General features: G+C 71.4%; 90 protein-coding genes (2 of these 90 running past the window's edge). 38 read left to right on the top strand and 52 right to left on the bottom strand.

Annotation, left to right across the window (positions count from 1 at the left end; all coding sequences use genetic code 11):
- Positions 1-521, top strand: the 3' portion of a protein-coding gene (locus ABZ919_RS04035; protein WP_361242460.1) for a DUF4349 domain-containing protein. 436 nt of this gene lie to the left of the window's left edge; only the last 521 of its 957 coding nucleotides appear in the window; its start codon lies off the left edge, out of view; its stop codon occupies positions 519-521.
- 27 nt (positions 522-548) lie between these two features.
- Positions 549-1,955 carry an FAD-dependent oxidoreductase gene (locus ABZ919_RS04030; RefSeq protein WP_361242456.1) on the top strand — a complete coding sequence of 469 codons (1,407 nt, stop codon included), beginning with the start codon at positions 549-551 and terminating at the stop codon, positions 1,953-1,955.
- Here ABZ919_RS04030 and ABZ919_RS04025 read toward each other — a convergent pair.
- The gene (locus ABZ919_RS04025; RefSeq protein WP_361242453.1) at positions 1,952-2,197 is read right to left on the bottom strand and encodes a hypothetical protein; all 246 of its coding nucleotides are present in this window, start codon (positions 2,195-2,197) and stop codon (positions 1,952-1,954) included. The genes ABZ919_RS04030 and ABZ919_RS04025 overlap by 4 nt on opposite strands.
- A 115-nt stretch (positions 2,198-2,312) precedes the next feature.
- Between ABZ919_RS04025 and ABZ919_RS04020 the strand changes: the two genes are divergently transcribed.
- On the top strand, positions 2,313-3,137 hold the full coding sequence (locus tag ABZ919_RS04020) for a rhomboid family intramembrane serine protease (RefSeq protein ID WP_361242450.1): 825 nt from the start codon (positions 2,313-2,315) through the stop codon (positions 3,135-3,137).
- A gap of 1 nt (position 3,138) precedes the next feature.
- Here the strand turns inward: ABZ919_RS04020 and hemE are convergent, their stop codons facing one another.
- A complete protein-coding gene (gene hemE, locus ABZ919_RS04015) occupies positions 3,139-4,197 on the bottom strand; it encodes a uroporphyrinogen decarboxylase (RefSeq protein ID WP_361242447.1) in 1,059 nt (352 codons plus the stop codon).
- Between the two features lie 113 nt (positions 4,198-4,310).
- Here hemE and ABZ919_RS04010 point away from each other — a divergent pair, with 113 nt between their 5' ends.
- The 5 genes from ABZ919_RS04010 (at position 4,311) to ABZ919_RS03990 (ending at position 11,042) form a co-directional block, all read left to right on the top strand.
- Positions 4,311-4,985, top strand: a complete 675-nt coding sequence (locus tag ABZ919_RS04010) for a DUF3000 domain-containing protein (protein WP_361242444.1) — start codon at positions 4,311-4,313, stop codon at positions 4,983-4,985.
- 292 nt (positions 4,986-5,277) lie between these two features.
- Positions 5,278-5,934, top strand: coding sequence for a response regulator transcription factor (locus ABZ919_RS04005; protein WP_023545949.1), 657 nt, complete (start codon positions 5,278-5,280; stop codon positions 5,932-5,934).
- 315 nt (positions 5,935-6,249) lie between these two features.
- Complete coding sequence (locus ABZ919_RS04000; RefSeq protein ID WP_361242441.1) at positions 6,250-7,539, top strand: ribonuclease D; 1,290 nt, start codon at positions 6,250-6,252, stop codon at positions 7,537-7,539.
- Positions 7,540-7,698: 159 nt separating this feature from the next.
- The gene (locus tag ABZ919_RS03995) at positions 7,699-8,916 is read left to right on the top strand and encodes an acetyl-CoA C-acyltransferase (protein ID WP_361242438.1); all 1,218 of its coding nucleotides are present in this window, start codon (positions 7,699-7,701) and stop codon (positions 8,914-8,916) included.
- Entirely contained in the window at positions 8,913-11,042 is a 2,130-nt protein-coding gene (locus tag ABZ919_RS03990) for a 3-hydroxyacyl-CoA dehydrogenase NAD-binding domain-containing protein (protein ID WP_361242436.1), read from the top strand. Before ABZ919_RS03995 ends, ABZ919_RS03990 begins: the two co-directional genes overlap by 4 nt.
- Before the next feature lie 60 nt (positions 11,043-11,102).
- Here the strand turns inward: ABZ919_RS03990 and ABZ919_RS03985 are convergent, their stop codons facing one another.
- The 7 genes from ABZ919_RS03985 to ABZ919_RS03955 form a co-directional block, all read right to left on the bottom strand.
- Positions 11,103-11,495: a hypothetical protein gene (locus tag ABZ919_RS03985; RefSeq protein WP_361242854.1), complete on the bottom strand. Its 393-nt coding sequence runs from the start codon at positions 11,493-11,495 to the stop codon at positions 11,103-11,105.
- Positions 11,496-11,647: 152 nt separating this feature from the next.
- Entirely contained in the window at positions 11,648-12,670 is a 1,023-nt protein-coding gene (locus ABZ919_RS03980) for a hypothetical protein (RefSeq protein ID WP_361242433.1), read from the bottom strand.
- A 48-nt stretch (positions 12,671-12,718) separates the two neighbouring features.
- The gene (locus ABZ919_RS03975) at positions 12,719-13,771 is read right to left on the bottom strand and encodes a hypothetical protein (protein ID WP_361242430.1); all 1,053 of its coding nucleotides are present in this window, start codon (positions 13,769-13,771) and stop codon (positions 12,719-12,721) included.
- Between the two features lie 37 nt (positions 13,772-13,808).
- Positions 13,809-14,291, bottom strand: coding sequence for a poly-gamma-glutamate biosynthesis protein PgsC/CapC (locus ABZ919_RS03970; protein WP_055706323.1), 483 nt, complete (start codon positions 14,289-14,291; stop codon positions 13,809-13,811).
- Positions 14,288-15,925, bottom strand: coding sequence for a poly-gamma-glutamate synthase PgsB (gene pgsB / locus ABZ919_RS03965; protein ID WP_361242427.1), 1,638 nt, complete (start codon positions 15,923-15,925; stop codon positions 14,288-14,290). The genes ABZ919_RS03970 and pgsB overlap by 4 nt, the downstream gene beginning before the upstream one ends.
- Positions 15,926-15,931: 6 nt before the next feature.
- Positions 15,932-18,379, bottom strand: a complete 2,448-nt coding sequence (locus ABZ919_RS03960; RefSeq protein WP_361242425.1) for a HAMP domain-containing protein — start codon at positions 18,377-18,379, stop codon at positions 15,932-15,934.
- A gap of 168 nt (positions 18,380-18,547) precedes the next feature.
- A complete protein-coding gene (locus ABZ919_RS03955; RefSeq protein WP_361242422.1) occupies positions 18,548-19,768 on the bottom strand; it encodes a CapA family protein in 1,221 nt (406 codons plus the stop codon).
- Positions 19,769-19,788: 20 nt separating this feature from the next.
- Between ABZ919_RS03955 and ABZ919_RS03950 the strand changes: the two genes are divergently transcribed.
- Positions 19,789-20,763, top strand: coding sequence for a hypothetical protein (locus ABZ919_RS03950; protein WP_361242419.1), 975 nt, complete (start codon positions 19,789-19,791; stop codon positions 20,761-20,763).
- A 37-nt stretch (positions 20,764-20,800) separates the two neighbouring features.
- Entirely contained in the window at positions 20,801-21,205 is a 405-nt protein-coding gene (locus ABZ919_RS03945) for an NTP pyrophosphohydrolase (RefSeq protein WP_361242416.1), read from the top strand.
- 1,019 nt (positions 21,206-22,224) lie between these two features.
- Here ABZ919_RS03945 and ABZ919_RS03940 read toward each other — a convergent pair.
- The 9 genes from ABZ919_RS03940 to ngcE all read right to left on the bottom strand — a co-directional run bounded on the left by ABZ919_RS03940 (position 22,225) and on the right by ngcE (position 34,177).
- Complete coding sequence (locus ABZ919_RS03940; RefSeq protein WP_361242413.1) at positions 22,225-23,748, bottom strand: amino acid permease; 1,524 nt, start codon at positions 23,746-23,748, stop codon at positions 22,225-22,227.
- Between the two features lie 154 nt (positions 23,749-23,902).
- Complete coding sequence (gene dxs, locus ABZ919_RS03935; RefSeq protein ID WP_361242410.1) at positions 23,903-25,831, bottom strand: 1-deoxy-D-xylulose-5-phosphate synthase; 1,929 nt, start codon at positions 25,829-25,831, stop codon at positions 23,903-23,905.
- A gap of 126 nt (positions 25,832-25,957) precedes the next feature.
- Positions 25,958-27,238 carry a sugar ABC transporter permease gene (locus ABZ919_RS03930; protein WP_361242407.1) on the bottom strand — a complete coding sequence of 427 codons (1,281 nt, stop codon included), beginning with the start codon at positions 27,236-27,238 and terminating at the stop codon, positions 25,958-25,960.
- Positions 27,235-28,026 carry an ATP-binding cassette domain-containing protein gene (locus ABZ919_RS03925; RefSeq protein ID WP_361242404.1) on the bottom strand — a complete coding sequence of 264 codons (792 nt, stop codon included), beginning with the start codon at positions 28,024-28,026 and terminating at the stop codon, positions 27,235-27,237. The genes ABZ919_RS03930 and ABZ919_RS03925 overlap by 4 nt, the downstream gene beginning before the upstream one ends.
- A 183-nt stretch (positions 28,027-28,209) precedes the next feature.
- A complete protein-coding gene (locus ABZ919_RS03920; RefSeq protein WP_361242852.1) occupies positions 28,210-29,310 on the bottom strand; it encodes a substrate-binding domain-containing protein in 1,101 nt (366 codons plus the stop codon).
- A 134-nt stretch (positions 29,311-29,444) separates the two neighbouring features.
- The gene (locus ABZ919_RS03915) at positions 29,445-30,644 is read right to left on the bottom strand and encodes an ROK family transcriptional regulator (protein ID WP_361242401.1); all 1,200 of its coding nucleotides are present in this window, start codon (positions 30,642-30,644) and stop codon (positions 29,445-29,447) included.
- 203 nt (positions 30,645-30,847) lie between these two features.
- Positions 30,848-31,771 (bottom strand): carbohydrate ABC transporter permease, encoded by a 924-nt coding sequence (locus ABZ919_RS03910; RefSeq protein ID WP_361242399.1) that lies wholly within the window; start codon positions 31,769-31,771, stop codon positions 30,848-30,850.
- 4 nt (positions 31,772-31,775) lie between these two features.
- The gene (locus ABZ919_RS03905) at positions 31,776-32,702 is read right to left on the bottom strand and encodes a sugar ABC transporter permease (protein ID WP_361242396.1); all 927 of its coding nucleotides are present in this window, start codon (positions 32,700-32,702) and stop codon (positions 31,776-31,778) included.
- Positions 32,703-32,731: 29 nt separating this feature from the next.
- A complete protein-coding gene (gene ngcE / locus ABZ919_RS03900) occupies positions 32,732-34,177 on the bottom strand; it encodes an N-acetylglucosamine/diacetylchitobiose ABC transporter substrate-binding protein (protein ID WP_361242393.1) in 1,446 nt (481 codons plus the stop codon).
- A gap of 351 nt (positions 34,178-34,528) precedes the next feature.
- Here ngcE and ABZ919_RS03895 point away from each other — a divergent pair, with 351 nt between their 5' ends.
- On the top strand, positions 34,529-38,338 hold the full coding sequence (locus ABZ919_RS03895) for a GH92 family glycosyl hydrolase (RefSeq protein ID WP_361242391.1): 3,810 nt from the start codon (positions 34,529-34,531) through the stop codon (positions 38,336-38,338).
- 527 nt (positions 38,339-38,865) lie between these two features.
- Positions 38,866-41,535 (top strand): SpoIIE family protein phosphatase, encoded by a 2,670-nt coding sequence (locus ABZ919_RS03890; RefSeq protein WP_361242388.1) that lies wholly within the window; start codon positions 38,866-38,868, stop codon positions 41,533-41,535.
- Between the two features lie 580 nt (positions 41,536-42,115).
- On the opposite strand, the gene acnA is transcribed toward ABZ919_RS03890, so the two are convergent.
- Positions 42,116-44,833 (bottom strand): aconitate hydratase AcnA, encoded by a 2,718-nt coding sequence (acnA, locus tag ABZ919_RS03885; RefSeq protein ID WP_361242385.1) that lies wholly within the window; start codon positions 44,831-44,833, stop codon positions 42,116-42,118.
- A gap of 471 nt (positions 44,834-45,304) precedes the next feature.
- Here acnA and ABZ919_RS03880 point away from each other — a divergent pair, with 471 nt between their 5' ends.
- On the top strand, positions 45,305-46,834 hold the full coding sequence (locus tag ABZ919_RS03880; protein ID WP_361242382.1) for a UDP-N-acetylglucosamine 1-carboxyvinyltransferase: 1,530 nt from the start codon (positions 45,305-45,307) through the stop codon (positions 46,832-46,834).
- A 182-nt stretch (positions 46,835-47,016) separates the two neighbouring features.
- Here ABZ919_RS03880 and ABZ919_RS03875 read toward each other — a convergent pair whose 3' ends face one another.
- A complete protein-coding gene (locus ABZ919_RS03875) occupies positions 47,017-47,274 on the bottom strand; it encodes a hypothetical protein (RefSeq protein ID WP_361242379.1) in 258 nt (85 codons plus the stop codon).
- Between the two features lie 426 nt (positions 47,275-47,700).
- Complete coding sequence (locus ABZ919_RS03870; protein WP_361242376.1) at positions 47,701-48,051, bottom strand: trypco2 family protein; 351 nt, start codon at positions 48,049-48,051, stop codon at positions 47,701-47,703.
- A 91-nt stretch (positions 48,052-48,142) separates the two neighbouring features.
- Between ABZ919_RS03870 and ABZ919_RS03865 the strand changes: the two genes are divergently transcribed.
- From ABZ919_RS03865 to ABZ919_RS03845, 5 genes are all read left to right on the top strand, one after another.
- Complete coding sequence (locus ABZ919_RS03865; protein WP_361242373.1) at positions 48,143-49,480, top strand: serine protease; 1,338 nt, start codon at positions 48,143-48,145, stop codon at positions 49,478-49,480.
- 43 nt (positions 49,481-49,523) lie between these two features.
- Entirely contained in the window at positions 49,524-51,830 is a 2,307-nt protein-coding gene (locus tag ABZ919_RS03860) for a tetratricopeptide repeat protein (protein ID WP_361242370.1), read from the top strand.
- 80 nt (positions 51,831-51,910) lie between these two features.
- Entirely contained in the window at positions 51,911-53,299 is a 1,389-nt protein-coding gene (locus ABZ919_RS03855; RefSeq protein ID WP_361242367.1) for a hypothetical protein, read from the top strand.
- Positions 53,296-54,318, top strand: coding sequence for a hypothetical protein (locus ABZ919_RS03850; protein WP_361242364.1), 1,023 nt, complete (start codon positions 53,296-53,298; stop codon positions 54,316-54,318). Before ABZ919_RS03855 ends, ABZ919_RS03850 begins: the two co-directional genes overlap by 4 nt.
- On the top strand, positions 54,315-55,583 hold the full coding sequence (locus ABZ919_RS03845) for a carbohydrate ABC transporter substrate-binding protein (RefSeq protein ID WP_361242361.1): 1,269 nt from the start codon (positions 54,315-54,317) through the stop codon (positions 55,581-55,583). The genes ABZ919_RS03850 and ABZ919_RS03845 overlap by 4 nt, the downstream gene beginning before the upstream one ends.
- A 44-nt stretch (positions 55,584-55,627) precedes the next feature.
- Here ABZ919_RS03845 and ABZ919_RS03840 read toward each other — a convergent pair whose 3' ends face one another.
- From ABZ919_RS03840 to ABZ919_RS03800, 9 genes are all read right to left on the bottom strand, one after another.
- Positions 55,628-56,827 carry an MFS transporter gene (locus ABZ919_RS03840; protein WP_361242358.1) on the bottom strand — a complete coding sequence of 400 codons (1,200 nt, stop codon included), beginning with the start codon at positions 56,825-56,827 and terminating at the stop codon, positions 55,628-55,630.
- A gap of 5 nt (positions 56,828-56,832) precedes the next feature.
- On the bottom strand, positions 56,833-57,345 hold the full coding sequence (locus ABZ919_RS03835) for a GNAT family N-acetyltransferase (protein ID WP_361242355.1): 513 nt from the start codon (positions 57,343-57,345) through the stop codon (positions 56,833-56,835).
- 1 nt (position 57,346) lies between these two features.
- A complete protein-coding gene (locus ABZ919_RS03830; RefSeq protein WP_361242352.1) occupies positions 57,347-58,588 on the bottom strand; it encodes a type III PLP-dependent enzyme in 1,242 nt (413 codons plus the stop codon).
- Complete coding sequence (locus tag ABZ919_RS03825) at positions 58,585-59,874, bottom strand: DUF6271 family protein (RefSeq protein ID WP_361242349.1); 1,290 nt, start codon at positions 59,872-59,874, stop codon at positions 58,585-58,587. The genes ABZ919_RS03830 and ABZ919_RS03825 overlap by 4 nt, the downstream gene beginning before the upstream one ends.
- Positions 59,871-60,935: a phytanoyl-CoA dioxygenase family protein gene (locus ABZ919_RS03820; protein ID WP_361242346.1), complete on the bottom strand. Its 1,065-nt coding sequence runs from the start codon at positions 60,933-60,935 to the stop codon at positions 59,871-59,873. Before ABZ919_RS03820 ends, ABZ919_RS03825 begins: the two co-directional genes overlap by 4 nt.
- A gap of 97 nt (positions 60,936-61,032) precedes the next feature.
- A complete protein-coding gene (locus ABZ919_RS03815; protein WP_361242343.1) occupies positions 61,033-62,544 on the bottom strand; it encodes a glycoside hydrolase family 3 protein in 1,512 nt (503 codons plus the stop codon).
- A gap of 8 nt (positions 62,545-62,552) precedes the next feature.
- On the bottom strand, positions 62,553-63,383 hold the full coding sequence (locus ABZ919_RS03810; RefSeq protein ID WP_361242340.1) for a carbohydrate ABC transporter permease: 831 nt from the start codon (positions 63,381-63,383) through the stop codon (positions 62,553-62,555).
- A complete protein-coding gene (locus ABZ919_RS03805; protein ID WP_361242337.1) occupies positions 63,380-64,381 on the bottom strand; it encodes a sugar ABC transporter permease in 1,002 nt (333 codons plus the stop codon). Before ABZ919_RS03805 ends, ABZ919_RS03810 begins: the two co-directional genes overlap by 4 nt.
- Before the next feature lie 110 nt (positions 64,382-64,491).
- Positions 64,492-65,772, bottom strand: coding sequence for an extracellular solute-binding protein (locus tag ABZ919_RS03800; protein WP_361242334.1), 1,281 nt, complete (start codon positions 65,770-65,772; stop codon positions 64,492-64,494).
- 324 nt (positions 65,773-66,096) lie between these two features.
- Between ABZ919_RS03800 and ABZ919_RS03795 the strand changes: the two genes are divergently transcribed.
- Positions 66,097-66,876: a GntR family transcriptional regulator gene (locus ABZ919_RS03795; RefSeq protein ID WP_361242331.1), complete on the top strand. Its 780-nt coding sequence runs from the start codon at positions 66,097-66,099 to the stop codon at positions 66,874-66,876.
- A 327-nt stretch (positions 66,877-67,203) separates the two neighbouring features.
- Here the strand turns inward: ABZ919_RS03795 and ABZ919_RS03790 are convergent, their stop codons facing one another.
- A complete protein-coding gene (locus ABZ919_RS03790; protein ID WP_361242329.1) occupies positions 67,204-67,632 on the bottom strand; it encodes a DUF6299 family protein in 429 nt (142 codons plus the stop codon).
- 237 nt (positions 67,633-67,869) lie between these two features.
- Between ABZ919_RS03790 and ABZ919_RS03785 the strand changes: the two genes are divergently transcribed.
- Positions 67,870-68,097 (top strand): DUF5999 family protein, encoded by a 228-nt coding sequence (locus ABZ919_RS03785; protein WP_361242326.1) that lies wholly within the window; start codon positions 67,870-67,872, stop codon positions 68,095-68,097.
- A gap of 28 nt (positions 68,098-68,125) precedes the next feature.
- Here the strand turns inward: ABZ919_RS03785 and ABZ919_RS03780 are convergent, their stop codons facing one another.
- Together ABZ919_RS03780 and ABZ919_RS03775 are read right to left on the bottom strand one after the other, a co-directional pair.
- A complete protein-coding gene (locus tag ABZ919_RS03780; protein ID WP_361242323.1) occupies positions 68,126-68,524 on the bottom strand; it encodes a RidA family protein in 399 nt (132 codons plus the stop codon).
- Complete coding sequence (locus ABZ919_RS03775; protein ID WP_361242320.1) at positions 68,521-69,669, bottom strand: acyl-CoA dehydrogenase; 1,149 nt, start codon at positions 69,667-69,669, stop codon at positions 68,521-68,523. The genes ABZ919_RS03780 and ABZ919_RS03775 overlap by 4 nt, the downstream gene beginning before the upstream one ends.
- 222 nt (positions 69,670-69,891) lie before the next feature.
- On the opposite strand from ABZ919_RS03775, the gene ABZ919_RS03770 reads away from it, so the two are divergent.
- Positions 69,892-71,484, top strand: a complete 1,593-nt coding sequence (locus tag ABZ919_RS03770; RefSeq protein ID WP_361242317.1) for an AMP-binding protein — start codon at positions 69,892-69,894, stop codon at positions 71,482-71,484.
- A 15-nt stretch (positions 71,485-71,499) separates the two neighbouring features.
- The gene (locus ABZ919_RS03765) at positions 71,500-72,312 is read left to right on the top strand and encodes a PaaX family transcriptional regulator C-terminal domain-containing protein (protein ID WP_361242315.1); all 813 of its coding nucleotides are present in this window, start codon (positions 71,500-71,502) and stop codon (positions 72,310-72,312) included.
- A gap of 6 nt (positions 72,313-72,318) precedes the next feature.
- Here ABZ919_RS03765 and ABZ919_RS03760 read toward each other — a convergent pair whose 3' ends face one another.
- From ABZ919_RS03760 to ABZ919_RS03750, 3 genes are read right to left on the bottom strand one after another with little or no spacing between them, the layout of a single operon-like run.
- A complete protein-coding gene (locus tag ABZ919_RS03760) occupies positions 72,319-72,819 on the bottom strand; it encodes a hypothetical protein (RefSeq protein ID WP_361242312.1) in 501 nt (166 codons plus the stop codon).
- Positions 72,820-72,848: 29 nt separating this feature from the next.
- The gene (locus ABZ919_RS03755) at positions 72,849-75,116 is read right to left on the bottom strand and encodes a bifunctional salicylyl-CoA 5-hydroxylase/oxidoreductase (RefSeq protein ID WP_361242309.1); all 2,268 of its coding nucleotides are present in this window, start codon (positions 75,114-75,116) and stop codon (positions 72,849-72,851) included.
- Positions 75,117-75,122: 6 nt separating this feature from the next.
- Entirely contained in the window at positions 75,123-75,950 is an 828-nt protein-coding gene (locus ABZ919_RS03750) for an enoyl-CoA hydratase family protein (RefSeq protein WP_361242306.1), read from the bottom strand.
- Between the two features lie 296 nt (positions 75,951-76,246).
- Here ABZ919_RS03750 and ABZ919_RS03745 point away from each other — a divergent pair, with 296 nt between their 5' ends.
- A complete protein-coding gene (locus ABZ919_RS03745; protein ID WP_361242304.1) occupies positions 76,247-76,702 on the top strand; it encodes an ATP-binding protein in 456 nt (151 codons plus the stop codon).
- Here ABZ919_RS03745 and ABZ919_RS03740 read toward each other — a convergent pair.
- From ABZ919_RS03740 to ABZ919_RS03730, 3 genes are all read right to left on the bottom strand, one after another.
- Positions 76,659-78,107, bottom strand: a complete 1,449-nt coding sequence (locus tag ABZ919_RS03740; protein ID WP_361242301.1) for an amino acid permease — start codon at positions 78,105-78,107, stop codon at positions 76,659-76,661. The genes ABZ919_RS03745 and ABZ919_RS03740 overlap by 44 nt on opposite strands.
- Positions 78,108-78,223: 116 nt before the next feature.
- Positions 78,224-79,240, bottom strand: coding sequence for an ornithine carbamoyltransferase (gene argF, locus ABZ919_RS03735; protein ID WP_361242298.1), 1,017 nt, complete (start codon positions 79,238-79,240; stop codon positions 78,224-78,226).
- A 94-nt stretch (positions 79,241-79,334) separates the two neighbouring features.
- Complete coding sequence (locus tag ABZ919_RS03730; RefSeq protein WP_361242295.1) at positions 79,335-80,558, bottom strand: arginine deiminase; 1,224 nt, start codon at positions 80,556-80,558, stop codon at positions 79,335-79,337.
- A 132-nt stretch (positions 80,559-80,690) separates the two neighbouring features.
- Between ABZ919_RS03730 and ABZ919_RS03725 the strand changes: the two genes are divergently transcribed.
- Positions 80,691-81,869: an SPFH domain-containing protein gene (locus ABZ919_RS03725; protein ID WP_361242292.1), complete on the top strand. Its 1,179-nt coding sequence runs from the start codon at positions 80,691-80,693 to the stop codon at positions 81,867-81,869.
- Positions 81,870-82,065: 196 nt separating this feature from the next.
- Positions 82,066-82,956, top strand: coding sequence for a hypothetical protein (locus tag ABZ919_RS03720; protein ID WP_361242289.1), 891 nt, complete (start codon positions 82,066-82,068; stop codon positions 82,954-82,956).
- 88 nt (positions 82,957-83,044) lie between these two features.
- Here ABZ919_RS03720 and ABZ919_RS03715 read toward each other — a convergent pair whose 3' ends face one another.
- From ABZ919_RS03715 to ABZ919_RS03700, 4 genes are all read right to left on the bottom strand, one after another.
- Positions 83,045-83,575: a DUF5825 family protein gene (locus ABZ919_RS03715; RefSeq protein WP_361242286.1), complete on the bottom strand. Its 531-nt coding sequence runs from the start codon at positions 83,573-83,575 to the stop codon at positions 83,045-83,047.
- Positions 83,572-85,419: a RiPP maturation radical SAM C-methyltransferase gene (locus ABZ919_RS03710; RefSeq protein WP_361242283.1), complete on the bottom strand. Its 1,848-nt coding sequence runs from the start codon at positions 85,417-85,419 to the stop codon at positions 83,572-83,574. Before ABZ919_RS03710 ends, ABZ919_RS03715 begins: the two co-directional genes overlap by 4 nt.
- A 206-nt stretch (positions 85,420-85,625) precedes the next feature.
- Positions 85,626-88,169, bottom strand: a complete 2,544-nt coding sequence (locus tag ABZ919_RS03705) for a polynucleotide kinase-phosphatase (RefSeq protein WP_361242280.1) — start codon at positions 88,167-88,169, stop codon at positions 85,626-85,628.
- Complete coding sequence (locus tag ABZ919_RS03700; protein WP_361242277.1) at positions 88,166-89,653, bottom strand: 3' terminal RNA ribose 2'-O-methyltransferase Hen1; 1,488 nt, start codon at positions 89,651-89,653, stop codon at positions 88,166-88,168. Before ABZ919_RS03700 ends, ABZ919_RS03705 begins: the two co-directional genes overlap by 4 nt.
- Positions 89,654-89,832: 179 nt before the next feature.
- Between ABZ919_RS03700 and ABZ919_RS03695 the strand changes: the two genes are divergently transcribed.
- Positions 89,833-90,750 (top strand): serine hydrolase, encoded by a 918-nt coding sequence (locus ABZ919_RS03695; RefSeq protein ID WP_361242274.1) that lies wholly within the window; start codon positions 89,833-89,835, stop codon positions 90,748-90,750.
- 330 nt (positions 90,751-91,080) lie between these two features.
- Complete coding sequence (locus ABZ919_RS03690) at positions 91,081-92,247, top strand: alanine--tRNA ligase-related protein (RefSeq protein ID WP_361242271.1); 1,167 nt, start codon at positions 91,081-91,083, stop codon at positions 92,245-92,247.
- 63 nt (positions 92,248-92,310) lie between these two features.
- On the opposite strand, the gene ABZ919_RS03685 is transcribed toward ABZ919_RS03690, so the two are convergent.
- The 5 genes from ABZ919_RS03685 to ABZ919_RS03665 all read right to left on the bottom strand — a co-directional run bounded on the left by ABZ919_RS03685 (position 92,311) and on the right by ABZ919_RS03665 (position 96,704).
- Positions 92,311-93,234, bottom strand: a complete 924-nt coding sequence (locus ABZ919_RS03685; RefSeq protein ID WP_361242268.1) for an LLM class F420-dependent oxidoreductase — start codon at positions 93,232-93,234, stop codon at positions 92,311-92,313.
- 501 nt (positions 93,235-93,735) lie between these two features.
- Positions 93,736-94,224 carry a DUF6099 family protein gene (locus ABZ919_RS03680; protein ID WP_361242265.1) on the bottom strand — a complete coding sequence of 163 codons (489 nt, stop codon included), beginning with the start codon at positions 94,222-94,224 and terminating at the stop codon, positions 93,736-93,738.
- A 166-nt stretch (positions 94,225-94,390) separates the two neighbouring features.
- Complete coding sequence (locus tag ABZ919_RS03675) at positions 94,391-94,747, bottom strand: nucleotide pyrophosphohydrolase (RefSeq protein ID WP_361242262.1); 357 nt, start codon at positions 94,745-94,747, stop codon at positions 94,391-94,393.
- Positions 94,744-95,961 (bottom strand): ATP-binding protein, encoded by a 1,218-nt coding sequence (locus ABZ919_RS03670; RefSeq protein ID WP_361242259.1) that lies wholly within the window; start codon positions 95,959-95,961, stop codon positions 94,744-94,746. The genes ABZ919_RS03675 and ABZ919_RS03670 overlap by 4 nt, the downstream gene beginning before the upstream one ends.
- Before the next feature lie 353 nt (positions 95,962-96,314).
- Positions 96,315-96,704 carry a cell division protein SepF gene (locus tag ABZ919_RS03665; protein ID WP_361242257.1) on the bottom strand — a complete coding sequence of 130 codons (390 nt, stop codon included), beginning with the start codon at positions 96,702-96,704 and terminating at the stop codon, positions 96,315-96,317.
- Between the two features lie 225 nt (positions 96,705-96,929).
- Between ABZ919_RS03665 and ABZ919_RS03660 the strand changes: the two genes are divergently transcribed.
- Positions 96,930-98,729: a hypothetical protein gene (locus ABZ919_RS03660; protein ID WP_361242254.1), complete on the top strand. Its 1,800-nt coding sequence runs from the start codon at positions 96,930-96,932 to the stop codon at positions 98,727-98,729.
- 9 nt (positions 98,730-98,738) lie between these two features.
- On the opposite strand, the gene ABZ919_RS03655 is transcribed toward ABZ919_RS03660, so the two are convergent.
- Positions 98,739-99,254 carry a YceI family protein gene (locus ABZ919_RS03655; RefSeq protein ID WP_361242251.1) on the bottom strand — a complete coding sequence of 172 codons (516 nt, stop codon included), beginning with the start codon at positions 99,252-99,254 and terminating at the stop codon, positions 98,739-98,741.
- Positions 99,255-99,368: 114 nt separating this feature from the next.
- On the opposite strand from ABZ919_RS03655, the gene ABZ919_RS03650 reads away from it, so the two are divergent.
- The 7 genes from ABZ919_RS03650 (at position 99,369) to ABZ919_RS03620 (ending at position 107,558) form a co-directional block, all read left to right on the top strand.
- Complete coding sequence (locus ABZ919_RS03650) at positions 99,369-99,878, top strand: MarR family transcriptional regulator (RefSeq protein ID WP_361242249.1); 510 nt, start codon at positions 99,369-99,371, stop codon at positions 99,876-99,878.
- Positions 99,879-99,963: 85 nt separating this feature from the next.
- On the top strand, positions 99,964-101,763 hold the full coding sequence (locus ABZ919_RS03645; protein WP_361242246.1) for a methylmalonyl-CoA mutase family protein: 1,800 nt from the start codon (positions 99,964-99,966) through the stop codon (positions 101,761-101,763).
- On the top strand, positions 101,763-103,937 hold the full coding sequence (scpA, locus tag ABZ919_RS03640; RefSeq protein WP_361242243.1) for a methylmalonyl-CoA mutase: 2,175 nt from the start codon (positions 101,763-101,765) through the stop codon (positions 103,935-103,937). Before ABZ919_RS03645 ends, scpA begins: the two co-directional genes overlap by 1 nt.
- Positions 103,938-103,944: 7 nt before the next feature.
- Entirely contained in the window at positions 103,945-104,949 is a 1,005-nt protein-coding gene (gene meaB / locus ABZ919_RS03635; protein ID WP_361242240.1) for a methylmalonyl Co-A mutase-associated GTPase MeaB, read from the top strand.
- 111 nt (positions 104,950-105,060) lie between these two features.
- Positions 105,061-105,639, top strand: coding sequence for a hypothetical protein (locus ABZ919_RS03630; protein ID WP_361242237.1), 579 nt, complete (start codon positions 105,061-105,063; stop codon positions 105,637-105,639).
- Between the two features lie 137 nt (positions 105,640-105,776).
- Positions 105,777-106,610, top strand: coding sequence for an SDR family oxidoreductase (locus tag ABZ919_RS03625; RefSeq protein ID WP_361242234.1), 834 nt, complete (start codon positions 105,777-105,779; stop codon positions 106,608-106,610).
- A gap of 303 nt (positions 106,611-106,913) precedes the next feature.
- Positions 106,914-107,558, top strand: a complete 645-nt coding sequence (locus tag ABZ919_RS03620) for an FMN-binding negative transcriptional regulator (RefSeq protein ID WP_361242233.1) — start codon at positions 106,914-106,916, stop codon at positions 107,556-107,558.
- 124 nt (positions 107,559-107,682) lie between these two features.
- Here the strand turns inward: ABZ919_RS03620 and ABZ919_RS03615 are convergent, their stop codons facing one another.
- Positions 107,683-108,366 (bottom strand): LmbU family transcriptional regulator, encoded by a 684-nt coding sequence (locus tag ABZ919_RS03615; RefSeq protein WP_361242230.1) that lies wholly within the window; start codon positions 108,364-108,366, stop codon positions 107,683-107,685.
- Positions 108,367-109,034: 668 nt separating this feature from the next.
- Here ABZ919_RS03615 and ABZ919_RS03610 point away from each other — a divergent pair.
- From ABZ919_RS03610 to ABZ919_RS03600, 3 genes are all read left to right on the top strand, one after another.
- Positions 109,035-110,240, top strand: coding sequence for a transposase (locus tag ABZ919_RS03610; RefSeq protein WP_361242227.1), 1,206 nt, complete (start codon positions 109,035-109,037; stop codon positions 110,238-110,240).
- 1,889 nt (positions 110,241-112,129) lie between these two features.
- The gene (locus ABZ919_RS03605) at positions 112,130-112,972 is read left to right on the top strand and encodes a DUF4097 family beta strand repeat-containing protein (RefSeq protein ID WP_361242224.1); all 843 of its coding nucleotides are present in this window, start codon (positions 112,130-112,132) and stop codon (positions 112,970-112,972) included.
- A gap of 401 nt (positions 112,973-113,373) precedes the next feature.
- Positions 113,374-113,886, top strand: a complete 513-nt coding sequence (locus tag ABZ919_RS03600; RefSeq protein WP_361242221.1) for a hypothetical protein — start codon at positions 113,374-113,376, stop codon at positions 113,884-113,886.
- A gap of 78 nt (positions 113,887-113,964) precedes the next feature.
- Here the strand turns inward: ABZ919_RS03600 and ABZ919_RS03595 are convergent, their stop codons facing one another.
- Complete coding sequence (locus ABZ919_RS03595) at positions 113,965-114,822, bottom strand: DUF4097 family beta strand repeat-containing protein (RefSeq protein ID WP_361242218.1); 858 nt, start codon at positions 114,820-114,822, stop codon at positions 113,965-113,967.
- Between the two features lie 71 nt (positions 114,823-114,893).
- Positions 114,894-115,343, bottom strand: partial view of a hypothetical protein gene (locus tag ABZ919_RS03590; protein ID WP_361242215.1) — the 3' portion only. The gene runs 36 nt beyond the window's last position; the window shows 450 of its 486 coding nt (coding positions 37-486); its start codon lies off the right edge, out of view; its stop codon occupies positions 114,894-114,896.

Below are 115,343 nucleotides of genomic sequence, written 5' to 3'. Positions count from 1 at the left end.
CCAGGGCCGTGGACGTCACCGACCAGGTCGTGGACGTGGCCGGCCGCGTCAAGTCGCAGCGGGCGAGCGTGGACCGGATCCGCGCGCTGATGGACCGGGCGACCGGGCTGAGCGATGTCGTCTCGCTGGAGGGAGAGTTGAGCAGCCGTCAGGCCGACCTGGAGGCGCTGCTGTCCCGGCAGGCGTCCCTGAAGGACCGCACGAGCCTGGCCACCATCACCCTGTCGCTGTCCGAGACGCCGGTGAAGAAGGCCACCGGCCACCACTCCCCCGGTGTCGTGGACGCGCTGTCGGGCGGATGGCACGTGTTCGTCACCGTGCTGCGCTGGATCGTCCTCGCGCTCGGCGCGGCCCTGCCGTTCGCGGCCTCCGCGGCCCTGCTGACGCTGCTGTGGCTGCGGGTCGTACGGCCGCGGCTGCCGCGGCGCCGGGAGCCCGCGCCCGCGATGACCGCGCTGGGCCCGCTGCCGTCGGCGCGCCCCGCGCCGGAGTCCACCGGCGAGCGGCCCGAGCGGGACTGACCCGCCCTCGCCCCGTAGCGTGGTCCCATGAGCATGGGCGACGGGCGGGGCGGGACGGAACGGCTGGTCGTGATCGGCGGCGATGCCGCGGGCATGTCCGCGGCATCGCAGGCACGCCGGCTGAAGGGACCGGCAGAACTGGAGATCGTGGCCTTCGAGCGCGGCCACTTCACCTCCTTCTCGGCGTGCGGCATCCCGTACTGGGTGGGCGGCGACGTCCCCGAGCGGGACGACCTGGTCGCCCGCACCCCCGAGGAACACCGGGCGCGGGCGATCGATGTGCGGCTGCGCACCGAGGTCACCGAGATCGACGTGGCCGGACAGCGGGTACGCGCGCGTGACGTCGATTCCGGCGCCGAGTCCTGGACGTCGTACGACAAGCTCGTCATCGCGACCGGCGCGCGCCCCGTCCGCCCCGACCTGCCCGGCGCGGACGCGCCCGGGGTGCACGGCGTGCAGACCCTCGACGACGGCGAGGCCCTGCTCCGGACGCTGGCACGCACGCGTGGCCGCAGGGCGGTGGTCGTCGGGGCCGGCTACATCGGCGTGGAAATGGCGGAGGCGCTGATCAACCACGGCTTCGAGGTGACGGTCGTCAACCGCGGCAGGGAGCCCATGTCGACGCTCGACGCGGACATGGGCCGCCTGGTGCACCGGGCCATGGAGGGCCTCGGCATCACGATGGTGAACGACGCCGAGGTCACCAAGATCCTCACCGGTGAGGACGGCCGGGCCCGCGCGGTGGCCACGCAGGACGCCGAATACCCGGCGGACGTGGTGGTCCTCGGCATCGGGGTACGTCCGGAAACCGCTCTCGCCGTGGCCGCGGACCTGCCCCTCGGCGCCCACGGCGGCCTGCTCACCGACCTTGCGATGCGGGTGCGCGGACACGAGAACATCTGGGCGGGCGGTGACTGCGTCGAGGTGCTGAACCTGGTCTCCGGCCAGGACCAGTACGTCCCCCTCGGCACCCACGCCAACAAGCACGGCCAGGTCATCGGCACCAACGCCGGGGGCGGCTACGCCACCTTCCCGGGCGTGGTGGGCACGGCGGTCAGCAAGGTCTGCGACCTGGAGATCGCCCGCACCGGCCTCCGTGAGAAGGACGCCGACCGGGTGGGCCTGCGGTACGAGACGGTCACCATCGAGTCCACCAGCCGGGCCGGCTACTACCCCGGCGCCTCCCCGATGACGGTGAAGATGCTCGCGGAACGCCGCACGGGCCGGCTGCTCGGCGTCCAGATCGTCGGCCGCGAGGGCGCGGCGAAACGGGTCGACATCGCCGCGGTGGCGCTGACGGCGCGCATGACGGTGGAACAGATGACGGCCCTGGACCTGGGCTACGCCCCGCCCTTCTCACCGGTGTGGGACCCGGTCCTGGTGGCGGCGAGAAAGGCGGCGGCGAAGGTGCGGGTCTCCCAGGCCTCGGCCTAGGCGGTTGTGCTGATGCGCGGCAGAGCGGACACGGCCGCCTGCGGCTGCTCTCCGGCGGGTTTGGCGTGCGTGGCGGACGGCCGGGCGGAGCGCAGCCGGTAGCTGACCGCTTCGTCGAGCGTCACCGGCCGCTGCATCTGCGAGGCGAGCCGCCCGGCCTCCTGGCCGAGCCGTGCGACGTCCTCCCAGGGGAGCCGTACGACCAGAGAGATCTCCGCCTCACCGTCGGGCAGAGCATGCATGGGAGGAGTGTTTCGTTCGCTCATCGCCTGTCCTCACGTCGGTTGAGAACCCATACGGACACCCACACCGCGGCGTTCACCGATTCGCCCGCCGCATCCCGGGCACTACTTCTGTGTGGTCATCCCCGTCCATGACGTGAACCCGGTGCGCCGCACCCCCTGGGTGACGTACGCCCTGATCGCCGCGAACGTCCTCGTGTTCGTCACCACGCCGGGCATGTCCGGTTCCGTGGCCGGCGGCAGCGACCTGGCGCAACTGTGCCATCTGCAGGCCTTCATGGACCATTACGCGGCGGTCCCCAGAGAGCTGGTCCACCATCAGCTGCCCAGGCTGGTCCCCACGGGAGACGTGGGCGTGGGGCCGCACGGCCCGGGCTGCGTCGTGGCCCCGCCCCGCTACGCCAAGTCGCCCCCGCTGTCGGTGTTCACGGCGATGTTCCTGCACGGCAGCTGGCTGCACCTGCTGGGCAACATGCTCTTCCTGCTGATCTTCGGCAACAACGTCGAGGACCGGATGGGCCACATCCGCTTCTTCCTCTTCTACGTCGCCTGCGGGTACGCGGCCGGCTACGGCTTCGCACTGCTCAACGCCGGCTCGGGCGAACCGCTGATCGGCGCGTCCGGCGCGATCGCGGGGGTGCTCGGCGCCTACATCGTGCTGTGGCCGAGGGCGCGGGTATGGGTCCTCGTGCCGTTCCTGATCTTCCTGCCGCTCAGGCTGCCGGCCTGGCTGGTACTCGGATTCTGGTTCGTGCTGCAGGCGGTGTACTCCTCCGGGCACGGCGTCACCGGTGCCGGCGCCGTGGCCTACGCGGCGCACGTGGTCGGCTTCCTGGCGGGCATGCTGCTGGCCTGGCCGCTCAAGCCCGGCACCCCTGCCCCGCCGGAGCCGCGCGGCCTGCTGTTCGGCAGACGGGCGCGGCCCCGTTACACCTGGTGAGTCAGCGCGCGGTCGCGGTGTGGACGTAGTCCACGAGGCGGGTCAGCGCGTCCGGGTCGGTGTTCGGCAGGACGCCGTGGCCGAGGTTGAAGACGTGCCCCTCGAGGCCGGCGGCCGCGTCCAGCACCTCGCGGGCCCTGGCCTCGACGGTGTCCTTGTCGGTGAACAGGATCGTCGGGTCGAGGTTGCCCTGGAGCGCCTTGCCGGGGCCGACGCGGCCCTGGGCCACGTCCAGCGGGATGCGCCAGTCGACGCCGACGACGTCCGCGCCGGCCTCGCCCATGAGCGGCAGCAGCTCTCCGGTGCCGACACCGAAGTGGATGCGCGGCACGCCGTAGCCGGACACGGCTTCGAAGACCTTCGCGGAAGAAGGCATGACCGAGCGCCGGTAGTCCGCCGGGGCGAGGGCGCCGACCCAGGAGTCGAACAGCTGGACCGCGCTCGCGCCGGCCTCGATCTGCACCTTCAGGAAGGCGGCGGTGATGTCGGCGAGGCGGTCCAGCAGGTCGGCCCACAGCTCGGGGTCGCCGTACATCATCGCCTTGGCGTTCTCGTACGTGCGAGAGGGACCGCCCTCGACGAGGTAGCTCGCGAGGGTGAAAGGCGCGCCCGCGAAACCGATCAGCGGGGTCGGGCCCAGCTCCTCGGTGAGCATGCCGATCGCCTCGGTGACGTAGGGGACGTCCTCGGGCGTGAGGTCGCGCAGCCGGGCCAGATCGGCGCGGGTGCGGATGGGCTCCTCGACGACCGGGCCGACGCCGGGCCGGATGTCGAGGCCGAGGCCGATGGCCTTCAGCGGGACGACGATGTCGCTGAAGTAGATCGCCGCGTCGACGTTGTGCCGGCGCACCGGCTGCAGCGTGATCTCGGTGATCAGCTCGGGCCGCATGCAGGACTCGAGCATGGGGACGCCCTCGCGCACCTTGCGGTACTCGGGCAGGGAGCGGCCGGCCTGGCGCATGAACCACACGGGAGTGTGCGGCACGGGTTCGCGCCTGCACGCTTTGAGGAAGGCGCTGTCGTACGTCGCTGTCGGCTGCATGCTGTCGTTGGCGGTCACGGGGCAAGTTTCGCACGGCGCCGGATCGGGACGTGCCCGGCGTGGCGGCCGGCGGCACCGACCTGCTGTGTCTTGCCCTGCACAAAGCCGCGCTTCCCCTTACTCTTCCCCGCATGGCTGCGGCTCACGGAATGTCGGACGGCGCTGACGGAATGGACGACGTGGTGGACACCGAGGAGGCGGACCGGCGCTCCGGTACTCCGGGGCCGCCGGCCTTCCGGGCCGCGGTCGACGCCCTGCGCAGCAGCCGGCTGCGGCCGCAGGTGGAGGTGGAGCCCACGGCCGCCCCGCAGCGGCTGGCGCCGTACGCGTACGCGCTGGAGGCCGTGGTCGTCGACGGCGAGCAGGAGCTGGCCGACGGACGACTGGTGCTGCTGCACGACCCGGCGGGCCACGACGCCTGGCGCGGAACGTTCCGGATGGTGACGCTGGTGCGCTCGGAGCTGGAGCCGGAGATGGCGGCCGATCCGCTGCTGCCGGAGGTGTGCTGGTCGTGGCTGACCGGTGCGCTGCAGGCGCGCGGGCTCGGCTATGGCGAGCCGAGCGGCACGATCACCCGCGCGAGCTCGCACTACTTCGGTGGGCTGGCCGAGCGGCCCGCGGCCTCCCAGATCGAGATCAGGGCGTCCTGGACGCCCCGCGAGGGCCTCGGCGGGGTGCCGGACACGGCCTCGCACCTGGCCTCCTGGTGCGATCTGCTGGCGCAGGTCGGCGGTCTGCCGCCGGCCGGTCCGGGCGACGCGTCGGTGGTGACGCTTCCGCAGCGCAGGGGCCCGCAGTCGCGGTGAGAGCGCGGCGCGTGAAGCCACCGTTCCGGGCGGCTTCATCCGCATGGCTGGCTTATTGACCATCCCTTTGTCGATACGGCCACTTTCCGAACCCGAATCGCCCCCGCTTGAACCGACTCGATCTTCGGATGATCGATCGCGTGTCCGAATTGCACGGATTGTTACTCACTAGATCGTGATCATTCTCTAAAGGCGGACGAGTTTGCTGCCGAAGACGACTGTGACCTTGAAAGCACGGTTCGTCCCGGCTTCATCCCCACAAGCCGGCCCCGTCCCCCACCCAGGAGGCCTGGTGTCCGTTCTCCTCGAGCAGCCCGCAAGCCTGGTCGCCTACCGCCCGAACAAGCCGACCGCCATGGTCGTCGTGGCCGACCCCCGCGTCCGCTCCACCGTCACCCGTCACCTGTGGGCGCTCGGCGTGCGCGATGTCATCGAGGCCTCGTCCATCGCCGAGGCTCGTCCCCGCATCGGCAACCCCCGCGACATCTGCGTCGCCGACGTCCACCTGCCCGACGGCTCCGGCCTGACCCTGCTGTCCGAGACCCGCGCCGCGGGCTGGCCCAACGGGCTGGCTCTGTCCGCCGCCGACGACATCGGTGCGGTGCGCAACGCCCTGGCGGGCGGGGTCAAGGGCTACGTCGTCACCGGCACCCGCACCAACATCGGACTGCCCACCCGGCCCGGCGCCGCTCCGCTCGGCGCCGCCCGGATGCACCGCCGCCCCCCGGGCGCCCCGAGCCACCCGGGCGGCTACCGCGAACTGTCCGGGCGCGAGGTGGAGGTGCTGCGCCTGGTCGCCGAAGGCCAGTCGAACAAGGCGATCGGCGTCTCGATGGGCCTGTCCGCCCTGACCGTCAAGAGCCACCTCGCACGCATCGCCCGCAAGCTGGGCACCGGCGACCGGGCCGGGATGGTGGCGGTGGCCCTGCGCACCGGAATCATTCACTGAGAGCTGCCACTGAGCTGCTGCTGAGCTGTCACTGAGCCGATCACCAGCCACCGAGCCATCAGCCGACCGACCGAGAAGACCACCGGGAAGACCACCGACGCGACCCTTGAAGACATGCTGAACCGCTCCTCGAGCCCATCCTCCAGCCCCCTCCCGAGCCGTTCGCCGAGCCGTTCGTTGAGCCGACCGGAGCAGCCGCCGGATCACTCATGTGAACTGCACCTTTCACCGGCCTGACTGGTTTACGACCCTCCCGCGCCCGTCGACGGAACGTTCCGTCGACGGGCGCCGTCCACACACGGATACCCTTGACAGGTGACCGACGCCCAAGACACCGCAGCAGACAGCTCCCTGCGCATCACCGGAGGCACTCCTCCGGACGACGCCGGATCTTCTGTGATGGGGGCGCCGACACCGCTGCTGGAGCCCCGTGAGGGCATTCCGCCCGTCGTCGCCGACCAGACCACCCTCGCCCGGATGGTCTCCGCCTTCGCCGCGGGCTCCGGCCCCGTCGCCGTCGACGCCGAGCGCGCCTCCGGCTACCGCTACGGCCAGCGCGCCTATCTGGTGCAGCTGCGCCGTGAGGGCGCCGGCACCGCGCTGATCGACCCCGTCGCCTGCCCCGACCTGTCCGGATTCGGCGCGGCGCTCTCCGGCGTCGAATGGGTGCTGCACGCGGCCACCCAGGACCTGCCGTGCCTGCGCGCGATAGGCATGGTGCCCACCGCGCTATTCGACACCGAGCTGGCCGGCCGGCTCGCGGGGTTCCCGCGCGTCGGTCTCGGCGCCATGGTCGAGAACGTCCTCGGCTTCGTCCTCGAGAAGGGCCACTCCGCCGTCGACTGGTCGACCCGGCCGCTCCCCGACCCCTGGCTCAGGTACGCCGCGCTCGACGTGGAACTCCTCGTCGACCTGCGCGACGCCCTCGAGAAGGAGCTGGACCGGCAGGGCAAGCTGGAGTGGGCGCTCCAGGAGTTCGACGCGATCGCGACCGCGCCGCCGGCCGAGCCGAGGAAGGATCCCTGGCGCCGTACGTCCGGGATGCACAAGGTGCGCAGGCGACGGCAGCTCGCTGTCGTACGGGAGCTGTGGGAGACGCGGGACCGCATCGCGCAGCGGCGGGACATCTCGCCGGGCAAGGTGCTCAGCGACGCGGCCATCGTCGAGGCCGCGCTCGCCCTGCCGGGCAGTGTGCACGCGCTCGGCGCGCTCAACGGGTTCGGGCACCGGACGGGGCGCCGGCAGCTGGAGCAGTGGCAGGCGGCCGTGGACCGGGCCAGGGCCCTTCCCGACAGCGCGCTGCCACAGCCGGGGCAGCCGGTGACCGGACCTCCGCCGCCGCGGGCCTGGGCCGACAAGGATCCCGCCGCCGCGGCACGCCTGTCGGCGGCTCGGGCGGGGGTGACCGCTCTCGCCGAGCGGCTCAGCATGCCGCAGGAGAACCTGGTGTCCCCGGACACCGTCCGGCGCATCTGCTGGGAGCCGCCGAAGGTGATCGACACCGAGTCGGTGGAGAACGCGCTGGCCGGGTACGGAGCGCGGCCGTGGCAGGTGCAGCTGGTGACGCCGGTGCTGGTGTCGGCACTGACGGCGAAGGGCGCCTAGCCTCCGCCGGGACGTCGGAATCACGCCACGCCGGGATGTGACGTTCACCGCTCCGGTCGAGGGGACTGGGCAGCTACGTTACTCATAAGTAGCATGAGTGCTGAGCGCGCGCTCAGCGCCGCGCAGCTGTGCCACCCCCGCGTCTGGAGGAGAGCCATCGTGCCTCGTACCGTCAGGGACGTCGTCTTCGTCGACGGCGTCCGCACCCCGTTCGGCAAGGCGGGCCCGAAGGGCATCTACCACGAGACCCGCGCCGACGACCTCGTCGTGAAGGCGATCCGGGAGCTGCTGCGCCGCAACCCCGGTCTGGACCCGAAGAAGATCGACGAGGTCGCCATCGCCGCGACCACGCAGATCGGCGACCAGGGCCTGACCCTCGGCCGCACCGCAGGCATCCTCGCGGGCCTGCCGCAGTCCGTCCCGGGCTACTCGATCGACCGCATGTGCGCCGGTGCCCTGACCGCCGTGACGACCACCGCCGGTTCGATCGCCTTCGGTGCCTACGACGCCGTCATCGCCGGTGGCGTGGAGCACATGGGCCGCCACCCGATGGGCGAGGGCGTGGACCCGAACCCGCGGTTCGTGAGCGAGAAGCTGGTCGACGAGTCCGCCCTGTTCATGGGCATGACCGCGGAGAACCTGCACGACCGCTACCCGCACATCACCAAGCTGCGCGCCGACGAGTACGCGGTGCGCTCGCAGGAGAAGGCCGCCAAGGCGTACGCCAACGGCAAGATCCAGCAGGACCTGGTGCCGATCTCGGTGCGCCGCACCAGCCCCGAGGCCGGTGAGACGGGCTGGGGCCTGGTCACGGCCGACGAGCCGATGCGCCCGGGTACGACCCTGGAGAACCTCCAGGGCCTGAAGACCCCGTTCCGTGTGCACGGCCGGGTCACCGCCGGCAACGCGGCCGGTCTGAACGACGGTGCCACCGCGTCGATCATCGCCAGCGAGGACTTCGCCCGCGAGAACGGCCTGCCGGTCAAGATGCGCCTGGTGTCGTACGCCTTCGCGGGCGTCGAGCCGGAGGTCATGGGCTACGGCCCGATCCCGGCCACGGAGAAGGCCCTCGCCAAGGCGGGCCTGTCCATCTCCGACATCGGCCTGTTCGAGATCAACGAGGCCTTCGCCGTGCAGGTGCTGGCCCTCCTCGACCACTACGGCATCGCGGACGACGACGCGCGCGTCAACCAGTACGGCGGCGCCATCGCCTTCGGTCACCCGCTGGCCTCGTCCGGCGTCCGCCTGATGACGCAGCTGGCCCGCCAGTTCGAGGAACAGCCGAACGTCCGCTACGGCCTGACCACCATGTGCGTCGGCTTCGGCATGGGCGCGACGGTCATCTGGGAGAACCCGCACTTCGAGGGGGACAAGTGAGCACCACCGCCGAGCTTCTGAAGCAGGCCGCGCAGCAGTTCCCCGACGAGGTCGTCACCAGTGCGCACGTACGCCACTTCGACCTGCCGTTCGGTGCCGGCCGCTTCGCGCTGATCACGCTGGACAACGGCTTCGACCACACCAAGCCGACCACCTTCGGGCCGGGCTCGCTGGCGAACCTCAACGCCGCCATCGACCAGGTCGAGAAGGAGGCGGCGGACGGCGGGATCGTCGGCGTCGGCATCACCGGCAAGCCGTTCATCTTCGCGGTCGGCGCCGACCTCAAGGGCGTCGAGGTCCTCAAGGAGCACGAGCACGCGCTGGCCATCGGCAAGGGCGGCCACGACGTCTTCAAGCGCCTGTCGAACCTGGCCGTGCCGACCTTCGCCTACTACAACGGCGCGGCGATGGGCGGTGGCGTCGAGGTCGGCCTGCACTGCACCTACCGCACGGTGTCGAAGGCCGTCCCGGCGTTCTCGCTCCCCGAGGTCTTCCTCGGTCTGGTCCCCGGCTGGGGCGGCTGCACCCTGCTGCCGAACCTGATCGGCGCCGACAAGGCCGTCTCGGTCATCATCGAGAACTCGCTGAACCAGAACAAGCAGCTCAAGGGCAAGCAGGTCTTCGAGCTCGGCATCGCCGACGCCCTCTTCGAGGGCGCCGACTTCCTGGAGCAGTCGCTGCTGTGGACCGCGCAGGTCCTCAAGGGCGACATCGAGGTCGAGCGTCCGGTGATCGACCGCGGTGAGGCCTGGGACCAGGCGGTGGCCAAGGGCCGCTTCATCGCGGACTCCAAGGTGCACGGCGCGGCCCCGGCCGCCTACCGCGCCCTGGACATCATCGCGGCCGCCAAGAACGGCGACCTGCAGCAGGGGTACGACGCCGAGGACCAGGCCCTCGCGGACCTGATCATGAGCGGCGAACTCCGCGCCGGCCTCTACGCGTTCAACCTCGTCCAGAAGCGCGGCAAGCGTCCCGCCGGCGCCCCGGACAAGAACCTGGCCCGCCCGGTCACCAAGGTCGGCGTCGTCGGCGCCGGTCTGATGGCCTCGCAGCTGGCCCTGCTGTTCCTGCGCCGGCTGGAGGTGCCGGTCGTGCTGACCGACATCGACCAGGAGCGCGTCGACAAGGGTGTGGGCTACGTCCACGCCGAGATCGACAAGCTGCTCGGCAAGGGCCGGATCAACCAGGACAAGGCCAACCGCCTCAAGGCACTGGTCACCGGCGTCCTGGACAAGGCCGAGGGCTTCTCCGACGCCGACTTCGTCATCGAGGCCGTGTTCGAGGAGATCGGCGTCAAGCAGCAGGTGTTCGCGGAGGTGGAGGCGGTCGCCCCGGCGCACGCGATCCTCGCGACCAACACCTCCTCGCTCTCCGTCTCGGAGATGGCGTCGAAGCTGAAGCACCCCGAGCGGGTCGTCGGCTTCCACTTCTTCAACCCGGTCGCGGTCCTGCCGCTGCTGGAGATCGTCCGCGGCGAGAAGACCGACGACGCCTCCCTGGCCACGGCCTTCGCCGTCGCCAAGAAGCTGAAGAAGACCGCGGTCCTCACCAAGGACGCCCCGGCGTTCGTCGTGAACCGCATCCTGACCCGATTCATGGGCGAGATCCAGAACGTCATCGACGAGGGCACCCCGGTCGAGGTCGCCGAGAAGGCGATCGAGCCGCTCGGCCTCCCGATGTCCCCGCTGGTCCTGCTGGAGCTGGTCGGCCCGGCGATCGGCCTGCACGTCTCCGAGACCCTCAACAAGGCGTTCCCGGACCGCTTCAAGGTCTCCCCGAACCTCAAGGCGGTCGTCGAGGCGGGCAAGCGCGGCTTCTACGTCTACGACAGCGGCAAGCCGGAGCTGGACCCGGAGGTCGCCGCGCTGCTCAAGCAGGGCGACGTCGTCCTGACCGAGGAGCAGGTGCGGGCGCGGGTGCTGGACGCGGTGGCGCAGGAGATCGGGCTCATGCTCGACGAGGGCGTCGTCGCCGAGGCCCAGGACATCGACCTGTGCCTGATCACGGGCGCCGGCTGGCCCTTCCACCTGGGCGGCATCACGCCGTACCTGGACCGCGAGGGCGTCTCCGAGCGCGTGAACGGCAAGAAGTTCCTGGCGCAGGGCGTGGCGAGCGTCCCGGCGTAAGGCTCCGCGTACGGTCCTACGATGCCCGGTACACCGAGTGGTGTGCCGGGCATCGGCGTTTCAGCCGGCGGACGAACGGGCGTCCTCGACATGGACGACGTGCAGTTGCCTGCCGTCCTGGTCGCGCTTGGACCGTCCGTGGATCCCGACGGCGAGGTGCGAAGGGTCCTCGGACTCCTCGAGGGCGACGAAGGTGACGACGTCCGGGTGATGGCCCGTCACCAGCCAGCCCTCGCCGTTCTTCAGTTCGAGCACGCGGAAGTCGCCCGCCGGACCGCCCACGCTCACGGGGCCGTACTCGCGCAGGATCTCGGTCGCCCGGTCGGCGAGCCCTCCCTCGGGCTCCTCCAGCACCACGCATGTGCCGTGCTCGAACAGCACCCACGGTTTTCCGGATCCGGCGAGGAGGCGCCGCCAGGCGTCGATGAGTGTCTCGGTGTCCACGCCGGCCATCATGGCGCACTCGGATCCGCCGCGACGCCTCGGGCGCCGGGCCAGGGGTTCCGCCGGGTGACCGTGGACGCCGGCGGGCGACAGCCCGCTGCCGGGGAAGGCGTCCGCCACGGTCAGGCCGATGATCCGGGCCTCGTCCGAAGGGTGTCGGCTCAGACCTGCCGCCACGCCTCCAGCGCCAGGCCCGGCTCGTCCTTCCGCCGGGTCAGCAGGAGTTGGCCGGTCGACGGGGACAACGTTGCCGCCGCCACCCGGCCCTCCGCGTCCGTGGTGAGGGACACCGTCGCGTCCAGGGGCAGCCGGGGGCCCGACTCGGTCCACCAGGCGCCCGCCGACTCCAGCTCGGTCGGGTGGGCGGCGAAGGCGACGCGGCCGCCGGCGGAGCGCTGGGCGAGCAGGGTGCAGTCGTGACCGTCGAGGTCGCAGCGGACCGCCGCGACGGGGCCCGAACCGGCCGCCGGCAGCAGGGAGACCGGCTTGCCGCCCGGGCGCCAGGCGCACAGGTCGCCGGAGGTGTCGGTGTAGTGGACGGTGGTGCTGCCGGGCGAGGTGGCGAGGGCGTGCAGGGTGCCCGGGCGGACCGGGGCCCGCAGGCGCTCCGCCAGGACCGGCACGGCGCCCGGCTCCTCCTGGCGCCAGTACAGGATCCCGTCGGGCACGGCCGCGTACAGCTCGACACGGCCGGACTCCGCCGTCACCGCCGCCAGGCCGTCCTGCACCTTGCTGCCCCTGAGATCCGCCCAGGGCTCCCAGCCGCCCTTCTCCTTCTGCGCGACCATGTGCACCCCGCCGCCGTCGTTGCGGACGAACACATGGGCGCGGCCCTCGGCGTCGACGGCGACGGCCGGCGTGCCCGACCGGTCGCCGCCCCGCTTCCTCGGGTGGCCGATCGGATTCCAGTCCAGCGCCGCGAGGTGCGGCCGGAAGTGCGTGGAGTGCACCAGGCCGGACTCGCCCGGCGACGTCGGCCGCCAGGAGACCAGGTGTGCGTAGCCGTCGGCGCCCTGACCGACCGCGAGCACGGGGTGCAGTTCCTGCTCGCCGCCCACCCTGCGTGGGGTGGTCCAGGGACCGCCGCCGGGTGCGCGCTCCGCCCGGCACAGGACCGCGTCGCCCGACAGCTGGTAGACACTGAGCCGGCCGTCTCGGCCGCGCAGGAGCCAGTCGCCGTTCACCGGTTCACCTTATGCGCCGGTCGGCGGCGGCCCGCATCCGGTTCCCTCTCACAGCCGCTTCGCGCTGCGGAACAAGCCGGCGTAGAAGCCGTTCCCGTCCAGGCGCGAGACACCGCCCTGGTCGCCGATCGTGGGCCCGTTCTGCTCCTTGCGGCTGGAGATGAAGACCTTGTGTCCCTCGGTGTCCGGGCCGAGGTAGATCGCCGAGTGGTCCATGTGGTTGCCGGTGCGGTGGTCCATCTTGAAGAACAGCAGATCGCCGGGCTGGAGGACGTCGATGTTCTGCGGCCGCGTGTACCAGGGGCTCGGGCCCTGCAGCTTGATGATGTCGACACCCTCCTTGCCGCGGGCCATGCCGTCGGCGGTGCGCGGCAGCCCGTCCCCGTGGATGTTGTCGGACATCAGCGGGTAGCGGGCCCGGTAGCCGTAGACCAGCCGCAGATAGCCGGAGCAGTCCACGGAGCGCAGGCGGTCCTGCTGCGGGTACACCGTGACGCCGTCCCGGAAGGTGTACGGGATGCCGAGGTAGTCGTAGAAGTCGGTCTGCTCGTAACGGTCGACGCCGTCGGATTTGAGGGGTCCGTAGTAGGCGTGGCCCGCGTACTGGACGCCCTGGTCGTCCTTCTTGACCGGCGCGCCCACGATGTACTGGAAGGCGAACGCGAAGATGTCGTCCTCCTCGCTGCCGTAGTACTGCTTGAACCAGTCCTTGAACCACTGCTGCTTCTCGGCGCCCTGGGCCCAGGGCTCCGGCATGAGGCGGACCCAGTCGTCGGTGACGAGCTTGGTGCTGGTATTGGTGGGCTCGCTGAAGGTCCGCGTCGGGCCCTTGAGGGTGGCGGTGCGGGCGCCGTCGGTGAAGGTGGCGATGACCGCGCCCTTGCCGTCGCGCAGCACCGAACGCGCCGGGTTGTTCAGCCGTTCCCAGGTCTGCTTGCCGGGGGCGCCGCCCGAGCTGTGCAGGTTCTCCGTGATCGACTGCGCGGCCGGGAGCTTCGCCTTCTCGTCCTTGCGCAGTTCGTAGGTGAAGAAGGCGCTGCCCGCGAGCAGTGCCAGCACCGTCACCGCGTGGACGACGGGGCGGCCTTGGCGCTTCGGCATGGTGGGGGCTCCAGGAATGCGTCGGGTGAGGGCGGGTTCAGGCGGACGGCATGGCGCCGAGGAGGATGCCGGCGGTCAGCACCACATAGGTGGCGAGGGTGACCGTTCCGACGGACAGCAGGGTCGCGCCCTTGGGCTGGCGGACCAGCTGGTAGCCGACCAGGCCGGGGACGATGAAGCCGAGGGTCTGGTTGGCGTACAGCAGCGGGAACTCCATCTGCAGCACGATGATCACGGTGGCCTGGATGAGGACGCCGCTCAGCACGACCGCCGCGAACAGCCGCTTGCCGTAGAGGATCACGAACTTCTGCATGAGCAGCGTGGCGAGGTAGGTCAGCACGGTGACGCCGACCACGAGCGCGGCCCGCTGGAGGTCCTCGATGAGGGTGAGCGCGAGCCAGCCCGGAGTGATCATGCCGCCCGGCGACAGGTTGGTCGTCAGGTAGCACATGAGCGAGAACATCAGGCCCAGGCCGATGCCGATCGCGGCGATCTCGGGGGTGAGGACGGAGGGGATCAACGCTGTTCTCCTGGGCTGTGCCACTGCTGGCTGTCGTCGTCGGCGGAAGGCTGGGGCGGGCGGCGGGCCTCGAACAGCCCGCGGGGCCGGGCCGGTTCGGCCGCCCGGCCGCTGTCGGCGGGTGCCGGTGGCACGGCGGGGGCGGGCCGGCCTCCGTGGTACGGCCGCGGCTCGCTCCCGGTGTCGTACGAGGTCTCGTGCGGGTGCGCCTGGTCGTGTCCGGTCCGGCGCGTCGGCTCCTCGTGCGGGTAGGGGCGTTCGGCGTTCCGCTGCACGGGGATCTGCGGGACGTACGGCTGCTGGTGCGCGTAGCGCGCCTCGTACGCCTCCGGGTAGCGCTGGTACGGGTCGATGCGGGGCACGTACAGCTGCATGGTCTCGGACGAGTCGGCCGCCGCGGGCGCCGGCTCGGACCGGCCGGCCGGGGCCGCGGCGGCGGGTTCGTCGCCGCTCTCGTCCGGCGGCAGTTCGGCGAGGTGCTCCAGCAGGATCTCGCCCTGGCCGTGGATGTTGCCGATCGCGACCATCGACGAGTCCGCGCCGAGCATCTCCAGCATCTTGCCCATGAACTCCTCGGGGTCGCGCTTGTCGCCGCCGAGGTCGACGGCGCGCGAGCGGAACTCGGCGGGGATGGCGTCGATGGCGGACTTGGCCGGATGGCCGATGACGAAGACGCGTTCGGGGTCGAGGTCGGGGATGATCTCGCCCATCTGCCCGTTGCGTTCGACGCGGTCGGGACGGCAGTTGATGACCACGTTGAGCGGGCGGTTGATGGCGCCGAGATCGAGCAGCTGATTGATGTTCATCAGCGTCGACTCGGGGTCGTTGGCCGCGAAGACGTTGGCGAAGCGGAGCTTCTTGCCCTCGGGGGTGAGGTAGCGCTCGACGGAGAGGACGCCGGGGTCCGGCGGGGCGTCGTACATCCCCCGCAGGGCCGTCTCGCGGTCCACGCCGAGGAGTTCGGCGACGGCGAGGGCGATGGCCACGTTCTCCTTGAAGGTGAACCAGCTGAAGCCGCGCAGCTCCTCGTCGGTGACGGTCTCGGGATCGGCGTAGATCAGCTTGCAGTTACGCGCGTCCGCCTCCTCCTGGAGGATGTGGAAGCGCTCCTTCTCCGCGGTGACGCAGATGCCGTCCTCGGGCATCGAGCGGCACAGCGAGCGGGCCACGTCGTCCAGGGTCGGGCCCATCTCGGCGAGGTGGTCCTCACGGACGTTGCACAGCACGCCGATGGTGGAGCGGATCAGCTTGGACTGGTTGATCTCCTGCAGAGCCGGCATGACGGCCATGCACTCGATGACCAGGGCGTCCGGCTTGTACGCGGCGGCACGCCGCACGATGCCGATCTGCTCCACCACGTTGGCGATGCCGAACTTGCGGTAGACCGGCTCCTCGGTGGCGTCCGGGTGGATGAACCGGGCCGCGGTGCCGGTGGTCTTGGCGACCGTGACCAGGTCGCCGCCGCGCAGTGCGCCCGCGCACAGCCGGGTGATGGAGGACTTGCCGCGGATGCCGTTGACCAGGACGCGGGTGGGTATGTGGTCCAGGTTGGCGAAGTGCCGCCGCTGCTCCACGATGCCCGCGACGAGCAGTATCGCGCAGCAGACCAGCAGCACGGTGTAGAGGAAGAGCACGGGTGATCAGTTCCTTGTGTACTGCTGAGGCGGGTACTGCTCGGGGGTGTACGGCTGGTGCGCGCGGCCTTCGGGCGGGTCCTGGCGCTCGGGGTGCTGCTCGGGCGGGTCCTGCCGTCGCGTGGGCTGCTGCTCGGGCGGGTCCTGCCGTCGAGTGGGCTGCTGCGGGGCGGGCGGCCGGGGCGGGGTGCGGCGGGGCTGCTGCCGGCGCTGGTCCTGCAGTTGCTGCCGGATCAGTTCCAGGGAGCGGGTGACCGCGCCGACCTCGTCGTGGTGCTGCGGGAACAGCACCGTCTTCCGGTCGCCGTCGGCCAGCGCCTCGGCCCGTTCGGCCAGGGTGCGCAGCGGCCGGCCCACGACGATGTGCATCCAGCCCAGGCAGGCGACGGCCGCCGCGGCTCCGAGCACACCGGCGAGGACGGTGCGGTTCTGGGCGTCGTACGCCGGGAGGTCCAGACGGTTGACCGGCTGCCAGCTGACCACGCTCAAGTGCAGCGACTCGGCCGCGCCGCCGCCGGAGAACGGCGCGGCGGCGGCGATCCGCACCCCGTTCTCCCGGTAGAGCAGGCCACCCGGACGCGGTTTCTTGCCGATCCGCTGGGAAGTGGCCTCGACCAGGTCCCTCAGGTGGTCTTCGGGCAGCGACTGGAAGGCGAGGAAGCCGGTGTTGCCGGCGATGACCTGGTGCCGGTCGTCCACGAGCCGGACCGCGCCGAGGCCCGGCCGGGTCAGCAGGGCGTTGAGGAACGCGACGCGGAACTCGCCGATCAGCTGGGCCCCGCCCCGCCCGGGTATCTCGGCCTCGGCGACGACGACGGGCTCCTTGCCGCCGCGGCCCAGCAGCCTGATGGGCTTGTCGGAGACCCGGTCGGGCTGGATCACCTTGGGCTTCTTGCCTTCGCGGGCCTGGATCGCGCCGGAGTGGTCGACGACGTACAGGGAGCGGTAGCGCTTGTTCTCGTTGTAGGTGCGCTCCAGCACCGTCTGCATGGCCTCGGGTGAGGTCTTGTCGCCGATCAGGGAGGCCACGGACTGCAGGTCGGCGTCGCCCTCGTTGAGCGCGCGGCGCACCCGGTCGCTCAGCGTGTCGGTGCGTTCGCGCTGGTCGTTGACGAGCTGCCGGGGTACCTCGGCGGTGCTGTCGGCCCGGTTGAACAGCAGCATCAGCGGCGCGGACCAGGCCAGCAGCAGCACCGCGCTGACGGCGAGGAGGGTGCTGGTGCCCACCCGGCGCAGTCCGTCCGGGCGCTCGGCGGGGCCGGTGGCCTCGGCGCTCTCGCCGAGCAGCTGCCGGCGCAGCCGTTCCAGGGCGCCTCCGATGCGGTGCGCCTCGCCGTAGCCGGGGACGGTGACGGGCCGGGTCAGATCGCCGCGGGTGAGCCGGCGGGACTCCAGGAACAGCCGGATGAGCGGGCGCTGCACGGTGCCCAGCAGCACCGCCACGGCCAGTGCGCCGACGACGAGCAGCGCCCCGCCCGCCGCCAGTCCGAACACCGGCGAGCCGGCCTGGCCGGAGTCCTCGGTGACCTTGACCATGGCGACCACGGACAGGCCGAGTCCGCTGGCCGTGGTGGTCTCGCCGGGTTCGCCCGCGGCGAGTGTGGCGTATCCGGCGACGGATCGGTCGCCCTGCAGCTTTCCGCCGAGCAGGCTGCCGCTGATGCCCTGGTAGCCGCTGGTGCCGGGCTCCTTGCTGCTGCGCGGGTCCTGCTGCGCCTTGCGGGCGGCCTGCCCGGCGAAGTCCGCCAGCTGCTTGGTGGACTGGGTGATGTCCTTGCGGTCGATGCTGTTGCGCGCGGACTCGGGTGCGGCGATGCCGTCGCTGCTGAGGATCGAGCCGCCCGCGTCGACCACGGCGATGGAGCGGAACTGGCCGAGGCTGATACCGGGGAACTTCAGGTTCCGGGAGGCCACCAGCAGCAGTTGCGGCTTGCCCGGCCAGGTGAGCAGCCCGAAGGACAGCAGCCGCACCTCGCCGTTCTTCTGCCGGACCATCCGCGGGGCCAGGCCGTCCTCGCCGCTGAGGGAGCTCAGGTCCACGGAGGTGAGCGGCACCGCCTCGCCGCGGGCCGCGACCAGTTTGCCGGTGCGGACCTCGACGACGGCGGTGCCCATCCACTTCTGGTAGGTGCTGCCGAGCTTGTCGAGGACGGCGTCGCCGGAGACCGGCTCTCCCGCGCTGAACAGCGCGGCGGAGCGGGTGACGTCGGTGTCGGACTCGTCGATGGAGGCGCGCAGCGCGATCGCGCCGTCCTCGGCGAAGTGCTGCTGCGACGTCAGCACCGCTCTCGGCACACCCGCGTCGTCGACCCGGCCCAGCACGAGTGCGCTGATGCCGGCGAGCGTCAGCAGCAGCGCCGAGAGGACCGCGATCGGTGGGCGGATGCCTCCGATCAGCGACATGTCGGCTCGGCGGCGGGCTCGGTGCTGCCGCGCCGGGGGCGGTGACGCCACGGGAGGGTCCTCTCATGCATGCGGTTGTGGGGCACACCAAAGGTAAGGGGGTACCCAGCAACCTCAGACACGTAAGGGAGCCGTGAAGTTGCAGTAAGCGCGACGTGATTTGGGCAACATCGTGCAACCGTCGGGCACCTTCGGGTGTCTTCGGGCCGAATATGACGACTATTCCGGCAAAGCGGTCAGGGGCTTCAGTCCGTCCGCTCGCGCTCCGCGGTTGAGCAGGGTGCCCTCGGTGCGCTCGAACGCCAGCCGGAGCCGGGCCTTCTGGGCGCCGGTGAGACCGTGGCCGTCACGCAGCGCGGCCGGCACGTCCAGCAGGCGGTAGTCCCGCGCGTCGTCGTCGGTGTAGGAGGCGTTGCCGCCGTCCCGGACGTTCTCGGGGTCCGGCGGGATGGTCAGCAGGGTCGGCTCGAAGCGCGGCTGCACGTCCCAGTGACCCTTGCCGTGCTCGGTGAACGTGAACCAGGCGATCACGCCCTCCTCGGTCAGGCCCGTCGGCACCTCGTGCCGGGCTATCTGGTTGCCGAGACCGTAGGAGATCCAGGTCCCGCCGACCTTCTCCATCGGCTCCACGACGTGCGCGTGATGGCCGATGACCAGGTTGACCCCGGTGTTCCGGGCGATCTGCCGGGCGAAGGAGATCTGCGCCGCCGACGGTTCCGGGTGGTGCTCACGGCCCCAGTGCAGGGAGAGGATGACCACCTCGGCACCCGCCTTGCGGGCCCGCTGCTCGGCGGTCCTGATCCGGCCGAGGTCCTGCTGGTTGGCCAGCCACGGCTTGTCCTTGGGCAGTGTGTGCGGCTCGTTGAAGCCGTAGGCGAAGGAAATCTGCGCCACCTTGACGCCCTTGACGTCCATCACCAGCGGAGTGAGCGCCTCCTTCTCGGTCCGGGCGGAGCCGGTGTGTCTCAGCCCGGCGGCGTCCAGCGCGTCCAGGGTGCGCTTCACCCCCTCGTAGCCGTGGTCGAGGGTGTGGTTGGAGGCGGTGGAACAGGTGTCGTAACCGATGTCCTTGATCGCCTTCGCCTGCTGGGGCGGCACCTGGAAGTCGGGGAAGCCCTGGAAGGGGCCCTGCGCCGGGCCCATGACCGGCTCGAAATGACAGATCGCCAGGTCCGCCTCGCTGATCACCGGCTTGATGCCGGCCATCATCGGCCCGAAGTCCAGGCCGTCCACGCCCTTGCCGGTGCGCTTCGCGTCCTTGCGTGCCTGGTCCACCAGTTCGGGGTGCATCAGGATGTCCCCGGCGGCGGCGACGGTGAAGGAGCGCCCACCGCTCTGGGCGCCGGCGTCGTCCGAGAGGAGGCCACAGCCGGACACGGCGGCGAAAAGGGAGAGCGGGGGCAGCAGGGACAGCAGGGTCCGGCTACGGCGTCTGTTCACCAAGATATCTTGATACAACCATGAGAGCCCAACGCTCACGCATCATAACGATCGCAACACTTCTGCTGGTCATCACCGGTCTCGCCGGTGTTCTCACCATCCTGCTGCGTTCCTCCGGCGGCCCCGCGCACGCCCCCGGCCGGCCCGCCCCGAAGCAGGCCCAGCAGATCGATCTGGCGCACGAGGTGGCGGACTACACGAGCCGGTTCGGTCCCGGCCACGGCTATGTGCAGCCCGGCCCCGCCGACCGCGAGGACATCGCCGCGGCCGTCGGACTGCTGCTCGACGGCCACCGCGATCAAGCGGAACGACGGCTCGCGCAAAGGGACTTCACAGTGCGCACGGTCGTCGACCGGCCCTCCGGCCGCCGCTTCGTCGAGGTGGCCGACCGCACCGACCCCGCAGCGGCGCCGCGCGGCTGGGGCCGGGTCTACCTCGATCTGGACCACCGCCCGAGCTGGTCCGTCCAGGTCCCGCATCCCGGCTTCGACCTGGGCACAGAGCAGGTGGGCGTGCGGGTGCTGCGCGGCCGGCCCGGCGGAGTTCTGGTGATCGCGGGAGCACATCGCAAAGCCGGAATCGGTAATTCCGCCGACGTGGCGCATCGCACGGACACCGTTTTCCACGCCATCTGCGCCGAGCTGGCCCGCCGTGGGATGCCCGGGATCCAGCTGCACGGCTTCGCCGCCTCCGCCGCACCCGGCTACGACGTGATCGCCTCCACCGGTGCCGGGTCGGCGGGCCGGCAGGACGGCCGCGACCTGGCCGACGCCCTGCGCGGCCACGGCTTCCGGGTGTGCCGGGCCTGGGCGCGGTCCTGCCCGCTGGAGGGCCTCACCAATGTGCAGGGCCAGGTCGCCGACGCCGACCATGTGCCGTTCCTGCACGTCGAGTTCTCCCCCGGAGTACGCGCCGGCGGACCCCCCGCCGAGCGGGCGGCCGCCGCGATCGCCGAGATCACACGCCGGTGGGCGGGACGGCCCGTGAGACAATGAGCCTGCCACCACGCGACACGACAAGGCTGCTACCGACATGACGGACACCTCGGGCGCGGCGCACCGGCCTCTGCCGCTGCCTCTGGTCATCGTCGACGGCGCGAACGCCGTCGGATCGGTCCCCGACGGCTGGTGGCGCGACCGCCGCGGAGCCGCCGAGCGGCTGCGCGACCGGCTGGTGCCCTTCGCGCGGTCCGGCGTGGCGAGCCTGCCGGGACCACTGGAGCTGGTCCTGGTGGTGGAGGGCGCGGCCCGGGGCGTGGCCTCGGTGCCCGGGGTGCGCGTCGAGGCAGCGTCCGGCAGCGGCGACGACCTCGTCGTCGACCTCGCGGCGGCGGCAGGCGACCGCCCGTGCCTGGTCGTCACGGCCGACCGCGAGCTGCGCCGCCGGGTCCGGGAACACGGGGCACAGGTCACGGGCCCCCGCGCGGTACTGTCCTGACCCCCGCGCGGTGCCGGGGCCGTCTTTCTCGGGCTCCTCGGTGCGGCACACGGCGGTGCCGGGACGGGCTCCTTGCTGTGGCACACGGCGCCGCCGAGGCCAACCTCCTTGGCCCGGCACACGGTGGCGCCGGGCCCGACCCCTTGGTCCGGCACACCGCGGTGGGGGGCCAGCCCGTCGGCGGTGCACACCGGGGAAGTGCCCGGACCAGCCCCATGCGCGCCACGCGGGCACCGGGGCCGAGCCCATGGCTCGGCACACGGCCATACCAGGGCCGGCTCCTTGCTGCGGCACAACGGCGGTGCCGAGGCCGACCCCTTGACGCGGCACACCGTGGTGCCGGCGGCCCCGGCCGCGCCCCAGCGTCCGCGGGCCGCGCACCGCGGACGGCCACCGCGCCGGGCGGTATGAGTGGCTCGGAGCGGGCGCGCCGCGCGTCGTCGGAGGTGAGTCCGGCGGGGACCGGCGGATCCGGCGCCGCCCTGCGGCCCTGCTTTCCCCATCGCCCCCGGCGCCGGGCGCTGGTGCCGGGGCACCGGCGAGGAAGAACTGGGCCAGGACGCGAGCACCCGCAGCCCGGCCGGTGGGCCGGAGCCCCGTACAGCCATGGCGGAGTACAGCCGCACGGCTGCCGCCGTATGCGCTCGACGGCGCACCCGCGGCCGGGCCGGTGAGCCGGAGTCGGACAGCGCCGAGGCCGACTCGTACAGCCGAGGGAGCGGAGGCGGTGCGGTCCGCGGCGGGGTCTTACGGCTCCCCGCCCCGGGCCGGCAGCCAGGCCGGCCGGCGACGGGCTCTCGTCCGGGTTCCGCAGCGGCCGGAGGAGGGCCGGCAGCCGGGTGGCCCAGTCGGCGCCGCAGACAGGGGCGGCCGGGTCCCGTACGGGTGATGGTCCTCGCGGCCAGGGCCCGTGCGGGAGTCGGCGGGGCCGCGCGCCTGGGCGGTACGCCGTCCGGGCCCGCCGTGCCGAGCGAGCGGGGCTCACGGAGTGGGGGCGAGGACGTAGCCCGGCGCAGGGGCTACGGGGTGTTCCCGGCGGACGGCCGCCGGGCCGGTCCGGCGGAGGTCCGCTCGGCCAGGGCCAGCCGGCTGTGGGTGCGGCCGTACAGGAAGTAGACGCAGAAACCGATCACCATCCAGATGACGAACCGCAGCCAGGTCTCGGCCGGCAGGTTGAGCATCAGCCACAGCGAGGCGCACACCGACAGGATCGGGATGACCGGCACCCAGGGCGTGCGGAAGGCGCGCGGGAGGTCCGGACGCGTCCGGCGCAGGATGATCACGCTGATCGCGACGACGACGAACGCGAAGAGCGTGCCGATGTTCACCAGCTCGGCCAGTTCGCTGAGGCTGGTGAAGCCGGCGACGATCGCGATGATCACGCCGAGCAGGATGGTCGGCCGGTGCGGGGTCCTGAAGCGCGGGTGGACGCGGGAGAAAAAGCGCGGCAGCAGCCCGTCGCGGCTCATCGCGAAGAACACCCGGGTCTGGCCGAGCAGCAGGATCATGCACACGGTGGTCAGGCCGATGGCCGCGCCGAAGCTGATGACACCGGCGAACCAGGGGTGCCCGATGGCCTTGAAGGCGTCCGCGAGCGGGGCCTCCACGGACAGCTTCGAGTACTTCTCCATGCCGACGACGACGAGGGAGACCGCGACGTAGAGCACGGTGCAGATGACGAGCGAGCCGAGGATGCCGCGCGGCATGTCCCGCTGCGGGTTGCGGGTCTCCTCGGCGGCCGTGGCCACGATGTCGAAGCCGATGAACGCGAAGAACACCACCGAGGCGGCCGTGAAGACACCCATCACACCGAAGTTGGCGGGAGCCCAGCCGAACATGAGCTGGATCAGCGGGGCTTTGAGATTGCCCCCGGCCGGCACCGGCTGGGCGGGCGGGACGAACGGCGAGTAGTTCCGCGACGTGATGAAGAAGGCACCGGCGATGATCACGATGAGCACGACCGCCACCTTGATGGCGACGACGAGCGAGGTGATGCGGGCCGACAGCTTCATGCCGAGCACGAGGATCCCGGTGAGGACCAGCACGAGGACGGCGGCGAGGACGTCGAAGCCGAAGCCGGAGGCGTTGTCCCGGCCGGCCAGGTAGCCCGGCAGATGCCAGCCGGCGTTGTCCAGCAGCGAGCGGATGTAGCCGGACCAGCCGACCGCCACCACCGCCGTGCCGAGCGCGAACTCCAGCACCAGGTCCCAGCCGATGATCCAGGCGGGCAGCTCGCCCAGGGAGGCGTAGCTGAACGTGTACGCCGAGCCCGCCACGGGGACCGTGGAGGCGAACTCGGCGTAGCACAGGGCCGCGAGTGCGCAGACCACGCCGGCCACCACGAAGGCCAGGGACACCGCCGGGCCGGCGTTGTTCCTGGCGACCTGTCCGGTGAGGACGAAGATGCCGGTGCCGATGATGACACCGACGCCGAAGACGGTCAGATCGAGGGCCGAGAGGGACTTCCTGAGCGAATGCTCCGGTTCCTCGGTGTCCTGGATGGACTGCTCGACGTTCTTCGTCCTGAACAGCGCGCTGCTCACGTGCCTGCCTCCCACGCTTGGGGACCTCGCCGTGGCCCGTCATGATCGAGAGGGTCGGGACCCGTATGCCCCGGCACAGGCAGGTTCACGCAGACGGGCCGGTTCCGCCACCGCAGGGAGTGGCGTGACCGGCCCGTGAGAGGCGCGTCCCGCGTCAGTCGCGCGCGGGCTCCACGGAGTCGACCTCGGCGGCCGTACGGTCGAACCGGCCGTCGAGTTTGGCGACCAGTCCGGTGACCTGGCGGGCGATGTCCGGGGCGGTCAGGCCGATCTCGGCGAGGACCTCGGCGCGGGAGGCGTGGTCCAGGAAGCGCGGCGGGATGCCGAAGTCGCGCAGCGGTACGTCCACGCCCGCGTCGCGCAGGGCCTGGGCGATCGCGGAGCCGACCCCGCCCGCCCGGCTGTTGTCCTCGACCGTGACGACGACCCGGTGCCGCTCGGCGAGCGGGGCCATGGCCTCGTCGACGGGCTTGACCCAGCGCGGGTCGACCACGGTGGTGGAGATGCCCTGCTTGTCGAGCAGGCCGGCGATCTCCAGGCACATCGGGGCCAGCGCGCCGACGGAGACCAGCAGCACGTCCGGCGTGTCGGCGCCGGGCTCGCGCAGCACGTCCATGCCGCCGACCCGGCCCACGGCCGGTACGGCGGGGCCGACGGCGCCCTTGGAGAAGCGCACCACCGTCGGGGCGTCGTCGACGGCGACGGCCTCGCGCAGCTGGGCCCGCACCTGCTCGGCGTCGCGCGGCGCCGCCAGCCTGAGCCCCGGCACGACCTGCAGGATCGACATGTCCCACATGCCGTTGTGCGAGGCGCCGTCCGTTCCGGTGACGCCGGCCCGGTCCAGTACGAAGGTGACGCCGCACTTGTGCAGGGCCACGTCCATGAGGACCTGGTCGAAGGCGCGGTTGAGGAAGGTGGCGTACACCGCGAAGACGGGGTGCAGCCCGCCGTGCGCGAGGCCGGCGGCGGACACGGCGCCGTGCTGCTCGGCGATGCCGACGTCGTACACGCGCTCGGGGAACCGTCTGGCGAACCTGTCCAGGCCGACGGGCTGGAGCATGGCCGCGGTGATGGCCACGACGTCCTCCCGCTCCTCGCCGAGCCTGACCATCTCGTCACCGAAGACGGAGGTCCAGTCGGCACCCGAGCTGGCGATGGGCAGGCCGGTGTCGGGGTGGATCTTGCCGACGGCGTGGAAGCGGTCGGCCTCGTCCTGGAGGGCGGGCTGGTAGCCGCGGCCCTTCTCGGTGAGGCAGTGCACGATCACCGGGCCGCCGAACCGCTTGGCCCGGGCCAGCGCGGACTCCAGCGCCTCGATGTCGTGTCCGTCGATCGGGCCGACGTACTTCAGGCCCAGGTCCTCGAACATGCCCTGCGGGGCGATGAAGTCCTTCAGGCCCTTCTTGGCGCCGTGCAGGGTCTCGTACAGCGGCCTGCCGACGACCGGGGTGCGCTCCAGGATGTCCTTCCCACGGGCGAGGAACCGCTCGTAGCCGTCGGTGGTCCTGAGCGTCGCCAGGTGGTTGGCGAGGCCGCCGATGGTCGGGGCGTACGACCGCTCGTTGTCGTTGACGACGATGACCAGGGGGCGGTCCTTGGCGTCGGCGATGTTGTTCAGCGCCTCCCAGGCCATGCCGCCGGTCAGCGCCCCGTCACCGATGACGGCGACGACATGGCTGTCCCGCTTCTTCAGCTGGTTGGCCTTGGCGATGCCGTCGGCCCAGCCGAGCACCGTGGAGGCGTGGCTGTTCTCGATGACGTCGTGCTCGGACTCGGCCTGCGAGGGATAGCCCGACAGGCCGCCCTTCATCTTCAGCCTGGAGAAGTCCTGCCGGCCGGTGAGCAGCTTGTGCACGTAGGACTGGTGGCCGGTGTCCCACAGGACTTTGTCCCTCGGGGACTCGAAGACGCGGTGGAGGGCGATGGTGAGCTCGACGACGCCCAGGTTCGGGCCGAGGTGGCCGCCGGTCTTGGAGACGGCCTCGACGAGGAAGGTCCGGATCTCCTCTGCCAGCTGGTCCAGCTCCTCCGGGCTGAGCCGGTCCAGATCGCGCGGTCCCCTGATGCGGGTCAGCAGCGGCACCCGTGCCTCCTTGCGTTGAGCTGATCGAGCTTTGCCGGGCTCGCCCGAGTCTAATGTTCATGGTTTGCACGACACGACAGCGCCCGGCGCCTTTCGGGCGCCGGGCGCTGTCGTGCAGCCGGATGGTTACGCGCGACCAGCGGACTTCTGCGTCTTGCGGGTCACCGCGTCGATGACGACTGTGGCGAGCAGAACACCACCGGTGATCATGTACTGCACCGGCGAGGCGATGCCCTGCAGCGCGAGGCCGTACTGGATCGAGACGATCACCAGCACACCGAGGAGCGCGTTCCACGTGCGCCCGCGCCCGCCGAACAGCGACGTGCCGCCGATGACCGCGGCGGCGATCGCGTTCATCAGCAGGTCACCGCCGCCGGCGCCCTGGTTGGCGGAGGCGATCTTGGAGGCGATGAACAGACCGCCGATCGCCGCGAACGTACCGGAGATGGCGAACACCGAGATCCGGACCATGTCCACGTTGATACCGGCACGGCGGGACGCCTCGACGCTGCCGCCGAGCGCGAAGACCTTGCGGCCGTACGAGGTGCGGCGCAGCACGAAGTCCGTGAGGAACAGCACGGCGACGAAGACCACCACGGCCAGCGGCAGGCCCTTGTACTGGTTGAAGACGGCCGCGGCGGCGAAGGCCACGACGGCCAGCAGCACGGTGCGCAGCACGGTCTCGCTCAGCGGGCGGGACGGCACGCCGGCGGCCTCGCGGCGCTTGTTGCCGAAGTAGGAGCTGAGGAAGAACAGCACCGTCACCGCGACGGCCAGGCCGTAGGCGGCGGCCACATCGGAGAAGTAGTAGCTGGTCAGCTTGGCGACCACGCCGTTGTCGTTCAGGTTGATCGTGCCGTTGTCGCCCAGGATCTTGAGCATGAGGCCGTTCCAGAACAGCAGACCGGCCAGGGTCACCGCGAAGGCCGGCACGCCGATCTTCGCGAAGAAGAAGCCCTGCACCGCACCCGCGACCGTTCCGGTGAGGATCGACAGCACGAGGGCCAGGATCTCGTTCATGCCGTGGGTGACGTTGAGCACCGCGAAGGTGGCGCCCGCGACACCGGAGAGCGAACCGACCGACAGGTCGATCTCGCCGAGCAGCAGGACGAACACGATGCCGACGGCGATCATGCCCGTGCCGACCATGGCGACGGAGATGTCGGAGAGGTTGCCGGCGGTGAGGAAGTTGGAGTTCAGGCTCTGGAAGATGATCCAGATGATCGCCAGGCCGATGACGACCGGGATGGAGCCGAGGTCACCGGCCTTCATCTTGCGCTTGAACTCGGTGACGTAGCCCGCGAGGCCCTGCTCGCGCACCAGCAGACGGGGGTCGACGGCGACGTCGGCGCCGCGTGCCGCCTCGGGGTTCTCCACGGGGGGCGTGGAGGTCTTGTCGATGCTCACTTCGTGATCTCCCCATTGCTGCGCGCCGCACGACGGGTCACGGCGTTGTCCGTGGCGCCGGTGATGGCGGAGATGATCTCCTCCTGCGAGGTCGACTTGACCTCGAAGACGCCGTTGTTCTTGCCCAGACGCAGCACGGCCACCTTGTCGGCGACGGCCTTCACGTCGGCCATGTTGTGGCTGATGAGGATCACGGCGTGACCGCGCTCCCGCAGCCTCTCCACCAGGTCGAGGACCTGGGCGGTCTGCTCGACGCCGAGGGCGGCGGTGGGCTCGTCGAGGATGACCAGCTTGGGCTCGCCGAGCATGGAGCGGGCGATGGCCACGACCTGACGCTGACCGCCGGAGAGCGAGGCGATCGGGATGCGGACGCTGGGGATGCGGATGGAGAGCTGGTCCAGCAGCTCGCGCGAGCGGCGCTCCATCTCCACCTCGTCCAGCACACCGCGGCGGCGGATCTCCCGGCCGAGGAACAGGTTGCCGACGACGTCGATGTTGTCGCACAGCGCGAGGTCCTGGTACACCGTCGCGATGCCCAGGTTCTGGGCGTCGTGCGGCTTGTTGACCTGGACGGCCTTGCCGTCCCATTCGATGACGCCCTCATCGATGGGGTGCACGCCGGCGATCGTCTTGACCAGCGTGGACTTTCCGGCACCGTTGTCGCCCACCAGGGCGACCACCTCACCGGCGTGGACCTCAAGCTCTACGTCGGTGAGCGCCTGAACGGCACCGAACCGCTTGGAGACCCCGCGCAACGCCAGCACGGGCGTAGCGGACACGTGAACCATCTCCTTCGCCGCCTGACCCGGCGGGAGGTTGTGCAGAAGTTTGGGGGGTAGATCCGTCCGGCACCCCGCGCCGAGCTTGCGGGGCTGTTTGTGTGCGCGGGGCACCGGAGGAGCTGGTGGGCGCCTTTCCCGCCGGGGAATTCAGAAGTGAATTCTCCTAGAGGGAAAGGCGCGTGCGGCTGCTTACTTCAGGCCGATCTTGTCGCAGGCGGCCTTGTACTGCGAGGTGCAGATGTCGGCGACCGTGTAGACGCCGTCCTTGATGACGGTGTCCTTGATGTTGTCCTTGGTCAGCGCGGTGACGGGCACCAGGACCGAGGGCACCTGCTTGGTGGTCGGGCTGTCGACCTTGTCCTTGGCGACGGAGTCGAGCGACTTGCCCTGGGCGAGGTCCACGGCCATCTCGGCGGCGGCGGCGGCCTCCGGGGCGTACGGCTTGTAGACGCTCATGTACTGCTCACCGGAGACGATGCGCTGGACACCCGCGAGCTCCGCGTCCTGGCCGGTGACCGGGATGTTGGAGATGCCGGCCTGCTTGAGGGCGGTGATGATACCGCCGGCCATGCCGTCGTTGGCCGAGTAGACGCCGATGATGTTCTTCTTGCCCAGAGCGGAAATGGCGCCCTCCATGTTGGAGTTGGCGTTCTCCGGCTTCCACTCCTTGGTGTCGTACTCCTTGCCGACGTTCACCTTGCCGTCGAGCACCTCGTGGGCGCCCTTCTTGAACTGCGCGGCGTTCGGGTCGGTGGAGGAACCGTTCATCATGACGATCTTGCCGGACTTGGCCTTGGAGCCGAGGGCCTTCAGCAGGGCCTCGCCCTGGGTCTTGCCGACCGTCTCGTTGTCGAACGAGGTGTACGCGTCGATCGGGCCCTGCGCCAGGCGGTCGTAGGCGACGACCGGGATGCCGGCCTGCTTGGCCTTGTCGACCGAGTTCTTGATGGCAGCGGCGTCCACCGCGTCCACGATCAGCACGTCCACCTTGTTGGTGATCATGGTGTCGACCTGCTGGTTCTGCAGGCTGGCGTCCTGCTTGGCGTTGGCGTAGACAACCTTGCCCTTGCCGCCCGTGAGCTCCTGGACCTTCTTCTCGATCAAGGGCTTGTCGAACTTCTCGTAACGGGCGGTCTGGTTCTCCGGCAGGAGCAGACCGACCGTGATCGCGTCGCCCTTCTTGGGGCTGGACGACTTGGAGGAACCGCCACCGGACTGCTTGGCGCTGCCACAGGCGGCGAGCGAGACGGCCATGGCACCAGCAGCAACGGCGAAGGCCGCACGACGCATACGCATGTTCACTTCTAGAAACCTCCCTGACGAGGCCGCGTCGTTGCGGCCGAGGTGGCTGGAAGTCAACTCGGCCACACGTGCGACGTCAAGAAGTAAATCCTTAACGAGATGGCAACGGTGCCATCCGTTCTCTAAGTGAAGGCAGGGGCCGCCATGGACAGCGAACCGTCCAAAAGGGTCGAATCGCCCATCTCGCTGAGCGCGAGGGCGAGCGCTCCGAGCACCTCTGCACGACCCCCAAGTGCACCCGGGAGAACGGACAGTTGACGCGCCGCACTGGGGATGGCGTAGCGGCCCACGGACTCCCTGATCGGCCCGAGCACCAGCTCACCGGCCTCGGCGAGATCACCGCCGAGCACCACCCGGCTCGGGTTCAGCAGATTGCAGAGATTGGCCACTCCACTGCCGATGTGGCGGCCGACGTCGGCGATCACCCGACGACAGCCCGGGTCACCGTCCCTGGCCAGCCGCACGACGCCTTCCATGGTCAGGTCGGCACCGTGACTGGGCTGGAGCAGCGGGAGCACATAGCGCGCGGCCGCGAAGGTCTCCAGGCAGCCGCGGTTCCCGCAACGGCAGACCGGTCCGGACTCATCGAGTGTAATATGTCCGATTTCTCCGGCCGTGCCGCCCGGACCGCGATAGATCTTCCCGTCGATCACCAGACCGGCGCCGACACCGCTCGCGACCTTGATGTACGCCAGGTCCCGGACGCCCTTCCCGCTGCCCCAGACCATCTCGCCGAGGGCGCCGAGGTTGGCGTCGTTGTCCACGTGCACCGGCACGCCCAGCCGCTCGCGCAGCTCCTCGGCGGGCTTGGTGCCGCCCCAGCCGGGCAGGATCGCGGTGGACCCCAGCGTGCCCGACTCCACGTCGATCGGGCCCGGCACGCCGAGCCCCACGCCGGCCACCTTGGACCGGTTCACGCCGGTCGCCGCGATCAGGCGGCTGACCAGCTCCTCCGCGCGGTCGAAGCCCTGCGCGGCGGAGGCGTCCACGTCCAGCGGCTCGGCCTCCTCGGCCAGCACCTGATGGGCGAGGTTCCCGATCGCGACGCGCAGGTGGGTGTGCCCGAAGTCGACGCCGATCACGATCCCGGCGTCCCCGCTCAGACTGACGCTGCGGGCCCGCCGCCCGCCCGCCGACGTGGGCGTGACCTCGACGGTTCCGCCGTCCTTCAGCTCCCGCACGATGTTGGAGACGGTCGCGGCGGACAGGCCGGTCGTCCGCGCGATCTCCGCCTGCGTGAGGGACCCGGCCAGGCGCACGGCCCGTACGACCCGCTCCAGGTTGGCTCGGTGCAGCGACGACTGCGACCCTGGAGTCTCCACGACGACCTCCTGAGCGCGGGGCCGCTTCGGCGAGGCCCCGCGTATGTCCAACTAGTGAACTCTAAGCTGAGCCGTTCGGGGTTGCTTACGTCAAGAGGTTGAACCGTTTCTGGGTACCCGGGGCACGTGTGTGCACGCCGCCCCGGAGGCCGGAACGGCGTGCGCACGGACGAACGCGGGGAGTCACCCCGGGGATCGGGAGGTTACTTCAGCGCCCCCGCGGTCAGCCCCTGGACGACCTGCCGCTGGAAGACGATGTACGCTCCGAGCACCGGCAGCATGGCCATCACCAGGCCGGCGAAGAGCCCGGACCAGTCGCCCTTGTAGCCCTGGCTGACCGCCAGCTGGACCAGGCCCTGGGTGAGGACGCGCTTGTCGGGGTCGGTGTTGAGGACCGTGGGCAGCATGTACTGGTTCCACTGGCCCAGGAAGTTGAAGATGCCGACGCTGATCAGGCCCGGCTTCGCCATCGGCAGCATGATCTGGAAGAACGTACGCGCGTGCGAAGCGCCGTCCACGAAGGCGGCCTCCGCCACCGAGGTGGGCAGGGTCCGGAAGAATGCGGTGAGGAAGAACACCGTGAACGGCAGCGAGTACGCGATGTAGACCAGGATCAGGCCGTGGATCGTGTTCAGCAGCCCCATGTTGTTCACGACGTAGAACAGCGGGACCAGCGCCAGCATGATCGGGAAGCTCATGCCGCCGATGAACAGGTAGTAGATGAAGCGGTTGCCCGGGAAGTCGAAGCGGGCGAGGACGTAGGCGGCCATGGAGCCGAGCACCAGGGTGCCGATGAGCGAGCCGCCGACCACCAGCACGGTGTTGAGGAAGTAGTCGCTCATGTTGGCCTGGGTCCAGGCCCGCGACCAGTTGTCGAAGTGCAGCGCGTCCGGCAGCGACCAGGGCGAGCCGAAGATCGAGCTGTCCGACTTGAAGGACGTCATCACCGCCCACAGCAGCGGCAGGACCACCATGATCGCCCAGATGATCAGCACGCCGTGGGAGAAGACGTTGAGGACACCTCCCTCCTTCTTCCGCCGAAGGGGCCTCGGGGCCGGTACGTCGGCCTTGGAGACGGTGGCGCCGGACTCGGCCGGCAGCGGTGCGGGGGTCTCGGTCGTCTTCATCGCTTCAGAACTCCAGCCGCTCGCGACGGCCCAGCCGCATCACGATCGCCGCGAACGCGAGCGTGACGACGAGCAGGGCGACTCCGATGGTGGTGGCGTAGGCGGCCTGACCGTCCCGGAACGCCTTCTGGTACACGTACAGGACCATCACCGTGGTCGAGTAGTCGGGCCCGCCCGGCCCGGTCGTCATGATCTGTACGACCGCGAACGACTCGGCGCCGAGCGCGAGGATGCCCATGTAGACCCAGCCGGACTGCACGGTGTCCCACAGCAGCGGCAGGGTGATGCGGAAGAAGGTGGCGAAGCGGCTGGCACCGTCGAGCAGGGCCGCCTCGTAGAGCTCGGCCGGGATGGAAGCCATGCCCGCCGAGAACAGCACCACGAAGAAGCCGACCGTGGACCACACCAGCACCGCCATCACGCACCACAGCGCCAGACTCGGGTCGCCCAGCCACAGCGGCTGGACGCTGTCGAGGCCGATGCCGCGCAGCAGGGAGTTGATCGCTCCGCTGTCCGGGTTGTACGCGAAGGCGAACAACAGCGAGACGATGGCGATGGAGAGCACCTGCGGGAAGAAGTACACGATCTTGTAGAAGGACGAGCCCCGGACCCCGGAAATCACGGGGCCGCCCTTCCTCCGGCGTCCGCCCACATTGATCATGAAGGCGAAGAACAGCGCCAGACTGATCGTCACGAGCGGGAGCACCAGGGCGAACAGCAGACTGTGCTGCAACGACTTCCAGAAGATGTCGTCGTGGAACATCCTCGTGTAGTTGTCGAAGCCGACCATCTTGAATTCGGGGCTCAGGCCGGTCCAGTCCGTGAACGAGTAATAGATGGACTGGATGAACGGCCACACCACGAAGAGCGCGTACAGTCCCAGGGGCAGTGCCAAAAACCCCACGATGAACCGGTACTTGCCGTGCTGCATCGCCACTCCGGTGCTTGAAAGGGTGCCGGTTACTGGTGCTTGTAGTGCTTGATGGAGGTGTCCTTGGCCGCTTCGTCGGCGAATCCCTGGATCTTCTTGATGGCTTCCGCCGGGGTGAGCCGGCCCGCCATCATCTCGCCGAGACCGGCCACACCGATCTTCTCCTTCTGCAGCTGCACGTACCAGTCCTGAAGCCGCGGATTCACCACGTTGGATCCGGCCAGCTGGAGCGCCGCCACACCCGACTTCAGGCCCGGAGTGAGGGTGATGCCGGTGGTGCCGCCGTTGTAAGCGGTCAGCGACTTCACCTTCGCGGTGAAGTTCTTCGAGGACGCCTCGGAGAGCATGATGCGCAGCTGCTCCATTCCGCCCTCGGGGTTCGCGGCCTTGGCCGGGACGATGAAGGGCTCACCGCCGGAGGCCCAGATGGTGCCGAAGGGCATCTTGTCGGACGCGTCGATGCCGGTCGGCGCGGAGACGGCCAGGTCGAAGTCCTTCGGGATGACGTTGGCCGACTCGTTCTCCACCCAGGAGCCGTTCGGGATGAACAGCGCCTCGCCCTTGGCCCAGGCGGTCTGGGACTGGATGTGGTCCAGGCCCGGGGTGCCCTTGAGGATGTAGCCCTTCTTGTACAGCTCGTAGTACGCCTCGAAGCACGCCTTGACGGCGGGGTGCTTCCAGGCGTTCGGCTCCAGGTTGTCGATGGCGTCGAGCACCTCGCGCCCGCCGACCTTGCCAATCATCGGATAGAGCGAGAACGGGATGTAGTACGGGTACTTGCCCGCGTACGTCCAGCCGGCCATGCCCTTCTTCTTGGCCTTCGCGCACACCTGGAGCATCTCGTCCCAGGTCTTGGGGTACTCCACGCCGAGGGAGTCCAGGGCCTTCTGCGAGTACCAGACGCCGTACACCGTGTAGGCGTAGTACATGATCCAGACCGGGTTGCCGTCGAACTGGCCCATCTCGACGATGCCGGGGCGCAGCGTGTCGCGGACCTTCTTGTTCGGGTCGTCGTACGACGGCGCGTCCAGCAGCGGGGTGAGGTCGGCCAGCTGGTTCTTGCCGACGAGGACGCCCATGTCCATCTGCTCGGCGCCGGAGTTGTCGATGAGGTCCGGCGGGTTGCCCTGGTTGAAGCGGGGCTGGAGGGTCGACTGGATCTTCTGGGTGGCGGAGAACTTCACCGTGGCCTTGGGGAAGTCCTTCTGGTAGATCTTCACCGCGTCCTGGGCGTACTCCTTGCCGAAGCCGCCGTCGAAGAGGACGAATTCCATTTTCGCGGTCTCGTTGACACCGAGCGGGTTCTTGGCGGTCTTCTTCCCCGCCTTGTCCTTCTTCTGGCCGCCCCCGCCGCTGCTCGCGCAGGCGGACAGCAGGCCCATGCCCGGGGCCGCGACCAGGCCGAGCGCCGCGGACCGCTTGATCAGATCACGACGACCGACGCCTTCGGCACCGTGGTTCGAGGTGGATCCCATGCTCAAGTCCTCGCCTTCTCCAGGACTCAGGCGGTGAACCGGATCCTCCCCGGCACCGCTGTCGGGTAGTGCTGGGTCGTGCAGGGTCGTGCTGGAAGTGCCGACAGGTATAGTCCACTTCCGGTCAGCTGAGCAAGATCGAATGCAGGGTTCGCCACGGGTCTTTTCCGAGTTGAGACCTCGCGGAAATAAGAGCCTCCGGTGTGTGCCCTGTGCAGAAAACTGGTGACACGAGCCCCTGAATGCCACATCCAACGCCCTTGACATCAACGGCCACTTGACCACCTACTGGTTCCTGCGCACCGAAGTTGACAACGTTGTCCAGAGCGGTCGCAGGAGGGGAATCCGTAGATGCAGCGGAGAACTCGGCACAGATGGGGCCCGGCGGTCGTCCTCACGGCCGCCTTTGTCATGGCCGTCGGCGCCCAGGGCGCGGCGGTGGCCCTGCCCGCCAAGGCTCCGGCCGCCGCCCGGGAGTTCGCATCCTCGTTCGAGACGGCCGATCCGGCTCCGGACTGGCTGAACACCGTGGACACCACCCCGGACGGCACCAAGCGCGCCTCGGGTGTCGACGGTGGCTACAGCACCGGCATACCGGGCAGTGTGAACGACCACGTCACCGACGTCCGCGCGAGCGGCGAGAACACGGGCGCGGGCGAGGTGAAGGAGAACCTGGTCGACGGCGAGCCGGGCACCAAGTGGCTGACCTTCCGGCCCACCGGCTGGGTGGAGTTCGACCTCGACAAGCCCGTCAAGCTGGTGACGTACGCGCTCACCTCCGCCAACGACTACGCCGAGCGCGACCCTAGGGACTGGACGCTGCTGGGTTCCACGGACGGCAAGGACTGGAAGGCGGTCGACACGCGTTCCGGCGAGACCTTCTCCGAGCGGTTCCAGACCAAGTCGTACGACCTGGCCGAGCCGGCCGAGTACCAGCACTTCCGGCTGGAGGTGACGAAGAACAACGGCGCCTCGGACATCCTGCAGCTCGCCGACGTGCAGTTCTCCACCGGCGGCGGGGGCGGCCCGGTGCCCCAGGACATGCTGACGCTGGTCGACAACGGTCCGACCGCCTCGCCGACCGCCAAGGCACGGGTGGGCTTCACCGGGAAACGGGCGCTGCGCTACGCCGGACGGCACACGGCGGGCGGCCGGGCGTACTCGTACAACAAGGTCTTCGACGTGAACGTGAAGGTCGGCGGCGACACCCGGCTGTCGTACCGGATCTTCCCGCAGATGGCGGACGGCGACCGGGACTACGACGCCACGAACGTCTCCCTCGACCTGGCCTTCACGGACGGCACCTATCTGAGCGACCTGGGCGCGCTGGACCAGCACGGCTTCCCGCTGTCGCCGCGCGGCCAGGGCACGTCCAAGTCGCTGTACGTCAACCAGTGGAACGACGTGGTCGCGCGGATCGGTCCGGTGGCCGCGGGCAAGACGGTCGACCGGATCCTGCTGGGGTACGACTCCCCCGCCGGACCGGCGAAGTTCCGGGGCTGGATCGACGACGTGTCCCTCAGACCGGTCGCCCCGGAGAAACCGAAGGCACATCTGTCCGACTACGCGCTGACCACGCGCGGCACCAACTCCAGCGGCAGTTTCTCGCGGGGCAACAACTTCCCGGCGACGGCCCTCCCGCACGGCTTCAACTTCTGGACACCGGTGACCAACGCGTCGTCACTGAGCTGGCTGTACGAGTACGCACATGCCAACAATGACGACAATCTGCCCACGATCCAGGCGTTCAGCGCGAGCCATGAGCCTAGTCCCTGGATGGGCGACCGGCAGACCTTCCAGGTGATGCCGTCGGCCGCGTCCGGCACCCCGGACACCGGCCGTGAGGCGCGCGAACTGCCGTTCCGGCACGAGAACGAGACCGCGCGGCCGTATTACTACGGTGTCCGTTTCGAGAACGGCCTCAAGGCCGAGATGACCCCCACCGACCATGCGGCGGTGCTGCGCTTCACCTACCCCGGCGACGACGCGAGCGTGCTGTTCGACAACGTCACGGAACAGGCGGGGCTGACGCTGGACAAGGACCACGGGGTCGTCACCGGGTACTCGGACGTGAAGTCCGGCCTGTCGACGGGCGCGACCCGGCTGTTCGTGTACGGCGAGTTCGACAAGCCGGTGACGGACGGCGCGTCGAGCGGGGTGAAGGGCTACCTGCGCTTCGCCGCGGGCGCGGACCGCACCGTGACCCTGCGCCTGGCGACCTCGCTGATCAGCGTCGACCAGGCGAAGGACAACCTGCGCCAGGAGATCCCGGACGGCACCTCCTTCGACACCGTGAAGGCGCGGGCGCAGCGCACCTGGGACAGACTGCTGGGCAAGGTCGAGGTGGAGGGCGCGAGCCCGGACCAGCTGACCACGCTGTACTCCAGCATGTACCGGCTGTACCTGTACCCGAACTCGGGCTTCGAGAAGGTGGGTGACACCTACCGGTACGCCTCCCCCTTCTCCCCCATGCCCAGCCAGGACACCCCGACCCACACCGGGGCGAAGATCGTCGACGGCAAGGTGTACGTCAACAACGGCTTCTGGGACACCTACCGGACCACATGGCCGGCGTACTCCTTGCTGACGCCCTCGCAGGCGGGCGAGATGGTCGACGGGTTCGTGCAGCAGTACAAGGACGGCGGCTGGACCTCCCGCTGGTCGTCGCCCGGCTACGCCGACCTGATGACCGGCACCTCCTCGGACGTGGCGTTCGCGGACGCGTACGTGAAGGGCGTGAACTTCGACGTGAAGGCGGCCTACGACGCGGCTCTGAAGAACGCCACCGTCGTCCCGCCGATGTCGGGCGTGGGCCGCAAGGGCATGAGCACCTCGCCGTTCCTCGGTTACACCAGCACCGCCACGGACGAGGGGCTGTCCTGGGCGATGGAGGGATACGTCAACGACTACGGCATCGCGAAGATGGGCGAGGCGCTGTACCGGAAGACGGGTGAGAAGCACTACGCGGAGGAGTCCGAGTACTTCCTCAACCGCGCCCGCGACTATGTGAACCTGTTCGACCCCAAGGCGGCGGGAGGCTTCTTCCAGGGCCGTGACGCCAAGGGCGACTGGCGGGTGGACTCCTCCACGTACGACCCGCGGGTGTGGGGCTACGACTACACCGAGACCAACGGCTGGGGGTACGCCTTCAGCGTGCCGCAGGACAGCCGGGGTCTGGCCAACCTCTACGGCGGCCGGCAGGGTCTCGCCGGGAAGCTGGACGCGTTCTTCTCCACCCCGGAGACGGCCTCCCCGGACTTCGTGGGCTCCTACGGGGGCGTCATCCACGAGATGACCGAGGCGCGGGACGTCCGGATGGGCATGCTCGGGCAGTCCAACCAGGTCGCCCACCATGTCTCGTACATGTACGACGCGGCGGGCGAGCCCTGGAAGACGCAGGCGGCGGTCCGCGAGATCCTGTCCCGGCTCTACCTGGGCAGCGAGATCGGGCAGGGCTACCACGGCGACGAGGACAACGGCGAGCAGTCGGGCTGGTTCCTCTTCTCCGCGCTCGGTTTCTACCCGCTGGTGATGGGCAGCGGTGAGTACTCCATCGGCTCCCCGCTCTTCAAGAAGGTCACCGTGCACCTGGAGAACGGCCGGGACCTGGTGGTCAAGGCGCCCGAGAACAGCGCCAGGAACGTATACATCCAGGGTGTCACCTTCAACGGCCGCCCCTGGTCGTCCACTTCGCTGCCTCACTCGATGCTGTCCAAGGGCGGGGTGCTGGAGTTCTCGATGGGCGCCGAGCCGTCGGCATGGGGCACGGGCAGGAACGCGGGCCCGGTCTCCGTCACCCAGGACGACAAGGTGCCCGCACCCCGGGCGGACGTCCTCCAGGGGGACGGTCCGCTGTTCGACAACACGTCGGCGACGGACGCGACGGTCACCTCGGTGGACCTGCCGGTGGCGGGGGCGGTGAAGCCCGTCCAGTACACGCTGACGTCGTCGACGGACCCCACCAGGGCGCCGACCGGCTGGACCCTCCAGGGCTCCACCGACGGCACCACCTGGCAGACGCTCGACCACCGCTCCGGCGAGACGTTCACCTGGGACCGCCAGACCCGCGCGTTCACCATCGCCACGCCGGGCACGTACACGAAGTACCGGCTGGTCCTGGACGGCGCGTCGACGCTGGCGGAGGTGGAGCTGCTGGCCTGACGCGAGCGTGAGAAAGGGGGGCGGGTCCATCCGGGCCCGCCCCCTCTTCTTGCTCGTGTTCCTCTTGCTCGTGTTCCTCTTGCTCGTGTCGCCGTGTCGCCGTGTCGCCGCCGACGCGGACGGGGTGTACGCACCGGCCGCACACCGCAGTCGCAGGCACCACTGGTCGCAGGAGGCGCAAAGGCGGTACGGCGCCCCACCAATACCACGGAAGGCCGCGCACACCCCGCAGGCGCACGCCCGGGTCACCCGATCGGGCTACTCCAAGTGTGTTGACATCGTTGTCGGTTGGGGCGATAGAGTCATGTCAGGGAACTTCGACAACGTTGTCGCACACGAAGCGATCTCATGGACCAGCACCCTCCGGGCGGGAAATCCAACCCCCCTCACTCGCCCGGCTCGCGGACCCGGTGCCGCCTGAACACCGGGTCCGCCCAGAGCAGATCGGGCCCCCACGGGGAAGCGGATGTGTCCGGCTCGTGGACCAGCCATAGCCACCCGGCGAACGCGAGTGCTACAAAGGCCGCATGTCGGACATCACTGACCGACTCAGGCGTCGCTCCTGGCGATCTGTGATCGGCAAGAGCCCGCGGAGCGTCGCCGGGCAGGTCTTCGTTCTGCAGGTGGCGCTGGTCGCGGTGCTCGTACTCTGCGGCGTCATCGCCCTGGTCCTGCAGTCGGAGCGGGACACCGGCACGGAGGCCCGGCGACGGTCCATCGCCGTCGCCCAGACCTTCGCGCACTCTCCCGGCGTCCTCCAGGCGCTGCGGACACCCAAACCCACCAAGATCCTCCAGCCTCTCACCGAGGCGGGCCGCAAGTCGGCGGGCGTCGACTTCATCGTGGTCATGGACACCCACGGCATCCGCTACACCCACCCGCTGCCGAGCAAGATCGGGCACCGGTTCGTGGGCACGATCGGGCCGTCGCTGGCGGGCAAGGTCTACACGGAGAGCGTCCACGGCCCGCTGGGCCACGAGGAGCAGGCGACCGTTCCGATCAAGGACAACCACGGCAAGGTCGTCGCCCTGGTCTCCGCCGGGCTGAAGGTCAAGAACATCACCAGCGAGGTGGACCGGCAGCTGCCGATCATCCTGGCCGCCGGGGCCGGGGCGCTCGTGGTGTCGACCGGGGGCACGGCACTGGTGGGCCGGCGGCTGCGCCGGCAGACCCACAGCCTGGCCCCGGACGAGATGACCCGCATGTACGAGCACCACGACACCGTGCTGCACTCGGTGCGGGAAGGCGTGTTGATCGTCGGTTCCGAGGGGCGGCTGCTGCTGGTCAACGACGAGGCCAGGCGGCTGCTGGAGCTGCCCGCAGAGGCCGAGGGACGGCGGGTGACCCAGCTGCCGAACCTGGATCCGGACATCGTGGAGCTGCTCGTCTCCGGGCGCGAGGCCACCGACGAGGTGCTGTTCGCCGGGGACCGGCTGCTGGCGGTCAACCAGCGGCCCACGGACCGCGCCGGAGGCCCTGGCGGAACGGTGGTGACCCTCCGCGACACCACCGAGCTCCAGGCGGTCTCCGGACGGGCTGAGGTCGCCCGTGAGCGGCTCAAGCTGCTGTACGACGCCGGTCTGGGCATAGGCACCACCCTCGACGTGGCGCGCACGGCGGACGAGCTGGCGCGGGTGGCCGTGCCGCGCTTCGCCGACTTCGTCACCGTGGACCTGTCCGACGCCGTGCTGCACGGCGAGGAGCCGGCCGCCACCGCGACGGACCTGCGGCGCATCGCCGTGCACGGCGTGCGGGACGACCATCCGCTCTACGAGAAGGACCGGCTGATCGACTTCCTGCCGTTCACGCCGCAGGCCAGGGGCTACGGCAGCGGCCGTTCCGAGCTGGTCACGGATCTGTCCGCCTCGCCGGACTGGCAGGCGCAGGATCCGCTGCGAACCCGGGACATCCTCGACTACGGGATCCAGTCGCTCATCGTCGCCCCGATCCGCGCCCGCGGTGTCGTGCTGGGCATGGCGAACTTCTACCGCGCCAAGCAGGACCCCTTCGACGAGGAGGACCTGACGCTGGCCGAGGAGCTGGTGGCCCGGGCCGCGGTCAGCATCGACAACGCCCGCCGCTACGCCCGTGAGCACGCGCTGGCGGTCACCCTGCAGCGCAGCCTGCTGCCGCGGGCGCTGCCCGAGCAGAGCGCCCTCGACGTCGGGTACCGCTACCTGCCCGCGCAGTCGGGGGTGAGCGGGGACTGGTTCGACGTGATCCCGCTCCCGGGGAGCCGGGTGGCGCTGGTCGTCGGTGACGTCGTCGGCCACGGTCTGCACGCGGCCGCCACCATGGGGCGGCTGCGCACGGCGGTGCACAACTTCTCCGCCCTCGACCTGCCGCCCGACGAGCTGCTGAGCCATCTGGACGACCTGGTCGGGCGCATCGACCAGGACGAGGCCTGCGCGGAGGCGGCCGGCGAGATCGCCGGCGCCACCTGTCTGTACGCGATCTACGACCCGGTGACGCGCCGCTGCACCATGGCGCGGGCGGGGCATCTGGCGCCGGCGCTGGTCCACCCCGACGGCAGCGTCGCCTTCGCCGACCTGCCGGCCGGGCCACCGCTCGGCATCGGCGGCCTGCCGTTCCGCACGGCCGAGCTGGAGCTCGACGCGGGCACCCGGCTGGTGCTGTACACCGACGGTCTGATCGAGGACCGCACCCGCGACCTGGACGTGGGCATGGAGCTGCTGCGGCAGTCCCTGGAACGCCATGCGGACCTGTCACCGGACGAGAGCTGCCAGGCGGTGCTGGACGAGCTGCTGCCCGGGCGGCCCACGGACGACGTGGCGCTGCTGGTCGCGCACACCCGGGCCCTGGCGCCCGACCAGGTCGCCGAGTGGGACGTGCCCCGTGATCCGGCGGCCGTGGCGGACATGCGCCTGACCGTATCCGCGACGCTGGACGAGTGGGGCCTCGCCGAGCTGGGCTTCGCCACGGAACTCGTGCTGAGCGAGCTGGTCACCAACGCCATCCGGTACGGCACCGACCCGATCCGGCTGCGGCTCATCCGTGACCGCACGCTGGTGTGCGAGGTGGCCGACGGCAGCAACACCTCGCCGCATCTGCGGTACGCCGCGACGACCGACGAGGGTGGCCGGGGACTGTTCCTGGTGTCGCAGATGACCGAGCGCTGGGGCGTTCGTTACAGCCCCCAGGGCAAGGTGATCTGGGCGGAGCAGGCGCTGCCGTAGCGCGCGGCCTGGCAGGGCGATACGGCACTCGGCTCGGCGTCGACGGCGACGGGCCCTCCGTGTGCTGTTGACGATCGCCGCCGCCACGGCCAGTCCCGGGCCGCAGCCACCCTCGGCCGGGCGGCCCTGCCGGGTGATGGCGGAGCCGGCACGGCGAAGCGGTCGAAGACGGGGCGCGGAGAGGCGACCGGCCGGTACGCCGGAGCCCTCGTCACGGACACTGCCAGCACGCCGAGCCCCACGTCACGGACACGGCCGCCGAGCCCGCGTCACGGACACGGCCAGCACACCCAGACCCCAGACACCCGTCACAGACACAGGCAGCACACCCAGACCCGCATCACGGACGCGGGCGGTGGGCCGAGCCGGCGGTGGGCTCGGCCGTCGCGGCTGACGGTCGGCACGGGCGGGGTGTGCACGCGGGTGTCGGCCGGCAGGGCGGTGACCGCCTGTCGTGGCGGCCCCGCGCTCCGTCCGGGCGACGGCTGCGGCGCCGGGAGACGGCCCGGGCATCCGGTACGGCGAAGGGCCGCACCCCCACTGGCGGGGGTGCGGCCCTGTACGGTCGTGCCGTGCTCGCCTACTTGCGGATCAGGTTGCGCAGCACGTACTGCATGATGCCGCCGTTGCGGTAGTAGTCGGCCTCACCGGGGGTGTCGATGCGGACGACCGCGTCGAACTCGACACCGGTGTCGGTGGTGACCTTGACCGTGCGCGGCGTGGTGCCGTCGTTCAGCTCGGTGACACCGGAGACGGAGAAGGTCTCCTCACCGGTCAGGCCGAGCGACTCGGCGGACTGGCCCTCCGGGAACTGCAGCGGCAGCACGCCCATGCCGATGAGGTTCGAGCGGTGGATGCGCTCGTACGACTCGGCGATGACGGCCTTCACACCGAGGAGCGCGGTGCCCTTGGCCGCCCAGTCGCGGGAGGAGCCGGAGCCGTACTCCTTGCCGGCCAGGACGACCAGCGGGATGCCCTGCTCGATGTAGTTGCGGGAGGCGTCGTAGATGAAGGAGACCGGACCGCCGTCCTGCGTGAAGTCGCGGGTGTAGCCGCCCTCGGTGCCCGGCGCGATCTGGTTGCGCAGGCGGATGTTGGCGAACGTGCCGCGGATCATGACCTCGTGGTTGCCGCGGCGGGAGCCGTAGCTGTTGAAGTCGCGGCGCTCGACGCCGTGCTCCGTGAGGTACTGGCCGGCCGGGGTGTCGGCCTTGATGGCACCGGCCGGGGAGATGTGGTCGGTGGTGACCGAGTCGCCCAGCTTGGCCAGGACCCGGGCGCCGGCGATGTCGGTGACCGGGGCCGGCTCCATCTGCATGCCCTCGAAGTACGGGGGCTTGCGGACGTAGGTCGACTCGGCGTCCCACTCGAACGTGTTGCCGGTCGGGACCGGGAGGGACTGCCACTGGGCGTCGCCCGCGAAGACGTCGCTGTAGGACTTGGAGAACATGTCCTCGCCGATGGCGGCGGCGACGACGTCGTTGACCTCGGCCTCGGACGGCCAGATGTCCTTCAGGTAGACCGGGTTGCCGTCCTGGTCGGCGCCCAGGGCCTCACGGGTGATGTCCACCTTCATGGAGCCCGCGATGGCGTACGCGACGACCAGCGGCGGGGAGGCCAGGTAGTTCATCTTGACGTCGGGGTTGATACGGCCCTCGAAGTTCCGGTTGCCGGAGAGGACCGAGGTGACCGCGAGGTCGTGGTCGTTGACGGCCTTGGAGACCTCCTCCGGCAGCGGGCCGGAGTTGCCGATGCAGGTGGTGCAACCGTAACCGACGAGGTTGAAGCCCAGCTTGTCCAGGTACGGGGTGAGGCCGGCCTTCTCGAAGTAGTCGGTGACGACCTTCGAACCCGGGGCGAGGGTGGACTTGACCCACGGCTTGCGGGTCAGGCCCTTCTCGACCGCCTTCTTGGCGACCAGGGCGGCGCCGATCATGACGTACGGGTTGGAGGTGTTGGTGCAGGAGGTGATGGCCGCGACCGTCACCGCACCGTGGTCCAGCTCGTAGGTGGTGCCGTCGGGGGCGGTGACCGGGCACGGGTTGGACGGGAAACCGTTCGGGTGGACGGCCGGGGCGTCGGAGGCCGGGAAGGACTCCTTGCCCGCCTCGTCGATGTCGTCCACGTAGTTGCGGACGTCCTGCTTGAACTGCTCGGCCGCGTTGGCGAGGACGATGCGGTCCTGCGGGCGCTTCGGGCCGGCGATGGACGGGACGACCGTGGACAGGTCCAGCTCGAGCTTCTCGGAGAAGTCCGGCTCGGCCTTCGGGTCCAGCCAGAGGCCCTGCTGCTTGGCGTAGGTCTCGACGAGGGCGACCTGCTGGTCCGAACGACCCGTCAGGCGCAGGTAGTTCAGGGTCTCGTCGTCGATCGGGAAGATCGCGGCGGTGGAGCCGAACTCCGGCGACATGTTGCCGATGGTGGCGCGGTTGGCGAGCGAGGTGGCGGCGACGCCCTCGCCGTAGAACTCGACGAACTTGCCGACCACACCGTGCTTGCGGAGCATCTCGGTGATGGTGAGCACAAGGTCGGTGGCGGTGGTGCCCGGCTGCAGCTCACCGGTGAGCTTGAAGCCGACGACGCGCGGGATGAGCATGGAGACCGGCTGGCCGAGCATGGCGGCCTCGGCCTCGATGCCGCCGACGCCCCAGCCGAGGACGCCGAGACCGTTGACCATCGTGGTGTGCGAGTCGGTGCCGACCAGGGTGTCCGGGTAGGCCTTGCCGTCGCGGACCATGACCACGCGGGCCAGGTGCTCGATGTTCACCTGGTGCACGATGCCGGTGCCCGGCGGGACGACCTTGAACTCGTCGAAGGCGGTCTGGCCCCAGCGCAGGAACTGGTAGCGCTCCTTGTTGCGGCCGTACTCCAGCTCGACGTTCTGCTTGAAGGCGTCGTTGGTGCCGAACTTGTCGGCGATGACGGAGTGGTCGATGACCAGCTCGGCCGGCGCCAGCGGGTTGATCTTGGCGGGGTCGCCGCCGAGCTCCTTGACGGCCTCACGCATCGTGGCGAGGTCCACGACACAGGGCACGCCGGTGAAGTCCTGCATGATCACGCGGGCCGGCGTGAACTGGATCTCCTGGCTGGGCTGGGCCTGGGAGTCCCAGTCGCCGAGGGCACGGATGTGGTCGGCGGTGATGTTCGCGCCGTCCTCCGTGCGGAGCAGGTTCTCCAGCAGGACCTTGAGGCTGTACGGCAGGCGGGCCGAGCCCTCCACCTTGTCCAGCCGGAAGATCTCGTACGACTCGTCGCCCACCTGCAGCGTGCTACGGGCGTCGAAGCTGTTCGCCGACACGACAGTCTCCTTCATTGATGTGCGCGTACCACCGTCAATCCTGCCGCCACCCCGGCTGGGCCGATCCGCTAAGGTAAGGCTAAGTTAGATAACCCTTAGTGAGTGGCGGCTGCGGTGCGCCTGGCAGATATCTCGATGTCGAGATAACTCTAGTACATGCGCGCTGGATGGTCATGCCCGGACCACACCGGGCACGCCGGGGCCCGGCGGCACGACTCACACACCACCGGCTCACACGCCACCCCGCACGGACAGGGCGCGCAGGGCAAGGCGGCCCTCGGCCCGGCGCTCACCATCGAGGAATCCGACCTCTTCCCCCATCGATACGCCAAACGGGGGTAATCGGACGTTGAGCCGATACTGTCGACGACATTCCGGGCAAACCGGTATTGCCACCCGTCGGCTGACACGCCATCACCCGAATGGACCCCCCAACGGGCACCATCTCATATCTGAGATAACCTCAACCTCATGGCAGACGACTACCTCGTACGCATCGGCAAGCTCATCCGTGATGCCCGGCAACACCGAGGCTGGACACAGACGCAGCTGGCGGAGGCGCTCGGTACCAGTCAGAGTGCGGTCAACCGCATCGAGCGCGGGAACCAGAACATCAGCCTTGAGATGATCGCCCGGATCGGCGAAGCCCTGGACAGCGAGATCGTGTCGCTGGGTTACGCGGGACCGATGCATCTGCGCGTCGTCGGCGGCCGCCGGCTGTCCGGCGCCATCGACGTCAAGACCAGCAAGAACGCCTGCGTGGCACTGCTGTGCGCCTCGCTGCTCAACAGGGGCCGAACCGTGCTGCGCCGGGTCGCGCGCATCGAGGAGGTCTACCGCCTGCTGGAGGTGCTCAACTCCATCGGCGTACGCACCCGCTGGATCAACGACGGCGTCGACCTGGAACTGGTCCCGCCGGCCGAGCTGGAGATGACGGCGATCGACGCCGACGCGGCCGTACGCACCCGCTCGATCATCATGTTCCTCGGTCCGCTGCTGCACCGCATGGACCACTTCAAGCTGCCGTACGCGGGCGGTTGCGACCTCGGTACGCGGACCATCGAGCCGCACATGATCGCGTTGCGCCGGTTCGGTCTGGACATCGCGGCCACCGAGGGGCAGTACCACGCACGGGTCGACCGCGCGGTCCGCCCCGACCGCCCGATCGTGCTGACCGAGCGCGGCGACACCGTGACCGAGAACGCGCTACTCGCCGCCGCCCGGCACGACGGTGTGACGGTCATCCGCAACGCCTCCTCCAACTACATGGTCCAGGACCTGTGCTTCTTCCTGGAGGCGCTGGGCGTCAAGGTCGAGGGCATCGGCACCACCACGCTGACCGTGCACGGCGTGCCGAACATCGACGTCGACGTGGACTACTCCCCCTCCGAGGACCCGGTCGAGGCGATGAGCCTGGTGGCCGCCGCCGTCGTCACCGAGTCGGAGCTGACGGTGCGCCGGGTGCCGATCGAGTTCCTGGAGATCGAGTTGGCGGTCCTGGAGGAGATGGGCCTCGACCACGACCGCAGCCCCGAGTACTGCGCGGACAACGGCCGCACCCGACTGGTGGACCTGACCGTCCGGCCCTCCAAGCTGGAGGCGCCGATCGACAAGATCCATCCCATGCCCTTCCCCGGCCTGAACATCGACAACGTCCCGTTCTTCGCGGCCATCGCGGCCACCGCGCAGGGCAAGACCCTCATCCACGACTGGGTCTACGACAACCGGGCCATCTACCTCACCGACCTCAACCGCCTCGGGGGCCGGCTGCAGTTGCTGGATCCGCACCGCGTCCTGGTCGAGGGCCCGACCCGCTGGCGCGCCGCCGAGATGATGTGCCCGCCGGCGCTGCGCCCGGCCGTGGTCGTCCTGCTGGCGATGATGGCGGCCGAGGGCACGTCCGTGCTGCGCAACGTGTACGTCATCAACCGGGGTTACGAGGACCTCGCCGAGCGCCTGAACTCGATCGGGGCGCAGATCGAGATCTTCCGGGACATCTGACCGACGCCGCCGGACTCCTCCCGGAGAGGCGGATCCTGGCGCAGGCACCCGCGCGAAGGCCCCGGACCGGTCGTGGTCCAGGGCCTTCGGCATCCACTTCCTCATGAAGACGAACAGGCGGCTGACGGGTTCCGGGCCCACGGCCCGGGTGACGGCCCGCTTCGGTGTGCCGTGTGACGTGGCTACCGATCGTGGCCGCAGTCGGAACCGACATGGGTGAACTGCGCGCCCGGATTGCCCTCGCCGTTCAGCAGGTTGCCGGCCAGGCCGGGGAGGACGCCCACCTCACCCAGGATGTCGATGTTGAAGTCGTGGGACTCGCACCCGCCGCCGTGCATGCGTACCGCGCTTTGGGCGGTGGCGGTGGCGGTGCCGGTGCCTATGAAGCTCACGCTAGCAATGACCGCGGCCGCCGCAGCGGCCTTGGAGAGCTTGCGCATATGTCCTCCTCGGGTCAAATGGAGCGCGTCATCAGAAGATCCACTTAGCGCTCATTTCGGAGGCTAGTGCGACATTCGGTACGGCGCTCCTCGGTGGCGCCATCCGGGCGTCCAGCCGTTCACCCGGTCGCAGCGGCTCCCTCGAGTGACCGCCGCGGCCCGGTACGCCGGCAAGAAGCGGGTACGGCGGGCCCGGCCGGAGCCCAGGGCTCACGAAGCGGCCGGCGGCGAAGCGGGCGGCGGCGAAGTGGGCGGCCGGGCTCAGCGGTCAGGGACACCGCTGGCCCCAGGGGCGGACCGCGTACGTCGCGCCCGCGCTCCCCTCGGGGACCTCCCACCAGCAGTACGGACGACGCCGCCCGCTGTTGTCGTGTGCCGCCCCGGACACCGCGGCGCGCGCCAAGTCCCCCAGGGGGCGCGGCTTCCCTAACCCCGCGACAGGAAGCCGTCCTGCGGTCCCGGGCGGCGGTGGGCGGCGGTGTCCTCGCGACTCACCTCGTGGTGGCGGCCGTCGGGGCGGGGAAGGGGCTTGAGATCGACCTGGATGCGGTGCGTGGAGTCATGGCTCACCGAACCGCCCAGGCGTGCCTCGACCACGCCGAGGCGCAGGCCGGCACCGCCCTCGCCGGCCCGGTGGAACTGCACCGCGAACTCCAGGCTGACCTGCTCCACGCTGAACCGCCAGTCGCTCTCGGCACCTTCGGCCTGGGCCCGCGCGAGCTCCGCACGAACCGTGCCGATGGCCTCCGCGAGACCGATCGGTTGTGCATCTGTCATGTCAACACACCTCCGGATTCCGTTGATTGACCGATCGAACCCGGTCACAAGTCTAGGGACGTACCATGCCCCGCGCGTAGTGTGAGACGGCATGGGGGAACTGCGTGCGGACTGGAGACTCAGACTGCGGCGCGAGGGCGCGCACGGCCCCGTCTGTGGCGCCGGAGTGCTCGTCGATCAGCATACGGCGCTGACCTGTGCGCACGTGGTGCGCCGCCCGGACGCCGTCATGTGGCTGGAGTTCGCCGAGAACAACGCGCTCGAGCCGGTCGCCGCACGCGTGATGCCGGGCGGCTGGCTGCCGGAGGTGCCCGCGGGCGGCAGCGGCACCGGCGAGGACGTCGCCGTGCTGCGGCTGGACAGCCCGCGCCCGCAGGCACGCCCCGCCCCGCTGGAACCCGTGCCGTGGGGCGGCACGGAGGTGTACGCGACCGGCTACGCGGAGGGCTTCGACGACGGCATGAGCCTGTGGGGCCGGATCGGCGGAGTCAGCGGCGAGCGGGTGCAGCTCGACGCGGTCACGAGGTCGGAGGTGGTGCGCGCCGGGTTCAGCGGTGCCGCCGTGTGCACCCGGCCGCAGGAAGGCCGTCCCGCCCGCGTGGTCGGTCTCGTCGTCAGCTGGCGCGGGGACCTCGGCCGGCTGCTGCCCGAGGACAACCGGCTCGCCTTCTCGTATCTGGTCCCCCTGGAGCGGATCGCCGAACTCTCGCCGGTCGTCGGGGAGCTGTGCGGCCCGAAGGCCTGGGATCGCGGTTTCGAGGAGCGGGTGACCCGGTGGTTCGACGACCCGGACGAGGACCCGGTGAAGATGACCGTGGTGCCCCCGGGCAGCGGAAAGGACCGTTCGTTACGCCATCTGCTGCACCGCGCCGACGTCGTCCATCGCGGCGGCGGCAGCAGGCCGCACCTCGCCGACCACGCTCTGGACCACGTGGCCTTCCCGGCCGGTGAGTACCTCGGGTACTGGGACTGGCTGCGCGGCGCCGGGCGCCGGCCGGCGCAGGCCGCCGAGCGTGCGCCCGTCCGACCGGTCACGGTCCTCGTCGACGGCCTCGACGAGGAACCCGAGCCGGGTCCGCTGATCGAACTCCTGTCACGGCTGCGGGTGTTGGGCTTCCGGCTGCTGCTCGTCTTCCGTCACGAGGGCGGCACCGGCTGGACCGCGTCCCGCGACCAGCTCCTGCTGCCCGCGCTCCTCGGCCACGCGGACGCGCTGCTCGGCCGCCTCCAGCACGCGGAGTTCAGCCGCGCCGTCCGCCGCGACGTCGTGAACAGCGCCTCCCTCAGCTCCGTCACCGAGACGGTCGACCTGCGCCGGGCCGAGCGCCGTCTGATCGACGACGTGCGGGAGCCGCAACGACAGCTCACCCTGCTGCGCGGACTGATCAGAACCCTGCGCGCCGACCTCGGCCGCCATGGGGGCCGGTGATGGTGTACTCGGCGCGGCCCGGGCGAGGGAGGACGGCGAGAGGATGAGGATCTGCCCGCACCGGCGCTTCGACGGAGCCCCCTGCGGTGGTCCCGTGCTGCCCACCGGCTACTGCGCCGAGTGCGGCCGCGCGGAGAACGGCCCCGCCCTGCCCGCCCTGCCGGAGGACCCACGGGACCTCGGCCCCCGTGAGCTCCTCGCGCTCCCCGAGCGTGAGCCGCGTCCCGCCGAGGCGCGCCTGATCCGTGCCGAGGGGCCGCTGCGCATCCGCATGGTCTGCTCGGCCGCCGACTGCGGCATCGCCTTCGCCCCGCCGTACACCGAGGGCCCCGTACCGATCAAGGGTTTCTGCCCGGCCTGCGGCGAGCGCTACTCGTACGAGCCCGAACTCACCAGGGGCGACGTGCTGCGCGACCAGTACAAGATCATGGGACCCATCGCGCACGGCGGCCAGGGCTGGGTCTACCTCGCCGAGGACACCCATCTCGGCGACGTGGTCGCCGTCAAGGGACTGCTGAACCGGTACGAGCACGACGGCGCCCGGCTCGCCGACGTCGAGCGCCGCAACCTCGTCGCCATGCGCCACCCCCGCATCGTCCAGATCCGCGACTTCGTCGCCCGCAGCGACGACACCGGAAAGGTCACCGGCGGCTACATCGTCATGGACGACGTCGGGGACGGCACCCTCGCGAAGGTCGTCGAGGAGACCCGGCGGGGCGAGTCGGTCCTCGACATCGAGCACGTCGCGGCGTACGGCTGCCAGATCCTCGAGGCCTTCGTCCATCTGCACGCCGGCAGCGAACGGGTCTTCGTCTACGGGGACATGAAGCCCTCGAACGTCGTACACCACGGCGACGGCGTCAAGGTCATCGACCTCGGCGGCATGCGCGAACAGGGCCAGAGCCAGCCACCCGCCCATGTCACGCCCGACTACACGGCTCCCGAGACCGGGACCTCGGCCATGCCCACCGTCGCCCACGACCTGCACACGGTCGGCGTCACCCTGCGGGAGCTCGCGCGCTGGGCCGTCGACCAGGTGCCCGGCCTCGGCACCACCTCCTTCCGCGGGGTCGTCGAGCGCGGCGTACGGACCGACCCCGGCCGGCGCTTCGTCGACGCCCGGGAGATGGCCGGCCAGCTGCGCGGCGCGCTGCGGGAGATCCGCGCCCTGCGCGGCAAGACCGACCCGCCCGAGCCCTCCGACTACTTCCGGCCGTCCGCGCAGCTGCTCGGCGCCCGGCTCGGCACGGTGCCGGGCATCGAACACTGGCTGGACCGCCCACGCCGCGCCCGGCACGAGCCACCCGTGGCTCCGGCCCTCGACCTCGGCGCCCCCACGCCCGCCGAGATCGCCGGCTGTCTGCCGGTGCCGAGGCGGTATCCGGGCGATCCGCAGACCGCGCGGTTCGAGGTGAGCAGCGGCTACGACCCGGACCGGCTCCTCGCCCAGGAGGGCGCGAAGCCGGACTCGGTGGAGATCTGCCTGCACAACGTGCGTGTCCTGCTGGGCCGGAACACGAAGGACGACCTGCAGCGGGCCCAGGAGGAGCTCGACACCGCCGACTCCGTCCCGGGTCCGTCCGCCGTGCGCCGGTGGCGGCTGGAGTGGCACCGCGCCCTGCTCGCGCTGCGCAGCGCCGGCCTCGACGAGGACCCGCGGCAGGTCGCCGAGGCCAAGGCCCACTTCATGCGGGTCCACCTGGAACTGCCCGGCGAGTACGCGCCCAAACTGGCCCTCGCCTACTGCGGGGAGCGGCTCGGGGACGACGCGGCCGGACCCGCCGCCAGACAGCTGTACGAGGCGGTGTTCGCCCGCAACCCCGCGCACGGCGGCGCCGCGCTCGGGCTGGCCAGGCTGGCGCTCCGCGCGGGTGACCGCCGGGCCGCCCTCGACGTGCTCGCCCGGGTCCGGCCCGGCACCCTGGACCACAGCGTCGCCCGGATCGCCTCCCTGCGCATCCGAGCGGCCCGGCTGCCCGGGGACGGCGATCCGCTGCCCGCGCCCGCCGAGGTCGACGCCGCGCTGGCCGAGCTGCGCGGCCTGGTGGGGCAGAGCCCGGGGGCCGGCGAGCCGAGCCTGTCCGAGGACGAGGCGCTGCGTCTGAGCACCGAACTGCACGAATGGAAGCTGGACGCACTGCACAGCCTCAACGACCGGCCCGGCCCACCGGGACGGAGCGCCGGACCGTTCGTCGCCCGCAGACGACGTCTGGACGGCCCGGAGCGCGAGTTGCGCAGCCGGCTGGAGTCGCACTACCGGCAACTGGCCGCACGTCACCGGGGGTCGGCCGCCGCCCACGAACACCTCGTGGACCTGCTGCACGCGGTACGGCCGCAGACCCGGTTCTGACCACACGGTACGACCGGCCGAACGGGCACCCACCACACGGTGCGCACGCCGACGAACGGGAAGGAGCGGTGACGTACGACATGAGCAGCCACACCCGGCCGCCGCAGCCGGGCATCCGACTGCACGTGGACCTCGACAGCGATCTGCCCCCGCACCGCAGCGCGAAGATCGAGGCCCATCTGCAGGTCGACGTGGCGGCCGGCGGTGCTCCCACCGACCTGCCCGCGGTGGAGCTGGCCGTGATCATCGCGGTGGACGTCGCCGAGTCCAACCGGGCGGCCGTCCGGCACGCCCTGCCGGCCGCCTTGCGGGCGCTGCCCGACCGCATCTCCTTCGCCGTGCTGGGCGGCGGCCCCGAGCCGGTCCGGTGCTACCCGCGGGGCGACGACGAGTGGGCCGTCGCCGACCAGCACCAGCGGCGCCGGGCCGCCTTCGTCGCGGGTTCGCTCCCCCTGCACCGGGACGGTCCGCGCCCCGCCGGGTACGCCGCCTGGGTGGCCGGAGCGCGCGCCCTGCTCGCCGGCCGCCCGCTGTCGGTGCGCCATCTGGTGCTGATCACCGACGGCAGCAGCGCCGCCGGGGAGACCCGCCTCGAGGAGGAACTGGGATCCTGCGCCGACCAGTTCACCTGCGACGTGTTCGCCGTGGGCGCCGACTGGACGCCCGACCCCCTGCTGACGCTCGCCGAACGGCTGCACGGCAGCGCCCGGTTCGTGGACGACGGGCTCGGCCAGGCGGTCACGGCCGCCATCCAGCGGCTGCGCCGGGTGCACACTCCCCAGCTGCCGATCGAGGTGACCGTGCGGCCCTCCGTGCGCCAGGTCTCGCTCAACGAGAAGGCACCCCGGCCGCACCGGCTCCGCGGGGTACCCCGGCCCGGCAGGCCGTCCCGCTGGAGCTTCTCGACCTACCAGTGGCAGGAGGGCAGACGCGACTACCTGCTCACCCTGGTCGCCGACGCCGACGCCGACCCGCTGGAGACCGAGCTGCAGTTCGCCATGGTCTCCATCGGCGACGTCCACGCGCCGCTCCTCGCCCGCTGGCACGTTCCCCGACAGTCGCCGCCGCCCGCCACGGCGGGCGCGGACAGCGTGCGCGACCTCAACCTCACCACCCGGATGCGCGACGCCCTGCGCCAGGGGCTCACCGCGCTGCGGGACCACCGCCGGGACACCGCCGAGGACTGCCTGGGGCAGGCAGCACGCCTGGCGGTGCGGTTCGGCACCGACTGGGTGCTGGACGAGATCCGCACGGTCGCCGACATCGAGGACGGGGCCGCGGGGCGGATCCGGCTGCGCCCGTTCGACGCCGGCACCCTCGGCCCCATGATCCTGCGCGCCGCCACCCGTCCCGGAGAACCCCCGGCCGACGCCGTAGCCGCACCGCCCGGCCCGCGCTGCCGCAACTGCGGCGCCCCGGCCGGGAGCGAGGCCCGTTACTGCATCTCATGCGGGGAGAAGCTGCTGTGACGACCGCACCCGCCCTGTCCTGGCGCCGATACTCGCTCACCGCCTTCTGGCGCAGGCGCCTGAGCCCCTGGCGGACCCGCCGTCTGCTGGAGGCGCACCTCCTTGTCGTGTTCGTGTGCGCGGCCGTGGCGGCGACCACCCTGTTCCTCTCCTACCGTCAGACCCAGCGCGGTGCCGAGACACTCGCCTCCCGCGAGGCGCCGGCCGTGCAGGGGCTCGCCGCCGCCCGGCTCGCGGCGATGCGTGCCGACCAGGAGGCCCGTGCCCTGGTGCGGATGCACCTCGTCGACGTCGCGGGTTCGGGCGAGACCTACCGTTCCCAGCTGTCCGCCGCCGACCAGGGGCTGTCCCGGATCGCCGACCGCACGGACCAGGACCTCGGCACCGTCAACGGTCTGCTCGCCACCTACGGCAACTCGCTCAGCCTGGGCACGTCCCTGTACCGCGACGAGCCGCTCATGCGGGAGCAGAAGCTCGACGAGGCGCACTCGCTGCTCACCCGCGACAAGGTGGGTCTCGCACCCCGCCTGGACGAGCTGGAGCGGGCCCAGCTGAGGCACGCCGAGGCCACGGCCACCATGGGGCGGTGGCAGCGCGGCGGCTGGTGGCTCGCGGAACTCGCCCTGGCGGCCCTGGCGCTGACCCTGCTCTCGGCGCTGTTCGTGCTGCGGGACCGCTGCGGCCGTGACTGGAACCCGTATCTGCTCGCCGCCTTCGCGCTCACCGTGCTGCTCGCGGTGGTCCCGCTGATGACGACGTCCGCCACCGAGGACGACCTCGACGTGGCGCTGAGGCATCTGCAGCAGATCACCGCGGTGTCCCGGCACAGCGGACCGGGGCTGGCCGGTGCGCAGCAGAGCGTCGCGCAGGAGTCGGACGAGGTGCGGCAGGAACTGGCCGACGGCACCTGGACCGTCAGGGTGTACCGGGGCACGTTCGTCGGCGGACTGCTGGTCGTCGTGCTGCCCGCGCTGGGGCTCGGGCTTCGGCTCGACGGCGACTACTGGGGGCGGCGGTGACCCGGCGGTTCAACGTACTGGTGCTGCTCGTGGTCATGCTGCTGATCGCCGCCGGCAGCATGGTGGTGGTGTGGGCGCAGCACGACGACGCGGAGCCGGTGACCATCCTCGGGACGTGGACCGGGGAGCAGGAGAAGCAGTTCAAGACCCTGCTGGACGGCTTCGGCATCCCGTACCGCTACCAGGGCACCGCCGCGCAGCGCGAGGTGCTGCTCTCCAAGGTGCAGTCGGGAGAGCCACCGGACATCGTCATCATGCCGGGCATCGGCGAACTCGCCGAGTACGCCGACCAGAACCGCCTGAAACCGCTGAACGGCCTCTATGACCCACAGGAGTACGGCGCGCCCTGGAAACCGACCGGCACCCCCTCCGCAGATGTCTACTGGGTCCCGGTCAAGGCGGACCTGAAGAGCATCGTCTGGTACCGCCAGGGTGACAGGCCGCCCGGCTCAGCCGCCCCGCTGAGGAGTTGGTGCATCGGCATGGGCGACGACGGCGCCTCCGGCTGGCCCGGCACCGACTGGATCGAGGACCTGGTACTGCAGCGGGAGGGGGCCGGCGTCTACGAGAAGTGGGCGCTGGGCACAGGCCCGACGCAGTGGTGGCGGAGCGATCCCGTACGCACCGCGTGGCAGGCGTGGGCCGGACTGCTCCGGCAGAACAGACAGGCGGCCGGACACGCCCTGCTCACCGACCACCGCGGCGGCCCTGACAGCCATGGGCTGCTGTTCGACGGCTGGGGCGGGTGCAGCCTGGAGCACCAGGGCTCCTTCGCGCGCTCCTTCTACAAGTCCGACGCGACGCACGCGCGCCTGACCGACTCCGCTCCCCTGCTGCCCGGAGGCGGTGGCCGGGCCGGGGCCCACGAGGTGACCGGCGACTTCGCGGCGCTGTTCAGCAAGCGTGCCCAGGCCCAGGATCTGATCCGGCGGCTTGCCTCCAGGGAGGGCCAGCAGAAGTGGGCTCAGCAGGCAGGCGTCTTCTCGGCGAATCGCCGGGTGAAGCCGCGAAGCGGCGCGGTCGAACACGACATCGCCGTGCGGCTGGGTGCGGGCCCCCGCTGCCTGGACGCCTCGGACGTCATGGCACCCGCCGTGCGGGACGCCTTCTACGAGGCCGTCCTGCAGACCATCGCAACGGTCGCCTCCGGCCGGAAGCCCGACATCCCGGGTCTTCTGCAGAACGTGCAGAGGGTGCAGGATGCGCGTTCGGCGCAACGCGTCGACAGCAGAGCTGCTCCCAAGACGGTGTGCAGCAGGCAGTGAGGGACGGGGGGCGGCACGCGCCCGATGCCGGTGTCGGGCCGGCCCTACGCGGTCTCGCGCGCCGGGACCGGAGCCCCGGAGGCGGGTGCCGGGGTACGCCCGGGCCAGGGGATCCGGAACGCGGTCAGGGTGACGATCAGGGCCGAGGCGGCGACCGTGGCCATGCCGAGGGTCAGGTCTGTCGCGCCGGCGACGAAGCCGATCAGGGCGGGCCCGGCCAGCAGGCCCGTGGTGCCCATCGCGGCGACCAGGGCGAGGGCGTCGGAGCCGTGGCCGGCGGCCGCGACGTAGACGCACGGGGTGACGGCGGCCGCACCGAGGCCGACGCAGGCGAAGCCGAGCAGGGCCGGCACCAGCCCGCCGGTGAGGAGGGCGAGGGCGAGACCGGCGGCGGCCGTCGCGCCGCCCGCCCGGACGACCCGGCCGTCGCCCCAGCGGGCGCGCCAGCGGTCGGCGCGCAGGCGGGCCAGCAGCATCATCACGGAGACGACCGCGATGCCCAGCGGCGCCGTGGACGCCGACGCCTTGACGACGTCCCTCAGATAGAGCGTCGACCAGTCGTTCATCGCCCCCTCGGTGATGGTGCCGAAGGCCATGGCGCAGCCCATCAGCAGGGTCGTCCAGGAGGGCAGGGTCCGGCGGCGGCTCGGCTTCGGCCCGCCCGCGGTCCCCGGTTCCCTGGCGGCCGGCAGCCCGGGGCGGGCACCGGCCGGCAGCAGCAGCGCCAGGGCCCCGGCCACGGCGAAGTGCGCCGGGACCGAGGCGGTCAGGGCGGTCACGCCGGAGGTCAGCAGCGCCGCGGCGAGCAGGCCGGCGCTGAAGGTGGCGTGCAGCTGGGCCATGGCGGTGCGGCCGTACGCCGTCTCCAGCGCGGCGCCCTGGGCGTTCATGGCGACGTTGAGACAGCCGACCGCGACGCCGTCGGCGCAGACGGTCAGGAGGGCGAGCGGATAGTCCGGTACGACCGACAGGGCCGCGAGTACGGCGACCAGGCACAGGGCCGAGGCCAGGGACAGCCGCCGGGAGCCGAGGCGCCGCATGAGGACGGCGACCAGCGGGAAGGAGGCCGCCGCACCGGCCCCGCAGACCATCAGCAGCAGACCCACCTCGCCGGCGCCCAGGTCGAGCCGGGTCTTCAGCGCGGGCAGGCGGGAGACCCAGGTGCCGTACTGGAAGCCGAGGAAACAGAACAGCGCCGCGACGGACCACTTGGCCCGGCGGAAGCCGACAGGGATGTTCGCCACGGCCGTCACCCCGCCTTCCGCACCGCGGCGACCGGCGCCGACATGTACACGGCTCCGGCGCCGTAACCGGCCGGCAGGGGCGTCTCGTGGTGGGGGCGGTAGCCGTGGGCACGCCAGAAGGACTCCCTGCCGAGGACAGCGATCAGCGACATCGTCGCGAAGCCGCGGAGGCGGGCCGCGTCCGTCAGATGACGGACCATGCGGGTGCCGAGCCCTCTGCGCCGCAGGGGCCGGGCGACGGCGAGGTCGTGCAGGTGGAGGTTGGACAGGCCCGGCAGGCGGTGGACGGGCTGCTCGGGCCGGCTCAGGTCGGGGCAGCTGAACCGCGGGTAGGGCAGGGCCAGTGCATAACCCGCGATCCGGCCGTCGACGTCCAGCACGAAGCAGGTGCCCGCCGAGGCCCGGGAGCGCAGCACGGCCTCGCCCTCGGTGAGCGAGGTGTCCGCGTACGCCTCCGCCTCCAGGGCCGCGACCTCGGGCCAGTCGGCCTCGGTGAGGTCCCGTACGAGGTCTTCCATGTCAGTGGTGTCCTTCCTGGCCCCGGGTGCACAGGCAGGGCAGCGGGCGGATGCCGTTGAATCCCTGGGTCATGTAGCTGGTGGCGTAGGCGCCGGCGGAGAGGATCCAGACCGGGTCGCCGGAGGTGACGGACCGGGGGACGCGCACGGGATGCCGGCCGCCGCCGTAGGCGTCGTCGCTGTCACAGGTGGGGCCGGCGACGATCGCGCAGACGTGCTCCTCCGTGTCCGGGTGGCCCGGGAAGACCATCCGGTGCGTCAACTGGTCCATTTCGTAGAGGCCGTTGAACTTGCCGCAGCTCAGGTACAGCCAGTGCGTGTCCTCGCCGTCCGGCCCGCGGCGCCGGGTCAGGCGGAAGACGTGGGCGCGGACCGCGCCGTGGTCGGCGACCAGGTGGCGGCCGGGTTCCATGACGACGTCGAGCGGGGCGGAGGCGAGGCCGCGCAGGCGGTCCACGCCCTCGCGGAGCACGGTGAAGATCTTGTCCAGAGGCGGGTCGAGGGGGTTGCCGTGCCGGTCCTGGTAACCGAGCGCGGGCAGCCCGCCGCCGAGATTGACGTGGTCGGGTACGATCCCGCGCCCGGCCAGGGCCGTCAGGGTCTCGGCGAGGGTGTCGAAGGCCCGCTGCCAGGCCTCGCCGGTCATCTGCTGGGAGCCGACGTGCACGGACAGGCCGGCCGGGGCGAGTCCGGACGCGCGGGCCGTGGCCAGCACGCGGACGGCGTCGTCGGGAGCGCAGCCGAACTTGCGGCTCAGGCCCCACAGGGCGCCCTCCCCGCTGGTCGCGAGGCGGCAGAACACCCGGGCACCGGGGGCGTGTTCGGCGAGCGCGGTGACGTCCTCGACGCTGTCGGTGGCGTAGGTGCGCACGCCCAGGCGGTGGGCCTCGGCGATGTCCTGGTCGGACTTGATCGTGTTGCCGTAGTGGATGCGGCTCGGCCGCGCACCGGCGGTGAGGGCTTGGGTGATCTCGGCGGGGCTCGCCGCGTCGAAACCGGCGCCGCGCTCCGTGAGGGTGCGCAGGACCTCGTCGACGGGGCAGGCTTTGAGGGCGAAGCGGATGTGGGTGCCGGGCAACTCGTCCAGCAGCGTGTCGTACTGGCGCTCGACGCCGGTCAGGTCGTAGACGATGCGGTCGGTGTCGGCTGCGGCGAGTGCGGTGGCGAGGGGCTCGCCGAGTGCTCCGCCGCGGGTTCGCCGTGGCGGGTCGCGCCGTTCCCCGCGCCCCAGTGGCGCGCTCATGTGCGGGCCGCCTCTATCAGTGCCGGCCAGGCCTCGACCAGGTCAGCGAAGGCCGCCGTGTCCGACTCGGCGTCGTCCAGTAACCGGTCACGCTCCATGGCCAGTTGGCCGGCGAACGCCGCGTACCGGCCGCCGAGTTTGCGGTATGCCGTGTCGAGACGGTCCAGGCGCCAGATGTTCTCGGAACGGTCCAGGCCGGTGCTCTCCCGCAGGAACGCGGTGACCGTCTCCGCCCTCACCCGATGCCGCTCGTCCAACAGCCCGGCGCCCTCGGCGGCCATGCGGTCGTAGACGTGGTGGAAGTGGAGCATCGACAGCAGGAACTTCACGAACCGCCGCTGGTAGGCCACGAACCCGGTGTCGGTACGGCGTTCGGGGGTGTGGAAGTTCTCGATGTGCCGGTTGTGGAGGATGCCGGGCAGGCCGGCGTCGTGGACGAGGTGGAGGAGGAAGTAGTCGCTGCCGATGGTGTCGGTGGCGGGCGGCAGCGGGACGCGTTCGTACACGGAGCGGTGGAAGGCGATGTTGCACATGTCGACGCGCATGGGGTCGACGACGGTGAGGGTCGAGCGGTCGCCGGTGAAGGGGGCCGTGCCCGCGCCGGTGAAGGACTCCTCCACCAGCGCGTTCCTCCGCTCCTCGGGCCAGTGGCCGGGCGCCCAGAGGCCGACGACGTCGTGGTACACGCCTTCGTCCAGCCGCCGTATCTCCCCGACGTCGACGGAGAGTTCACCGATGAAGGAGGCTCCGGCGAGGGACACCGGGAGGTGGCTGCGGGCGGGGTCGAGGTCGGTGCGCAGACCGCCGGCGGTGGCCTCGGCGGCGGGCCTGCCCAGCCAGGGCAGCTCGTGGTGGACGGGGAACACCGGCTCGCCGCCGTGGAGCTGGTAGGCGCTGTCGGAGTCCCTGCGGTGCAGGGACTGGCAGCCGAGGGCGGCGGCCAGCAGGAAGGCCCGGTTGGTGCAGGCCCCGTACGACAGGGCCGGCGGGAGCATGAGGTCGATCAGGCGGTCGGGCTCGGGCAGGCCGGCCCGCTCGACGGTCCGGCGCAGGAAGACGCGCTGGACGTGCTCGTCGAGGTGGTGGACGGTGACGCCCTCCGCCGGGCGGAGTCCGGCGACGGTCCGGGCGTGCCCGGCGCGGGTGCGCTCGTCGGAGGAGTCGAGGATCAGGAGCTGGACGTCACTGCCGAACCGGCTCGCGGCGTGGGCGGCCTCTTCGCTGACGGCGGTGAGGGTGTCCGAGCAGGCCCGGTTGGTGGGCAGGCACAGGCAGATCCGGTTCACGGTGCCTCTTCCGGGGCGGTGGCCCAGGCGTCCAGTCCGAGCAGTCTTCTGCCGAGGGGGTTGAGCGTGGCGGGCCCGTAACGGTGGGCCTCCGGCTCGCGGGCGTCGCCGAGGAGGGTGGCGTTCCAGCCGGGGGTGGCCAGGGTGCGCCAGGACTCGACGCGGGACTCACGCAGGGTGGTGTGCTTCTCCAGGGCGGGCATCATCGACAGGTACTGGACGGCTCGGACACCGTTGTCGGAGAGGTTCGGTGCCACGCCGTGCGCCAGCAGTCCGTTGAAGATGAGCAGGTCGCCGGCCTGGAGGTCGGGGCGGATCACCGGGAACTCGGCGCGGTCGGTGCCGGGGCGGACCGGGTCGCGGCCGGGTGGCTGGGTCACGCGCCACTCCTCGAAGCGGCGGAACAGTTCCGGGGCGCACTGGAAGCCGCCGAGTTCGGGCCGGGTGTCGTTGAGGGCGATGATGCCCTGGACGCGCTGCGGGAGCACGGCGAGGGTGGTGTCCACGTCCCAGTGGAGCTCGATGTCGAAGCCGGTGTCGGCGGGCTCGATGAGGGAGCGGGAACGGGTGCGTGTGTTGGGCGGGTTGAGGTTGAGCCGGTCCAGGGTGACCCACAGTTCTTCGCAGTCCCAGACGTCGGCGAAGGCGTCGTACACCCGCCGGGTCTGGCGGCTGTCCCAGAGCAGCTGGTGGTGGTAGGCCTCGACGAAGCCGTAGACGAACAGATGCTGGTCGAGTTCGGATCGGAACTCCGGTTGCGCGTACCAGGTTTCGGGGTCGTCGGGGTCGAGGCCCTGGAACTGCCAGGCGAAGTCGAGCAGGCCCTTGGCCTCGCCGGGCGTGATGGCCTCGCGTACGACGACGTAGCCGTACGTCTGCCAGAAGGCGAAGTCCTTGTCGGACAGCACCCTGAGGGGCTGGGACTTCTCGAGGTGGCGCAGCGGGGTGGGCGCGAGGTAGCTCTCGCCGTCGGCACTGAAGTAGGGGCGCGCCGAGGCGGCCCGGTGGAGGTGAGGGTGCGGGTGCGGGTGGGGGTGGTGGTGGGGGTGGGGCGTCTGCATGCGATTCCTCTGGAACACAAGGTGCGGTTGGGATCCGGGAAAAGAGCAAGATCGAGCAGGCCGCCCGCGGGTGCGGGCGGCCTGAGGGGCCCGTGGGTCAGCCCGCGACGACGGCCTCCGCCGCCGCCGCACCGCAGACCCGGGCGGCGCCGTACGTGGCGATGTGCAGGGTGCCGCGCGGGGCGGCCTGCGGCAGGCCCATCTCCACGACGACGGTGTCGGGGCGGGCGGCGAGCAGGGTGTCGAGGGTTGAGGCCATCCAGGCGTGCCGGTGCTCGTCGCGCACCACGGCGACGATCCGGCGGCCCTCGGCGGCGGCGAGCGCGGCCTCACCGGCGCCCTCGCCGGAGAAGGAGCCGGAGGCGGTGCCGGGCAGCAGCCGCTGGAGATCCGCGGCCACGCCCCACGGAGTCTGGTCGCCGACGGCGATGTTGCGGGCCGGCTCGAACTGGGCCACGTACACCGGCGCGGTGACCGGTGCGGCTGCGCCCGCGCGGGTCACGGTCAGGGCGCGGCGGGCCGCGACCAGGCCGATCTCGGGGTCGGGTGCGGTCTTCTCCGCGTCGCCGCGGGCCCCGGCGGTCCATGCGGCCAGCTCCCGCACCCGGGCGGCGGCGTCGGCGAGCCGTTCCTCGGGCAGTTCGCCGGAGCGTACGGCGGCCACGAGCGCGTCCCTGAGTTTCAGCACGGTGCCCTCGTCGCACAGTCCGCCGCCGACGCAGATGGCGTCGGCGCCGGCCGCGAGCGCGAGGACCACGCCGTGCTCCAGGCCGTAGGTGCCGGATATCGCCCGCATCTCCATGCCGTCGGTGACGATCAGGCCCTGGTAGCCGAGTTCGTCGCGCAGCAGCCCGGTGAGGACGCGGCGGGAGAGGGTGCCGGGGCGGTGCGGGTCGAGGGCCGGGACGAGGATGTGCGCGCTCATGACGGCACGGGTGCCGGCGGCGATGGCCGCGCGGAACGGGGGCAGTTCGCGTGCGTAGAGGGTTTCGGCGTCGACGTCGATGCGGGGTACGGCGTGGTGGGAGTCGACGTTGGTGTCGCCATGGCCGGGGAAGTGCTTGGTGCAGGCGGCGACGCCGGTGGACTGCAGGCCCTCGACCCAGGCGGCGGTGTGCCGGGCGACCAGGTCGGTACCGGCGCCGAAGGAACGGACACCGATGACGGGGTTGTCGGGGTTGGCGTTGACGTCGGCCGAGGGCGCCCAGTCGAAGTTGACGCCGCAGGCGGCCAGGCGGCGGCCCAGCTCGCGGGAGACGGCCCGGGTGAGGGCGGGGTCGTCGACGGCGCCGAGAGCGTGGTTGCCGGGGAAGGAGGAGCCGGTGCGCACGTCCAGGCGGGTGACGTCACCGCTCTCCTCGTCGATGGCGACCAGCAGGTCGTCCCGTTCGGCGCGCAACTGCGCGGTGAGCGCGGTGACCTGGTCCTCGCTGACGACGTTGCGGCCGAACAGGGCGACGGAGGCGAGGCCCTCAGCGAGGCGACGGCGCACCCAGTCGGGCGCGGTGGTGCCGTCGAACCCCGGCTGCAGCACGGCGAGGGCGTCCCGGGTGAGGGTGTCACCCGCGGCGGAGCCGCTGTCAGACCCGGTGGTGGCGAGTGTGGTCATCGGCGGGGTCATCCCTTCACGGCGCCGTCGGTCAGACCGCTGACAGCCTTGCGTTGCAGGAAGATGAAGAGGATCAGGATGGGCAGCGCGAACAGGGACGAGGCGGCCATGGTGGCGCCCCAGTCGTCGCCGAAGGCGGTCTGGAACTGCGACAGCCACAGCGGCAGGGTCTGCTTCGCGTTGTCCTTGTTGAGGATCAGCACGAGCGGGAACTCGTTCCAGGCGGTGATGAAGCCGAACAGCGAGGTGGCCATCAGACCGGGCGCCAGCAGCGGGAAGATCACCTTGCGGAAGGCCTGCATGCGGGTGCAGCCGTCGACCATCGCCGACTCCTCCAGCTCCTTCGGCACGGCGGCGATGTAGCCGCGCAGCGTCAGGATGGTGAGGGGCAGCACCATCATCGTGTAGAAGACGGTGAGGGGGACGAGGCTGTCCAGCATGTCGTTGTCGCGCACGATCATGTAGATGGCGATGATCATGACCTCCCAGGGGGCCATCTGCGCCAGCATGAAGACGACGACGAGCCCGCGCCGGCCCTTGAACCGCATCCGCGCCAGGGCGAACGCGGCGAACAGGGCGATGACGAGCGAGGACAGCACCGAACAGACCGTGACGGTGACGGAGTTGCCGACCAGCGTCCAGAAGTGGTCGGCGTCGACCGCCTTCTTGAAGTGGCCGAGGGTGACGTTCGTCGGGAACCACACCGGGGTGTCGGCGATGATGTCGCCGGTGGGCTTGAAGGCCGTGGCGAACATCCAGTAGACGGGGAACACGAAGCCGACGAAGAGGACGACGGCGGTCGCGTTGGGCCAGACACGGCCGAAGAGCGAGCGCTTCACAGCTCGTCCTCCTCTTGCTTGAGCACCATGCGCAGGTAGTACGAGGTCATGACGAGCAGCACCAGGATGGTCAGGAAGGAGATCGCCGCGCCGACCCCGAAGTGCTGGTTGCCGACGCCTTCGACGTAGGCGTAGACCGGCAGGGTCTCGGTGAGGCGGTCGGGGCCGCCCTCGTTCATGGCGAAGACCTGCGGGAACGCCTTGAAGACCCAGATGACCTCGAGGAAGGTCGTGGAGTAGAGGAACGGCCTGAGGAAGGGCAGGGTCACCGAGGTGAAGCTCTGCCAGGCGCCGGCGCCGTCCAGGGACGCGGCCTCGTACAGCTCCTTGGGGATGGTGGTGGTGGCGGCGTAGAGGTTGATCGCCACGAAGGGGACGGACATCCACACGATCAGCAGGGTGATCACGGCGAAGGTGGAGAACTGGGAGGCCAGCCAGTTGTGGTCGGCCATGGAGTGCCAGCCGAGCTTGTCCAGGACCCAGTTGACGACGCCGTAGCGCTGCGCGAACAGCCACTGGTAGACGGTGGTGGCCGCGATGACGGGCATGGCCCAGGCGAGGACCAGGCCCACCAGGAGGGTGAGGCGCATCCTCTTGCCGAGGCGGGCCAGCAGCAGCCCGATCAGAGTGCCGAACACCATGATCAGGACGACGTTGGCCGCGGTGAAGAGGAGGGAGCGCTCGACGACCTTCCAGAAGTCCGAACCGGTCAGGACCTCCTTGTAGTTGTCGACGCCGTTCCACTCGGTGAGGTGCTGGATGAGCTGCCGGGGGTTGAGGTTCTGGAACGACAGCATGCCGTTCTTGATCAGGGGCCAGCCCAGCAGGATCAGTGTGGCCAGCAGCGCGGGCAGCAGGAGCAGGTAGGGGGCGGCGAGGGCGCGGCGGCCGGCCGGCGACCCGGAGGTGCGGTCCTCGCCTCGCGGCGGCGCCGGAACCCGGGCCTTGCGGACAGCGGGCTCCCCGGCCGTGTCCGTGCCTTCGGTCTGCACTGACATGAGTCGTCATCTCTTCCGTGGCCGTACGAATGCGTGTGCCCTGCGTACGGCAAGGGACGCGCACGGCACAGGTGAGCCGGGGGCGTCCGTGCGACGCCCCCGGCGCGGGTCTAGTTCTGCTGGGCCAGGCGCTTGTCGATCTCGCCCGAGACGTCCTTGGCGGCGTCCGCCGGGGACTTACCGCCCAGCACGGCCGTCATGTAGGACTTGATCGGGTTGGGGGTGTTCTCCACGGCGGCCCACCCGGGGATCAGCGGGGTGGTGCCGCCGACCGCGGCGCCGGGAGCCGCGGCCTCGGCGGCGGCGTTGCCCTTGAGGTTGCTCTCCAGCGACGTCTTGTTCGGGACGACGCCGTTGAGCTTGGCCAGTTCGCCCTCGTACTGGTCGGACAGGGCGATCTTCAGGAACTCCTTGGCCAGCGACTGCTTCTTGCTGTTCTGGGCGACGGCGAGGTTGGAGCCGCCGAGGAAGACGCCCTCGGGCTTGTCGGCGGTCGCGCCGGGGATGGTGAAGTAGCCGAGGTCCTTCTCGATGGCCTTGTTGGTCTGGATGGCGGTGCCGGCCTCCCAGCCCATGCCGATCATGGCGCCGGTCTTGCCCTTGGCGAAGATGGTGGCCTGCTGCGGGGTGGCCTCGTCCTTGTCCTTGGGGGCCTTGGAGTAGGAGGCGTACTTCTTGTAGATCTCCATGGCCGCGGAGACCTTCGGGTCGGCGAGGTTGGAGACGTACTTGTCGCCCTGCTTCTTCACCAGTTCCCCGCCCTGACCGATGATCAGGCCGTCGAGGAAGTACCAGTTCTGGCCGGGGAGGTAGAGCGGCTCGGCGTCGGTCTTCTTGCCGATGGTCTCCAGGTCCTTGAAGAACTCGTCCCGGGTCTTGGGGGTGTCCTTGATGCCGGCCTTCGCCCAGATCGCCTTGTTGTAGATGACGACGCGGTTGGCGAAGTACCAGGGGGCGGCGTACTGCTTGCCGTCGTAGACGGCGGACTGGGAGACCGACGGCGTCCAGTCGGCGCCGATCTCCTTCTTGAGGTCGGCGAGGTCGGCGAGGCCGCCGGTGGCCGCGTAGGCCGGGGTCTGGGTGTTGCCGACCTCCAGGACGTCCGGCGGGTTGTCCTCGGAGAGGGCGGTGGTGATCTTCTGCTGGATCCCGTCCCACTTCTGGATCTCGAACTTCAGCTTCGCGCCGGTCTTCTTCTCGAACGCGGCCTGGACGTCCTTGGTCCACTGCGGCGGCGCCGAACCGTCCATGGTCCAGACCGTGAGCGTCTGGCCCTTCCAGCTGCCCGGTCCCGCGTCCTTGCCGCTGTCCTTGCCGTCTTTTCCGCCACACGCCGCAACGGAGACCATCATGCCCGCGATCACGATCGCGGCAGCGAGCTTGCGCTTCACGCCACCCTCCTCAGGGATGCCACTAACCCCCCACGCCCTCGGCGGTGACCTGCGTACGACGCTGCTGCACGTAGGGCTCGGGACCTGGCCACTAATGGTGTAGACCAGTACCGGGGAGCTTGGCCTAGACCTTTCGGGGTGTCAAGGGTGGTTCAGGAAGCCCCTTCCGGCCGTTACCAGAACGTCACCGGAGGGCGTCCGTCCACATCCGCCCCTTTCGCCCGGGCACCCGATTGGACCGGACCTGGACGAGCGGGTTGGACTAGACCATAGGGCAGTTGGTCGCTATAACGGGAGACCGTCGACACAGCCGGGAAGGCAGGCATGACCACCGACGTCAGCAGCGCCCAGCCGCACCGAGGGGCGTACGGCCGCACCGCGCGCGTGCCGAAGTACTACCGGATCAAACAGCGGTTGCTCGCCATGGCCGAGGAGTTGCAGCCGGGCTCCGCCATGCCGGCCGAGCGGCTGCTCGCCGTGCGGTTCGACACCTCACGGACCACCGTCCGGCAGGCGCTCACCGAACTCGTGGGCGAGGGCCGCCTGGACCGGATCCAGGGCAAGGGCACCTTCGTCGCCCAGCCCAAGCTGTACCGCACGCTCGAGCTCACCTCGCACACCGAGGACATGCGGGCACAGGGCCTCACCCCCGCCTCACAGGTGCTGGACGTCGGGGAGGTGCCGGCGGACGAGCGGCTCGCGGGTCTGCTCGGCATCGGGCTCGGCGAGCGGGTGCTGCGCATCGAGCGGCTGCGGCTGGCCAGCGGCGACCCCATGGCGATCGAGACGACCCATCTGTCCGCGCGCCGCTTCCCCGGCCTGCGCGCGTGCCTGGCCACCCGCCCGTCGCTGTACAGGGCCCTCGCCGAGGTGTACGGCGTCCATCTCGCGGAGGCCGACGAGACCATCGAGACGTCGCTGTCGACCCCGCGCGAGGCGCAGTTGCTCGGCACCGACGTGGGGCTGCCGATGCTGCTGCTGTCCCGGCACTCGCGTGACGCGGACGGCACCCCGGTGGAGTGGGTGCGCTCGGTGTACCGGGGTTCCCGGTACAAGTTCGTGGCCGCCCTGCACCGGCCGGCCGCCGGGCCGGCACAGGGCTGAGCACACGGGAGTTCGGCCACGCCCGCACGCCACCGTGCCCCGCAGGACGCCACGGGCCGGCGTGTGGGGGTGTCGCGGTGTCAGGGTGTCGCGGTGTCGGAGTGCCCGGGTGTCGCCGGGCGAGGCCGTCCGGCACCGGCCGCGGGCGTACGGCGTCCGGCACGGACGGTCGCCGTGGACCTCCGGCGCCCGGCCCGGTGCCGGGCGCACGGCGGTGTCGCCCGCCCGGCCGGCGCGGCGGGGGGCCCGTCCCTTCCGGGTCAGCGGACCGTCCGTCACCTCCGGGCCAACGGACCGTCCGGCACCCCCGTCTGAGCGGACCGTCCGTCACTTCCGGTTGAGTGTGACGTCCTTTTGCTGCATGGCGTGGAAGGCCGGCACCAGCAGGAGGAGGCCGCCGGGGCGCAGTTCGGTGACCGTCGCCTGCACATAAGCCTTGCCGGCCTTCAGCGCCTCCGACGAGACCTTGCCGGAGTTCTTCCACCGGTGCTTGGCGCCGTCGCACCGGGCGGCGGTGCCCCCGATGCCGTACGCGGTCGTGCGGCTGCCCTGGCTGATGGAGGAGCTGACGAAGGCGACGCCGGTGGCGCCGGTGCAGCGGTAGGTGCCGGTGAGGGTGACGGTGCCGTCCTTGGCTACATGGCCGGTCCTGTCGACGGTGACCGTCTCGGCGGAGCCGGCGGCGGCCGGGCCGGCGGCGGCGCACAGCAGGGCGGCCGCGCCGAGGGCCGCGGCGAGCGCGGGGCGTAGGGGCATGGAGTTTCCTCCCGGTTCCGGTGGGATTGGGGCCTACCACTGGTACCGGGCGGCCGTGCCGCCGGGCGTGACCGTCACTCCATCGGTGGCGCGTCATGGAACCGTCCGGGAGTTGTCCGGGAGTTGTCACGCTTCACGGCGAGCGGTTCCGGAGCGTTCACGCCGGGAGCATGGTCTATGCATCACGGGCGGCGGCCGCACCCGCCGGCCCCTCACATCCCGATGTGGAGGTGCGCCATGTGCTCCGACCAGTCTTCGTGCCCCGCGTCCGGCGCCGCCCTGCGACACCCGGTGGCCACCCACCCCGAGCAGGGCTGGACCTTGCTGTGCGACGGCTCGATCGTCTTCGACGACAGCGGCGAACTGCACCCGGACGGCAGCGTGGTCCCGCCCTGCCGGGTCCCCGCCGAACGCCTCGCCGTGGCGGCCCGAACGACCTCATCGGCGCTTTCCGTGGCGGCCTGAACGACGGCTCGTCGACCTCAGCCGGTGGCTACGGCAGCACCGCGAACCCGTCCAGCTCCACCATCGCCTGCTCGTCCCACAGCCGTACGACCTGCACGACGGCCATGGCCGGGTAGTCCCGGCCCGCCAGGTCCCCCCAGATGCGCCCGAGCCGGCCGGCGTGGGCGCGGTACGCGGCGACGTCCGTGGCGTAGACGGTCACCCGGGCGAGGTCGGCGGGGGTGCCGCCGGCCGCACGCAGGGCCGCGAGCAGGTTGCCGAGGGCCCGCTCGAACTGCTCGGGGAGCGTGTCGCCGGTGACCTTGCCGTCGGTGTCGAGGGCGGTCTGGCCCGCGAGGAACACCACCCGGGAGCCGGACGCGACGACGGCGTGCGAGAAGCCGGTGGGCGGGGACAGCTCGGGCGGGTTGACGCGCTCGGTCGTCACCGGACCTCCCGTTCGTCGGCCCGTTCGCGGGCCTGGGTGTACAACTCCCTGGCGATGATGCCTCGTTGGACCTCGCTCGCGCCCTCGTAGATGCGCGGGGCGCGCACCTCGCGGTAGAGGTGTTCGAGGAGGTGGCCGCGGCGCAGGGCGCGGGCGCCGTGCAGCTGGACGGCGGTGTCGACGACGTACTGCGCGGTCTCGGTGGCGAGCAGCTTGGCCATCGCGGCGCGCCGGGGGACGTCCGCGGCGCCTTCGTCGTACGCCGTCGCCGCCGCGTAGACCATCAGCCGGGCCGCCTCGGTGCGCAGGGCCATCTCGGCGACCTGGTGGGAGACGGTCTGCAGGTCCATCAGCCGGCCGCCGAACGCCTCGCGGCGGCGGGTGTGGCCGAGAGTGGCGTCGAGCGCGGCCTGGGCCATGCCGACCGCGAAGGCGCCGACGCTGGGGCGGAACAGGTTGAGGGTGCCCATGGCGACGGCGAATCCCCGGTCCACCTCGCCGAGCACGTCGGCGGCGGTGACGGGCACGGCGTCGAAGTCGAGGGCGCCGATGGGGTGGGGAGAGAGCATCTCCAGCCCGTTCCCGGTGAGCCCGGGGCGGTCGGCCGGGACGAGGAAGGCGGTCACACCGCGGGCTCCGGCACCCGGTGCGGTGCGCGCGAAGACGGTGTAGAGGTCGGCCTCGGGGGCGTTGGAGATCCAGCACTTGGCGCCGGTGAGCCGCCAGCCGCCGGCGCCCTCGGGCTCGGCCGCCAGGGACAGGGCTGCCGCGTCCGAACCGGCCTCCGGCTCGCTGAGCGCGAACGCGGCGACCGCGCTGCCGTCGGCGACCCGGGGCAGCCAGCGCTCCCGCTGGGCGGGGCTGCCGTGGGCGTGCACCGGGTGGGCGCCCAGGCCCTGCAGGGCGAGGGCGGTCTCGGCCTCCGTGCAGGCCTGGGCGAGGGACTCCCGCATCAGGCACAGGTCGAGCGCGCCGGAGGTGAACAGCCGGGCCAGGAGCCCGAGTCGGCCGAGTTCGGCGAGGAGCGGCCGGTTGACGTGTCCCGGCTCCCCCTTGCCGGCGAGTGGACGCAGCCGTTCGGCGGCCATCGCGCGCAGCTCGGCGCACCAGGCGGTCTGCTCCGGTTCGAGCGAGAATGCGGGCACTGCCGGCCCTCCCTCCGGTCCGGGCCGCCACGGCCCTTCCCGTCACCGTCCGAGGGGACCCGGTTCGCTTGTCCCCCTCACCGCCGACGTTATCGCGGAAGGTTGACTGCCGTCACCAACGCGATACGCTCCATGTGGCGGCATCGCCGTCGGCCCACCAGGACGCCGGTGCCCACCACGGCGCCCGTCTCGACGTCTGTCACGGCAAGGGGGCGAACCGCCATGCATCGCTCGGCCCATGTCGACACCTTCGCGCGCGACCACCTGCCGCCGCCGGGCGAGTGGCCCGAGCTGCGGTTCGACCTGCCGGAGCTGCACTACCCGGACCGGCTGAACTGCGCCGCCGAGCTGCTGGACCACGCCGAGGCCGACCGCCCGGTCTTCCACACCCCGGACGGCCGCAGCTGGACGTACGGCGAACTGCGCGCGCACGTCGACCGGATCGCGCATGTGCTCACCGGCGACCTGGGGGTGGTGCCCGGAAACCGGGTGCTGCTGCGCGGCCCGACCACGCCCTGGCTCGCCGCGTGCTGGCTGGCCGTGCTGAAGGCGGGCGCGATAGCGGTCACCGTGCTCGCCCAGCAGCGCCCGCACGAGCTGGCCACCATGTGCGAGATCGCCCTGGTGCGGCACGCGTTGTGCGACATCCGGTCGGTGGACGACCTGGCGAAGGCCGACATACCCGGGCTGCGGATCACGACGTACGGCGGTGACGGCCCCGACGACCTCCTCAACCGCCCCGCGCCCGGCACGCCGTACCCGGCGGCCGGCACCGCGGCCGACGACGTGGCGCTGATCGCGTTCACCTCGGGCACCACGGGTCGCCCGAAGGGGTGCATGCACTTCCACCGGGACGTGCTGGCGATCGCGGACACCTTCTCCCGGCATGTGCTGCGCCCCCGCGCGGACGACGTGTTCACCGGCTCTCCCCCGCTCGGCTTCACCTTCGGCCTGGGCGGACTGGTGATCTTCCCGATGCGGGCCGGAGCCAGCTCACTGCTCCTCGAACAGGCCGGCCCCCGTCATCTGCTCCCCGCGATCGCCGGCCACGACGTCTCGGTCCTGTTCACTGCGCCGACCGCCTACCGCGCCATGCTGGAGCGGCTGGACGAGTACGACGTCTCCTCGCTGCGGCGCTGTGTGTCGGCCGGCGAGAACCTGCCCGCCGCCACCTGGCGGGCCTGGCACGAGCGCACCGGCCTGCGGGTCATCAACGGCATCGGCGCCACCGAGCTGCTGCACATCTTCGTCTCCGCCGCCGACGAGCGGATCAGGCCGGGCACCACGGGCGTTGCGGTGCCGGGCTGGCAGGCGCGCGTGCAGGACGCGCACGGCACGCCCGTCCCCGACGGCGAGCCCGGCCTGCTCGCCGTGCGCGGCCCGGTCGGCTGCCGCTACCTCGCCGACCCGCGGCAACGCCAGTACGTGCGCGGCGGCTGGAACATCACCGGCGACACCTACGTCCGCGAACCCGACGGCTACTTCCGCTACGTGGCCCGCGCCGACGACATGATCATCTCCGCCGGGTACAACATCGCCGGGCCGGAGGTGGAGGACGCGCTGCTGCGGCACCCGGACGTGGTGGAGACGGCGGTCGTGGGCCGCCCGGACGAGGACCGCGGGCAGGCGGTGGTGGCCTACACGGTGCTGCGCGAGGGAGCCCCGCGCGATCCGGAGGCCCTGCGCGCCTTCCTCACGTCCGAACTGGCCCCCTACAAGTGCCCGCGCGAGTTCGTCTTCCTGGACGCGCTCCCCCGCACCGCCACCGGCAAGCTGCAGCGCTTCCGGCTGCGCAGCGAAGGCGACCGGCAGTGATGCCGACGACCTAAAATGATCAACGTGACCGAGCAGCACGCCCCCAGGTCCCTCATCGTCACGCTCTACGGCGCGTACGGCCGCTCCATGCCGGGCCCGGTACCCGTCGCCGAGCTGATCCGGCTCCTGGCCGCGGTCGGCGTGGACGCGCCCTCGGTCCGTTCCTCGGTGTCCCGCCTCAAACGGCGCGGGCTGCTGCAGCCGGCCCGCACGGCGCAGGGCGCGGCCGGCTACGAACTCTCGCCCGAGGCACGCCAGTTGCTGGAGGACGGCGACCGGCGCATCTACGCGACCACGCCCGTCGAGGACGCGGGCTGGGTGCTCGCGGTGTTCTCCGTGCCCGAGTCCGAGCGGCAGAAGCGGCATGTGCTGCGCTCCCGGCTGGCCGGCCTGGGCTTCGGCACGGCGGCCCCGGGGGTGTGGATCGCCCCGGCGAGGCTGTACGAGGAGACCCGGCACACGCTGCGCCGGCTGCACCTGGATCCCTACGTCGACCTGTTCCGCGGCGAGCATCTGGGCTTCGCCCCGACGGCCGAGGCGGTCGCCCGCTGGTGGGACCTGACCGCGATCGCCAAGGAGCACGAGCGCTTCCTGGACGCGCACGCCCCGGTCCTGCACGCCTGGGAGCGCCGTGCGTCGACCCCGCCCGAGGAAGCCTACCGCGACTACCTCCTCGCCCTCGACTCCTGGCGCCACCTGCCCTACGCCGACCCGGGCCTGCCCACCCACCTGCTTCCCACGGGCTGGCCGGGCGTGCGCTCGGCGGAGGTGTTCCGCGCGCTGCACGAGCGGTTGCGGGACGCGGGCGCGGTGTTCGCGAGGGCGTAAGGCCCGTCAGGCGCCGAACCTGCAGTAGAGCTGCGCCCCGGCCTCGCTCGCGCGGCGCGCCAGACCGGCGAACATGCGCACGCCTTCCGTCGCCTGCTCGTAGTCCCAGCGCATCTCCGCGATGTCGCACCACTGGAGCGCGAGCATCGGCACGGCCTCCTCCACGACCCCGGCGAGCGTGTCCCGCCAGCTCCGGGGTATCTCCTCGAGGATCAGCCCGGTGTCCCAGGCGGTCCCGGCCGCGGGACACGTCTCGTGGGGGTAGGGCACCGCGTCCGGATCGGGCCATATCAGCCGCGGTGCCGCCCCGCTGTCCAACAGCCCGGCCCCGGCGAACGCGACCAACTGGCCCAGCACCACGTGCGCGTCGATCCCCTTCACGTCGAACCAGTCGACGCCCGCTGCGTCGCCCGGCCGCTCACCGAGCCAGTCCCCGCCCGGGCCGATCGCCCACTCCACCGCGGCGGCCCGGTCGGCGACCCAGAAGTACTCGAAAATCACACTCACACGTCGAGTACAGCAGACGGCACCGACAATCAGCCGCCGAGGCTCAGCCGTGGCTTCGGCGCGTCCGTGCGCCCGGTCTGCGGGCGCCTGCTGCCCGCCCGGTAGGGCGCCGGCCAGACGATGCCGGGTCCTTCGTAGCCCTGCTCGGCGGCCGCGTGCAGCGTCCAGTGCGGGTCGTACAGGTGCGGACGGCCCAGCGCGCACAGGTCCGTGCGCCCGGCCAGGATCAGCGAGTTCACGTCGTCCCAGGACGAGATCGCGCCGACCGCGATGACCGGGACACCCGCCTCGTGCCGGATCCGGTCGGCGAACGGCGTCTGGTACGACCGCCCGAACTCCGGCCGCTCCTCCGCCACGACCTGTCCGGTGGAGACGTCGATCGCGTCGGCCCCGTGCGCGGCGAAGGCGCGGGCGATCTCCACCGCGTCCTGCGCGGTCGTGCCGCCCTCGGCCCAGTCGGTCGCGGAGATGCGCACCGTCATGGGCCGCTCCGTGGGCCACACCGCGCGTACGGCGTCGAAGACCTCCAGCGGGAACCTCAGCCGTCGCTCCAGGGAGCCGCCATAGGCGTCGGTGCGCCGGTTGGTGAGCGGGGAGAGGAAGCCGGAGAGCAGATAGCCGTGCGCGCAGTGCAGTTCGAGCAGGTCGAATCCGGCCCGCGCGGCCCGCCAGGCGGCGGCGGTGAACTGCTCGCGGATGTCGGTGAGCTGGGCGCGCGAGAGCCGGCGCGGAATCTGGCTGCCGGGCTTGTACGGCAGCGGGGAGGCGGCGACGAGGGGCCAGTTGCCGTGCGGCAGCGGCTCGTCCATGCCGTCCCACATCACCTTCGTGGAACCCTTGCGGCCGGAGTGGCCGAGCTGGACGCCGATCGCGGTGCCGGGTGACTGCGTGTGCACGAAGTCGGTGACCCGCCGCCACGCCTCGGCCTGCCGCCCGGTGTACAGACCGGCGCAGCCCGGTGTGATCCGGCCCTCCTCGCTCACGCACACCATCTCGGTCATGACCAGCCCGGCCCCGCCGAGGGCGCGGGCGCCGAGGTGGACGAGATGGAAGTCGCCGGGTACGCCGTCGGTGGCGGAGTACATGTCCATCGGGGACACGACGACCCGGTTGCGCAGGGTCAGACCGCGCAGCCGGAACGGGGTGAACATCGGCGGCGTGCCGGGCGGGCAGCCGAACTCGCGCTCGACCGCCCCGGTGAAGCGGGCGTCGCGCAGCCGGAGGTTGTCATGGGTGACACGGCGGCTGCGGGTGAGCAGGCTGAAGGCGAACCGGCGGGGCGGCTGGTCCAGGTGCAGGCGCAGGTCTTCGAACCACTCGAGGCTGGCCCGGGCGGCGCGCTGGGTGGAGGCGACGACGGGCTTGCGCTCCTGTTCGTAGGCCGTCAACGCGTCTGCCACGTCGCGCTGTTCCTCCAGGCATGCGGCCAGGGCCAGCGCGTCCTCCACGGCGAGCTTGGTGCCGGAGCCGATGGAGAAGTGGGCGGTGTGGGCGGCGTCGCCGAGGAGCACGACGTTGCCGTGCGACCAGCGGTCGTTGACCACCGTGCGGAACGTCGTCCAGGCCGAGTTGTTCGAGTGCAGCGGGCGGCCGCGGAGGGCCTCGGCGAAGATCTTCGCGCAGCGCTCGACGGATTCGTGCGGGGCGGCTTCGTCGAGTCCCGACGCCTTCCAGACCTCCTCGCGCATTTCGACGATCACGGTGGAGGCGTCGGCGGCGTACGGGTAGCCGTGGAGCTGCATCACGCCGTGTTCCGTCTCGGCGATCTCGAAGCGGAAGGCGTCGAAGGGGAAGTCGGCGGCGAGCCAGATGTAGCGGCAGCGGTGCTCGGTCACCCGCGGCCGGAACACCGGGGCGTAGGCCTCGCGGGCGCTGCTGCGCACACCGTCGGCGGCGACGACGAGGTCGTACTCGGCGCAGAGGACGTCCGGGTGGGGGGCTTCGGTGCCGAAGTCGATCGTCACGCCGAGGGAGCGGCAGCGGTCGTGCAGGATCTGCAGCAGGCGGCGCCTGCCGAGCGCCGCGAATCCGTGGCCGCCGGAGCGGTGCGTGACCCCCCGGTGCACGATGTCGATGTCGTCCCAGCGGACGAAGTGCTCCTGCAGGGCCGCGTAGACCACGGGGTCGGCGTGTTCGATGCCGCCCAGGGTCTCGTCGGAGAGGACCACTCCGAAGCCGAAGGTGACGTCCGGGGCGTTGCGTTCCCAGACGGTCACCTCACGGGTGGGATCGAGCCGTTTGAGGAGCGCGGCGGCGTACAGGCCGCCGGGGCCGCCACCGATGATCGCCACGCGCATGGGAGATCACCTTCCCCGCCACTTCGGAGGGCGCTTCTCCGTGAAGGCCGCGTGGAACTCGGCGTAGTCCTCGCCGTTCATCAGCAACGCCTGGGTCGAGGCGTCCAGTTCGATCGAGGCCGCCAGGGGCATGTCCAGCTCGGCCGTGAGCAGCGCCTTCGTCTGCGCGTGAGCCAGGGCGGGGCCGTCGGCGAGGCGGCGGGCCAGGGCGAGGGCCGCCTCGTCCGCGCGGCCCTCCTCCGTCAGCTCGCTGATCAGGCCGATGCGCTCGGCCTCGGGTGCCCGGACCGGTTCGCCCAGCATGAGCAGGCGGGTGGCGTGGCCCAGGCCGACGACCCGGGGCAGCAGATAGGCCGCGCCCATGTCGCCGCCGGACAGGCCGACCCGGGTGAAGAGGAAGGCGAAACGGGCCGTGGGGTCCGCCACGCGGAAGTCGGCCGCGAGGGCGAGGACCGCTCCGGCGCCGGCCGCCACGCCGTGCACCGCGGCGATCACCGGGAAGGGGCACTCCCGGACGGCCCGTACGACCTGGCCGGTCATCCGGTTGAAGTCGAGCAGCTGGGCGGTGTCCATGGCGAGGGTGGCGCCGATGATCTCGTCGACGTCGCCGCCGGAGCAGAAGCCCCGCCCCTCGCCGGCCAGTACCAGGGCGCGTACGGCGCGCTCCCGGGACAGCTCGGCCAGCAGGTCGCGCAGATCGGCGTAGGCGCCGAAGGTGAGCGCGTTGAGTTTCTCGGGGCGGGTGAGGGTGACGGTGGCCACCCCGTCGGCGAGCTGGACCCGCAGATGCTCCCAGCGGGGGGTGCGGGCGGCGGAGCCGGTGAAGGGACTCATGACGTGCGGCCTCCTAGGGCGGCGGTGCCGTACGTTGCACTGTCCCGAAAAGCTATCACTCGTTTGTGACTGTCGTCACGAGTACGCGACAACCCTCGGCGGTTCGGCCGGATCCGGTCACCTGCGTCACCGATCGTCGACAGCGCCGTAACAGTGGGCGCGCGTGGGCGAGGCGGGCGGTTCGCCTGGGTAAGCCGCCCGTACCGGGGCCGGGCGGTCCCGGGCGAAGCCCGTCGGCGGACTGCCGTGGCCGGGCCCGTACCATTCCTACAGCCGAAAGCAGGACAGCCTGCTCCATGAACGGACTCGCCTTGCACGAACGCCCCACCGAACCGGCCTCCTGGCGCATCGCGCTGCCGCACACCGCCGCGGCGGTGCCCGTGGCGCGCGCCCTGGTGCGCACGGCCCTCGCCGAGGTGGAGCATCCGGCCGACTGCGACACCGCGGAGCTGCTCACCGCGGAGCTGGTGGCCAACGCGGTGGAGCACACCGCCGGGCGCGGCCCCATAGAGCTGGTGGTGGAGCTGTTGCCGACCGGCTGCCAGGTGGAGGTGCACGACCCGGACCCGGCGCCGCCCGGCCATCTGACCCGGCCGGTGATCGAGGAGCCCGACCCCTGGCAGGAGGGCGGGCGCGGGCTGCTGCTGATCCGCGCCCTCAGCTCGTCCTGCGGTCACCGCCCCACCGCGTCGGGCAAGGCGGTGTGGTTCAGACTGCCTGCGGTTCCCGCTCAGCGGCGGCGCTCGGTGTGACCTCGGCGGCCGGGTCGGCCAGCGTGGAGTGCCGGCGGCCGTAGGCGGCGTAGATCAGCAGGCCCACCACGAGGAACACGGCGAACTGGATCCAGGTCTGCCACCCGGTCTCGTAGGTCAGGTACAGGCAGAAGGCGACGCCGAGCAGCGGGCCCACCGGGTAGAGCGGCACCCGGAAGCTGCGGGTGAGGCCCGGCTCGCGGCGGCGCAGGGCGATCACCGCGATGTTGACGACGGCCATGATGGCGAGCGTGCCGATGGTGCACAGGTTCATCACGGCGTCGAGGGAGGCGAAGGCCGCCGGCAGCGCGAAGACGACCGCGACGATCAGCGTCCCGGCCACCGGGGTGGAGGTCTTCGGGTTGACCTTCTCGAAGACGCGCGGGATCAGGCCGTCGCGGGACATCGACATCAGGATCCGGGTCTGGCCGTACATGACCGCGAGGACCACCGAGGCGATGGCGACGACCGCTCCGAAGGCGATCACTCCGCCCCCGACGGCCGAACCGGTGACCTCGTTGACCACGTACGACAGCGCGGCGGGCCGGCCGGCGACCTGCTTGCCGCCGATGGCGCCGATCGCGGCGAGCGCGACCGCGCAGTACAGCAGGGTCACGATGCCCATGCAGACCATGATCGCGACCGGGATGTCCCGGCGCGGGTTCTTGGCCTCCTCGCCCGCGGTGGTGATCGCGTCGAAGCCGATGTAGGAGAAGAACGCGGCCGTGGTGCCCGCGCCGATGCCGCCGAGGCCGGCCGGGGAGAACGGCGTGAGGTTGCCGTGCTTGAAGGCGCTGTAGCCGATGGCGCAGAAGGCCAGCAGGATGACGAGCTTCACCGCGGCCATGGCGGCCGTCGCCCGGGCGCTCTCGCGTACCCCGCGCACCAGCAGCAGGGACGCCATGGCGATGACGATCACGGCGGGGAGGTTGATGATCCCGCCGTCGCCGGGGCCCGCGGACAGGGCGGCCGGGAGCTGGACGCCGGTGAGGCTGTGCAGCAGCTCGTTGACGTACTGGCTCCAGCCGACCGCGACGGCCGAGATGGAGACGCCGTACTCCAGCAGCAGGCACCAGCCGACCAGGAAGGCGGTGGACTCGCCGAGGCCCGCGTAGGCGAAGGAGTAGGAGGAGCCGGAGACCGGGATCGCCCCGCCCAGCTCCGCGAAGGAGAAGGCGGTGAAGACGCAGGTGATCGCGGCGAGGATGAAGGAGACGACGACGGCCGGGCCGGCCTGCGCGACGGAGTCGGAGAGGCCGACGAAGATGCCGGTGCCGACGATGGCGCCGACGCCGAAGCAGATGAGCTGGAACAGGCCCATCGTGCGCTTCAGGCCGTGGCCCTCGCGGTCCGCGCCGGATTCGGCGACGAGCAGGTGGGGGGATTTGATGCGGGGAGCGGGCATTGCGGGTGGTGCTCGTTTCTCGGTGGTGCGGGCGACCGGGGTGGGGTCGCGGCGGCGGCATCGGAAGGGGTGGTTCCGGGCCACCGGCCAGGATAGGGCGGGGACGGTTCGGTGGACTAGGGCTGCCGGGCGAGTGTGGCGACCAGCACCGCCTTGATGGTGTGCAGGCGGTTCTCGGCCTCGTCGAAGACGACCGAGTGCGCCGACTCGAACACCTCGTCCGTGACCTCCAGCGAGTCGAGGCCGTAGGTCGCGTGGATCTCGCGGCCGACCTCGGTGCCGAGGTCGTGGAAGGCCGGCAGGCAGTGCAGGAACTTCACGCCGGGGTTGCCGGTGGCGCGCAGGACGTCCATGGTCACGGCGTACGGCACGAGCGCCTCGATCCGCTCGGTCCATACCTCCTTGGGCTCGCCCATGGAGACCCAGACGTCGGTGGCGACGAAGTCCGCTCCCGACACGCCTTCCTGTACGTCCTCGGTGAGGGTGATCCGGGCGCCGCTCGCCTCGGCGAGCTTGCGGGCCCGGGCGACGATCTCCTCGGCGGGCCAGTAGGACCCGGGGGCGACGATCCGGACGTCCATGCCGAGCAGGGCGCCGGTGATCAGGTAGGAGTTGCCCATGTTGAAGCGGGCGTCGCCGAGGTAGGCGAAGGCGGTCTGCGGCAGCGGCTTGGCGCTGTACTCCGTCATGGTGAGCACGTCGGCGAGCATCTGGGTGGGGTGCCAGTCGTCGGTGAGACCGTTGTAGACGGGCACACCCGCGTACGCCGCCAGCTCCTCGACCTTGGCCTGGCTGTCGCCGCGGTACTGGATGCCGTCGTACATGCGGCCCAGGACGCGGGCTGTGTCCCTCACGGACTCCTTGTGCCCGATCTGCGAGCCGGAGGGGTCGAGGCAGGTCGTGTGGGCACCCTGGTCGGCGGCGGCGACCTCGAACGCGCAGCGGGTGCGCGTCGAGGTCTTCTCGAAGATCAGGGCGATGTTCCGGCCGCGCAGGTACTGCTTCTCGGCCCCGGCCCTCTTGGCGGCCTTCAGCTCGGCCGCCAGCTCGACCAGGCCGAGGAACTCCTCCCCGGTGAAGTCCAGCTCCTTGAGGAAGTGGCGGCCGGCGAGGGCGGTCGGGACTGTCGCCATGGGGGCGCTCCAGGGATACGAAGTGACGGACTCTGGAATTCTATACGACGTTCAGCATTTATATACAGACGCCCGAGTCCGCTCGGTCACACGGTCAGACGGCCTCCCGCTCCACCGGGCAGCTCATGCACCGGGGACCGCCCCGCCCACGGCCCAGCTCGCTGCCCGGGATCTCGATCACCTCGATGCCCTGCTTGCGCAGATGCGTGTTGGTGGTCGAGTTGCGCTCGTAGGCGACGACGACCCCGGGCTCGACGGCGAGCACGTTGCAGCCGTCGTCCCACTGCTCGCGCTCGGCGGCGTGCACGTCCTGGGTGGCGGTCAGCACCCGGATCTCACCGAGACCCAGGGAGGCGGCTATCGCGCGGTGCATGTGCTCGGGCGGATGGTCGGTGACCTTCAGCTCCTTCTCCGTGACGCCCGGCTCGATGGTGTACGAGCGCAGCATGCCGAGCCCGGCGTACTGCGTGAACGTGTCGCCGTCCACCATGGTCATCACGGTGTCGAGGTGCATGAAGGCGCGCCGCTTGGGCATGTCGAGCGCGACGATGGTCCGCGCCGAACCGGCCGCGAACAGCTTGTGGGCCAGCATCTCCACGGCCTGCGGCGTGGTCCGCTCGCTCATGCCGACCAGCACCGCACCGTTGCCGATCACCAGGACGTCGCCGCCCTCGATGGTGGAGGGGTGATCGGCCTGGCCCTCGGACCAGACGTTGAACCTCTCGTCGCGGAACAGCGGGTGGTGGCGGTAGATCGCCTCGAAGTGGACGGTCTCGCGCTGCCGCGCCGGCAGCCGCATGGCGTTGATGGCGACCCCGTCGTAGACCCAGGCGGAGGTGTCACGGGTGAACAGGTGGTTGGGGAGGGGGCCGAGGAGGAAGTCGTCGAGGTCCATCACATGGAACCGGACGGAGGTCGGCTCCGCGTTGGCCGCCAGGAACTCCCGCTTGGTCATGCCGCCCACCAGCGCCTCGGCCAGCTCGCGCGCGGGCAGGGCGGCGAAGGCGGCGCGCAGGTGGTCGGCGGCCAGCGGCCCGTACTCCTTCTCGTGGAAGACCCGGTCGAGGACGAGGGAACGGGCCTCGGGCAGCTCCAGGGTCTCGGCGAGCAGGTCGCCGAAGAGGTGGACCTCGACACCGCGGTCGCGCAGGACGTCGGCGAATCCGTCGTGCTCGGCGCGCGCCCGGCGCACCCACAGCACGTCGTCGAAGAGCAGGGCGTCCTTGTTGCTGGGGGTGAGCCTCTTGAGCTCGAGGTCGGGCCGGTGCAGGATCACGCGGCGCAACCGCCCGGCCTCGGAGTCGACGTGGTATGCCATGCCTCCATCCTGGCCGTCACCGACCGTCTTCACCCCCTTCTCGGCCCGTTTCTGCCACACCCTGTTTTCGTCCCCTTGACGAGAAGAAACGATCCCCGTTATCGTCGACATGACGAGAACGAGGGGGTCTCCATGGCCGACATCACCCGGCGCCTGGGCCGGCGCCATCTGCGCGCCGCGCCGACCGCGCACATCCGGCACCACCGCTCGGGCACGCTCGTGCACGACGGTCCCGGGCTCAGCTTCTGGTTCCGGCCGCTGACCGCCGCGCTGTCCGAGGTGCCGGTCGACGACCGCGAGCTGGCGATGACCTTCCACGCCCGGACCTCCGACTTCCAGGACGTGTCCGTCCAGGCGACGGTCACCTACCGCATCGCCGACCCGGCCGTGGCCGCAGCTCGCCTGGACTTCTCCATCGACCCGGACACCGGCGGCTGGCGCGGCACCCCGCTGGAGCAGCTGGGCACGCTCCTCACCGAGACGGCCCAGCAGCACGCGCTGGACGTCCTGGCCCGTACGCCGCTGTCGGCGGCGCTGGCCGACGGCGTGGCGGCGGTGCGCGAGCGGGTCGCGACCGGGCTGGGGGCCGAGCCGCGACTGCCGGCGACGGGGATCGAGGTGGTCGCCGTACGGGTGATGGCGCTGCGCCCGGAGCCGGAGGTGGAGCGCGCCCTGCGCACCCCGGCCCGGGAACAGATCCAGCAGGAGGCCGACCGGGCCACCTACGAGCGGCGGGCCGTCGCGGTCGAGCGGGAGCGGACCATCGCCGAGAACGAGCTGGCCAGCCGCATCGAACTCGCCCGCCGTGAGGAGCAGTTGGTCGAGCAGCGAGGCACCAACGCCCGCCGCGAGGCCGAGGAACAGGCGGCCGCGGACGCCGTGCGCGCCCAGGCCGAGGCGGCCCGCTCGGTGCGGCTCGCCGAGGCGGAGGCCGAACGGTCGGTGAAGCTCGCGGGGGCCGAGGCCGCGCGGCAGCTCCGGCTCACGGAGGCCGAGGCCGCCAGGTCGCGGCAGCTCGCGGAAGCCGAGGCCGCGCGCATCGCCCTGCTGGCCGACGCCGAGGCGGCGAGGGCGGTACGGGTGACCCGCGCCGAGGCGGAGGGCACGCGCGAGCTGGGCGTGGCCCGCGCCGAGGCCCGGGCGGCCTGGCTGCGGGTGCACACCGAGGCCGGGGTCGACGGGGCGACGACCCTGCAGGCGCTCACCGCCACCCGGCTGGCGGAGAACCTGCCGCGCATCGACAGCGTGACCGTCTCGCCCGACGTCCTGACCGGGCTGCTGGCCCGGCTCACTCCCGGAGGGACGGAATGAGCGGCGGCCCACTGCTCGTCCGCTGCGGGGCGGGGACCGCCGGCCCGAGGAGGCCCGCCCCGCTGACCGTTCGGCCCGTACCGCGGGCCGGCCGGGCCCCCTCCGGGCCGGGGCGGACGTTCCTCGCCCGTGCCGTGCCGGCCGCCGGCTCGGTGGCGCCCGCGTCTGTCGGCCGGCTCGGCCCCGGAGCCGTCCGATGAGCCTCGCCCCGCGGGCCGTCCTGGTCCATCGCACCACGGAGTACGAGGAGGTGGTGGCCCGGCACGGCACGCACGGCCAGGCCGCGTTCTTCCTCGCCTCCCGCGGCCAGGACATCGAGGAGGTCGCCGAACGTCACCGGCGCGCCCGCCGCGCGCTGGCCGAGGTGACCGCCGCGGTACCGCTGACCTGGCGGCAGGCCCGGGTCGAGCGGGGCGATCTGGACCGGTTCCTGTTCGCGCCCGAGGACGTGGTCGTGGTGATCGGCCAGGACGGGCTGGTCGCGAACGCCGCCAAGTACCTCACCGGCCAGCCGGTGATCGGCATCGACACCGACCCCGGCCGCAACCCCGGTGTGCTGGTGCGGCACCGCCCCGCCGACACGGCGAAGCTGCTGGCCGCGCCGGGCACGTCGGTGGACGACCTCACCATGGTGGAGGCCGTCGCCGACGACACCCAGCGCCTGCTGGCACTCAACGAGATCTATCTGGGAGCACCCGGTCACCAGACCGCCCGCTACCGCCTGGGCCTCGAGGACGACGGGGGTGTCGTCGAGGCCCAGGCCTCCTCCGGGGTGCTGGTGGGCACCGGCACCGGCGCGACCGGCTGGCTCCGCTCGGTGTGGCAGGAGCGGGGCAGCCGGATCGCGTTGCCCTCCCCCACCGAGGAACGGCTGGTGTGGTTCGTCCGGGAGGCCTGGCCGTCACCGGCCACCGGCACCAGTCTGGTGGCGGGCGAGCTCACCGCGCCCGTGACGCTGGCACTGACCGTGGAGTCGGACCGGTTCATCGCCTTCGGCGACGGCATCGAGACGGACGCGCTCCAGCTCACCTGGGGGCAGACGGTCCGGATCGGGGTGTGCGAGGAGCGGCTGCGCCTGGTCGGCTAGTGCTGTGACCGGAAAGGTTCACCGGCTCGCGACGCCCGGCACGGCACCTCGCCGCGTTGTCGCGTCGCAGCACTGGGGGAGCCCGCGCTCAGATCGCCGTGCACGGGACGGGCCAGCGCCGGATGCGCGGGGGCAGGGCGACCGCCCAGCCGCCGGCGGCGAGCACCAGGCGCTCGGCGGCGAGGAGCGCGACGGCCTCCTCGTCGACGGCGTCGAGCGGCGCGGGTTCCTGCAGGCGGAGGAAGGCGGCGAGGAGAGCGGGGTGATCGAGGGTGAGCCGTACGGCCGTACCCGGCGCCCTGCGGTCCAGGACCGTGACGAACCCGGGGCCGCACCGGTGGTACAGGGAGCCGTAGGAGTGACCCGCCCGCCAGGCGGCCAACTCGTCCACCGCGTCCGGCAGTTCTGCGGGCGGTGGAAGATGGCGCAGGATCCCGGTGTCGTACGGCGGCCTGCCCGTGCCCCGCCAGCTCACGGACAGGCCGTGGCTCTGGCACTCGCGCAGGAAGCGCACCGCCTCCGCCGTTCCACGGCCCGCACCGCTCAGGTCCAGCGGTTCGGGCACCTCGACTCGCCGCCGGGCACGCCGGTGCCGCACGGTGGTGGGCAGCGCGCTCATACGGCGTCCTCGGGCAGGCGGACCGGCTCGCCCCAGGTCGGCAGGGACACATAGCCGGCCCCGTCGCGGAACACCAGGCCGAGACCGAGGGCCTGCCGGATCCAGTCCTCCAGGGCGTCCGCCGTCGGCCCGTGGCCGTCGGCGGTCAGCAGCCGGTGCAGCGCCGGTACGGTCCGGCCGTCCTCCAGCCGCCGCAGGGCCTCGGCGCGCCAGCCGGAGAAGCGGTGGGTGACCGCGGGCCGGCCGTGCCGCCGGTCGTGCACCAGCAGGTCCTCGCCGTCCTCCTCGTACAGCAGCCGGGACTGCGCGTGCCCGGCCCGCCACGCGGCGACGGCCGTCTGCAGCCGCCGCTCGACCGGGCCGGCGATCCCGGCGTCCTCGGTGTCGAACAGGTAGACCAGATCGGCGAGTTCGTCCTCGGGCAGCTCGTAGACGTGCTGGTACATCTGGGCCGGGCGGCGCTTGCCGAAGCCGAGGCCCGGGTCGGTGAAGTGCGGGCTGAACCGCTCCAGCTGGATGCGGTGGGCGCCGCTCGGCGGCTGCAGGTGGACCAGCGCGGGAAGCTGGTCGAGCACCGGTTCGTAGTCCCCGGCCGTCTCGCCGGGAAAGCCGTAGAGGAGGTTCCAGGAGCAGGTCAGGGCGTGGTTCTCGCACTCGCGCAGGGTGCGGACGTTGCGGGCGCCGGTGACGCCCTTGTCCATCAGGTCCAGAACGCGGCTGCCCAGGCTCTCGATGCCGGGCTGGATGTGCACGGTGCCGGACTCGCCGAGGAGTGCGAGCTGTGCCGCGGTGAGGTTCGACTTCACTTCGTAGTGCAGCCGCAGATCCCAGCCGCTCGCGGTCACCCGGGGCAGGAAGTCCCTGAAGTAGGCCATGTCGATGATGTTGTCGACGGTGACCACGTCGAGGATGCGGTGCCGGCGCACCAGCCGGTCGATCTCGGCCCACAGCCGTTCCCCGGGCTTGGCGCGGAAGGCCATGGCGGACCCGTTGAGCCCGCAGAAGGTGCAGTGGTGCTTCTCGCCCCACCAGCAGCCGCGGGCGCCCTCGACGACGAGCTTCGGATGGACGTATTCCCGCACCGGGGAGGCGTCCAGCGCGGCCTGCCACTGGTCGTAGTCGGGCGAGGGGATGTCGGCGGGGGCCACGGTCCGCCGGCTTTCGGGGTTGGCGCGCGAGACCGGGCCGTCCCACCAGCGCAGGCCCGGCACGTCGACGGGGTCGGTGCCTTCGGCCAGGTGCCGTAACAGGGCCGGGAAGGCGTACTCGGCCTCGCCGCGTACCACCTGGTCGACGAAGGGGTGGTTGCGGTGCAGGGCGTGGCCCATGGGCCCGTCGCAGTTGCTACCGCCGAAGACCACCGTCAACGCCGGACGCCTGCGCTTGAGTTCGCGGGCGAGGGCCAGGGACGCGACGTTCTGCATGAAGGTGGTGGTGAACCCGACGACGTCCGGCTCGGCCGCCAGTACCTCGTCGGCGCAGGCGGTGACGAAGGCGGCGGCGTACGGCCGCATGGCGAGGGCGGTGTCGATGCGGACGTCCCGGGCGGCGGCGTAGTCCCGCAGCCGGGCCAGGCCCCAGCCCGGATCGTCGTAGAGGACGCCGGAGAAGACCCAGTCGCCGAGGCCGTGGAAGATGGCGTCGCTGCCGACGGAGACGTAGTCACCCGGCCGAAGCCGGCCCCCGGAGTGCTCCAGCAGGAACTCCGCCCAGCGCAGGGAGCCGTGGAACTCCGTCACCTCGTCGACCGGGCGGGCCTGCCGGACCAGGCGGTTCAGCAGACCGAGTTGCAGGGACGGAAGGTCGAGCGGATGCCAGGGCATCGTGACCAGGTGGAGGCGCATGCTCAGCGGGTCGGCCGCTTCTCCAGAATCGCCGGCCGCCGGCCGGTGCTCCGCTCCTCCTCGCGGACCACGACCTTCTTGATCTCCATGCCCACCGCACCCCTTCCGACACGTGAACACCTCTGTGCCGCACGGCTGTCCACCATATGGACAGAGCTGTGTGCGGCACAAGGGCATCCCGTGACGGACGCGTGCGGCGCGAGCGGCTACAGGCGCGGATCCACCGGCTCGGACTCCAGCGCGAGCACCCCGAACACCGCCTCGTGCACCCGCCACAGCGGCTCCCCGTCCGCGAGCCGGTCCAGGGCCTCCAGGCCGAGGGCGTACTCGCGCAGGGCGAGGGAGCGCTTGTGGTTCAGGAAGCGCTGCCGGAGCCTGGCCAGCGTGTCCGGGCGGGTGTACTCGGGGCCGTAGATGATCCGCAGGTACTCACGGCCGCGGCACTTGATGCCGGGCTGGACCAGTCGGCCGTCGCCGTTCCGGACCAGCGCGCCGACCGGCTTGACGACCATGCCCTCGCCGCCGCGGCCGGTCATCTCCAGCCACCAGTCGACGCCCGCGCGCACCGACTGCGGGTCTGCGGTGTCGACGTACAGCCGCCGGGTGTTCTGCAGCAGTCCGCTGCCGTCCTGCTCCACCAGCCGGTCGATCAGGGCCAGTTGATCGTCGTGCGGCAGCGCGGCGAGGCTTCGGCCCTGGACCGCCAGCAGCTGGAACGGGGCCAGGCGTACGCCGTCCAGACCGTCCGTGGTCCAGCAGTAGCGGCGGTAGGCGGCGGTGAACGCGGCCGCGTCGGCGGCGCGCTCCCGCTGCCGGTCCAGCAGACCGGTGATGCCGACACCGCGGGCCGAGGCCGCCTCCAGCGCGGCCAGCGCGCCCGGGAACACCGCGCCGGACGCGGCGCCCACCGCCGCGTACTGACTGCGCAGCAGTCCCGAGGCCTTCAGCGACCACGGCATGAGCTCGGCGTCCAGCAGCAGCCAGTCGGTGGCCAGCTCGTCCCAGAGTCCGGCGTCCGTGATCGCCGAGCGCAGCCGGTCCAGGATCTCCTCGGACGCCTTCTCGTCGTCGAAGAACGGCCGCCCGGTACGAGTGTAGAGGGACCCGGTGGGGCCGTCCACGCCGAACCGTCTCCGCGCGGCCTCCGCGTCCCGGCACACCAGGGCCACGGCCCGCGAGCCCATGTGCTTCTCCTCGCACACGACCCGCTCGACGCCATCGGCCGCGTACTGCGCGAAGGCCTCCCGCGGGTGCTCCAGGTAGCCCTCGACCTGCGAGGTCGCCGTCGGCGCCATGGTCGGCGGGAGGTACGGCAGCAGACGCGGGTCGGTCGCGAAGCGGCTCATGACCTCCAGGGCCGCCGCCGCGTTCTCCTCGCGGACCGCGACCCGGCCGGCGTGCCGCGTCTCCACGGCCCGGCGCCCGTACACGTCCGCCAGGTCCAGCGGCCGGCCGTCCTGTCCGCCGGGCGCCTCCGAGCGCAGCGGGCGCGCCGGCTCGTACCAGACCCGCTCGGCCGGTACGTCGACGAGCTCGCGCTCCGGCCAGCGCAGCGCGGTCAGCTTGCCGCCGAAGACGGCACCGGTGTCCAGGCAGATCGTGTTGTTGAGCCAGGTCGCCTCGGGCACCGGCGTGTGGCCGTAGACCACGGCCGCGCGGCCCCGGTAGTCCTCCGCCCACGGATAGCGCACCGGCAGTCCGAACTCGTCGGTCTCGCCGGTGGTGTCGCCGTACAGGGCGTGGCTGCGGACCCGGCCGGAGGTGCGGCCGTGGTACTTCTCGGGCAGGCCGGCGTGGCAGACGACCAGCTTGCCGCCGTCGAGGACGTAGTGGCTGACCAGACCCGCAAGGAACTGCCGCACCCGGGCCCTGAACTCCTCGCTCTCGCCCTCCATCTGCGCGATGGTCTCGGCGAGCCCGTGGGTGTGCTGGACGTTGCGGCCCTTGAGGTGACGGCCGTACTTGTTCTCGTGGTTGCCGGGCACGCACAGCGCGTTGCCCGTCTCGACCATCGTCATCACCCGGCGCAGCACGCCCGGGGTGTCCGGGCCGCGGTCCACCAGGTCGCCGACGAAGACGGCGGTACGGCCCTCGGGGTGGACGCCGTCGACGTAGCCCAGCCTGGCCAGCAGCGCCTCCAGTTCGGCGGAGCAGCCGTGCACGTCGCCGATGATGTCGAACGGTCCGGTGAGGTGGGTCAGGTCGTTGTAGCGCTTCTCGGTGACGACGGTGGCGTGCTCCGCCTCCTCGACCCCGCGCAGGACGTGCACCTTCCGAAAGCCCTCGCGCTCCAGGTGCCGCAGCGAACGGCGCAGTTCGCGGACGTGCCGCTGGATGACCTGGCGGGGCATGTCGGCGCGGTCGGTGCGGGCCGCGTTGCGCTGGGCGCACACCTCCTCCGGCATGTCCAGCACGATGGCGATGGGCAGCACGTCGTGCTTCCTGGCCAGTTCGAGCAGCTGACGCCGGGCGTCCTGCTGCACGCTGGTGGCGTCCACGACGGTGCGGCGGCCGGCGGCCAGCCGTTTGCCGGCGATGTAGTGCAGGACGTCGAAGGCGTCCCGGGTCGCGCTCTGGTCGTTCTCGTCGTCGCCGACCAGTCCGCGGCAGAAGTCGGAGGAGATCACCTCGGTCGGCTTGAAGTGCCTGCGGGCGAAGGTCGACTTGCCGGAACCGGAGGCGCCGACCAGGACGACCAGGGAGAGGTCGGTGACGGGGAGCACCCGTCCCTGCTGCTGGTTCTCGCTCATGCGGCCTTCGCCTCCTTCTCCTTCTCCTTGTCCTTCTCCTTCTCCGTCCCGGTCACGAACACTGCCATCTGGGTGGGCGGACCGACCTCGGGGTCGTCCGGCCCGACCGGGACGAACTCCACCGTGTACCTGTGGCGTTCGGCCACGGCGTGCGCCCAGGCCCGGAACTCCGCACGGGTCCACTCGAAGCGGTGGTCGCCGTGCCGGGCGTGTCCGGCCGGCAGGCTCTCCCAGCGGACGTTGTACTCGACGTTCGGGGTGGTCACGAGGACCGTACGCGGACGGGCGTGCCCGAACACGGCGTACTCCAGGGCGGGCAGCCGGGGCAGGTCGAGGTGCTCGATCACCTCGCTGAGCACGGCGGCGTCGTAGCCCTTGAGCCGCTTGTCGGTGTAGGCGAGCGAGCCCTGCACGAGCCCCACGCGGGCCGCCTGCCGCTCTCCCATCCGGTCCAGCTTCAGCCGCCGGGACGCGATGGTGAGCGCCCGCATGGACACGTCGACGCCCACGATCTCGGTGAACCGCACGTCTTTCAGCAGCTCCCGCACCAGTTCGCCCTGTCCGCAGCCGAGGTCGAGCACCCGCCCGGCACCGCTGTCCCGCAGCGCGGCGAGGATCGCCTGTCGGCGCTGGACCGCGAGCGGGGTCGGCCTCTCCTCGTCCTCCGTGTCCTCCGCGACCGCGTTGTCGATCTCCTCGACCTCGCTGTCGTCGGCCTCGGCGAGGCGCACCAGCTCCAGGCGGTCCATCGCCTGCCGGGTCAGCGACCAGCGGCGGGAGAGGTACCGGCTGGTGATCAGCTTCTGCTCCGGGTGGCCGGACAGCCAGCCCTCCCCCGCCCGCAGCAGTTTGTCGACCTCGTCGGCGCAGACCCAGTAGTGCTTGGCATCGTCGAGGACCGGCAGCAGGACGTACAGATGGCGCAGTGCCTCGGCGAGGGTCAGCGACTGCGAGTCCAGTACGAGGCGGACGTACCGCGAGTCTCCCCACTCGGGGAACTCGGTGTCCAGGGCGACCGGTTCGGCGGTCACCGTCCAGCCGAGCGGTTCGAAGAGCCGTCGCACGAGCTCGGCTCCGCCGCGCGCGGGCAGGGCCGGGACCTCGATCCGCAGCGGCAGCGCGGCGGCGGCCCGCTCGGGGCGGGCGTGGCACACACCGCGCATGGCGCTGGAGAACACGCTGCTCAGCGCGACCGCGAGCAGCGAGGAGGCTGCGTACGGGCGGTCGTTGACGTACTGCGCGAGCGCGGCGTCGGGCGCGCCGCCGCGTCCCTTGCCCCTGCCCCGGCGGACCAGCGCGAGCGTGTCGGTCTCCAGCAGCAGCGCGGCCGTGCAGCGCAGGTCGTCCGCCTCGGGGTAGAAGACGTGCGCCGTGCCGTACGACGTGGAGAACTTCTGCGCCTTGTCGGGATGCTTGTGCAGCAGGTACCCGAGGTCGGTGGCCGGGTGGGCGGCGTCGCCGCGCGTGGAGATCGTCAGGAACACAGGTCCGAGTCTTCCGCCTGCAACGCCCCGTGACCACCGGTTTTCCCGCCGTGCCCGCTGCCCGCCGGCGGCGTGGTCACGGCTGCACGGCAACAGCATGTGATCTTCACCATGGCCCCGGCGACGCTGACCTGGTGAAGTGATGCACCGTCAACTGACCACTGACTGAAGGGGGAACCATGACCAACGGCCACGGAGCCCGGGCCCGCAGGAGAACCGTCGTCGCGGCGCTGGTGGGCGCGGTGCTGAGCACGGGGGTCCTCGCGGCGGCTCCCGCCGGGGCGGCCACGGCACCGCAGGTGGCGGCGCAGGGCGCGTACGCCTTCGACGCGGCCACGGGCAGGACGCTGTTCGGCAAGGCGCCGGACGGCCAACTGCGGACCGGATCCACGACCAAGATCATGACGGCGCTCGTCGTGCTGTCGCAGCCGCACCTGAACCTCGACCGGAAGGTGACGATCAAGAAGGAGTACACGGACTACGTCATCGACCCGACCACACAGCGCCAGCGCTACTCCAGCGCCCGCCTGATCCTCGGGGACTCGATGAAGGTGAGCGACCTGCTGTACGGGCTGCTGCTGCCCTCGGGCTGCGACGCGGCCTACGCGCTGGCGGACACGTACGGCACCGGGTCGACGACGGCGGCGCGGACGAAGTCGTTCATCGCGAAGATGAACAGCAAGGCCCGTGAACTCGGCCTGACCAACACTCACTTCGACTCCTTCGACGGGGTGTCCAACGGCAACAACTACGCCTCGCCGCGCGACCTGACGAAGCTGGCCGGGTCCGCGCTGAAGAACAAGACCTTCAAGAAGGTCGTCGGCACCCCGCTGTACAAGGACATGCAGTCCTACCGGCCGGGTGGCGGCACGCACGCGATGGAGCCGTGGAAGAACTCCAACACGCTGCTCGGTTCCTATCGGGGCGCGATCGGCGTGAAGACCGGCTCCGGGCCGGAGGCGCAGTTCTGCCTGGTGTTCGCGGCGACCCGCGCCGGCCGTACGGTCGTGGGCACGGTGCTCGCCGACACCTCGGCGGACCAGCGCTTCAAGGACGCGGCGGAGATCCTCGACTACGGCTTCGCGCAGCACGGCTGAGCCGCAGGAGCGGCCGCCGCACGCGGCTGAGCCGGATGGGCGACCGCCGCCGGTGCGGCCGGCGGCGGTCGCTCGTCCTCGTGGGAAATCCAGGTGCCCCGACGGGCAGGCGGCGCTATCGTCGCGTCCATGGATGTCACCGGCCGAAGCACCACCGCGACCGCGCGAGCGACCAGCTCGCCGGTTGCCGCCGCCTGACGTTCCCCTCTCCACCGGCGACCGGACACGGCCCGTCGGTGATTCCCTGGCGCCCGCCCTGCCGCCCCGGTGTGATGACCGCACGGTCCCGTCGTCCGGTGCCTCCCCCGCTGACGCGAAGGAGTCACCCGCATGAAGACCGAGCTCGTACTCCGCACGTTCATCGAGTACTTCGAGGAGCACGGTCATCGCCGGATCACCGGCTCGACCCTCCTGCCACCACCCGGGGACCCGGTGCTGTACACCACCTCCGGCATGCATCCGCTCACTCCGTATCTGGAGGGGCGCCCCCATCCGCTGGGCAGGCGGCTGGTCAATGTGCAGCGCTGTCTGCGCACCACGGACCTGGAGGAGATCGGCGACGCCACCCATCTGACGGTGTTCGAGATGCTCGGCACCTGGTCGCTGGGCGACTACGAGGGCCCGCTGAGTCTCGACTGGGCCTACGGCCTGCTCACCGAGGGACTCGGGGTGGATCCGGGTCTGCTGCACGCCACCGTCTTCGGCGGCGACGAGCAGACCGGGCCGGACACCGCTTCCCTGCGGCTGTGGCAGGAGCGCGGGGTCCCCGTAGAGCTCACGGTGGAGGACAACTGGTGGTCCAACGGCCCGGTCGGTCCGTGCGGGCCCGACTCGGAGATCTTCCTGTGGACCGGCGACACCCCGCCCCGGTCGACTCCCACCCGCGACGATCGCTGGGTGGAGGTGTGGAACCACGTGATGATGCGCCACCGCCGGCTCGAGGACGGTTCCCTCGTGCCGCTGCCCCAGCGCAACGTCGACACCGGGCTGGGCGTGGAGCGGCTCGCCTCGCTGCTCCAGGGCAAGTCGTCGGTGTTCGAGTGTGACGTCTTCGCCCCCTGGCGCCGGCTCGTGCCGGCCCTGTGGCCGCTGGACGAACCGTCGCTCCGCCTCGTCCAGGACCATCTGCGCTCGGCCGTCGTGGTCATCGGCGACGGGGTGCGCCCGGCCAACACCGGACGGGGCTACGTACTGCGCCGCCTGGTGCGACGGGTGCTCACGGTGCTGTGGCGGGACGATCCCTCGCGCAGTCTCCAGGACCTGCCGGACGAACTGGTCACGCACACCCTGGACCACTTCCGGCAGGACGTGGAACCCGTCCGCGTACGCCATCTGCTGCTCGAGGAGGAGCGCCGGTTCCGCCGGCTCCTGGAGCGCGGGCGGCAGGTGCTCGCCCGGCGCCGGTTCCAGGGCCCGCTGACGGACGAGGACTTCCGCCACCTCCACGACACCCATGGCCTGCCCCGCGATCTGGTCGTGAGTCTGCGGCAGGGATGACGGCGGCGGTTCGAGGGACGGGCACCGCCGGGCGGCCCGCGAGGCCCGGCGGCCCGGGCGGTGTCAGGACAGCTGGGACTGGACCTGCGCGGAGATCAGCTCCAGGTGGTCCAGATCGTCAAGGTCCAGGATCTGCAGGTAGATCCGCCGGGAGCCGGTCTCGGCATACCGGCCGATCTTGTCGACGACCTCGGCCGGGGAGCCGGCCAGGCCGTTGGCCTTCAGCTCGTCGACCTCGCGGCCGATCGCGGCGGCGCGCCGGGCGACCTCCTGGTCGTCGCGGCCGACGCAGACCACGAGCGCGTTCGAGTACGTCAGCGCGTCGGCGCCGCGGCCGGCCTCCTCGGCCGCGGCCCGCACCCGGCCGAACTGCCTCTCGCTGTCCTCGACGGAGGCGAACGGGATGTTGAACTCGTCGGCGTACCGGGCGGCCAGCCGGGGCGTCCGGGTCGCGCCGTGGCCGCCGATGAGCACCGGGACCTTCTTCTGCGCCGGCTTGGGCAGCGCGGGCGAGTCCGTCAGGTCGTAGTAGGTGCCGTGGAAGTCGAAGGTCTTGCCGGCCTCGGTCGCCCACAGTCCGGTGACGATCGCGAGTTGCTCCTCCAGCCGCGCGAACTTCTCCTTCGGGAACGGGATGCCGTAGGCCCTGTGCTCCTCCTCGAACCAGCCCGCGCCGAGGCCCAGCTCCACCCGGCCGCCGGACATCTGGTCGACCTGGGCGACCTGGATGGCGAGCACACCGGGCAGCCGGAAGGTGCCGGCGGTCATCAGCGTGCCGAGGCGGATGCGCTTGGTCTCGCGGGCCAGGCCGGCCAGGGTGATCCAGGCGTCCGTGGGACCGGGCAGGCCGTCGACGCTGCCCATGCGCAGATAGTGGTCGGAGCGGAAGAAGGCGTCGAAGCCCAGGTCCTCGGTGGCCTTCGCCACGCTGAGCAAGGTGTCGTAGGTGGCCCCCTGCTGGGGCTCGGTGAAGATTCGAAGGTCCATACATCCATCCTGCACGCCGCACACCTCGTCGACCTCACCGGTGCCGCCCGGCACGGCCGTCCCCGGTCGGGTGAAAATCCCCGCCGGGTGCGCCGGGCGCCGTGTGCGCCGGTGACCGGCCCCGACGGTGATCGTTGGGGCGTCGGAGCCGGACCGTCCGGTACCCGCGCCGGACGGTGGCCGCCGTCGCGCGTCACCGTCCGGCCCTGCCGGGCCGGGGGCCGAGAAGGCCGTCGTGTCGGAAGAGAGGGGCTCCGCCGGTCGGTCGAAGGGGCTGCTGGAGGAGTTGGAGGAGCTGATGGCCGCGCTGAACGCGGATGTGTCGGAGCCGGCGGATCCGCAGGGCGATCGGGGCGGCGCCGCCGGGGACGCCGAGCTCGGCCGACTGCGCACGGGCCGACTGCCTCCGGAGTCCGCTGCGGTCCGGCCCGGTCCTCGCACACCGGACGGCCGGTCCTCGCACACCGGACGGCCGGTCCTCACACACCGGACGGCCGGTCCTCACACTCCCGACGGGCTGTTCTGGTTGCCGTTCTCCTGTAAGGCCTCCTCCCGTGCCGCCAGCTTGCGCAGCATCTCCAGGACGCGGTCGCGGGACTCGTCGGCCGCGTCGATGGCCTCCATGCACTGCCAGTACGTCGTCTCGTCGGCGGCCGAGCTGGCGGTGCCGACCAGGGCCATACCGACCTCGCCGAGCAGCCCCTGGAGGCAGAGCAGGGTCTCCCGGGCGTCGGCCAGCTCGGTGAGCTGGGCGGCGCGCAGGTCGCCGAGGTCGAGGTCGGGCGGGTCCAGGACCCCGCAGCCCCGGCCCGCCAGTTCGGTCAGGCCGAGTGCCTCGCCGCGCAGCTCCGGCGGGCCGGAGACGGCGAGCCGGCTGCCGATCGCCTGGGCCAGGGCCTGGGCCTGCCACACCTCCGCCATGATCTCGCCCGCGTCGGCGCCGCCCGCCAGCGCACGCCTGCTCGTGAGGATGAGCCGTACCGCATCCATATGTCGCCCCCGTTCCTTCGCGTGCTCCCTCGCACGCCCGCGTGAACTCCTCTGTTCACTACCCAGAGTGAGGGCGCTTGAGGCGAAAAGCCAGAGGTAGGCGGAAATCTGTGGACAACAATTCGGATTCGACAGGCAATTTGACTCCGCAGAGTGATAACGGAGTTCAGCCCTCCGGCAGTTCCCGGCCCCGGGGCCCCGGCGCCGGGAAGCGCCGTTCGTTGCGGTCGATCTTGGCGGCCAGGGCGGTCAGCGGATCGATGCCGAGGACGTCGCAGAACTGCAGCAGATAGGCGAGGACGTCCGCGACCTCGTCGGTGACCCGGTGCGCGGCATCGGGGTCCCCCATGACCCGCGCGGACTCCTCCGGCGTCAGCCACTGGAAGATCTCGACCAGTTCGGAGGCCTCCACGCTCAGCGCGGCAGCGAGGTTCTTGGGGGTGTGGTAGGGCTGCCAGTTCCGCGCCGCCGCGAACTCGGCGAGCCTGCGCTGGAGTCGGGCCAGGTCAAGGGGTTCCGTCACGTCTCCAGGTGTACCACCGTGACGCCCTGCACCCCGGTGGCCCAGGACGCGTCGCTCACCGCGCCCACGCACCGGATGTGCCCGCGCTCGCCCATCCGGACAGCCGTCCGCAGGAGTTCCCGGCGCTGGCAGGGGTCGAGACCCCGGTCGAAGCCGTCGGCGAGGACGGTGAGGGTGCGCAGGGCGTCGGGCACCTCGCCCGGAGTGTCCACGTCCAGGACGCCAGGTCCGGTCAGCAGCACCAGTGTCAGGGCGAGATAGCGCAGTTCGCCGTCGCCGAGCCGGGTGAGCTCGGTGCGCAGGCCGTCGCCGCGGTCGAGCAGCGCCCGGACGGTGCCGTTCCGCAGCGGTTCGGCGACCAGGTCACTCACGGGGCCCGCACAGCCGGCGCGCAGCGCCTCGACCAGCCGGCCGTGCCGGCGGGCGCACTCGGCGCGGGTGCGCCACAGCACGTCGGCGAGGTTGTCGCAGCCGGGCAGCAGCCTGCCGGAACCGGCGGGGACGGGGGCGCGCATGCGCTCGGGGCGGGGGTCGCAGGGGAAGACGGAGCGCAGCGCGACCACCATCTGCTCCGCCGCGGCGAGCACATGCCGCTGTCCGTCCGTCTTGCCGGCGACGCGCAGCGGCAGCAAGGCGGTGCCCAGGCGGTCGTCGGGGAGCGGGGCGCGGGTCACGGGCGCGGCGCCCGCGGTGTGCCAGGCGGCCTGGACGGTACGGCGCCCGGGGTCGCGCAGCGCGGTCTCCAGCAGCACGACGCCGCCCGCGGTCAGCCGCTCCCCCACGATCCTCAGGTCCGGTTCGGCCTGTACGGCGACGTCGAGCCGGACCGGCCCCTCGGCGCCGTCGGCCGTGCACCCGATCCGGAAGCCGCGCCGCCCTCCGGCGTCGGGGCGCGCCCGCTGCGGCACGCACGCGACCGGGTCCGGGAACGCCTCGCAGAGCGGGGCTCCGCCGCCGAGCCGGGCGAGCGCCTCGTACGCCGCGAGCGCGGTCGTCTTCCCCGCCCCGCTGGGGCCCGCGAACAGGGTGACGGACGCCAGCGGGAATCCGGCCCGCCTATGCCCGGCGAAGGCCGACAGGCGCAGCTCGGTGATCCGGGCGCGCACATCGGGAGAGTCGCCGGACACCACCCGGGACTGCGCGGGGACGGTCGCGGCGGACGCCGGCGGTTCGGCGGACACGGAGGGCACGGGGGGCACGGAGGGCACGGCCATGCCCGGACCGTAGGGCCCGGTTCGCCTGCCGAACCGTTTCCTGTCCGCGCCTTCCCACGATCGGGCGATCGGGCGGGCGCGGACGACGCCAGGGGCACTCGGCCGGGTGACAGCGGGCGAGGGGCGCCGGGGCCGTGGGACACACCGCCTCACGGGAACGCCGCACAGCCACACCGCACACGGCCACACCGCGCACGGCCACACCGCACACGGCCACACGGCGAACCGCCGCAGGCCACACCGGGCGCGATCACACGACCGCACGCCGCACAGCCACACCGCCGCATCGCCTCGTCCCGAGGGCCGGGGGCTCAGCCGCCGCAGGGACCTCGTCGAGCCGCCGGAGGCGCCGGTCAGCCGCCGGAGACCCCCACGCCCTCCATCAGGCCGCTGACCTCGGTGCCGGGCGGCGTGAGGAGGAACACGTTCCGGTCGACGCGGTGCATACCGCTGCCCAGGCCGAAGACCACGCCCGTGCTGAAGTCGAGGACGCGCTTGGCGACTTCGGACTCCGCGCTGGACAGGTCGAGCAGGACCGGCGCGCCGGCCATCAGGGTCTCGGCGACATCCCGGGCGTCCGCGAAGACGTTGACGCGCAGGACCACGAAGCGGCGCCGCGTCTCGGTCTCGGCGTCGGGCAGCGAGCGGTGGTTCACCGCGGACGGCCAGGCGTCGCGGCCCCGCAGCGGCACGACCTGGGCGAGCCCTTCCCACTGTTCATCGGTGACGTCGTAGCGGCTCACCGGCTACCCCCGACCTGACTCGCACTCCATGCCTGCACCAGCCAATTCTTACGCCAAGTCACCCGTTCGGCCCAACAACGACACACTGCGCGACCGCTGTGGTGTCATGTCATCCGGAGCGACCTGCGTCACATGTACGATTACGTCCGCTTCTTACCGCCCTCATATCCGACTCTTCACATGCCGCCACGCCGTGTTCACCGGCCGCCACTAGCGTCCGGTGCCGTGCACTTGGCAGAGACACAGCAGGTGACAGTCGGCCGGCGGACGCAGTCGGCGGTGTCCGCCGTACCGGTGGCCCCCGCGGAGTTCCACGAACCGCCCGCACAGTGGCATCGCGTGCTCACGCTGCTCGCCGACGTCAGCCTGTTCATCGGTACGCGCGTGGTGTGGACGCAGGCGGCCACGCACCGGCCGGTCCTCGCGGGGATCATCTCCGTCTGCTACGCCTCGATCCTGGTGACCGGCGTGCTCACGCTGACGGTCCGCCGGACGCGCTCGCTGGCCCGCCTGGACGCCGTGGTGCTGGTGACCGCGGTCGCGCTCACCCTGTGCACCTGGGCGCTGAACCACGCGGGCGGCGACGAGGCGGTCCTGACCACGCAGGCGGCGAAGCAGATCGTCGGCGGACACCAGGTCTACGACCAGCCCTGGCCATGGCTCTTCCACATCAAGGGAGTCGCCCTGACGGCGACGACGACCGGCGGTTACGACTACACGTACGGCTATCCCCCGCTGGCGCCGCTGCTCACCGTGCCGTTCCTGTGGCTCGGCCACACCGGGGCACCGGCGACACTGGCGGTGACGATCGTGCTCATCGTGGGTGCCGTGGTGCTGTGGCGGCTGCTGCCGACGCCGTGGCGGTCGGCGGCCACGATGATCTGCCTGGGCTTCAGTTTCCTGCCGATGTACGCCCGCCAGGGCTACCCGGCGATCGTCGGCCTGGTCCTGCTGATCCCGGTGGTGGTGCGCTGGCCGCGGTTCGGCGCCGGCGGCCGGCTGGGTCCCGCCGGGATCGCGCGGGCCGCGTGCATCGGGGCCGCGTGCGCGGCACAGCAACTACCGTGGTTCGTCACCCCGTTCCTGCTGGCCGGGATCTACGCGGTGCGCCGCGGTGAACTCGGCGGCCGGGAGGCCGCGCGGGTGGTGCTGCGCATCGCCGGGATCGCGGCCCTCGCCTGGCTGCTGATCAACGCCTACTTCCTCGTCAGCGAGCCGGGCCCGTGGCTCAGGGGCATCGCCCTGCCGCTGACCCAGGGCGCGGTGGTGCACGGCCAGGGCCTGGTCGGCATCTCCCTGTACTTCACCCACGGCAGCGACCGGCTCGACTGGTACGGCCACGCGAGCATGCTGCTCGCCGCCGCGCTGCTGGGTCTGTTCGTGCTGTTCGTGCGGCGGCTGGGACCGGCCGCGACCGTGCTGCCCTGGTGCGCCTTCTACCTGGCGACCCGGTCCCAGGACGGCTACTACCTGATGTACACGCCGCTGTGGCTGGCGGCGGCGATCACCGTGCCGCTGTCGGAGTTCAGGAACGCGTGGCAGCCGCGGCCCCGGTGGCTGACCGGCCGGCGGCGCCGGCCCGCCCTGGCCGCCGCCGTGGTCCTGCTGGTGCTGCCCGCGCTGGTGAGCGCGACCCTGGCGGTGTCGGGCAAGCCGCCGCTGCGGATGGCCATCAGGGCGGCCCGGCACGCCTCTGTGCGCTCTCTGTCCGCACTGACGGTGGAGGTCACCAACACCGGGAGCACCCCGCTGACCCCGCACTACATGCTGACGTCGGGCCAGGGAATGAGCCGCTACTGGTCGCTGGCCCGGGGCCCGGCGACGATCCCCGCGCACGGCACGGCGACCGTCGTCCTGCGGGCGCCGAAGGGCGGTTTCCCCCTGCCCACGAAGAAGTCCGCGCACATCCGGCTGCGCGCCTTCACGGCGACCCCGCAGACGCTGTCCACGAAGGACGTCAGCCGGGGCGAGCTGGGCATCAAGGACCGAAGCGGCGGTGGCAAGGGCGGGGCGCCGAAGGGCTGACCGGGCGGCTCACGCGTCCGTGCGGACGAAGCGCAGACTCGCCGTCACGGTGGTGAGCCCGCGCATCATGCCCAGCTGGTTCCAGCCCATGCCGAACCGGTCACGGTCCACGGTGAACTCCGCGTCCAGGGTGAGCGCCCCGGCGCCCGCCTCGCTCAGGCGCGCTCCGAAGGTCACGGGCCTGCTGACGCCCCGTACGGTCAGCTGACCGGTGACGCGCACGGCGTCGCCGTCGAGGCGGTCGGCGCCGCGCACCGCGAAGGTGATCTCGGGGTGCCGGTCGGCGTCGAGGAAGTCGGCCGAGCGCAGGTGGGCGTCCCGCTTGGCGTGCTTGGTGTCCAGGGAGGCCGCCTGCAGGGTCACGGTGCCGGCGGCCGAGCCGTCGGCGCGCACTTCGCCCGCCCCCGAGACGGTGGCGAACGCGCCCTTCACGGTGACGAGGCCCCACAGGGTCTTGTGCCGCAGTCCCACGGTGGACGCTGCGGCGTCGAGCTGCCAGGTACCTGTCTGCACGGTGACGGTCATGGTCGTACTCCCTGGTCGGGTGATTCAAATTTGGATTACTGGGGTCACGCTAGCGTGTCATCCAAATTTGGACAACAAGCTGGTCCAAATTTGGACCACGGGTAGACTCGATCCATGTCCGCCTCCGACACGCACGCCGCCGACCAGTTCGAATGTCCCGCCGCAGGGAGCGGGCTGCTGCCCGCCGAGCTGCGCGCCTGGATGCTCCTGCTGGCCGCGACGGGCGCCGTGGAGCAGCGGCTGCGGGCGGTCGTGAAGGAGACACTCGACATCTCGCACGACGAGTTCCTGATCCTGTGCCTGCTGGCGGAACAGCCCCGCACCGCACTGCGCATGACCCAGGTCGCCGACCTCCTCGGCCGCCCCAAGACCCGGCTCACCTACCAGATCGCCTGCCTGCAGCGGGCCGGTCTCGTCGCCCGCGCGTCGGTGTGCGGCGACAAGCGCGGCGTCCAGGTCGCCCTCACCGACAAGGCGCGCGACCTGCTCGGCGAGACCTCCGTGCTGCTCGCCGGCACCGTCCGCCAGGCCCTGGAAGACTCCATGGGCCCCCAGCAGCGGGCGGCCATGTGGGCCCTCGTACCGGATCCGCCGGACCCGGCGGAGGACCCCTCCGGCACCTGAGCGGCGCAGGTCACAACCGCAAGGAGGGAAACCTCACAGCCCCCGCCCTGCACTCACTTGAGCAAGCTGCCCTAGCATCCGAGCCATGACGGTCCTGCCTGACGACGGGCTCTCACTGGCCGCCGAGTTCCCTGACGCGACGCACGAGCAGTGGCAACGCCTGGTCGAGGGCGTGCTGCGCAAGTCGGGCAAGGAAGTCTCGGGCGCGGCAGCTGAGGACGCCCTGTCCACGACGCTGGAGGACGGGCTGCGCACCCGGCCCCTGTACACCGCGCGCGACACCGCGCCCGATCCCGGCCTGCCGGGCTTCGCGCCGTACGTGCGCGGCAGCCGCCCCGAGGGCAACACGGCGGGCGGCTGGGACGTACGGCAGCGGCACGCCGCCCTCACGGAGAACGCCGCGCTGGCCGACCTGGAGAACGGCGGCACCTCGCTGTGGCTCGTGCTGGGCGAGGGCGGCATCCCGGTCACCGGGCTGGCCGGGGCCCTGGAGGGCGTCTACCTCGACCTCGCGCCGGTCGTCCTGGACGCCGGACGGGACACCGAGCAGGCCGCCGAGGCGCTGCTGCGGCTGTACGCCGAGAAGGGCGTGGACGCGGGCGCCGTACGCGGCAACCTGGGCGGCGACCCGCTCGGGTACGAGGCCCGCACCGCGACCCCGCTGGACTTCGCGCCGTACGCCGCCCTGGCCCGGCGCTGCGCCGGGCAGTACCCCGGGCTGCGCGCGCTGACCGTGGACGCGCTGCCGTACCACGAGGCGGGCGGCTCGGCCGCGCAGGAGCTGGGCGCCTCGCTCGCCACCGGCGTGGCCTACCTGCGCGAGCTCACCGAGGCGGGACTGAGCGTGGAACACGCCGCCGGACAGCTGGAGTTCCGCTACGCGGCCACCGCCGACCAGTTCCTGACCGTCGCCAAGCTGCGCGCCGCGCGCCGGCTGTGGGCGCGGGTCGCCGAGCTCTGCGGTGCCCCGGGTGCGCAGGTGCAGCACGTGGTGACCTCGCCGGTGATGATGGCCCGCCGCGACCCGTGGGTGAACATGCTCCGCACGACGGTCGCGACGCTCGCCGCCGGCGTCGGCGGCGCCGACTCCGTGACCGTCCTGCCGTTCGACCACGCGCTGGGCCTGCCCGACGCGTTCGCCCGCCGCATCGCCCGCAACACCTCCACGATCCTCATCGAGGAGTCCCATCTCGCCCGGGTCGTCGACCCGGCGGGCGGATCCTGGTACGTGGAGCGGCTCACCGACGAACTCGCCCAGGCCGCCTGGGAGTTCTTCCGGTCGATCGAGCGCGACGGCGGCCAGGCGGCCGTGCTGCGCTCCGGAAGGCTGCGCACCGACCTCGCGACGACCTGGGCGGAGCGCTCCAAGAGGCTCGCCAAGCGGCGCGAACCCATCACCGGTGTCAGCGAGTTCCCGCTGCTGGCCGAGAAGCCCGTGGAGCGCGAGCCCGCCCCCGAGCCGCCCTCCGGCGGTCTGCCGCGGGTGCGCCGCGACGAGGCGTACGAGGAGCTGCGCGCCCGGTCCGACGCCCACCTCGCGGCGACCGGCGCCCGTCCCCGGGTCTTCCTCGCCGCACTCGGCTCCGCCGCCGAGTACACCGCCCGCGCGACCTTCGCCGCCAACCTCTTCCAGGCGGGCGGCATCGAGCCCGTCACCGAGGGCGGCTACGAGGACAGCGGCGCCACCGAGGCCGTGCTGTGCTCCAGCGACGCGCTCTACGCCGAACAGGCCGAGCAGGCCGCCGAGTCGCTGCGCGCCGCGGGCGCCCGGCACGTGTTCCTGGCGGGCCGGGGCGAGTACGCCGGCATCGACTCGTACGTCTTCGCGGGCTGCGACGCAGTGGACGTGCTGTCCGCGACCCTCGACCGCATGGGAGTGTCCTGATGGGAATCCCCGACTTCTCCGGCATCGAGCTGGGGACGCCGGCCGCCGACGGCAGTGCCGATCAGTGGCGTGCGGCCGTCGAGCGGGCGACCGGGAGCGAAGCGCCGCTGTGGGAGACCCCGGAGGGCATCGGGGTCAAGCCGCTGTACACCGGCCGTGACCTGGAAGGCCTGGACTTCCTGGGCACCTACCCGGGCATCGCGCCGTATCTGCGCGGCCCGTACCCCACGATGTACGTCAACCAGCCCTGGACGATCCGCCAGTACGCGGGCTTCTCCACCGCCGAGGAGTCCAACGCCTTCTACCGGCGCAACCTGGCGGCCGGGCAGAAGGGCCTGTCGGTCGCCTTCGACCTGCCCACGCACCGGGGGTACGACAGCGACCACCCGCGCGTGACCGGCGACGTCGGCATGGCGGGCGTCGCCATCGACTCCATCTACGACATGCGGCAGCTGTTCGACGGGATCCCGCTGGACAGGATGACCGTGTCGATGACGATGAACGGCGCCGTGCTGCCGGTGCTGGCGCTGTACATCGTGGCGGCGGAGGAACAGGGCGTACCGCCCGAGAAGCTGGCCGGAACCATTCAGAACGACATTCTGAAGGAGTTCATGGTCCGCAACACCTACATCTATCCGCCGAAGCCGTCGATGCGGATCATCTCCGACATCTTCGCGTACACCTCGCAGCGGATGCCCCGCTACAACTCCATCTCCATCTCGGGCTACCACATCCAGGAGGCGGGCGCGACGGCCGACCTGGAGCTGGCGTACACCCTCGCGGACGGCGTGGAGTACATCCGCGCCGGGCGGGAAGCCGGCCTGGACGTGGACGCGTTCGCGCCCCGCCTGTCCTTCTTCTGGGCGATCGGCATGAACTTCTTCATGGAGATCGCCAAGCTGCGCGCGGCCCGCCTGCTGTGGGCGAAGCTGGTCTCCCAGTTCGAGCCGAGGAACACCAAGTCCCTCTCCCTGCGCACCCATTCGCAGACCTCGGGCTGGTCGCTGACCGCGCAGGACGTGTTCAACAACGTCACGCGTACGGCGGTGGAGGCGATGGCCGCCACCCAGGGCCACACCCAGTCGCTGCACACCAACGCCCTCGACGAGGCGCTCGCCCTGCCGACGGACTTCTCGGCGCGCATCGCGCGCAACACCCAGCTGCTCATCCAGCAGGAGTCGGGCACCACCCGGGTCATCGACCCCTGGGGCGGCAGCGCCTACGTGGAGCGCCTGACGTACGACCTCGCCCGCAAGGCCTGGGCGCACATCCAGGAGGTCGAGCAGGCGGGCGGCATGGCTCAGGCCATCGACGCGGGCATCCCGAAGCTGCGCGTGGAGGAGGCGGCGGCCCGCACGCAGGCCCGCATCGACTCCGGGCGGCAGCCGGTCATCGGCGTCAACAAGTACCGGGTGGACAGCGACGAGCAGATCGAGGTCCTCAAGGTCGACAACTCTTCCGTGCGCGCCCAGCAGATCGAGAAGCTGCGGCGGCTGCGCGCGGAGCGGGACGAGCGGGCCTGCCAGGACGCCCTGGACGCGCTCACGCGCGCGGCCGACGGCAAGGAGAACCTGCTGGAGCTGGCCGTCCACGCGGCTCGCGCCAAGGCGACCGTCGGCGAGATCTCCGACGCCCTGGAGAAGGTGTACGGCCGGCACGCGAGCCAGATCCGTACGATCTCCGGCGTGTACCGCAACGAGGCAGGGGAGTCGCCGTCGGTGGACCGTACACGTGCCCTGGTGGACAGGTTCGAGGAGGCCGAGGGGCGCCGCCCGCGCATCCTGGTGGCCAAGATGGGCCAGGACGGCCACGACCGGGGCCAGAAGGTGATCGCCACCGGTTTCGCCGACCTCGGCTTCGACGTCGACGTCGGCCCGCTGTTCCAGACGCCGGAGGAGGTCGCCCGGCAGGCGGTCGAGGCGGACGTGCACGTGGTCGGGGTGTCCTCGCTGGCCGCCGGTCACCTCACCCTCGTACCGGCGCTGCGCGAGAAGCTCGCCGAGGAGGGCCGCGAGGACATCATGATCGTCGTCGGCGGGGTGATCCCGCCGCAGGACGTGCCGACGCTGCTGGAGATGGGCGCCGCGGACGTGTACGGGCCCGGCACGGTGATCCCGGACGCGGCGTACGACCTGGTGAAGCGGCTGTCGGCCGGCCTCGGCCACGACCTGTAGCCCCCGTATGGCAGCGATCGATCTCGACACGTACGTGAAGGGCGTGCTCGACGGGAAGCGGGCCCTGGTGGCGCGCGCCATCACGCTCGTCGAGTCGACCCGCCCGCAGCACCGGGCGCTGGCGCAGGAGCTGCTGACCCAGCTGCTCCCGCGCAGCGGCCGGGCTCGGCGGATCGGCGTGAGCGGGGTGCCCGGTGTCGGCAAGTCGACGTTCATCGACGCGTTCGGCACTCTGCTCACCTCGCTCGGCCATCGGGTCGCGGTGCTGGCCGTGGACCCGTCCTCGACCCGCACCGGCGGCTCGATCCTGGGCGACAAGACGAGGATGGAGCGACTGGCGGTCGACCCGAACGCCTTCGTCCGGCCCTCCCCCAGCGCGGGCACGCTGGGCGGGGTCGCGAAGGCCACCCGGGAGTCGATGGTGGTGATGGAGGCGGCGGGCTACGACGTGATCCTCGTCGAGACCGTCGGTGTGGGCCAGTCGGAGACCGCGGTCGCCGACATGGTCGACTCCTTCCTGCTGCTTACCCTGGCCCGCACCGGCGACCAGCTGCAGGGCATCAAGAAGGGCGTCCTGGAACTGGCCGACGTGATCGCCGTCAACAAGGCGGACGGTCCGCACGAACGCGACGCGCGGGCGGCGGCACGGGAACTGGCGGGCGCCCTCCGGCTGATGCACGGCAAGGACGCGTTCTGGACCCCACCGGTGCTGCACTGCAGCGCCCGGGACTCGACGGGCCTGGACACGGTGTGGGAGCGGCTGGAGCAGCACCGTACGCTGCTCGACTCCACCGGGCGGCTGACCGCCAAGCGGCGCGATCAGCAGGTCGGCTGGACCTGGGCGATGGTCCGCGACGAACTGCTCGGCCGGCTGCACGCCGACCCGGCGGTGCGCGAGGCCGCCCCGGACCTCGAGCGACAGGTCAGGGAGGGCCGGTTGACGGCGACGCTGGCGGCGGAACGCATCCTGGAGGCGTTCGAGGGGCGTACGGCTCCCCCGGCGGACGGCTGAGCCACAGCGCGGTGACCGCACGACGGCGCCGGGAGGGGGCCGGGCCACCGCCTGCCAGGGCGGGCGGTGGCCCGCATACCCTGGTCACGGTGCTTCGGAGAGGAGCCTGCCGTGGAGAACGAGGCAGACGGAACGGTGAGTGATCCCGCCGTGACACGCGGTCGGCTTCCGGCCCCGCCCCCCGCCGTCGGACCGCAGCGCCGCCGCCGGCGCGCCCTTCGCTTCCTCGCCCTGTGCGTGATCGTCCTGGTTCCCTGGACCGTCTATCTCGCGTTCTCCCTGCCCGGCCGGTTCCAGGCCAGGTACTGGTCGGCGGCCTGGGTCGGCTTCGACGTGCTCCTGCTGCTCTCGCTGCTCGGTGCGGGAGTCGCGGTGTGGCTGGGCCGCCAGATACTCATCCCCTGCGCCGTCGTCGCGGCCACGCTCCTGGTGTGCGACGCCTGGTTCGACGTCTCCCTCGCCTGGGGCACCCGGAGCGTCTGGGGCGCCGTGGCCTCCGCCGTCCTGATCGAGCTGCCGCTCGCCGGGCTGCTGCTCCTACGCGCCCACCGCCTGCTGCGCGCCACGGTCCGTCTGGCCTGGCAGCGCCTGGACCTCCCCGGCGATCCGCCGCCGGTGCACCGCCTGCCCCTCTTCGTCGCCTCCACCTCGCACGCCGGCGAGGAGAACGCCGGGCCTGCCCGGCTCTGACGCGAGCCTGAGAGCCTCGCACCTCGCCGCACGGGGTGGGGCCGGTCGCCGTTCCTGGCTGGAAGTCGTCAGCGGTCCAGCGGCCGGTTCTAGAGTCGGACGCTCCTGACGATCTCGGTGAAGGGGGCTCAACGACCGTGGCGGACAAGCGGGTTGTCGTCGTGACCGGCGGAGGCACGGGCATCGGGGAGGCAACCGCCCGGCTGTTGCGCGAGGGCGGCCACCACGTGGTCGTCTCCGGCCGCCGGGCGGAGCCCCTGCGGCGCCTCGCGCAGGAGACCGGGGCACTGGCGCATCCGTCCGACGTCGGGGACCCCGACGGGGCCGACGGACTCGTCCGGGCGGCTCTGGCCGCCTACGGGCGGCTCGACGGGGTGGTGCTCAACGCGGGAATCGGACGCGGTGGAGCGGTGGGGGACCTGTCGCTGCAGGACTGGGACGAGGTGATGCGCACCAACGTCACCGGCCCGCTCCTGCTGCTGCGCGCCGCCATCCCCCATCTGCTGGAGTCCAGGGGGGCGGCGGTCGCCGTCGCCTCGGTGTCCGCTCTGCGCAACGGCACCGGCAACGCCCCCTACGCCACGTCCAAGGCGGCCCTGCTCCAGCTCTGCCGTTCCGTGGCCGTCGATTACGGACGTCAGGGCGTGCGCGCCAACATCGTGTGCCCCGGGTGGGTGCGGACCGAGATGGCCGATCGCCGCATGGCGCGCTTCGCCGAAGAGGCGGACCTGCGGGACGGGGGCGTGGCGGCCGCCTACGAGGAGGCGACCAGGCTGCTGCCCCAGGGGCGGCCGGGTGAGCCGCGCGAGGTCGCGGAGGCGATCGCCTGGCTGCTGTCGCCGGCGGCCTCCTACGTCAACGGAGCGGTGCTCACCGTGGACGGCGGTGCGACGGCCCTCGATCCCGGGACGCTCGGGTTCGACTTCCACGTCTCGGCGCGCGGTGACGCCGGCCCCACCGCTCCGCGCTGATTCGGGGGAGGGATACCGGCCGCGGCGCGGGAAAGAGGCACATCGCCAAAAGGCGGAATCCGGCACCGGTGTGAAGCGATGCCGCAGGCATTCCTCTTTTCCGTTCCCGGTGAACAATTGCAGGTCCGGTTCTCCTTTTCATTGCGCCTGAGACAACGGACGGTCCACGATGGAGGTCCCCGCTGTCCTGCCAACAGGACAGGACTGCGGTTCCGTCGACTATTCGCCGCATCATTGCCGCGCCCTACGGCCTCGACGCCGCAATGTCATTGTTCTCGTCACACCACGAGAGGTGAGTGCTGTATGTTCGTCCCCAGCCACTACCGGGAACCGGACGTCTCATGGATGGTCGACCTGATGCGCGCGAACCCGCTCGCGCTGATGGCCAGCAACGGGACCCCTGCCGACGGCCCGTTCGCCACCCACCTTCCGGTCATCACCGACCCCGGGTGGGACGGACAACCCGCCGCGGACCTGGCCGGTATGCCCCTGCTGGGCCACATGAACCGCGCCAATCCGCACTGGGCGGCGCTGGACACCGGGACGGCGGTCCTGCTGACGTTCACCGGCCCGCACGCCTACGTCTCGCCCACCGTCTACGACGTCACGCCGGCGTCCCCGACATGGAACTTCACCTCGGTACACGTGCACGGGGTGACGGAGAGGATCGAGACGACGGAGGAGACCCTGGGGGTCGTGCAGGCGACGGTGCAGGCCTTCGAGAAGGATTTCGGTGACAGCTGGGACATGAGCAAGTCCCTGGACTATTTCCGCAGGATAGTTTCCGACGTGGGCGCTTTCCGTGTCCGGGTGACCAAGGCCGAGGGAATGTTCAAACTCAGCCAGGAACAGAAGCCCGAGATTCGCGAGCGGGTGGTCCGGTCGTTCGCCGGGCGCGGATGCACCCGGCACGCACAGACGGCGGAGCTCATGAACCGGCTGCCGTAACGGATCAGCCACGACGCCGGGTCCGCACCCCGTTGGCGTGTGCGGACCCCGGGACTTTCTCCGCCGCGGACGGCCCCCCGTCCGCCTCCAGGGTGACCGCCGTACCGGACGGCCCGTGAGCCGGTCAGGCGAGGGGCGGCTGCCGGTCGGCCTCCTTCAGCACCCGGTCGGCGGCGGCATCGAGGGTGGCCATCACCCACTCCGCCAGCTCGGTGCCGGCCTGGGCTGCCGCCTTGTGCCACCACTGAAGCCGGTTGTCGGGAACGGCGAGCCGGCGTGTCGCCGCCACGGCGTCCGCCTGCTGCGGGATGCCCTCGCGCTGGGCCCGGATGGCATTGCGCAGTTGCTTGGTGCTCCACTTCATCCGCTCGGCGCGATCGAGCCAGATCTCCTGCTCCTCGACACGCAGCGACGCCAGCTCGGCATGGTGCTGGAAGCTGAGCGCGGGCCGCCGGCGGTGCAGCTCGAACCGCCTGGAGACCCAAGCGTAGTTGCGGAGCGTCTGGTACTGGAGGCCGGCCGCACGGATGCCGCGCTCATAGCGGTCGGCGTAGTGGTCCTTGCCGTAGATGAGCCAGTCCCCGAGCCACCAGGAGGAGGAGTTGAGCAGCCCGGAGAGCTGGCGCCCGGCGCGTTCCCACTCCTCGAACGCGAGCCCCACGGGTATGTGCAGTCCCACCTTCGTGGTGAGCACCTGCTCGCGGCGCGACTCCACCCCGCCGGCCCTTCGCGGCCTCGACACGGCCTCCGCGGCCCTGCCGAACATGAGCGCCTTGGAATCCTCGCAGTCCTCGACCTGATTAGTCATCACGCCTCCGTATCAACGCGCGTATCCACCGGACAGGTTCGCCATGGTTCCCATCGAATAAAGAAAGCGCGTTCCCCCGATTTTCTCTCTGCAGGCACATCAAAGCAGCGGCCACCGCCTGCAACGGCGTACTCCCACGACTCGAATGAACCGGCCATTGCGCGGTTACTCGTTGAGGTCGGGGTGGCCGACTGCCGCGGCACCGAGTAGATCCCGACATCGAGGCGAGTTTCAAGGATCTTGGCGCCATCGAACACTACTTTGTAGAGTCGAACGCTCCTCCTACTCAGTTGTCTAGTCCACTGGTTGGCGTGAATTGAAGGTGCACACGGGGCCTGTGGCCCCTGGATCGGATACCACAGCGCGTCACGGCACCGCCGGGCGCCACCCCCGCCCCAGCCCGACAGAGCGCATGCACTTCACGTTCCTGCAGGTCACAGCTCCGCGAACGGCAGGTCCGGACACCGCCGCCCACCACGAGGACTAGACGGCCCGCCCCGTGAAGACACGAGCGGAAACAAGCCGCCATCCTGTCGCCGAGCCGCCCGGGTTATGCGCCACTCCAGGCGCCACAACCGTGCGTTCAACTGCGGGCAGTGGTGCCACACCGGGGCGCGACCTAGACTCTCGCCCACAGCGCTCAGTAACGTCGGGGGAGTTAATGCGGCATGCATACGACCCAAGCGGACACCTCGTCGACTTCAAGAGACGCGACGCACGCCAGCAATGCGACGTACGCGGTCAATTCATCTCTGGATCATTTCAGCAGCACGATCTTCAGGAGCCTGCGCCGGGCCGATCAACGGAAGTGGGCACACGCCTATCTGAAAGGGCTGCTCGTCACGTCGGGCAAGAAGTCGGTGCGCCGGCTGGCCGCCGCGGTCTCCCGCGACCCGTCCGTCGCGCAGTCGCTGCGCCAGTTCGTCAGTCTCAGCCCGTGGGACTTCGCCGAGGTGATGGAGGAACTGACCCACTGGGTGACGGGCCATCGCCCCAAGCCCGTGTGGTCCCTCGGCCGGGCCGTCCTGCCCAAGCGCGGTGACCGGTCCGTGGGTGTGCACCGCTACTTCGACCTGACATCGGGCCGTACGCTCAACTGTCAGCTGGGACTGGGCTCCTTCCTGTGCGTGGGCAACGCCCAGTTTCCCGTCGACTGGTGCCTTCACCTGTCGACGACCTGGACGCAGGACGCCGAACGGCGCAGGGACGCGCGTATACCGGACTCCGAGCAGTACCGGCCGCTGTGGGCGCACACGCTCCGGCTCGTCGACCGGCTGTCGGCCCGCACGGAGTCCACCTCGTCCGTCGTCCTCGTCGACATGAGCGACGAACCCGACGTGGGGTACCTGCTGCAGGGACTCGCCAGGCGCCGGCGCGACTTCGTCGTCGCGGTGCCGCCGCACCTGTCGGTGCTGCCCGCCGGTGAGAGCACCCCGGCACCGGTGAGCGCAAGGGTGCTGGTCTCCGCGCAGAGTCCGGAGTCGGCCGTAGTCCCGCTGCCGGGCGGGAAGCAGCGCATCGCACTCGTCCAGACATCGCTCGTCCGTCTGGCCGGCGACTGCCAGGGTCGTTCGCCGGCCCCTCCCTACCGGCTCTTCACCCACGTGGGCCCAGCCCGCACCCCGAGCCCGATGTGGCTCACCAGCCTCGCCCACGACAGCCTCGCGGAAGTGGGCTCGATCGCCGCACTGCGCGCCGGGACGACGGACGCGATCGGTTCGATGGAACAGGACTTCGGGCTGCTGGACTTCGAGGGGCGCTCGTTCCCCGGCTGGTACCACCACATGGCCCTCGTGTCGGCCGCGTACACCTACCGGCGCCTGCACGGGCTCACCGCTGCGCTGCCCCGCGACACGACACACCGGGTGACCTAGTGCTGTGACCTGAAAGGCTTGCCGGAAAGCTCGCGGCGGGCGTCGCGAGCCGGTGAACCTTTCCGGTCGCAGCACCAGCGACGCGCGCGACCCGCCCCGGTGGTGGGGGTCCGGTTCCGGGATCGGACCGGCGACCGCAGCGGGCATCGCGACGGCATTCCAGGCCTTCGAGGCCTTCGAGGCCTTCGGCGATTCGGCGACGAGGGCGGCCACGTTCACTCCTGTCAGCTGACGAAGACGGGCCGTAAGGGCGTGGGACGCGGTGGGCCCGGTCCGGGCAGGCCGCCCGCCCGGACCCCGTGAGGGGATCGCGGTGCTGCGGCGCGGGGCCGGCCCGTCCGTGGGGGCCGGTACGTCCGCCGGAGCCTGCACGTCCGCCCAGGCCCGCACGACGGCGGCGACCGGCGATCGCCTGCGTGGCGCACACCAGGACCCCGGCAGCACGCCGGGCCCGGCGGCAGGCACGAGCTGCGCGGTGGACGCGGCAGGCGACAGCGCTGGGGCCATGGCCGACGGCAACTCGCACCACGCGGACCCGTTGTCGCACGGATCCTCCCCGGGCGGGGCGTACGGTGGGTGGGCTCAGGCACCTCGTCACGGTGGTCCCGCCGGCGCCGTGGAGCCCAGGCAGGGTGAAGGCGGTGCCGCGGGGGGCGTCCACGACGATCGTGCCTCCGTACGACTTCCGCAGCCCTCGACCCGGATGGCCGAGGGCCCCTGCGATCGGGGCAGCGGACGGTGCGGCCACGCGGCGGCCACCGCCCGGCTCACCACGCACCCGCTGGGAGCGCACCGCCGTGCCGAGCGGGGTGAGGTTCCCCGCCGTTCGTTCCGCCTCTCGGTGTTCCTCCGGGCACAGCGATCGCAGAGCAGCCATAGCGCCATCATGGCATCATTTGGCGCCATGTCTAGCGCCCACTGCGCCACTTCGGCTGGCCAAGGCGGCGCGGGTGCACCGGACACCCGGCTCGCGCCCCGCATCGCGGCTGTGGCCTGCGGATACGCCCGACGCGGCGGACGGTGCAGCGGTCGGCCACAACCGTACGTTGGCCGGAAGGCATCGATGCGGTCCTGTGCGGCCGGCCGGGGCGTTGTGCCCCCCTGACGCCCTCGGCCCCGGGCGGACGTCACGGCGGCTCGCGGCCCGGAAGTCCGTCAGCGCGTCGGCGGCATCGGCGGCATGGCCGAGGGAGCGTCCCCACGCCTGCAGCACCGCAATGGCGGCCGGAGCGCCCGACTTTGGCGTCATCGCATCGCCGATGACGCCCGGGACCGGTCGCGTCCCACCCATCGAGCGGCGGCGCGGGACCGCAGTCGACCACCGGCCCGGCGAGACCCACCGGTACCCGCTCAGGCATGGCTCGACCGTGCGCCGTCAGCCTTCACCAGGGACGACACCCCTGGGCTGTCCGTACGAAGGTACGTGTCGCGGCCCCGCACGCCAGGGCGCTGCACTTGCCGACGGCCTTCCGGCGGCGACTTCCGACCCGCCTGCCCGGCTGCGGTCGACCTCCCGGCCTCCGTGACCGATTCCGCTCGCCCTTACCTGGAGTTCCGAGCCGGGCCCGGGCCGGACATCCCGTTATGGCGCTAATGTGGCACCACATGGTGTCAGTGGAGCATCGCACAGAGCTACGAAGTGCACCCCCCTGGGCAGGCAGGCACTGCATACGGCACGCGTACGGCGATGAGCGTGATGAGCGACGCGGTGAGGGTAAGAGAGAAGCCACCGAGGCCCTCAGCGGTACGGGCCCGTGCCCCGGTGCCTCGCGCCCCGGGCCTCCCGCCCCGGGGTGGAGATGAACCCCGCGACGACACGTGGACCTGCGTCGTTCCGGCCTCCGTCTGCATCAGATCGGCGGCCGCAGACCTACCGAAGGCGGCCCGCCATGCCGACGTTCGACACACCCGCACCTGTCCGCGTGGTCCTCGACCTGATGTTCGGCCAGGTCCGGATCGTCGCAAGCGACCACGCCGAGACGACGGTGGAGGCGTACCCACGCGACTGCGACGACCAGGACGACGTGCGGGCCGCCGAACGGCTGCACATCGAATACGCCGACGGCCGGCTGCTCGTGAACGTCCCGGAGCCGGGTGAAAACGGGGGCGCGGTCATCGTGGCCCTGGCCGTGCCCACGGGGTCGAGCCTGCACGGCCGGGGTACGGCGGCGGACTTCTTCGGGGTGGGACAGCTCGGTGACTGTCGGCTGAGCACGGGGCTGGGGCACATCAGGCTCGACCGTACCGGCAGCCTGCACCTGGCCGCCTCGCTCGGCGACATCACGGTCGACCGTGTGGCCGGCAGCGTCGAGGCCACGGCGGACAGGGGCGACGTCCATGTGGGGCGGGTCGAGGGCGACGCCACGATCACGGCCATGGGCGAGGGCGATGCCATCGTGGGAGAGGTGCGCGGGGTCACCCGCATGCGCACGGAGAAGGGGGCCATAAGGATCAGCCGGGCGCACACCGACGTGGATGCCAGGACGACCCAGGGCGACATCGACATCGGAGAGGTGGCGCGGGGATCCGTCGTCGCCGCCACGACGTCCGGCGGCGTCCGGGTCGGGGTGGCCGGGACCAGCGGCGCCCGCCTGTCCCTCGACTCCGCCGCAGGCACCGTGTACACGGCCCTGTCGCTCCTGGGGACGTGCGCACCGGCCGGCGAGGTCGTGCACGTCCAGGCCCGGACGATGATCGGCGACGTCGTGGTGGAGCGTTCCTGCACGGGATGAATCCTTGCACCGCGGGCCAAAGCGATGCCATACTGGCGCCACATTCGGTCCTCGCCGCTGCCCCAGAAGCGCGGGCCCCGGAGGGGAAATTCCCCCGGCCCTCCGGGGCCTGCCCCTTTGTCACGCACGCCCGCGCCGGGGTGCGACCACTGTTGCTCCGTCCCCTGTGACGGAGGGGCTCGCGCTGTCGCATCGCGCGGCTCAGGCGCCCTTGGTGGCGCCATACCGGGGTCGCCATGGCGGCGTGCCTCGCGAACACGCCTGTGCCGACGGGTCCGACAGCAGCGGGAGACCTCGACCGACCGAGCGTGAGGTCGGTCGTTCCGCCAGCACAGAAGGGTGGTGCGATCGTTGGCTCGGGCAGGTGCCGTGCGGCGCAAACGTCGTGCCATGATGGGTCCATGGAACTACGGGTGTACGTCGAGGCTCTGCGCGATGAACTGGTCGCAGCGTCTGCGGCGGGAGATGCCGAGACCCGCGCGGTCGCCGAGCGGCTCATCGCTCCGCTGGAGTCGGCCGTCCGGCTCACGTTGCTCCGGGTTCTGTCCGACGCCGCCGACGAGATCACCCGGGACCTGGAGCCCGGCTCGGTGGACCTGCGCCTGCGCGGGATGGAGCCCAGTTTCGTGGTGACGCCGCCCGCGGAGGACGGCGGCCCCGCCGAGGAGACCGCGGACGCGACCGACGACGCGGCAAGCGACTGGGCGAGCGGAGCACTCGGTGGCGCCATGAGCGGCGCCACGGCCCGGATCAACTTCCGGCCTCCGCAGGCGATGAAGGAACAGATCGAGGAGGCGGCGTCCCGGCAGGGCATCTCGGTCAACGCGTGGATGGTCCGGGCCTCGGCCGCGGCGCTGGCCAACAGCAAGCGAACCCCTCGCGGCAAGCAGCAGTTCAACGGCTGGGTGCGGTAGCCGCCACCCCCGCCAGGAGACTCGAGGCTCCCGGCGGCCGACCGCCGGGAAGGCCCCGCCACCGAAGAGGGCTGGACATCAGGCCCGGTGAATCGTGATGTCTCCGTAGGAGGTGTGCGCCCGCACGTCGATCGTCTTCTCGGACGACTCGGCGGCGTCCTCGGGCGACTCGGCGGCGCCCTCCAGCATGTTGTGCACCCGCCCGAATCCCGTGGTCAGATCCAGCTTCGCCGGACGGCCCGCACCGATGCCGATCTCCAGGTCACCGGCCGCGGTCTTGAGCACGACGGCCCCGTGGGCCACTTCCCCGACACGGATGCTGCCGTTGGAGGTCTCGGCGTCGGTCCTGGAGCCCGCCGCGTGCTCGATGGAGATGTCGCTGTTGGAGCCGCGGACACGGACGTCGCCGACGGCCTTGCCGATCTCCGTGGGACCGTTGGTGTTCTTCACCTCGGCCGCGCCGTTGATCTCTCCCACCCGGATCCGCCCCGTGCCGGTCTTGACCTGCGCGTCGCCGTCGACTCGGCCCACGGTGACGTGGCCGGCCGACGTCTTCAGGCGGGTGGGCCCGATGTGGTCGAGTCGGATGTCCCCGGCGGAGGTCTTGTACGTGCACTCCCCGAGCCGGCCGGAGCAGCGCAGGTCCCCCATCGACGCTCCGCCACGCACGTGCGAGCCCGCGGGCAGCACGATCGTCACATCCACCGAGCTGGTCCTGCGGGAGAGGGCCCGGGGCTTCGGGGTCCTGATCACCAGGACGCCACCCGCGTACTCGACACTCGCCTGCTCGGCTGCCTTCACGTCCGAGCTGTCGGCCTCGTCGGTCGGCCGTACCTCGACCACGGTGTCGGTGCGGTCCTCGGCGGTGATCTGCACCTCGCCGACGCCGATCTCGAGCGTGACGGAGATCGGTTCGGGAGTATCGAAAACAGGCATTGCTGTCCCTCTCGTGATGTCTGACGAACGCTCCCACACGTCGGGACGAGTGAGATGCCGGTGGGGCTGGCTCACCGCACCCAGGCGGTGTAGCGCTGCCGGCGCCGCTTGCCGCGCCGGAAGGCGGTGCAGGAAGCGCGGTCCCGCTGCACCGCGGCGGAGGCCGTCTGCGCCAACCACGCGTCCACCGAACGCCCTTCGCGGCCGGCGGCTCGCTCGACGGCCGCCTTCAGTCGCCCCGGCATGCGTACGGTGACCAGTGCCGTGGCATCTTCCTCGGCGTTCGGCACGCCGCTGACCGCCGCGGTCTCGGACGGCCGCCCGGGCGGCGACGACCTCACGACGAAGTTCGGTTCCCCTCCAGGGAGGCGGAGTTCGACGGAGTCTGCGGTGAGGTCGCGGTTGATCTCGTCCGCGGCGGCCGCCAGCGCGTCCACCAGCGTCAGCCGGATCGCCGACTCAAGTCGTGCCACCAGCGCTCCGGCATCCTCACCGTCGATCCGAGCGAGCGCCATGAACTG

Source organism: Streptomyces sp. NPDC046759 (assembly GCF_040645475.1).
Lineage (GTDB): Bacteria > Actinomycetota > Actinomycetes > Streptomycetales > Streptomycetaceae > Streptomyces.
The sequence above is the reverse complement of the archived record's forward strand: the minus strand, read 5'-3'. Positions and strand labels throughout refer to the sequence as shown.

Excerpts from the sequence above, each read along its gene's own strand:
- ABZ919_RS04030 (WP_361242456.1), top strand. The coding sequence starts at position 549 with ATGAGCATGGGCGACGGGCGGGGCGGGACGGAACGGCTGGTCGTGATC.
- ABZ919_RS04025 (WP_361242453.1), bottom strand. The coding sequence starts at position 2,197 with ATGCATGCTCTGCCCGACGGTGAGGCGGAGATCTCTCTGGTCGTACGG.
- ABZ919_RS04010 (WP_361242444.1), top strand. The coding sequence starts at position 4,311 with ATGGCTGCGGCTCACGGAATGTCGGACGGCGCTGACGGAATGGACGAC.
- ABZ919_RS03985 (WP_361242854.1), bottom strand. The coding sequence starts at position 11,495 with ATGGCCGGCGTGGACACCGAGACACTCATCGACGCCTGGCGGCGCCTC.
- ABZ919_RS03975 (WP_361242430.1), bottom strand. The coding sequence starts at position 13,771 with ATGCCGAAGCGCCAAGGCCGCCCCGTCGTCCACGCGGTGACGGTGCTG.
- ABZ919_RS03950 (WP_361242419.1), top strand. The coding sequence starts at position 19,789 with ATGAGAGCCCAACGCTCACGCATCATAACGATCGCAACACTTCTGCTG.
- ABZ919_RS03945 (WP_361242416.1), top strand. The coding sequence starts at position 20,801 with ATGACGGACACCTCGGGCGCGGCGCACCGGCCTCTGCCGCTGCCTCTG.
- ABZ919_RS03925 (WP_361242404.1), bottom strand. The coding sequence starts at position 28,026 with ATGGTTCACGTGTCCGCTACGCCCGTGCTGGCGTTGCGCGGGGTCTCC.
- ABZ919_RS03920 (WP_361242852.1), bottom strand. The coding sequence starts at position 29,310 with ATGCGTCGTGCGGCCTTCGCCGTTGCTGCTGGTGCCATGGCCGTCTCG.
- ABZ919_RS03910 (WP_361242399.1), bottom strand. The coding sequence starts at position 31,771 with ATGAAGACGACCGAGACCCCCGCACCGCTGCCGGCCGAGTCCGGCGCC.
- ABZ919_RS03905 (WP_361242396.1), bottom strand. The coding sequence starts at position 32,702 with ATGCAGCACGGCAAGTACCGGTTCATCGTGGGGTTTTTGGCACTGCCC.
- ngcE (WP_361242393.1), bottom strand. The coding sequence starts at position 34,177 with ATGGGATCCACCTCGAACCACGGTGCCGAAGGCGTCGGTCGTCGTGAT.
- ABZ919_RS03895 (WP_361242391.1), top strand. The coding sequence starts at position 34,529 with ATGCAGCGGAGAACTCGGCACAGATGGGGCCCGGCGGTCGTCCTCACG.
- ABZ919_RS03890 (WP_361242388.1), top strand. The coding sequence starts at position 38,866 with ATGTCGGACATCACTGACCGACTCAGGCGTCGCTCCTGGCGATCTGTG.
- ABZ919_RS03880 (WP_361242382.1), top strand. The coding sequence starts at position 45,305 with ATGGCAGACGACTACCTCGTACGCATCGGCAAGCTCATCCGTGATGCC.
- ABZ919_RS03875 (WP_361242379.1), bottom strand. The coding sequence starts at position 47,274 with ATGCGCAAGCTCTCCAAGGCCGCTGCGGCGGCCGCGGTCATTGCTAGC.
- ABZ919_RS03870 (WP_361242376.1), bottom strand. The coding sequence starts at position 48,051 with ATGACAGATGCACAACCGATCGGTCTCGCGGAGGCCATCGGCACGGTT.
- ABZ919_RS03865 (WP_361242373.1), top strand. The coding sequence starts at position 48,143 with ATGGGGGAACTGCGTGCGGACTGGAGACTCAGACTGCGGCGCGAGGGC.
- ABZ919_RS03860 (WP_361242370.1), top strand. The coding sequence starts at position 49,524 with ATGAGGATCTGCCCGCACCGGCGCTTCGACGGAGCCCCCTGCGGTGGT.
- ABZ919_RS03855 (WP_361242367.1), top strand. The coding sequence starts at position 51,911 with ATGAGCAGCCACACCCGGCCGCCGCAGCCGGGCATCCGACTGCACGTG.
- ABZ919_RS03835 (WP_361242355.1), bottom strand. The coding sequence starts at position 57,345 with ATGGAAGACCTCGTACGGGACCTCACCGAGGCCGACTGGCCCGAGGTC.
- ABZ919_RS03830 (WP_361242352.1), bottom strand. The coding sequence starts at position 58,588 with ATGAGCGCGCCACTGGGGCGCGGGGAACGGCGCGACCCGCCACGGCGA.
- ABZ919_RS03820 (WP_361242346.1), bottom strand. The coding sequence starts at position 60,935 with ATGCAGACGCCCCACCCCCACCACCACCCCCACCCGCACCCGCACCCT.
- ABZ919_RS03815 (WP_361242343.1), bottom strand. The coding sequence starts at position 62,544 with ATGACCACACTCGCCACCACCGGGTCTGACAGCGGCTCCGCCGCGGGT.
- ABZ919_RS03805 (WP_361242337.1), bottom strand. The coding sequence starts at position 64,381 with ATGTCAGTGCAGACCGAAGGCACGGACACGGCCGGGGAGCCCGCTGTC.
- ABZ919_RS03795 (WP_361242331.1), top strand. The coding sequence starts at position 66,097 with ATGACCACCGACGTCAGCAGCGCCCAGCCGCACCGAGGGGCGTACGGC.
- ABZ919_RS03790 (WP_361242329.1), bottom strand. The coding sequence starts at position 67,632 with ATGCCCCTACGCCCCGCGCTCGCCGCGGCCCTCGGCGCGGCCGCCCTG.
- ABZ919_RS03785 (WP_361242326.1), top strand. The coding sequence starts at position 67,870 with ATGTGCTCCGACCAGTCTTCGTGCCCCGCGTCCGGCGCCGCCCTGCGA.
- ABZ919_RS03770 (WP_361242317.1), top strand. The coding sequence starts at position 69,892 with ATGCATCGCTCGGCCCATGTCGACACCTTCGCGCGCGACCACCTGCCG.
- ABZ919_RS03765 (WP_361242315.1), top strand. The coding sequence starts at position 71,500 with ATGATCAACGTGACCGAGCAGCACGCCCCCAGGTCCCTCATCGTCACG.
- ABZ919_RS03755 (WP_361242309.1), bottom strand. The coding sequence starts at position 75,116 with ATGCGCGTGGCGATCATCGGTGGCGGCCCCGGCGGCCTGTACGCCGCC.
- ABZ919_RS03750 (WP_361242306.1), bottom strand. The coding sequence starts at position 75,950 with ATGAGTCCCTTCACCGGCTCCGCCGCCCGCACCCCCCGCTGGGAGCAT.
- ABZ919_RS03745 (WP_361242304.1), top strand. The coding sequence starts at position 76,247 with ATGAACGGACTCGCCTTGCACGAACGCCCCACCGAACCGGCCTCCTGG.
- ABZ919_RS03740 (WP_361242301.1), bottom strand. The coding sequence starts at position 78,107 with ATGCCCGCTCCCCGCATCAAATCCCCCCACCTGCTCGTCGCCGAATCC.
- argF (WP_361242298.1), bottom strand. The coding sequence starts at position 79,240 with ATGGCGACAGTCCCGACCGCCCTCGCCGGCCGCCACTTCCTCAAGGAG.
- ABZ919_RS03730 (WP_361242295.1), bottom strand. The coding sequence starts at position 80,558 with ATGGCATACCACGTCGACTCCGAGGCCGGGCGGTTGCGCCGCGTGATC.
- ABZ919_RS03725 (WP_361242292.1), top strand. The coding sequence starts at position 80,691 with ATGGCCGACATCACCCGGCGCCTGGGCCGGCGCCATCTGCGCGCCGCG.
- ABZ919_RS03720 (WP_361242289.1), top strand. The coding sequence starts at position 82,066 with ATGAGCCTCGCCCCGCGGGCCGTCCTGGTCCATCGCACCACGGAGTAC.
- ABZ919_RS03715 (WP_361242286.1), bottom strand. The coding sequence starts at position 83,575 with ATGAGCGCGCTGCCCACCACCGTGCGGCACCGGCGTGCCCGGCGGCGA.
- ABZ919_RS03710 (WP_361242283.1), bottom strand. The coding sequence starts at position 85,419 with ATGCGCCTCCACCTGGTCACGATGCCCTGGCATCCGCTCGACCTTCCG.
- ABZ919_RS03705 (WP_361242280.1), bottom strand. The coding sequence starts at position 88,169 with ATGAGCGAGAACCAGCAGCAGGGACGGGTGCTCCCCGTCACCGACCTC.
- ABZ919_RS03695 (WP_361242274.1), top strand. The coding sequence starts at position 89,833 with ATGACCAACGGCCACGGAGCCCGGGCCCGCAGGAGAACCGTCGTCGCG.
- ABZ919_RS03690 (WP_361242271.1), top strand. The coding sequence starts at position 91,081 with ATGAAGACCGAGCTCGTACTCCGCACGTTCATCGAGTACTTCGAGGAG.
- ABZ919_RS03685 (WP_361242268.1), bottom strand. The coding sequence starts at position 93,234 with ATGGACCTTCGAATCTTCACCGAGCCCCAGCAGGGGGCCACCTACGAC.
- ABZ919_RS03680 (WP_361242265.1), bottom strand. The coding sequence starts at position 94,224 with ATGGATGCGGTACGGCTCATCCTCACGAGCAGGCGTGCGCTGGCGGGC.
- ABZ919_RS03670 (WP_361242259.1), bottom strand. The coding sequence starts at position 95,961 with ATGGCCGTGCCCTCCGTGCCCCCCGTGCCCTCCGTGTCCGCCGAACCG.
- ABZ919_RS03655 (WP_361242251.1), bottom strand. The coding sequence starts at position 99,254 with ATGACCGTCACCGTGCAGACAGGTACCTGGCAGCTCGACGCCGCAGCG.
- ABZ919_RS03650 (WP_361242249.1), top strand. The coding sequence starts at position 99,369 with ATGTCCGCCTCCGACACGCACGCCGCCGACCAGTTCGAATGTCCCGCC.
- ABZ919_RS03645 (WP_361242246.1), top strand. The coding sequence starts at position 99,964 with ATGACGGTCCTGCCTGACGACGGGCTCTCACTGGCCGCCGAGTTCCCT.
- scpA (WP_361242243.1), top strand. The coding sequence starts at position 101,763 with ATGGGAATCCCCGACTTCTCCGGCATCGAGCTGGGGACGCCGGCCGCC.
- meaB (WP_361242240.1), top strand. The coding sequence starts at position 103,945 with ATGGCAGCGATCGATCTCGACACGTACGTGAAGGGCGTGCTCGACGGG.
- ABZ919_RS03620 (WP_361242233.1), top strand. The coding sequence starts at position 106,914 with ATGTTCGTCCCCAGCCACTACCGGGAACCGGACGTCTCATGGATGGTC.
- ABZ919_RS03615 (WP_361242230.1), bottom strand. The coding sequence starts at position 108,366 with ATGACTAATCAGGTCGAGGACTGCGAGGATTCCAAGGCGCTCATGTTC.
- ABZ919_RS03610 (WP_361242227.1), top strand. The coding sequence starts at position 109,035 with ATGCATACGACCCAAGCGGACACCTCGTCGACTTCAAGAGACGCGACG.
- ABZ919_RS03605 (WP_361242224.1), top strand. The coding sequence starts at position 112,130 with ATGCCGACGTTCGACACACCCGCACCTGTCCGCGTGGTCCTCGACCTG.
- ABZ919_RS03600 (WP_361242221.1), top strand. The coding sequence starts at position 113,374 with ATGGAACTACGGGTGTACGTCGAGGCTCTGCGCGATGAACTGGTCGCA.
- ABZ919_RS03595 (WP_361242218.1), bottom strand. The coding sequence starts at position 114,822 with ATGCCTGTTTTCGATACTCCCGAACCGATCTCCGTCACGCTCGAGATC.